Origin of the sequence: Bacillus sp. TH25, from assembly GCF_016650935.1 — a bacterium.
Lineage (GTDB): Bacteria > Bacillota > Bacilli > Bacillales > Bacillaceae_G > Bacillus_A > Bacillus_A mycoides.
In genome coordinates, this window is record NZ_JAEKEU010000037.1 from 115343 (window position 1) to 230685 (window position 115343).

Below are 115343 nucleotides of genomic sequence, written 5' to 3' on the forward strand. Positions count from 1 at the left end.
AGTGTTTCATCGCAACTGGGTGACATTTTAGCTAAATATGATTCAGAAATCGTTCCAAACTTTAACGCAGCAATTGCTCGTACAAAAGAGATGTCTAAAAATACATCTCAAATTTTAGGCGAGGCAGATAAGAAGCTTCCAGATGTGAAAAAATTACTTGAAGACTCATCAAAAGGCTTAGTAGATGGTCAAAAGAAAATTGCAGACATTAAAGCTGAAATGCCGGAGACTGAGAAAAAGATTAAAGAATTAGCAGATAAAATTCGTGATTTTGAATCTGAAGAGGATATAAAAGACATCATACGCTTATTAAAGAATGATGTTGAAAAGCAAAGTGACTACTTTGCAAATCCAGTAAATTTAAAAGAGAATAAATTATTTGCAATGCCGAACTACGGTTCAGCAATGTCACCATTCTATACAGTGCTTGCATTATGGGTAGGCGCATTATTAATGGTTTCATTATTAACGGTAGAAGTACACGAAGAGGGCGCGAATTATAAGAGCCATGAAGTTTACTTCGGACGTTTATTAACATTCTTAACGATAGGTCTTTCACAAGCGTTTATCGTATCAATGGGAGATATATTCTTACTCGGTACGTACGTAGTCGATAAGTTCTGGTTTGTGTTATTTAGTTTATTTATTGGGGGAGTATTTGTTTGTATCGTGTACTCACTCGTTTCTATTTTCGGAAACGTTGGGAAATCGATGGCGATTATTTTACTTGTACTACAAGTAGCAGGATCGGGCGGTACGTTCCCAATTCAAATGACACCACCATTCTTCCAAGCGATTTATCCGTTCTTGCCATTCACATATGCTATTAGTGCAATTCGTGAAACAGTAGGTGGAATGCTTTGGGATATAGTAACTAGAGATTTACTTGTGTTAAGTGCTTTCGTAGTAATCATGGTTGTGGCTGCATTATTACTGAAAACACCAATTAACAAATCAAGTGAAAAGTTTGTTGAGAACGCAAAAGGAAGTAAAATTATTCATTAAAAATAAAAGGTTCCTACCGATAGTGGTAGGAACCTTTTTGTTTAATCAAATTTTAATTTCTTTAATGCTTCTGCGAATGGATTGTTTAATGGTTCTTCTTCTTTGTTCTGCTGTTTCATATATTTTTGAACGTCGCGTTTATCAGCTTTGCTGCCGGATTCTTTTTTACGTCTCTCTTGGAATGTAGAAAGTTTCTCACGATAGCCACATTTACATGCGAAAATTTGGCCTGCTCCTTCACCACGAAGTTCTAGTTTCTTTTTACACTGAGGACAGCGTGCATTTGTAGTGCGGGATACATTTTTACGGTGACCACATTCGCGATCTTGGCATACAAGCATTTTACCTTTTTTACCGTTTACTTCTAACATTGGTTTACCACAGTCTGGACAAGACTTCGTTGAAATGTTGTCGTGTTTATATTTCTTATCACTCGATTTAATTTCAGCAACAATTTCTTTCGTATAGTTCTTCATTTCTGAAATGAATACTTCTTTCTTTAATTTTCCTTTAGCGATAGCTTCTAACTTTTGCTCCCATTCACCAGTTAGTGTAGGAGATTTCAGTTCTTCTGGCACTAAATCAAGTAACTGACGGCCTTTTGAAGTAATGTGAATATCTTTACCACGTTTTTCAAGCAAGAACGAATTGAATAACTTGTCGATAATATCAGCACGCGTTGCTACAGTACCTAATCCACCAGTTGACTTTAACGTGTCAGCAAGTTGTTTGTTTTGCGTATCCATGTATTTTGTTGGGTTTTCCATCGCTGAAAGTAATGTTGCTTCATTAAAACGTGCAGGTGCTTTCGTTTGACCTGATGTTTGGACAATTAGTTTTATGTTTAATGTATCGCCTTTTTCAAAGCGAGGTAAGATTTGTTCTTTTACATCATCGCTTGTATCATCATCTTCAAATCGATTTTCATAAACCTCTTTCCAACCAGCATGTAAAATCGTTTTTCCGCGTGCGATGAACGTTTCATCACCAATTTTCGTGCGCAATGTTAGTTGTTCATATTCAAAGGCCGGGAATAAAACAGCTAAGAAACGTTTTACAACTAAGTCATAAATTTTACGTTCTTTATCTGTGAAGGCGGAGAAGTTTACATAGCTCTCTGTTGGAATAATTGCGTGATGATCGCTTACTTTACTATCATCAACAAATGATTTATTAGATTTTACAGGTTTCTGCAATACTTTATGTGCTAAAGGGCGGTATTCTCCAACTCCGCAAGCCTTCAGACGCTCTGGAAGTGTTCCGACAATATCAGATGAAATATAGCGTGAATCTGTACGAGGGTACGTTAAAACTTTATGCTGTTCATATAATTTTTGCATAATGTTTAATGTTTCTTTCGCAGAGTAACCAAATATTTTATTCGCATCACGTTGTAGCTCAGTTAAATCGTAAAGACCAGGAGCGAACGACTTCTTTTGTTTTTTATCAATGTCTACAACAGTAGCATTTTGCTTACTAATTTTGTTCACGATTGCATCAGTTTTTTCTTTATTAAAGCTACGGCTATTTCCTTTTGTATCTTGCCAAGTTAGCTTTAATCTCTCAGCTGTTTGAGCTTCGATACCATAGTAAGTTTGAGCTTTGAAATGTTTGATTTCATCTTCACGGCTTGCAATCATGGCTACAGTAGGTGTTTGAACACGACCACAATTTAGTTGGGCATTAAAGCGAGTAGTTAATGCTCGAGTCGCATTAAGTCCGATATACCAGTCAGCCTCTGAACGTGCGACAGCTGAAGCGTATAGATTGTCATATGCTTTTCCTGGTTTTAAATTTGCGAAGCCATCTTTAATTGCTTTATCGGTAACAGATGAAATCCATAGACGTTTAATCGGTTTCTGCATTTTAACTTTATCGATAATCCAGCGTGCGACCAACTCGCCCTCACGACCGGCGTCAGTAGCTATAATGATTTCATTTACATCTTTTCTAATAAGCTGACTTTTCACAGCGTTAAACTGTTTCCCTGTTTGTTTAATAACTGTTAGTTTTAAACGCTCAGGTAGCATTGGTAAATCTTCTAAATTCCACTGTTTATATTTCACATCATAGCTTTCTGGATCAGCTAATGTAACGAGATGACCTAAAGCCCAAGTAACAATATATTTACTACCTTCAAGATAGCCGTTCCCTTTTTTATCACATTTCAGTACACGTGCGATATCACGTGCAACAGAAGGTTTTTCAGCAATTACAATACTTTTTGCCATATTTAAAAACATCCTTTCAAATTTCCATACGTTAAATATAGCATACATCTTTGTTCTATTCAGTCTTGCTGACGGTTTGAGTTATTTGTGGTGAAATATACGTGTGAGAGTTTTACTTATATAAAGGCGAAGAATGGTTGAACCAGGAGAGTTCTGATCTCTATCATTCTATAAAAGTAAAGAACTTGTTATTTTACTAGAATAAGAGTAGACTTTGAAGTAGATGAATAATAAACACATGGGAGTTTGTGGATGCAAACTGAGAGTATGACTAGTCCGTCATTGACCATTTGAACCTGTTGGATAATGCCAGCGTAGGGAGAGTGTAAAAGCACATGTTCAGGCACTTTGCGTACGCGCAAAGTGCCTTTTTGTGTATCTCCCATTACTATAGTTAGGAGATGAAAAGGATGAATATGAAAGAAATTAGTAAAGTAGTGGATTTGGTGAGAGAGTCTAATCCACTCGTGCATAATATTACAAATGTTGTTGTAACAAATTTTACAGCAAACGGTTTGTTAGCATTAGGAGCATCACCTGTAATGGCGTATGCAAAAGAAGAAGTAGCAGAAATGGCTAGCATTGCGGGAGCCCTTGTTTTAAATATGGGTACACTTCGTCCTGAAGAGGTAGAAGCGATGTTACTTGCTGGTAAATCAGCAAATACGAATGATGTACCAGTATTGTTTGATCCAGTTGGGGCAGGAGCAACTTCTTATCGAACAGAAGTTGCGAGATATATTCCAGCTGAAATCGATTTAGCTGTTATTCGCGGAAATGCAGCTGAAATAGCTAACGTTATTAATGAGAGATGGGAAATTAAAGGGGTAGACGCCGGTGCTGGAAATGGCAATGTCGTAAGTATTGCAAGGCAGGCAGCGGATGAATTAAATACAGTTGCGATAATTACTGGACAAGAAGATGTTGTTACAGATGGAGAGCGAACTATTCTTATTCGAAATGGCCATCCTATTTTAACGAAAGTTACTGGAACAGGTTGTTTACTAACTTCTGTAATAGGAGCATTTGTAGCGGTAGAAAAGGATTATGTAAAGGCAGCAGTAGCCGCATTAACATTCTATGGAGTAGCAGCAGAAGTAGCGGCTTCGAAAACAGTAGAGAATGGACCAGGAAGCTTTCAAATTGAATTTTTAAATCAGTTAGCGAATACAACTTCAGATGATATTGAGAAGTATGGAAAGATTGAGGTTATACAGTAAGGAGAGGAACTAGATGCCGTGTATTACAAAGGCTGAAATGTCTAGGTTATTACCAGTATATTTTATTATGGGAAGTAACAATTGTACGAAGGAGCCACTACAAGTATTGAGAGATGCACTAGAAGGTGGTATAACAATTTTTCAACTTCGTGAAAAGGGAGAAGGGGCTTTAACGGGAGAGAAACGTATTGATTTTGCGAAAGAACTACAAGCGCTTTGCAAGGAGTACGGTGTACCATTCATCGTAAATGATGATGTGGAACTAGCCCTCGAGTTAGATGCAGATGGCGTGCATGTTGGACAAGATGATGAAGGAATTACATCTGTTCGTAAAAAAATGGGAGATAAAATTATTGGAGTATCTACACATACAATTGAAGAAGCACGCTGGGCGATTGAAAATGGAGCCGATTATTTAGGAGTTGGTCCAATTTTCCCGACGAGTACGAAAAAAGATACAAAAGCGGTTCAAGGAACGGAAGGTCTAAAGTATTTTAGGGAACAAGAGATTACAATACCGATCGTTGGGATTGGTGGGATTACAATTGAAAATACAGCTTCTGTTATAGAAGCGGGTGCGGAGGGTGTTTCAGTTATTTCAGCGATTAGCTTAGCGGAATCTGCATATGAAAGTACGAAGAAATTAGTTGAGGAAGTAAATAAGAGTTTGTAGAGTCGCAAAATGAGTTGTTTCGTTTATCCTGCTATTTGTGGGAGTCTTACGCCGGTAAAAGCCCGATTGGTGCGGGCTAATAATCAGTGGGGGGATGAACAAAACCCACTGATTAAAGTTTCAATTTATTTAAACAAACGTTTGATTAAAAAAGCACAAACCCTTTAAAATTGTAGGTTTGTGCTTTTATCCCGCTATTCGCCGGGCAGTAAAACTCCCACCTCAAAATTCGGCTTTAGCAAAGAGGTTAGGTGGGAGATCAACTGCCCGTAAAAGCCCGATTGGTGCGGGCTAATAATCAGTGGGGGATGAACAAAACCCCCCCACTGATTAAAGTTTCACTTTATTTAAAACATAATTGAAATTAAGAGCATTCCAATTCCGATAGAAGTAAAGGTTGCGATCAGGCCCGGAATCATAAAGCTATGATTTAAAACATATTTACCAATTCCTGTTGTACCAGTACGGTCAAAGTTAATTGCAGCAACGATTGTCCCGTAGTTTGGAATGAAGAAGTATCCATTTACTGCAGGGAACATTGCAATAAGTAATGCCGGCGGAATACCAAGTGATAGTCCAAGTGGCACTAAAGCACGAACTGTTGCTGCTTGGCTATACAGTAAAATAGATAGAATGAATAGTGCGATAGCAAATAGCCATGGTGCACTTGTCACTAAGTGTTGAATTGATCCTTGAATTATATTTAAGTTTCCGTTGAAGAAAGTATCTCCCATCCAAGCGATACCAAAAATAGCAACAACTGCTGTTGCGCCTGCTTTAAAGACGTTACCAGTTACAATGCTTTCCACATTTGGTTTACAGAAAATAATAATAAGAGCAGCAATGGTTAACATGACCATTTCAATTGTGTTTGGCATGGAAAGACGAGCTAACTTCCCGTCAACCATCCATCCCGGACGAAGGGCTTCAAATGAACCAAGAAGTACGACAAGGAAAGTTCCTACTAGGAAAAGGATAACTGATAATTTAGCGCCTTTTACACCCGCAAATTCTTTTTTCTCTTCAAGTTTAGGGATCATTCCCTCTTTTAATCGCTTCAAGTATTCAGGGTCTTCATTTAATTCTTTTCCCATTTTACTAGCAACGAATGCAGCTACCATACAAGCAATAAAAGTAGAAGGGATACTGACTTTTAAAATATCTAACAAGGTGATTTTATAGTCGGCTAACATTGCTAAAAGTGCAACTGTTGCAGCCGATATTGGACTAGCTGTAATTGCCTGCTGGGAAGCGATAACGGCAATTGACATTGGTCGTTCAGGTCTAATTCCTGATTCGCGAGATACTTCGGCGATAACGGGAAGTACAGAATAAGCGACATGACCAGTTCCCGCGCATAGCGTGAATAAATAAGTAACAATAGGAGCAAAAAATGTAATGCGCTTTGGATTTTTTCGTAATGCTTTCTCAGCAAGGTAGACAAGGTAATCCATTCCTCCAGCAGCTTGCAAAGCACCGGCAGCTGTAATTACTGATAAAATCATAAGCATTACATCAATAGGAGGGGCTGTAGGTTGTAAGTGGAAGACGAAAACAAGTATTGCCATACCAACGCCACCCATTACTCCTAGACCAACTCCGCCTAGGCGTGCGCCAATAAAAATGCAGAGTAGTAACGTAAGAAATTGTAGCCAAAACATGATAAACTACCTCCGAAATTCGTAAGTTAAGATATATTCGAATAATTTAATTTGAATGAAAATTAAATAAATATCCGTGATAATCCTTATTTTATATACATTTTTTATTATATAACACAAGAAATGTAACATTCACGTACTTTGTTAAATTATTTCGAAAAAATAATCCGTTAAAACTTTATATTTATATGTACAAATGGGTGGACATTTTAATTTTTATGTTGTAATCTTTGAAAGAGAATATTGTAATTCTCATAGAACTCCCATATCGTTCAACTCGTTCAGCGAGAAAGGCAAACTTATGGAAACATGAGGACGCAAAACTACAGGAGCTAAGGTCGAAAGGCTATGCTAGCCAGTTACCGGACGGATAGGGTTGGTCTTGGCCAATGCTTTTACATTGGTCTTTTTTTATTCTCGAACATATTGAGAATCATTTTCAAACAAAATATTCGTATATTTTGTTTTTTTGTTTTTAATTTTGATAATTAAGGAAGGTGAATATTAATGAAAAAGTATTGGCATAAGTTATCATTTCTTCAAAAGAACGTCTTATTAACTGTCTTAGTTATTTTGACGCTTGTTGGAAGTATGGGTGCATTAAGCTTCAACATGTTTCAAAATAGTATGATGTCTTTATTTGAAAGACAGTCTATTGAAACGGGAGAGATAGTGCTAAAAAAACTGGATGTAGAATTAGTTAGAGACATGACGAAAGATCCTACAGCCGAAAGAGTGAAAAAAGAAAAGTTAACAGGGCAATTAGATGAAGTGTCAAAAGAATTGAAAAGTGTTGGACAAACGTATGTTACAGGAGCAAAAGCGAATGAAAAGCGAGAGTTACAACTCGTTGGTTTGACTACAGAGTTAACAAATGCAGTCCCTGTAAAGCCGGGAGATTATTATGAACAACCCGCTCATTGGATGAATGCATACGATAAAGTGATGGATACGAAAAAGGCTCAGATGACAGAAGTATATGAAGATGAATTAGGTTCGTGGGTGACAATATTAGAGCCAATTACAGATGGAGAAAACAATATTGTTGCAATTGTTGCGGCTGACTTAGATGCTTCTATCGTTCCTAGTACAAAGAAGAATTTTGTGCTACAGGGTATACTCTTTATTATTATTTCATTAGCAATGGCAACTATTACTCAATTCTTTATCGTACGTCACTCGTTAGCTCCATTAAAAGATTTGCGAGAGGGATTACGTAAGATTGGTGAAGGTGATTTAAGTATTAAATTAAAAGAAAGACCAGATGATATTGGAATTATTAATGTATATTTCAATAATACGATTGATAAATTTAAAGGGATTATAGATAAAGTAAGGCAGACTGCTGAGCAAGTTTCTTCTTCTTCACAAGAATTGTCGGCAAGTACAGAGGAAAACAGTATGGCAGTTCAAGAGATTGCAAGTTCTATTGAAGGTTTAAGAGTAGGAGCGCAATCTCAAGAAACTTCAGTACAACAATGCCTAGGAATTGTACATGGAATGGAAAATAAGGTAGAAGAGATAACTGGGGCCGCGAAACAAGTTGCAGTTGCTTCAGAAGGTATGGAGCAACATTCAATTGAAGGTAATGAAGTCATTGGACAAATCATTAATCAAATGAGTTTAATCCAAAATGCAGTACAAGATTTATCTTCTATCATCTATTCGTTAGAAACAAGGTCAAAAGAAATTAGTGATATTGTAACTGTAATTACAGGTATTTCAAATCAAACAAATTTATTAGCCTTAAACGCTTCTATTGAAGCTTCACGTGCTGGAGCAGCTGGAAGAGGGTTTGCAGTTGTTGCTGATGAAGTGCGCAAATTAGCAGAACAAACTGAAACGTCAGCGAAAGATATAGCGAAATTAATTAGTGAAACGCAGACTGAAACAGAAGAGGCTGTAGTTTCAATGCAGAAAGGTTCAAAAGAAGTAGAATCTGGAATTACTCTTGTTCAAAGTAGTGGTGCGTTCTTCGAGAAAATTTCAAAGTCAGCACAGTCTGTTACAGATCAAGTTAGGGCTGTTTCTAGCAACTCAGGTGATATTTTACAAAATAGCCAGAATATCGTTCAAGTCGTAAATGAATTATCACATATCGCGAATACTTATGCGAATAGCAGTAGTAATGTTGAAGAAAGTATGAAGGAGCAAGAAATATCAGTACAAGATATTGCAGAATTGGCGACTTCTTTAAGTTGGCTTTCACAGGAGTTACAAGAGTTGATTGGTGAGTTTAAAAGCGAATAAGGAGAAAGTGAAATTCTAATCAGGGGTTGGTTTATCCAACCCTCTAATTATGAATTGAACCAATCTGCCTGTAAATACGGGATGAAAAAAGGTGTGGATTTTCACACCTTTATTATATTTAGGAAAGGAATTTACATAAATATGAAATTAACGATTTCTTATAATGAGATGGTAAAAGAATTTTTAGGAAAAGTAGAAGGAAGTATTAAAATACCTAAAGATGCGCAGGAGATGGAGTTTAGAATAAAAGGAAAAACTATACCATCTCCAAAACTGACTCATATTGTAGATTTAATAGGAGCAACTGCAACGTGGTTATATCATATTTCTAAAGAAAAGCACATTATCGTGCTCTATCATACAAGAGGAAGTTTATTTCCTATTACTATTGAAGTTTCTAATTATCTCTCCTATGAAAGTTTGAATTTACAGATTGTAGAGCAAGTGGAACAAATCCAAGAAATGAATGAGGAAGAAATAGGAGAGTTTCAAAACAGTAATAATTCATCTGAAATTTCACCTATTATTATTGGTGAAACGTATTATGATTTACAAGACAAGAATACGTTACAATTTGTATTGAATAAAAATATGCAAAGTGTAGAAATGATATTTAATAGTGTTAATTGGAAAGAGACAACAATTATTCGTTATGCACAACAAATAAATGGTGTTTTAATTGATGCATTACAAAATACAAGTAAGTATATAAAGCATTTTAATATTATTACAGAGACCGAGATGGCACTTTATAATCTAGTGAATGACACGACAGCAGTATACCCTGAGAAAAGTATTGTCGATATGTTCTACAAAACTGTTACTCAATTTCCGAATCGTACAGCTTTATCTTCAAAAGAGGGTACTTTAACATATGAGGAACTAAATAAAAAAAGTAATCAAATAGCCCATCTGTTAATTAAGAATGGTGTGCAGTTAGGCGACTATGTTGGAATATTTATGAAACGTAGCATAGACACAGTAGTAAGTATGGTGGCCATATTGAAAGCTGGTGCAGCGTATGTTCCAATTGATCCAGATTATCCAGAAGGTAGAATTCAGTACATTATTCAAGATAGCCAAGCGAAAGTTATTTTAATGAAAGAAACACCTATAACATGTGATGAGGTTCAAACTGTCTCAATTTATGATAGTGAAACTTGTGAGGCTACAGATGTAAAGCTGTCTATTCATTGTGATGATGTAGCATATATGATCTATACATCTGGTTCAACAGGAAATCCAAAGGGAACGATGTTAGCACATAGAGGTGTTATTAACCTGTACACTTGGATGCAAAGGCAATATGAATTGACAGAAGAAGATGTATTTGCACAATTTCCTTCCTTTAGCTTTGATGCTTCTGTATGGGAGTCATTCGCTTCTTTATTTTGCGGAGGAAACTTGTATGTATTATTAGAGGAAGAGCGATTGTCTGTAGAAGCATTTGCAACTGCAATCCATAAAGTAAAAGCGACTTCAATCTTGGCGTTGCCGACAATTTTTGTTCGACAAGTAGCAACTTATTTAGCAAAAGAAGATGTATATAAGCTAGCTTCCTTAAAAAGAATTGCTATTGGCGGTGAAATGTTGCCTGTAGAGGTTATTAAATTGTGGAGAGAAAGAATAGGTACAAATGTTGAAATTCATAATGTATACGGACCAACAGAATGTACTGTAGTGACGACAACCTATCAAATACCTAGTCAGTTGAATGAGGATGATGCGAGTATCCCAATTGGTAAGCCATGTGCTAATTATCAAGTTATAATTTTGGATGAGAATATGAATCTTTGTCCAATTGGTGTACCTGGTGAATTGTATATAGATTCAGTAGGATTAGCAAAGGGGTATTTTAATAAGCCTGAAAAAACAGTTGAAGCTTTTATTCCAAACCCTTTTAATCCTATAGTCAATATATATAAAACAGGTGATATTGTTAAACTATTAGAAGATGGAAATATAGAGTTTTTACATCGGAAAGATGATCAAGTAAAGATTAGAGGACATCGTATTGAATTAGGAGAAATTCAAAGTAAAATTTCTCAAGATCATAATATAAAAGAAAATGCTGTTTTTGCTAAGAAGAGTAAGGAAGGTAGCCAATATTTAATTGCATTCTATACAACTTTAAACAAAAAGGAAATACCAGAATTAGTTTATCAGCTACAAGAGCAGTTACCGGATTATATGGTGCCATCTAAACTAATTTATATTAATGAACTACCACTTACACCAAATAAAAAGATTGATGTTAAGGAGTTAGCCCAGTTAGAAGAAAAGTACGAGCCGATCCGTCTACAAGAATATGTTGCGCCTTCTACTAAAGCAGAAAAACAGATAGCGAACGCTTGGGCGGAGGTATTAGGGGTTTCAAAAATTGGAGTGCATGATGATTTCTTTACAATTGGTGGACATTCATTGAAGGTATTACGAGTCTTAACATTGTTAAAAGAAGATTTTTCACACTTAACAATTCAGGATTTCTTTAAAGAAAGAACGATATATGGATTAGCTAGAATTGAGAGAGAAGTAAAAGTAGAGATAGAAGAAGTGTTCCGTGAATATAAGGTGATTCATGAACCGGATACCATTACTTATTCAAATGCTTTGGAAGAAATCCACATTTCAAATGTCTTTTTAACAGGAGCTACTGGTTATTTGGGGTCGCACATATTATATGAATTACTGAGAGATACATCTGCTACTATTTATTGTTTAGTAAGGCCGACAAAAGATGTGCAGCAAAGAATTATCGATACATTAGCAAGTTACTTTAATGATATATGTGAAGAGTGGTTACAGCGTATACAGGCTGTACCTGGTGATCTCGGAGAAGAGTATCTTGGGATGAGCGAAGAGGAATTCACTTTAATTAGTTCTAAGATTGATACGGTAATTCATTGTGGTGCAGATGTAAGACATTTTGGAGATGTAAAACAATTTGAAAATGTGAATGTCCAAGGCACGGGCCGTATGCTAGCATTAGCTGAGAATGGTGCTACATTCCACTTTATTTCTACAATTGGTATTCCAATAGATTTAGCGGTAGAGCAATGGGATACATATATGGAAACAGGTGATTTCAATTATAATGTAGAGTTAGAGAATGTGTATTCCGATAGTAAACTACAGGCGGAAAATCTTGTTCGTGAAGCTTTGAAGAGCGGCATACAAGGGAATATTTATCGTGCAGGTAACCTAGCATGTCATTCAGAAACGGGTTCGTTCCAACGAAATATTGAAGGAAATGCATTTTATCGTCTTATTAAAACAATGCTGCTAATCGGAAAGGCACCAAACGTGAAGTGGAAAATTGACTTTACACCAATTGATTTTGCTAGTAAGTCGATTGTATCGTATTTACAAGATCCTCAAATTGTAGGAGAGACGTTACATATTTGTCATCCACATCAAGTTGAATTTGAACATTTTGTACAACTAATTGAGGAATGTGGATATAATCTTGAAATGGTTCCGCTTTCGCAATATGTAGATGATGGACTCGAATTAGCGAAGGAAGATGAAGTAATAGCAGAGCTAATTGCTTCTCAAGTTGCAGGAGATGGAGCACAGCAATCTGAAATTGTAATGGGTACTCGTAGAACGAATGAATGGATTAAGAAAAAAGAACTGGTAGTGCCAGCGATTAATAAAGAATTTATTCAGCAATTATTAGCTCATGGTGAAGAAGTTGGATATTTTCCAAAAATAATGAAATGATATGTACGCTTTTGTTTGTTCAATAAAATAAATCATGCTACAATGAAAACGAATTAAGAACCGGGGAGCCAATTGGCTGAGAGGATGTAAGTATACATCGACCCTCAACCTGATCTGGATAATGCCAGCGTAGGGAGTTACTTTAAAGTGATGTAGCATAAGTTATTATAGAATAACTTGTATACAAGGCTTTCCTACATGGTAGGAAAGCCTTTTCTTTTTTTGAAACCATATTTTGTAAGGGGGATTTTATTATGTCACAACAAGTTACAATTTCATTTTCAGTAGTACCACAAGCGAAGAACAAAGATGTGTATTCCGTTGTTGATAAAGCAATTGAAGTTGTACAACAGTCGGGAGTTCGTTATGAAGTAGGGGCAATGGAAACAACGTTGGAAGGAGAATTAGATGTACTTCTTGACGTCATTAAACGCGCGCAACAAGCTTGCGTCGATGCTGGAGCAGAAGAAGTAATCACTTCTATTAAAATTCACTATCGTCCAAGTACAGGCGTAACGATTGACGAAAAAGTTTGGAAGTACCGTGATGAATATGCAAAACCAGAAGCGATCTAAAATAATCACAACAATTTGGCTTATCCTTCTCATTGCTATATGGGAAGGATCTGTTTCATTATTTAAAATTGAGCCGTGGATTTTACCGAAGCCGTCTGCAATTGTGCAAGAGTTAATTGGAATGAAAGATTTACTATTACCGAATACAGTGCAAACGTTACAGGAAGTAATAATTGGGTTGTTTTTTGCAATTTTACTTGGGACGAGCATTGCTATCATTATGGATGTCATCCCTTTATTTCGGATTTTAATGAATCCATTGCTCGTTATTTCGCAAACAATTCCAATCGTTGTGCTCGCACCATTATTTATTATTTGGTTTGGATACGGAATGTTGCCAAAAGTAATGGTTGTTATTCTTGTTTGTTTCTTCCCAATTGCGCTTAGCATTTTAGAAGGTTTCCAAACGGTAGATAAAAATATGCTGAAACTGTTACAAACAATGAAGGCAACGAAATGGCAAGTTTACCAGAAAGTAAAGTTTCCAGCAGTACTCCCATACTTTTTCTCAGGTTTAAAAATTGCTGTTACATATAGTGTGATGGGGGCGATTATTGGGGAATGGCTTGGTGCCAGTGAAGGATTAGGAGTTATGCTTACAAGAGCAACAAAATCCTTTTTAACGGCTCGAGTATTTGGTGTTGCAGCGATTATCGTCATGGTGACATTATGTCTGTACTTTATTGTTGAATTTATGGCAAGAATAACAGCACCATGGATATACAGAAAGGGCGGCAGAAAATGAAAAAAGGTTTAAAAATTATGTTAGCTGCATTATTAGCAGTAACTGTTGCCGGATGTAATCCGGCGAAGAAAGAAGAAAGTTCAAGTAAAGATAAAAAAGTAAAAGTCGTTTTAGATTGGTTTCCAAATACGAATCATACTGGCTTATATGTAGCGCAAACGAAAGATTATTACAAAAAGCAAGGACTTGATGTAGAAATTATCCAGCCTGGTGATAATGTAACGGCAGAGCAGATGATTGCTTCAGGAAAAGCTGATTTTGCAATAAGCGCACAAGAAAATGTAACATTAGCTCGTGTTGAAGGAATCCCAGTTGTTTCTGTTGGTGCAATTATTCAGCATAATACCTCTGCTTTTGCATCTCTAAAAAAAGATAATATGACGTCACCAAAAGATTTTGAAGGTAAACGTTACGGCGGCTGGGGGGGACCAGCAGAAGAAGCGACGTTAAAGACGATTATGGAGAAACATCAAGCTGATTTTAATAAAGTTGAAAAAATTATTCTTGGACAAACAGATTTCTTTAAATCAATCGGTCGTGATGCAGACTTTGAATGGATTTATTATGGATGGGATGGAATTGAAGCGAAGCGTCAAGGAAAAGAGTTAAATACAATTATGGTAAAAGACTTAGATCCAGCGCTTGATTTCTATAGTCCTGTTATTATTACAAGTGAAAAACATACGAAGCAAGATAAAGATTTTGTGAAAAAATTTATGACGGCAACGACAGAAGGTTATGATTTTGCAATTAAAGAACCGAAAGAAGCTGCGGATATTTTAATTAAAGCTGTTCCAGATGTGAATAAAGAATTAGTACAAGAAAGCCAAAAGTGGTTAAGTACAAAGTATCAAGATGATGCAAAAGCGTGGGGAGTACAGAAGGAAGAGATTTGGACAAATTACATGAATTTCTTATATGACAACAAAGTTATTAAAAAGAAAATCGATGTAAAAGATGCCTTTACAAATGAATTCCTTCCAAGTGAAAAATGAGTGGATTACAAATAAAAGATATTGTAAAAGCTTTCGATGGAAAGAATGTATTAGCAAATATTAGTGCTTCTATACAAGAGGGAGAGTTTGTCTCTTTTGTAGGTCCGAGTGGTTGTGGAAAAAGTACATTATTAAATATGATTGCAAGTGTTGAAGAGCCAACGAGCGGAGAAGTGTTTTATAACGAAGAGTATGTAAAAAAACAAGATGTTGTTAGTTATATGCCGCAACAAGATTTATTACTACCTTGGCGATCAGCTTTGCAAAATATCGTTCTTCCATTGGAAATTGAAGGAAAGCCTAAAAAACAAAGGCTGACAGAAGGAATGGAAGCATTAAAGCAGTTTGAGCTAGATGAATATGCGGACCATTATCCAGATGAGTTATCAGGTGGAATGCGTCAAAGAATTAGTTTCCTTCGCACATATTTATGTGAAAAGCCAATTATGCTGCTGGATGAGCCTTTTGGAAAATTAGATGCATTTACAAAAATGGAAGTACACAGTTGGCTTTTAAATTCTTGGCATCAAGAAAAGCAGACAATTGTTATGGTTACACATGACTTAGATGAGGCAATTTTACTTTCTGATCGCGTATTTATTTTATCTCAAAGACCAGCATCAATAGTTGGCGAGGTACAAGTGGAATTACCTAGGCCGCGAACGATGGATATGTTAACATCTCTTGAGTTAAAGAAGGATAAGGAAGAAATTTTAAGAGTATTGGCTCCTTATATGAAAAAATAGAAAAAAGTCTTTTAACAGTTTTTTGTATAATTGCTGTTAAGAGTCTTTTTTCTATTGAAGGAGAAAGATGAAATCTATAGGGGAAATAGTGGATTCATTAACATCGGATAAATTGGAAGAAGGAACAAAAGAAAAAGTAGAGAATAGAATATAACAGAGTGGTTTATACTCTTAATATAACAAATGTTAAAGGAGTGAAAGGATAAAATGACTTTATCAACTGTTCTTCAAATGGTTTTAGCTTGATACGGGAGAAGTCTGCCCATTTTTAAAGATGAAGCTAAATTGAAGACAGCAGGTAAAGAACCTTAATCCTTTCTTACGATAATATGTAATGGGTAAGGTGTATTCACCTTACCCATTTTTATATGTATAACTAAATAAGGCCTTATACTGTTGTTCTCTCTATTTAGCTTATGGATCATAAGAAAAGGAGAGAGAAAAGATGAGTATATTAACAGTAGAAAATGTAAGTCATTCATATGGTGAGAAAACCATTTTATATAATACGTGCTTTCGATTATTAAAGGGTGAACATGTTGGGCTAGTAGGGAAAAATGGAGTTGGAAAATCAACATTGTTAAGGATTTTAACAGGAGAACTTATACATGATGACGGGAAGATTGAATGGTTTCCACATATGAAGGTAGGCTTTTTACAGCAGCATATGGATTTGCAAGAGGGGATAACAATTGAAGGATACTTACAAAGTGCATTTTCTAATTTGTATGCGATTGAATGTGAAATGTTAAAAATTGCTGAAGAAATGAATGGAGCAGGAGAGGTAGAAAAACTGTTAGTAAAGTATGGAGAATTACAAACTATATTGGAAAGCTCTAATTTCTATCAAATTCATACAGAAATTGAAGAAGTAGCAAGCGGTTTAGGTTTATTTAAAATAGGGTTGAAAAAGGATGTTTCAAATTTAAGTGGAGGACAGCGAACAAAGTTATTACTTGGGAAGCTCCTTTTAGAAAAAGCTGACGTTTTATTGCTAGATGAGCCAACTAACTATTTAGATACAGCACATATAGAATGGTTGCAATCATATTTACAAATGTATGAAAAAGCTTATATTATCATTTCGCATGATGAAATATTTTTGAACAATATTACGAATGTTATTTATCATCTAGAAGAACGAAAGGTTAAGCGCTATGTAGGAGATTATGAAACCTTTTTGCAAAGTTATCAATTACAAAGGAAACAATTACAAGCGGCGTATGCGAAACAACAAAAAGAAATTGTACATTTAGAGGGTTTTATTCAAAAAAATAAAATTCGTAAAGCGAAACAGGCAAAAAGTCGAGAAAAAGTATTAGAGAAAATGCAAAGGGTTGAAAAGGTTAATCATGTAACTCGATCCCGTTTTGATTTCAATGTTTATGAGGAGCCAGTGAGTCGTATATTGCAAGCTGAGAAACTAAGGATAGGTTATAGTGATCCGTTATGTCCAGAGTTGAATTTACAGGTGAAAAAAGGAGAAAAAATAGCGATTGTTGGTCATAATGGAATTGGAAAAACGACAATGTTAAAAACGTTATTAGGACAAATAAAGCCGATAAGTGGTTCAATTTCTGTTGGTGAGCGAGTAAATCCTGCCTATTTTGCACAGGAAGAGTTTGCTTCAGAAACAACACCATTAGAGAAAGTTTGGGCAGAACGACCAGATATGACAAGGAAAGAAGTACGCCAAGCATTAGCAAAGTGTGGCTTGAAAGAAGAGCACGTATTAAAACCTATTCGTTTATTAAGCGGCGGAGAACAAACGAAAGTGCGTTTATGTGAACTTATCGTAACGAAAAGCAATGTTTTAATTTTAGATGAACCGACTAATCATTTGGATATAGAAACAAAGAAGTCTTTGCAGGAAGCGTTACAACAATATACAGGAACAGTTTTACTTGTCTCACATGAGCCTTCTTTCTATGAAGCGTGGATAACAAAAGTATGGAATATTGAAGAATGGAACGTTTAAAAATAATCACAAAGAAAAGGCATTAGCTTGTATGAGCTAATGCCTTTTCTTTGTGATTAACATGATTTTCGAGAACTCTCAAATGAGAATTGTATGAAAAAGAACTCTTATGGTGCGCTTATAAGCGCACCATAAGAGTTCTTTTTCTTTGGTTATATTTATAATAATACTAGATGCCTTTCCCTAATAGGCGACTATCTTTCTTTATATATATAGATAGTTAGAAATGGAATGAAAATAATTCCTATATGTAAAGGATAATGTGATTAGTATAGGAAGACAATAGAACTTAAAGGAAATTCATGTAAAATTCAGATGAACTTCACATGAACTTCATATTAGAAACTAAATATAATTATAATAGGTTATTATAATATAAATTTGTGATTTTTCATAAAATTAAAAGTTTGAATTTAGGATAGAGCACTAAAACCTAAATTCAAACTTTAGTGAAATAATTAATGGAGGTTACGTTTAGTTTTCGCTAATGGATGCATTTACAAGTTCGGCGGGATTGCCTGTTCCTGCCCCTCCGATTGTAACTGATCCACCAGGAGGAATTTCACCATTCCATCCTGCATTCGTAATTACGTAATGATTATTTATTTTACTACTAATTTTAGAATCCCAAACTTGTGTTAAATTGCCGTTATAATCAAATTCTAATTTCCAGTTTTTAATAGGGGTCGTTCCGCTATTTTTAATTACAATCGAGAAGTTGTAACCACTTCCCCAATTTGAAGTGACTGAAAAGGTAGCATTGCCATTTCCACCAGGAGGTGTTGTGTTAGCATCATCTGTTTTTATAAGAATAGAAGTAGGTTGTGATTTGTTACCAGCAGCATCTTTTGCTAATACTGAAAATGTGTATTCTGTATTAGGTTTCAAGTTTTTAATTGTAATGCTATTTGTTGTTGTACTCCATTTCTCTTCTCCGGCAGTAATTTCATATTCCGTAACTCCTACGTTATCAGTAGATGCAGTCCAGTTTAATTGAACTGAGTTTGAATTTTTATTTGTAACAGAAATATTTTTTACGTTTGTTGGTGATTCAGTATCTTTTTGAGTAATAGGTCCACCAAGTAATTCTTTTACTAACGTATCAAGTAATTTTGGTCCACTACAACTATATTTTGGACTTGTACGGCAATCCCCGCTTAGTTCCCAAAACATTGCGCCACTTAAACCTTTTGTCTTTATATAGTCTGTTTTATATTTCATAGATTCGTTGTCATCATAGCTAATAAACGTGCCTGTAGTCGCATTATATAAATAAGGTACTTTCGCTACATCGTTCCATCCGCGAACAAAACCATTTTTATTCACATAATTAGCTGCTAAATCACCATAATCGTACACACCTGTGTCACCGGTAGAATAATCATCCCAAGTACCTTTAGAAGCGAGCTTTCCGTCACTACCTGGTTTACAAGGTTGGTATTGCCCATTATTTTCTTTTCCGCAACTTTTCCATCCACGTCCGTAAAAAGGTACACCTAATACGAGTTTATCCGCTGGAACCCCTTCATTTGTATAAATGTCTATCGCACCATCTACGTAAAATTTCGTATCCGCTGCGGGGTCATTTGGATCTTTGTATAGTGCAGCATTATGGTTAGAAGTAGCTTCCCATCCACCGTGGAAATCGTATGTCATAATATTAATCCAATCCAGTATTTGAGAAATCTTCTTTAGCTCTGTATGATCCGCATAACGTTGGCTTGCACCTGACGCGATTGTTAGTAAATATTGTTTACCATCTTCTGCACCAGCTTTCGTTAATGCATTTCGAACATCTTGAAGGAGAAGGGTGAAGTTTTGTTTATCTTCAGGACGATAACTACCACCAGGAATCGTTTCAACACCCGGGTATTCCCAGTCTAAATCAACGCCGTCAAATCCATATTCGCGAAGAAAAGCTACTGTAGATTCAGCGAATACTTTTCTTGTTTTTTCATCAGCGGCCATATCAGAAAAGCGGTTAGACCAAGTCCAGCCACCAACTGAAATAATTGTTTTTAAGTGAGGATACTTAGCTTTTAATCGTTTCAGTTCTCCGAAATTTCCACAGCGGGCATATTTATCACAATCTTCCCAAGTTGTACCTGATCCCGGATAAGATTTTGTGACATCAGCCCATGGTTCACCGAGTACGAGAGTGCCATTAGGGACCTCTTTATTTTGCAGTGGTACACCAGATTCTTTACAGTTCCACGTTTGTTTATTTGGATTATCGGGGTGAGTAGAAGGGTTTCCATGTTTTCCATTCCAGCAAATATCAGCGAAAGCATAGTTTAAATGAGTTAGCTTTGATGCATCAATGTCTGCAACTTGATAATTACGTCCGTAAACGCCCCATGAAGGAAAATACCCAACAATTTTTTGACCTTGCTTTGGTGAATCTGCTAATGCGAAATTTGGAGTAATAAAGTTTGTGAGAAAAAGAGGTAAGAAAAGTAGTAGGGATAGTAATAGCAGCGTGAATTTTTTTGATTTCATAGTCATTTCTCCTTTCAAAATAAAAGATATATTTAAAGGCATGCGCCAATAAACCAAAGTGAATCTAGACGTATGAAAAGTCTCGATAAAAATGATCAGACATCACGAAGTCTATACAAGGGAGCTGGGGGTGATTAAATCGTAGCAAATGCAAGATTTGGTGTAAACGCTTTATTTGATTCGCAAAGATTTTCTCAATATTAAATGGCTCTAATACAGACTACACATGAAAATAAAATATTGATTAGGGAGGAAAAGGCTCCTTGTAATTAAATTTGAGAAAAAATTGTATAAAGTCAATTTGTAATAGCGTAGCAAGATGAGAAAATATCATGTAAAATAATAGTAAAAATATGTAAAGGAGCGAATGGTGTGGATGTCTTTTTGAACATTGCTGAAGAAAAAATTCGACAAGCAATACGGAATGGTGATCTCGATCATATTCCGGGGAAAGGAAAACCACTACAATTAGAAGACCTTTCAATGGTACCTCCAGAACTTAGAATGAGTTATAAAATCTTGAAAAATGCAGGTATGATTCCACCAGAAATGGAACTACAAAAAGATATATTAAAAATAGAAGACTTAATTGCGTGCTGTTATGATGAAGTAGAGAGAAAAGAATTACAAGAAGAGTTAACAGCAAAAACGCTGCGTTTTCAGCAGGTAATGGAAAAGAGAAAGATTAAAGATAGTTCAGTTTTTCGTATGTATCAGGGTAAAGTATTTCGTAAATTACGCTAAGAGGGATAAGATGAATACATTTGAAACGATAGAAGAATTAGCGACATATATTGAAGGACAACAATTAGTACTGCTGTTTATTAAAACGGAAAATTGTGGTGTTTGTGATGTTATGTTAAGAAAAGTAAATTGCGTATTAGAGAATTATGATTACGTAGAGAAAGTAGAAATATTACTACAAAACATGCAAGAGATTGCGGGGCGATATGCAGTATTTACAGGGCCAACAGTTTTATTATTTTATAATGGAAAAGAGATCCTTCGTGAATCGCGCTTCATTTCACTTGAAAATTTAGAGAGAACCATTCAATTATTCGAAGATTAAGGGAGGCTTTTATATGGAATTTATTATTGTCATACTATTATTCGTTGTAGTTGGAACGATCGTAACAGCAGTTCGATCAAACAAAAAGAAGGTAAATTTTACAAAACAAAATAACATTCATAATTCATCCAACAGCTCATCACCATTATTTTTCTTTGCTGGATCGGATAATGATAGCTCGCACGATGGAGGTTCACATGATTGCGGAGGTTCTTTTGGTGGAGATAGTGGAGGTAGCTGCGGTGGTGGAGGCGGCGGTGATTGATGAGAATACGCCTTATAGGGGGCGTATTTCTTTTTAAACAAACGTTTGATTAGTTGGCTTACATATGCATAAAAACAGTTAAACAAACGTTTGATTAAATATTTTTAACATGCTAGGGGAAATGAAAAGGGAACCGTATTTCTTACTAAATTAGGATTTAAATTTGGAATAATACATATGATTCGAATGTGGTTTGAAAGTACGTTTTCTTAAATAAGGAGTATAGCCTCTTGCGATAGAGGTTTTTTATTTGTTATTATTAGACTGAATGGTCGGTTTAAAGAGGTGTGAATATGAGAAGAAGCGCAGAAGAGATAAAGAAAGAAATTGCCTATAAAGCAGAAAGTCTGTTTTCACAGAAGGGCTATGCAGCTACATCTATGGAAGAGATTTGTGAAATTACAGAGAGAAGTAAAGGAAGCATTTATTATCACTTTAAAAGTAAAGAAGAATTATTTTTATTTGTAGTGAAACAGCATACGTATGATTGGCTTGAAAAATGGAATGAAAAAGAGAAGTTGTATAGTACTAGTACTGAAAAACTATATGGTCTCGCGGAATATTATGTAGAGGACATACAGCAACCCATTTCAAATGCAATAGAGGAATTCTCTATGAGCCAAGTTGTAAGTAAAGAAATTCTGGATGAACTGTTAGCTTTAACTAGAGAATCATATGTTATGGTTGAGAAATTAATTGAAGCAGGTATACAGTCTGGAGAGTTTCAAGAAGATGATACGCGTGATCTTATGTATATTGTGAATGGATTATTATCGGGGCTTGGAGTACTTTACTACGAGTTAGATTATAAAGAGCTGAAACGTATTTATAAAAAGGCAATAGATGTATTGTTAAAAGGAATGGCAGCTGAATAATAGGTCAGTTGCTTTTCTTACAAAATAAATTAGACCGAACGGTCGGTTTATGAAAGGGGAATGAAAATGAACGCTTTATTTAAAAACCGAGCATTTATGCTCGTTATGGCATCTGATATTTTACAACAATTTGCAATTTGGATCAGAAATATGGCTCTTTTGTATTTCATAATGGAGCGAACGAATAATGATCCAGTTTCAGTTTCTTTGTTATCGGTTATGGAATATGCACCTATTTTTATTTTCTCGTTTATCGGTGGGGCGCTAGCTGATCGCTGGAATCCGAAAAGAACGATGGTTGCTGGAGATGTATTAAGTGTACTGTCTATTGTAGGAATTGTCTTGTTGTTAAAGCTGGATTATTGGCAGGCTATATTTTTTGCAACACTCATTTCCGCGATTGTAGGTCAGTTTTCTCAGCCATCATCTTCGCGTATATTTAAACGCTATGTAAAAGAAGAACAGGTAGCAAATGCGATTGCATTTAATCAAACATTACAGTCGCTATTTATGATTTTTGGACCAGTGGTAGGATCGCTTGTGTACACACAACTTGGTTTATTTACGTCACTATATAGCTTAATTATTTTATTTTTGTTATCTGCTATCGCTCTTTCATTTTTACCAAAATGGGTGGAACAAGAGCAAGTGGCGAGAGGTTCATTAAAAAATGATATAAAAGAAGGTTGGAAATACGTTCTTCATACGAAAAATTTACGTATGATTACGATCACTTTCACCATTATGGGCTTAGCTGTTGGACTAACGAATCCATTAGAAGTGTTTCTTGTAATAGAACGGCTTGGAATGGAAAAAGAAGCCGTTCAATATTTAGCCGCAGCTGATGGAATCGGTATGTTAATTGGTGGTATTGTTGCTGCAGTTTTTGCTTCAAAAGTGAATCCGAAAAAGATGTTTGTATTCGGTATGAGCATATTAGCGATATCATTTTTAGTAGAAGGGTTATCTACATCATTTTGGATTACTAGTTTCATGAGATTTGGAACAGGTATTTGTTTAGCTTGTGTTAATATCGTTGTCGGTACGCTTATGATTCAACTTGTACCAGAAAATATGATTGGCAGAGTAAATGGAACGATTTTACCACTGTTCATGGGGGCAATGTTAATTGGAACTTCACTAGCTGGAGGATTGAAGGAGATGACCTCACTAGTTACTGTATTTTGTATAGCAATGGCACTTATTTTATTTGCGATAGGTCCGGTTTTACGTATGCAAATAAAGAAAGAAGATATTGTGAATCGAGAGGAAATGACGAATTGATTAGTTTCGAAATAGCTATTGTAAGGGAGCAGAATTGCTCCCTTTTCTTGTGGCAATCTTTTGACAATGACATGCCCCAACTATATACTGATGATGTAAAAACGATTTTACAGGTTAGGAGAAACGGTGTGAAAAATCAAATCTATGAATTGCGCACTGCAAATAATATTTCACAAGGTGCATTAGCGGATAAGTGTAACGTATCAAGACAGACGATAAATGCAATTGAGAATAATAAATATGATCCAAGCTTAGCACTAGCATTCCGGTTAGCAGAAGTATTAGGAACAACTGTCGATAAACTATTTTTGTACAAGCTTTAGAGTTTTTAATTGTGGGGCGTTATCGTTAACAATATAAGAAAAAGATCCCCTTCTTGTGTGAAGGGGATCTTTTTCTTATATTGTTTTAGTTTTCGGATTAGGTGGTGTAACGGACGTATCATTTTCGGGTACTCTAGTTAATAAGAATCCACCGATAATAAATAAGACAATAATACTAAGGACACCAGCGTTTGTTTTTCCTGTTAATTGTGTTGTGACACCAACTAATACCGGACCCATAATTGCCGCGAATTTACCAAAGATATTATAAAATCCGAAGAATTCATTTGCAGATTCTTTCGGTACTAGTTTTGCGAAATAAGAACGGCTAAGTGCTTGAATACCGCCCTGAGAAGTAGCAACTAACATTGCTAAAATCCAGAAATCAAACGTCGTTTTTAAGAAATAAGCATATGTGCAAATAATGATATAAATGATAATGCCGACATATAGCATTTTTTTACCGGTAAATGTTTCCGATAGTTTTCCATATAATAAAGCAAATGGGCAAGCGACAATTTGTGTTACAAATAAGATGATTAATAGATTGGTTGCACTAATACCGAGATCTGTTCCGTAAGCAGTAGACATAGTGATAATTGTATCTACCCCATCAATGTAGAAAAAGTAAGCTATTAGGAACATAAATACAGTTTTATATTCTTTAATATTTTTAAACGTATTAGCAAGGCGCTTGAAGCTCATTGCAATTGGTCTTGGATGACGTTCAATATAGTGTGTTTGCTCTACATTTTTTAGCATTGGTATCGTAAATAGTCCCCACCAAAGAGCTGTTATTGCAAAGGAAATTTGACTAGCAATTCCGACTGATAAGGGGATAGTTCCTTTTTGAGCAAGAATAATAAGAGCAATACAACCGATAAAAGGAATTGTGCTCCCAATGTAACCTAATGCAAAACCTCGCGTAGAAATTCGGTCCATTCTATCTCCAGAGGTAACATCTACTAGAAATGCATCATAAAAAATATTTGCTCCAGCAAAGCCAACTAATGCGAGCATATAGCATCCTAGTAATAAGTACCACTGAGATGTTGGAACAATTGCTAGCATACTTGTAAATACGATACCGAGTCCAAAGAAGAATGTGAAAAATCGTTTTTTAAATCCCTTATAATCAGCAACTGTGCCGAGAATAGGAGCGAGTATAGAAATTAAAAGTGTAGCGAACGAGTTTGCATATCCCCAATAGGCTGTTGAAGTTGCGCCAGATAGTCCAGCTTCTTTTGCAGCTGCTTTAAAGTAAATTGGAAATAATGCAGTTGTAATGACGAGCGAATATACCGAGTTCGCCCAATCGTACAATATCCAGCTTTTTTCTTGTCTGGACATTTTTTTCATATAATGTTCCCCCTTAAATTTGTTCTACTAACAGTGTACAAAAATAAAAATTATAAAAAGAGAAACAGTGATGATTTTTACATAACTTTTACATATATACACAGTTCTTTACAATTGAAGTAAATCCTCTACAATTGCGCCGTCTGTTTCACCTAAGTGCAAACCGAGTAACCTAGCGATAGTCGGACCTTCATCAATCAGTCTCATATACGGAATTGTAACGCCGCTTTGAATGCCTTTCCCAGTAGCCATAAAAATTGTTTCATAGTTAGGTTTTGTTGGGGAATATCCATGTGTTCCAAATGTATATTTCTTACTAGAATTAACATCTTCTTTATTAATTTCTTTTATGAAATCACCTGTATAATTTTCAATGAAGTAATAACCTTCCATGGCCTCTAGCATAAATAAGCAATTACCATCAGCGCCACGTTCTTTTGCATCTTCATCGTGCAGAATAAATTCGATTCCATTTTGTTTATCCTGAAGAAGCTCTTCAAGAAGAAGTTGAATCTCTTTAATCGTTTCAGTATCATTTTTATCCTTTACATGTACGTAGGCAGATCCATCACAGCTTTGGCAATAAGCTTTCCAATCGTGTATTTTTCCACGTTTATTTACGGATATAAGCCCTTTTTGACAGAATAGGACATTTAATTGGATTGCTTTGTTTTCACTTAAAGCGCTATGGTCACCAAGTGCAATAATTGTACTTTCTTCGTATATACCGCTTTCTTTTAATGCATGAATAATTTTTCCGAGGCGTTCGTCGTGTCTGTGGATTGCAGCTACTGTTTCCTCGGACTCGAAGCCATGGTAATGTCTTTGGGTATCTAAATCAGTAAAATGTACAAACATAACATTAGGCTTTTTCGTCTGAATTGTATGTACGGCAGAAGCAAGGACGAAATTATCAAGCTCAGGCTGTGACAATCCATTTCGTATATGGCCGAAACGACGATTTAAATCTAATTGATATAGCGGGCTACCGCTAAATAATGAAACTAAAATTTGATTTTGCCACGGTCTATTTGGAAAAATTTCTGGTAAATTGTAATCGATATTTGCTCTTCCAGTAACAGGCCATAGAAGGGCTGCTGTCGTTAAATTTGCTTTGCGTGCTTCATCATATAAAGTTGTCCCGTTAATGGACTTTCGGTACCAATGCCAATCTGGTGACTCACGTCCTGGTTGAAGTAATGTATTGCTGACAACGCCATGCTTATTAGGATAATTACCGGTTACGATTGTTGAGTGGCTTGGATATGTTACAGAAGGATAAATTGGCTCCACTTTTTTCGCAATCGCGCCCCTTTTTATTAAAGTTTGGAAATTAGGTAGTTTTTGTAATATAGGAAAATCTAAAGCTGATAAGCAGTCGAAAGATAAAATAATGACGCGATTTGTTAATGCTTTATCCATAAAGTTTCCCTCCTGATTATATAAAACCTATTCTTATATATTACTATTAATACCTGGTAATAAAAATATATTTTCGAATAAAATTTTGTTATTTATTTTCAGAAAAATTAAACATATAATAAGTATAAGGGAATGAATGGAAGGAGGGAATACTATGGATTGGCTAGATGGATTTGGTATCTTTTACATCATTGGTGGAGTCACCGTTCTCCTTGTATTTTTTATGTCATATTTACTAAAGAAACGTTTTCCAGACAAACAGTTTGATATTATATTTGCACTTAGTTTAGTACTTCTTTGTTTAGCTTTCTTTCCTGTAACAATGATCGCTATTGGTGGTTGGGAAGGAATGGGATACGGATTTATTTGTTTCTTCGTTTTAATTGGTACACTAATTGGTATGGTTGCTCATCAACTTGTAAAAATAGTTCGGAAAAGTTACGTATAAAACAGTGATAATTGAAAATAATGTATAAAAATAAGAAAATTGGCTCTTGTTTTGAAATGAAATTTATATTATGATATTCAACAAATTTATTTTGTTATAACGATGAAAAAGGAATAGTACATGTCTTACCTTTTTGCAGAGAGAGAATCCTTTTGGCTGGAAGATTCTTAAAGAGGCGATATGGAACCTACCTTTGAGTTCTGCATATGCAGCGGGAAATTCCCGTTATCAAAAAGAGAGCATACTCAATTTTTTTGTGTATGAATCAGGGTGGTAACGCCGAAAAAGCTCGGTCCCTATTTGGGGACACGGGCTTTTTCTATTTTCTAAAGGAGGAAGAATAACTATGGTAAAAGAACAAGTACAAGCCATTACGAAGATGGAAGAAGACTTTGCTCAGTGGTATACCGATATTGTAAAAAAAGCGGAGCTTGTTGATTATTCAAGTGTGAAAGGTTGTATGATTCTACGTCCATACGGTTATGCATTATGGGAAAATATGCAGAAAGTAATGGATGAAAAATTAAAAGAATCTGGTCATGAAAATGTGTATATGCCAATGTTTATTCCAGAGAGTTTATTACAAAAAGAGAAAGATCATGTTGAAGGATTTGCTCCTGAAGTAGCATGGGTTACTCATGGCGGGGATGAGAAATTGGCGGAAAGACTTTGTATACGCCCTACATCTGAAACTCTATTCTGTGAGCATTTTTCAAAAATTGTTCAATCATATAATGATTTACCAAAGTTATATAACCAGTGGTGTTCAGTAGTTCGTTGGGAGAAGACGACGAGACCATTCCTTCGTACAACTGAATTTTTATGGCAAGAAGGTCATACGATTCATGAAACGGCAGAAGAATCTCAAATTGAAACATTAAATATTTTAAATCTATATGCTGCTTTTTGTGAAGAGTATTTAGCGATTCCGGTTATTAAAGGGCAAAAAACAGAAAAAGAAAAGTTTGCAGGAGCGAAGGCAACTTATACGATTGAAAGTCTAATGCATGATGGAAAAGCACTTCAAACAGGAACATCTCATAACTTTGGAACGAATTTCTCTGAAGCATTTGATATTAAGTTTTTAGACCGTAATGGTAAATGGAAATACGTACATCAAACATCTTGGGGTGTATCAACAAGAATGATAGGTGGACTTATTATGGTTCATAGCGATAATAACGGACTTGTAATGCCACCAAAAGTTGCACCATTACAAGTTGTTATCGTACCTATTGCTCAGCATAAAGAAGGAGTTTTAGAAAAAGCAACAGAGTTACAAGGGCGTATTCAAAAGGTTGCGAGAGTAAAAATAGATGCTAGTAATAAAACACCTGGCTGGAAATTTAATGAGTATGAAATGAAGGGTGTTCCAATTAGATTAGAAGTTGGTCCAAAGGATATTGAAAAGAATCAAGTTGTACTTGTAAGGCGAGATACGAAAGAAAAAGAGTTTATAGCAATGGATCAATTAGAAGAGCGCATCCTATCATTACTTGAGGAGATTCATCATTCTTTATTTAGTAAAGCAAAAGTATTTAGAGATGAGAGTACTTATAGTGTGACGAATTTCGGAGAGATGAAAAAAATAGCTGATGAAAAACAAGGGTTTATTAAGGGAATGTGGTGCGGCGAATTAGCTTGTGAAGAGAAACTAAAAGAAGAAGTTGGAGTATCTTCACGCTGTATGCCTTTTGAGCAAGAGCATTTAGCTGACGAATGTATTTGCTGTGGTAAAGAAGCTAAGCAAATGGTGTATTGGGGAAAAGCGTATTAATGCTTTTTTGATAGATGATGAAAAGGACTTTGAGCTGCATAATAAAATGCAATCCAAAGTCCTTTTTAGTTTTACAATTTGTTTCATGTATTTTTTAGATGGAAGGATGTTGTTTTTTATTTTGCGTTTTTACGGCGAATAAATAGTAACATACCAATTAGGAATGTTGAAAGTCCCATTAAAATAGATGCAGGATAATGTGTTGCAGTATTAGGTAACTTATCGCCTTGTTTTACTGAATTATCTTTTGCTTTGCCATTTTGAGAGCCATTATCACCTTGAGAACTGCTGTCGCCTTTAACACGGTTGCCGCCCTGAGAGCCATTGCCACCTTGAGAACTGCTATCGCCTTTAACACGGTTGCCGCCCTGAGAGCCATTACCACCTTGAGAACTACTGTCGCCTTTAACACGGTTGCCGCCCTGAGAGCCACTGCCACCAGAACCACTGCCACCAGAACTATTGCCACCAGAACCATTGCCACCAGAACCATTGCCACCAGAACCACTGCCACCAGAACCATTGCCACCAGAACCATTGCTACCAGAGCCATTGCCACCGGAGCCACTGCCACCAGAACCACTGCCACCAGAACCGTTGCCGCCAGAACCACTGCCACCAGAACCACTGCCACCAGAACCACTGCCACCAGAACCACTGCCACCAGAGCCGTTACCGCCAGAACCACTGCCACCAGAGCCGTTACCGCCAGAACCACTGCCGCCAGAACCGTTGCCACCAGAACCATTGCCGCCAGAACCGTTGCCGTCAGAACCACTGCCACCAGAACCGTTGCCGCCAGAACCGTTGCCGTCAGAACCACTGCCACCAGAACCGCTGCCGTCAGAACCGTTGCCACCAGAACCACTGCCACCAGAACCATTGCCGCCAGAACCGTTGCCGCCAGAACCACTGCCGCCAGAACCGTTGCCGTCAGAACCACTATCGTTCTGAGAGCCATTGTTTCCTGGAGGTTTATTATTATCTTTTGAATTACCTTCTGCTAAAGTATCGTTATTTTGTACAATAGCATTTGTGATTGGGTTGAAGTTTTCAGTTGCAGCATTACCAATATTTAAGCCACTAAAAAAGGATAAAGAAAGTGTTGATGCTAAAATGAATATTTTTGTCATTGTTTTCCTCCTGAAGAAAAAATTATTGTTCCATCTAAAATACACCCCTTTGTAATATTTCATAGGAAAAAGAGTTTTATGCAAAAAAAACTATATATAGAAAAAGGTGGTGTATTTCTAAAGGGAGAAAAGAGTTAATGTAAATTCCTTGCAAATAGTAGAGTGATGGAGAATTTACACTCATAACAGTAGAGGAAGTGGCAACGGATGAAAGAATATATTGCATTTGATATTGGTGGTACGCAAATTAAATATGGAATTGTTTCAGAAATAGGGGGAGTACTAATACATAAAAAGGTCTCAACAGAAATTCACTTGGGCGGGGAACAAATTGTTCAAAAGCTTATATATTTATCAAAAAAGTTAATGACTGAACATACTATTTCCGGAATTGGTATTAGTACAGCGGGAATTGTTGATATTGATAAAGGAGTTATAACGGGAGGTGTGGATCATATTCCGCATTATGCTAATATTTCTATTGTTGAGAGATTACAAGAAGTATTAAAAGTTCCTGTATCTATTGAAAATGATGTTAATTGGCAGCCTTAGGCGAGAAATGGAAAGGTACAGGGAGGGGAGAAAGCGATTTTATTATGCTTACGCTTGGAACGGGCATTGGTGGAGCAATTGTTATAAATGGGGAGTTATACCGTGGACATTCGTTTGGAGCTGGGGAATGGGGGAACATGTTAATAGAAGGGAAAACTTTTGAGGAGGTTGCCTCAATTTCGGGATTAATTCATCTTGTACGAAGATATAAAGGTAAAAAGGAGTGGGATGGTAAAACAATTTTCGAATTATATGATAAGGGTGATAGCGGTGTTACTCAAGCCGTGAAGATTTTCTTTAAACATTTGGCGATTGGTATTAGCAATCTTGCTTATATTTTTAATCCGAAAATGATTATTATTGGTGGGGGAATTACTGAAAGAGGCGATGATTTCTTAAATGAAGTGAAGGAAGAGATAGGAACATACTTAAATCAAGAGATTTATAGTAATTGTGAGATTAAACTTGCGCAAAGCGGTAATTGTGCAGGAATGATTGGCTCTATTTACCACTTATTACATCAGTATAAATAAATATAGTATCTGTTTTCATATAATTGAGAATTTATCCTTTTTCTCATTAGATAAATAATGCTACAATATAAGAGAAGAATACAATGTTTTCCGATTCGGAAAATGCTTTGTAGAAAGGAAGAAACTTCATGCCTATTATTTTAGAAAAAGGTCAAAAAATCGATTTAACGAAAGGACAACCAAAAGTAGCAAAACTACAGGTTGGCTTAGGCTGGGATCCAATTGGGCAATCAGGTGGATTTCTGTCTTCGTTATTTGGAAGTAAACCAAATGTAGATTGTGATGCATCAGTTGTTATGTTAGAAGAGGATCGTTTTTTAAACAAAAATGATTTAGTTTACTTCGGAAATAAACTTTCTACTTGTGGTAGTATTATTCATTCAGGAGATAATTTAACAGGTGAAGGCGCTGGTGACGACGAAACAATTTTCGTAGAATTACATAAAGTTCCGAGCCGTATTAATCGTTTAGTATTCGTTGTAAATATTTATGACTGTGTAAATCGTCGTCAAGACTTTGGGATGATTCGCAATGCATATATTCGTATTCAAAACCCACAAACAGGTGAAGAATTAGCGCGTTATAACTTGTCAGATAATTATGCTGGCAAAATGACTTTAATTGCAGGTGAAATGTACCGACACGGAAACGAATGGAAGTTTTCAGCAGTTGGAGAAGGAACACAAGATAAAAACTTAAGTGAGATTGTATCACGTTACCAATAAAATAAACCAAGGAGGAATAGTATAATATGGCATCTATTTCATTGAAAAAAGGACAAAAGGTAGACTTAACAAAAACAAATCCAGGTCTTTCGAAAGTTCTTGTAGGACTTGGTTGGGATACGAATCGTTATGACGGACAAAATGATTTCGATTTAGATGTTAGTATCTTCTTAGTAGGTGCTAACGGTAAAGTTTCAGGTGCAGAGGATTTCGTCTTCTATAATAACCCAAAAGGTGCGAATGGTGCTGTAGAGCATTTAGGAGATAACCGTACAGGTGAAGGTGAAGGCGACGATGAAGCAATTAAAATAGACTTAAAAAATGTTCCTGCTAACATTGAGCGCATTTGTTTCACAATTACAATTTATGATGGAGAAGGCCGCAGCCAAAACTTCGGACAAGTTTCTAATTCTTTCGTACGTATTATGGATGAAGAAAAGAATGCAGAATTAATTCGTTATGATTTAGGAGAAGATTTCTCTATTGAAACAGCTGTAGTAGTAAGCGAATTATACCGTCACGCAGGTGAGTGGAAATTCAATGCAATCGGAAGTGGATTCCAAGGTGGATTAGGTTCTCTATGTAATAACTTTGGTTTAGATGTAGAGTAATAGATTTATATATCCATCAGTGAAACGCATATTTACTGATGGATATATTTTTTAAAATTAAGATATAGAGGTGAATATATATGGTTATTCAATTGCAAAAAGGACAGAAAATCGATTTAGCTAAAACAAGCCCAGGTTTATCAAGAGCAGTAATTGGTCTTGGATGGGATATTAAATCTTATGATGGTGGATCTGATTTCGATTTAGATGCATCTGCCTTTTTATTAGATGCGAACGGGAAATGCACGAAGGAAACTGATTTTATTTTCTATAATAATTTACAGTCTCCTTGTGAATCAGTTTTACATACAGGAGATAACCGTACAGGTGAAGGTGAAGGTGATGATGAGCAACTTGTTGTCGATTTGAAAAAGGTTCCAGCAGATGTTCATAAAATCGCTATTACAGTTACAATTTATGATGGAGAAGGCCGTAATCAAAACTTTGGACAGGTTGCAAATGCATTCGTTCGTTTAGCAAATGAAGAAACAAACGAAGAAGTTCTTCGTTTTGATTTAGGGGAAGATTTCTCCATTGAAACAGCAGTTGTCTTTTGTGAATTATATCGTCATAATGGACAGTGGAAGTTTAGTGCAGTAGGAAGTGGATTCCAAGGTGGATTAGGTGCGCTTGTAAGAGCGTATGGCTTGGATGCATAAGAAGGGAAACGGTATTCGTTTCCTTTTTTTGACCTTTCTATAAATCTAGCAAAGAATAGGGGATAAAGGTAAGATGAGTATTTTGCAAGGAATCCTTGATACGTATGCTCAGTTTTTCGACTTGGACATGTGGATTAAAGTGTTACAAGATCCAGTATCTTGGGGGTTAATAGGTACACTTGTTGTACTTGAAGGGTTATTATCTGCTGATAATGCACTTGTGTTAGCGGTAATGGTAAAACATCTTCCAGAAGAAAAACGAAAAAAAGCATTATTCTATGGACTTATTGGAGCTTATGTATTCCGTTTTATTGCAATTGGAATCGGAATGTTCTTAATTAAATTAGCATGGGTAAAAGTGTTAGGTGCACTTTACTTAGCTTGGCTATCAATTAAATACTTCATTGATAAACGAAAAGGTAATGCAGAAGAAGAGGAAGCTCATGGTATGAACCAAAATAGTATTCTCTTCAGAATGTTTGGTGTCTTCTGGGGAACGGTTGCGATGGTTGAGTTAATGGATATTGCGTTCTCTGTAGATAGTGTACTTGCTGCATTTGGTGTATCGAATGAAGTTTGGATTTTACTATTAGGTGGAATGCTCGGTATTTTAATGATGCGCGGTATCGCTGGCGTATTCTTAAAATTGTTAGAGCGTATTCCAGAACTTGAAACGACAGCATATATTTTAATCTTAATTATTGCAGCAAAAATGCTACTGTCTGTCGTTCATATTGAAGTAAGTCATATGCTGTTCTTTATTATTTTAGTTATAGCATTTGGAGCAACATTTATACTTCACTACATGAAGAATTCTGGACAAGCTAAAGAAGAAGTTGCAGCTACTAAAAATGAACATAAATAGTTGAAATGGGTTTGCTCGTTATGCGAGCGCCCATTTTTTATAACTAGAAATAGTTTATAATAGAAGAGAGACTTTATAAAAAACGTAAATGTTTTTGGAGGTGAACTGTTGTGTTTTCACGTTTTACACTTCAACCATGTGCATTAAAAGATGAATCAGATTTAAAGCAATTTGAAGCGCTTTTAGAAAAACGTCCACAATATGAACTGACAGAGAATGAGATGAAATTTAGTTATATAGCAAGTCGCATTCTTGGTGTTCCGAATGATGTAGATGAATATTTCAATGAACTATTTGATTATAATGAAGCAAAAGGGATCGAGGTTTTGCATGAACAAAATTTAAATAAGGTGATTGATCCCGAAAAACTGCGCCATATTCAAGAAGTTTTTGCATTACATCAAGAAGCGCCGAATGGACTTACAGTAAATAGGCTTGTAGCACATTTGTCTGGAAAACAACTATTACCGCAAGTAGACAATCCTGATTTACAGCATTATATACATACGACGTTTATTTCTATCTTGAAATTGTATGAGAAACAACATAATCAATCTTTAAAAACAGAAGGATTCCGGCGTTTCTTAATTGATATGATTAAATTAAGTGAAAATTACGTAGCGAAATGGTTCTCTACCATTAATTATAAGAAACAAATGCCGCGTATCGTTTGGTACGGTGATGCGACGGAGAGTCGTATATATTTCTTATACTTTCTTATTATGCTCGGCTGCGATGTGCTTTATTATCACCCAGAAGGAAAAGATGGATTTGAGAGTGTAGATGAGGAAGGAAGGACTTTTGCCGTATCTCATTCGGGCCGTATTTCATTGGAACCATTTCCTGATCGGCGTCGTGAACGCGTCGCAACAGTAGCTTATCAAGCTTCAAAAGAAATCGAGCAAGTACTTCACCACGATAATTCATTATTATACAAACCATGGCAATTCCGTTCGTATACACCTGTAGCCCGTACGCTCAAAACAACGTACGATGAACTCTTTTTAATTACGAAAGAAAAGGCATTTGTACGTCCAACATTCTTTGTTGAAAATAAGCATATTTATATTCCTTCTTTATTTGCAAAAATATCAGGCGTTTCAAAGAATGATAAAGAATATTTTCAGCGATTAAAGGCTGTTACATCATTTGATAACAGTTTCTTAATTAATACATTCCCGTTTACGAAAGAACAAAAAGCGAATTTCCAATATCATTATCGAGATGCATTGGACCGCGGGGGGAAGTTACATCCGGATTTAATTATGAACAGCCATTGGTGGCCACATAAGCGTTTACCAGAAGGATTACAACATGGTATTGCAGAAGCAATCATCCATACGTGTGAAAGTGCAATGTGTAAACCAATTGCGAAAGAGACGAAACAAGATGTAGCACTGTATGTTTTCGCACAGCTCTCTCAAATACCACCGAATATTTTAGAGCAGCTTGAGAAATTTGATTATTCGCAAGAAGTACCGAAAATTGTTATATTTAATAATGAGAAGAGCGGAGAATTAAGTCGTTCTGATGCTGTGTTATTACTATTTTTAAATCAAATTGGAGTAGATGTATTCCACTTTAATCCAACGGGGAGAAACGATATTGAACCGTATATTGAATCAGGAGCATTTGATTCACATTGGCTTGAAGAAGTTAATTTCGATCTTGAATTTCATGGTTCATCAGCCTATAAAAATTTATCACAAACAATAAAAGGACTATTTCGTCCATTTTTATAAGGAAAGGGAGAATACCATATGAATAACCCAGTCGTACTAGATTCGAAAACAGAATTGAATGAGCAAACCGCACAAGATGTTCGCTTGCAACTTAGACAAGATGCTGAAGTACAACGTATTTATAATGCAGTAGACATTAAAGACCAATTAGAATTAATCGAGCTTGGAAAAGAGCCTTCTATGGAGATTTCACGTTTCGCTGATCAAATTTTACATACAATGTCTTTATCGAAAGTAGAAGACTCTGGTGAATTATTAAAACAGCTTGGTAAAATTATGGATAGATTTGATAGTAAAGACTTTGCGGAAGAGAAAAGCGGTTTCTTCTCACGTATGTTCAAAAAAGCAGATAAAATGATTGAACAAATCTTTAGTAAGTATCAGACGATGGGTCGCGAAATGGATAAAGTATACGTAGAAATTACGAAGTATCAAGATGAAATGAAAAAATCAATTGGTACGTTAGATGGTTTATATGAGCAAAACTTAAAGTATTATTTAGACTTAGAAAAATACGTAGTAGCAGGGGAAATGTTATTAGAGCGTTTAAATACAGAGTTAGTTCCGATGTACGAAGAACGCATACGTAATAATGATCAGTTAGCAGGTATTGAATTAGAATCGCTTAAAAACTCTGTTGAAATTTTAGAACAACGTATTGATGATTTAGAAAAGGCACGTATGGTTGCTCTATTAACAGCGCCACAAATTCGTATGATTCAACGCGGTAACAATAAATTAATCGGTAAAATCAATACAGCATTTATTACAACGATTCCTATCTTTAAAAATGGTATCATTCAAGCGGTAAATGCGAAACGTCAAAAACTTGTTGCGGACTCTATGGCTGAACTTGATCGCCGTACAAATGAATTACTTAAGAAAAATGCACAAAATATTGCAACTCAAAGTGTGGAAGTAGCGAGATTATCAGGTTCTTCTAGTATTAAGATGGAAACACTTGAGGAAACTTGGAACATTATTTCAAGAGGTATGCAAGAAACACAACAAATTGAAGAGCAAAATAAACGTGAGCGTGAAGAAAGTCGTAAGCGTATGGCTACATTAACAGAGAACATCAAAAAAGAATTACAAGGATAAATGAAAAGGCAATGAGGAACAGTCCTCATTGCCTTTTATTTTCTCTTAAATAATTTAATGATTTCATTCACAACAAGCGGGATGATACTTAACAAAAGAACAAATCCCCAATCTCGCATTGTTAATGCATGCACACCAAATATATTGGCAAGAGGTGGGATGGAGATGATACACACTTGCATAAGAACACCGATTAGAAGTGAGAAGACTAAATATTTATTTGTAAATATCCCAATTGAAAAAATTGATTTCGTTCTTGAACGTAAGTTAAATGAATGAACGAGTTGAGAAAAACTAAGAACGACAAATGCCATCGTTTGAGCATGTAATAGAGCATCTTCATCAATTTGATCTGGGAAGAGAGGAAATAAATTTATATCTCCTGTATAGAGCTTTGCCCCAACGATAAAGGCTGTTAAAGTAAGAAGTCCAATTACAACCCCATTGAAAATAAGAAAAGGAACGCTGCCGCTAAATAAGCTTTCTTTCGCATGTCGTGGTTTTTCCTTCATCACATCTGGATCTTCAGGATCAACACCGAGTGATAATGCAGGCAGTGTATCTGTAATTAAATTTACCCACAAAATGTGAATAGGGCGTAGTGGTGTTGCCCAGCCGAGTAAAATAGCTAAAAAGAGAGCTATAATTTCGCCGAAGTTACAAGAGAGTAGGAAGAGAATAGACTTTTTAATATTACGATAAATATTTCTTCCTTCTTCAACAGCTTTCACAATAGATGAGAAGTTATCGTCTGTTAAAACTACATCTGCTGCGCCTTTTGCGACATCTGTTCCTGTAATTCCCATTGCTACTCCAACATCTGCTTGTTTTAAAGATGGAGCATCATTTACACCGTCACCAGTCATGGAAACGATATTTCCTTTAGCACGTAATGCTTTTATAATCTTCACTTTATGTTCTGGAGAGACCCTAGCGAATACATTTAAGTGATTAATTTTACTTGCTAGTTCTGTATCTGGAATGTTATCTAATTCAGTTCCAATCATGATTTCAGATATTTCTTCAGCAATGCCAAGTTCTTTGGCAATTGCAAAGGCGGTATCCTTATGATCACCCGTAATCATAACTGTGCGAATACCAGCCTTTTTACATTCTGTAATTGAATCTTTTACTTCTGTACGTGGTGGATCAATCATACCGACAAGACCGATAAAGATGAGATTTTCTTCGAGATGATTTATATCCATATCGTTTAAATCGTATCGTTTATATGCGAATGAAAGTACTCTTAAGGCTTCTTGCGACATTGACCCGGCAGCTTCTAATATTTGATTTTTATCAGAATCTTTTAGGACCTCAAGTTTATTATTTATAAAGATATGGGTACAGTGAGGTAAAAGTTTATCAATAGCACCTTTCGTCATGCTATAGTAGCCTTCATCGTACGTATGTACAGTTGACATCATTTTACGATCAGAATCGAAAGGCAATTCGTTAACACGTTCATGTTTATTTTCTAAATGATCTTTTTGAATGTTAAAAGAGCTTCCGGCAACAAGAAGGGCAATTTCTGTAGGATCCCCTGTTTGTGAGTCGGCACCGTAAGAGGCATCGTTGCATAAAACCATATTTTCTAATAATAGACGGTGTGCATCATTATTTACATTCAAATTTTCTAGCTGGTCGTATGTGCGATCACTATAAAAGTGAGTAACGGTCATTTTATTTTGAGTTAATGTACCTGTTTTATCTGAACAAATAATTGTGACAGAACCGAGAGCTTCAACAGCTGGTAGTTTACGAATGATAACGTTTTGTTTAATCATACGCTGAACACCAATTGCAAGAACGATGGAAACGATAGCTGGTAAGCCTTCTGGAATGGCTGCAACAGCTAAACTAATTGCGGTCATAAACATTTCTAACGTATCCCGGCCCTGTAAAAAACCGATGAGAAACATAGTAGTGCAAATAGCTATAGCGACAAATCCTAAATATTTTCCTACTTGTGCTAAGCTTTTTTGAAGTGGTGTCATATCATCGTCTGCTTCATGTAAAAGGGTAGCGATCTTGCCAATTTGTGAGTTCATCCCAGTTTCAACAGCAACACCGACGCCACGTCCGTATGTTACTAACGTCGACATAAAGGCCATGTTTTTTTGATCACCTAATGGTACTTGCTCATCATTTTGCATGGAAGGGTGGTAGACTGCATCTTTATCGACAGGGACAGATTCACCAGTTAGAGCAGATTCTTCAATTTTTAAATTCGCAGTTTCGATAAGTCGTAAATCGCAGGGGATATACCGCCCAGCATCAAGCATAACGATATCACCTGGAACGACGTGCTCAGATGGAATCTCTTTTAGTTCACCATCTCGCTTTACGATAGCTTTAGGTGTTGCCATCTTTTTCAATGCTTCTAAAGCCTGTTCCGCTTTCGATTCTTGGATTACACCGATAACAGCATTTAAAACTACAACGAGCGCGATAATACTTGCATCGGCCCATTCACCTACAAAGGCGGAAATAAGGGAAGCGATAATAAGGACATACACGAGGACGTCATTAATTTGGGCGAAAACGCGCTGCCATAAAGTACGTTTTTGTTTGGTAGCTAATTCATTAGAACCATATTGCTTTAAACGTTCATTTACGATCTTATCTGTTAAACCGTGTTGTTCATTTGTTTCTAGGTCGATTAATGTTTGATTTTTCGTCTTACTGTACCAATTGCTCATAAGTAAGCACCTCCAGTAAAAACAGTTAGCAATGGTAGTGTGGCAATTTTTTTAGAGTAGTATGTATGGAGAAAAAATCTAAGGTGAGGTTCTACTTTCATTGTACAGTAATTTAGAATGTGAGGAGGAAAAGAGAAGAGTTGTCATGAATTTGTTGAAATTAAAAGAGCCTCGAATACGTGAGGCTCTTTGTCATTTTTTAATTAATGTACCTAATTCCTCAGTAATAGCTTGCATTTCACTAATACTGAATGTTTCACGTTTCATAACGTGCTCATAAATGTCACGTAAGTCCTCGTACATTTCTTCGTTAAAACTAGCAGCTCTCATTGCTCCAGCATTAACCATGCGTAATTTTTCTTTAATAGCTTCTACCATATATTCAACGTTTGCTTCTGATTTTACGGATAAATCCACCGAAGTGTCCCCCTTTAAAATAACATAAGGTTATCTTAACATTTTTTTATCATTTTCGTTAATGAAACTTTTCAATCCTATTAAATTAGTAGGGATTTCCTTTATAATTAATAATTGGTTGCTTATACTATATAAGTATATAGTAAGGAATGCACCAAGAAGGGAAGAAACAAAAATATGGTCCGAGTATTGTTTGTTTGTCTTGGGAATATTTGTCGTTCTCCAATGGCAGAAGCAATTTTTCGAGATTTTGTCGTAAAAGAGGGACTCGAAGAGAAAATCGTCATTGATTCTGCAGGAACTGGAGATTGGCATATTGGTCATCCACCACATAAAGGAACAAAAAAAATTTTAAAAGAAAATGAAGTCTCTTTTGAAGGAATTAAAGCACGGCAAGTAGAAAAAGAAGACTTAACAAAGTTTGATTATATTATTGCCATGGACAACAAGAATATAGCGGATTTAAAAAGTTTTGGTAAAACTGGAGGCTATATTGGTAGACTGTCCGATTTTGTTCCAGACGGTGGCTGGACAGACGTTCCTGACCCTTACTTTACAGGGAACTTCCAAGAAGTGTATGACCTTGTAACAGAAGGGTGTGCAAAGCTAGTAGCTTTCATTCGAAATGAACAAGGAATATGAGGAAGCTTAGAAAGTAATACTTTCTAATATAAGAAATGAAAGGGTGAAGGAATATGGCAAAGAAAAATAATATTGCTCGAAACATTGCGATTGGTGTAGCTGCAGGTGTAGCTGTATCTATGTTAAAGAAAGAAAACCGTGAAAAAGTAAAAAACACGGCAGAAAAAGCAAAAACAAAGATGATTGAAATTGGTGAAAATTCGAAGATAAAAGAAAAAGTGCAAACTGTTACAGATAAAGGACGCGAACTTGCTGATTTCAATGTAGTAAAAGCGAAAGTAGCAGAAATCAAAAAATTGACGCCGTCTGTTGTAGAAACGTTAAAAGAAACGAAAGAAATTTTTAGTAAGAAAAAAATCGTGCCAGTAGAAAAGCCGGAAACGATTGAAATTCAAGCTGTATCTCCAAAGGTAGATGAGCTTAAAGCAGAAGAAGAGCCAGTGGTAGCTGAAGATGGTGGTATGAAAGAAGCGCGTGAATTATTTATGAAAGACTCAAATGCAGAGGAAAAAAAAACTGAAGCATACATTGAGCTAAAGCAAAATAAAGAAGAGAAGAAAAGCGTCTAAAAAATATGAGGAAATTTCTAGAAAAAGCAAAAAGAAATCGCACTTTTTCGTTTGGGAAAGATTTATATGACCGGACGATGCGCGATGATGTAGCGGGCTTAGCAGCACAGCTCGCTTATTTCTTCTTGCTTGCGATTTTCCCTGGGCTTGTTTTCTTAATTACGCTTCTTGGCTTTATTGACCTTCAAACAGAAAGTGTGCTCAATTTATTAGAACCGTACGTACCAGAAGATGCGATGAACTTAATTGAAGTAAACGTAGATAAAGTTGTAAACGAACAAAATGGTGGTTTATTATCATTCGGTTTACTATCGATGTTATGGTTTGCTTCAAACGGGGTGAATGCGGTTATGAACGCTTTTAACCGCGCTTATGATGTAACAGAAACCCGTTCCTTTATTAAAACAAGAGCTTTATCTATCGTGTTCACGTTAGCGATAATTTTTATGATTGTGTTTGCACTAATCGTCCCAGTATTTGGACAAGTGATTGGGGCAGCCGTGTTTAAAGCAATTGGTTTATCGGATAGTTTTTCTTATGTTTGGAGTATTACGCGTTTAGTAGCAAGTTTCTTTGTCTTAATCGCTTTGTTTAGCTTTTTATATACATTTGCGCCCGATCGGAAATTAAAGCGAAGAGAAGTCATATCGGGAGCAATATTTGCTACTGTAGGATGGATTGTGGTATCGTACTCATTTGCCTATTATGTAGATAAATTTGCAAATTATGCTAATACATATGGTGGTCTCGGTGGTATCATTATTTTAATGTTATGGTTTTACTTAACTGCGTGGGTAATTTTACTTGGCGGTGAAATTAATGGTTTACTCCATCATTATAGAACGGGTGACAATAATTCCCGTAATGAAAAATGAGCTCTTGTTCCATAATAAAAGGGAACAGGGGGGATATTTCATGAGTAATAATAAAAAGAACCACAATAATAAAAGTAATAATAAACAAAAGAGCAGTTCGCATCCAAAGCATAAAACGAGCAGTAGTGCGAACGGTCACAATAGCTACCATTAAAAAAAACGGGTCCTTTATCAAGGACCCGTTACTTATTTCCTTTTAATAATCGTAAGCCATTCAAGATTACAAGAATGGTACTTCCTTCATGTCCAATAACACCGAATGGAAGAGCTAAAAACTGCAAGAAATTAGAACAAATCAGCATTGCAATGACAGCTAAAGAGAAGATAACGTTTTGCTTCACAATACGGTTCATTCGTTTTGATAAACGGATTGCTTGAGAGAGACGAGATAATTCGTTTTTCATAAGAACAACGTCTGCAGTCTCTAATGCTACGTCTGTTCCTTCACCCATTGCAACACCAATACTAGAAGTAGCGAGTGCAGGTGCATCGTTTATACCATCTCCAACCATGGCGACTATGCCGTACTTTTCTTTTAACTGCTTTATCGTTTCAACTTTTGTTTCCGGTAAACATGATGCGTAATATTCTTTTATATTACTTTCATTGGCAATTGCTTTTGCTGTTTCTTCATTATCACCAGTAATCATGATTGCTTCGACACCAATGCTTTGCAAATCACGAATAGCCGCTATCGTTTCTTGGCGAAGGGTATCTTTTAAAGCGATCAGTCCAAGAATACCATCCTCATCACTAATATAAACGACAGTTTTCCCCTCTTTTTCAAGTGAAGCAGAAATGCCATTATGAAATGTCTTTGTTTCTTCTCCAATAAAATCAGCTTTACCAATTTTATAAGATTTGTTTTCTAATATTCCTTTTAATCCAAAACCAGTTACATCTTCAACGTTTTCTGGTTTTTTTATCGTAATGTCGTAAGCATGTTTTGCATATTTAACAATCGCTTCTGCTAAAGGATGTGTAGAGTGACTTTCAATTGCTGCTGTAATAGAAAGTACTTCACTTTCTGCTATGTCTTCTCGAACATATACATCTGTTACAGTAGGTTTTCCTTGTGTTAATGTTCCTGTTTTATCAAAGGCAATCGCCTTTACTGAAGCTAGACGTTCTAAATGAATACCACCTTTAAAGAGAATACCGTTTCTCGCTCCGTTTGAAATTGCTGATAAAGTTGCCGGTGTAATGGCTGCAACTAGCGCACAAGGAGAAGCGACTACAAGTAAGATCATCGCGCGATAAAACGTTTCATTCCAACTCCAATCAAGTAAGAAATGAGGAACAAACATCATAAGCGCAACAACAAGTAGTACACCTTTTACGTATGTTCCTTCAAATTTTTCGATGAATAGTTGTGATGGAGATTTTTCGCTTTGTGCACTTTGAACGAGACGAATAATCTTTTGGAATAATGTTTGATCGCTCGGCTTCGTAATTTTAACTTCAATAGCACCACGTAAATTTACAGTGCCGGCAAATACTTCATCGCCGAATTTTTTCTCATTCGGAATGGGTTCTCCTGTAATAGCAGCTTCATCAATATTTGTTTCACCAGTATGAATTGTGCCATCAGCAGGAACACGCTCACCTGGCTTAATTAAAATAATATCGTTAATTTGTAATTGTTCAACTGGAACACGTTCCTCAATTTCGTTTGAAATACGTAATGCTTCTTCAGGTTGTAGATCAAGAAGCGCTGAAATTTCTTTTTGGCTTGTACTTAATGTATAAGATTCCATTGCTCCGCTTAATGCAAAGATGAAGATTAAAATAGCACCCTCTGCCCAGTAACCAATAACTGCGGCACCGATAGCTGCAAAAATCATGAGCATTTCAACATTTAGCTCTTTCTCTTCAATTGTGTCTTCAATACCTTCTTTCGCTTTTGCAAATCCTCCAATTACATAAGCAAGGATATATAAAGTAATACCTGCACTTATTGCATCATTTTTTGTGAATAACCAACCAGCTAAAATAAAAATACCAGATGCGATTGCAAATATAAGTTCATAATGTTTCTTTAATGTATCCCATAAAGAGGGATGAGAAATATCTTTTTGTGCTTGTAATGCTTTTACTTCTGCGTTCATTAATACTCGCTCCTTCCGAATTCTTATTGAGAAAAAGAATCAAAATCGAAACCCCTATAAAACGACGAAAGCTGCCATCCATAATGGATAGCAGCATTTCTGTTGAATCTGGTTTTAATAGTTATTATGTTGTAATTATTCTATAGTATAGCATATGTTTTTCTTAGATGATATGTTTTTGTTTTAGTATAAAGTGAAACTTTAATTAGTGGGGGTTTTGTTCATCTCCCGCTGATTATTAGCCCTCGCCAATCGGGCTTTTACGGGCAGCAGGGCTCCCAGCTAACTTCTTTGCCCCAGCCGAATTTGGAGGTGGGAGTTTTACTGCCCGGCGAATAGCGGGATAAACTGAAAACTTGTGTTTTCGCATTTCCTTTGGTATATATGAATATTGTTCATAAAAAGGTCGGAAAGGAAGACATCAAGTTGAAGACAGAGAAATTTTTTACCCATCCGATTGGCGTGTTTATTGCTGCAATAGTAGCAACATTTTTATGGGGAAGCGCATTTCCCTTTATTAAATTAAGCTATGCTGAACTTGGAATTCAGCCACAAGAAGTCGGGGAACAAATATTATTTGCTGGCTATCGCTTTTTCTTATCTGGTGTAATGCTCTTATTATTTTTTAAAGCGTTAGGAAAAGATATGAAGTTCAAAAAAGGAACAGGAAAGCAGTTAGTTCAAATTGGCTTGTTTCAAACTTTTCTTCAATATATATGTTTTTATATTGGAATGAGTTACAGCTCAGGAATTGAAGGAGCGATTATTTCAGGAACATCATCATTCTTTCAAATTTTACTCGCACACTTTTTATATAAAGATGATGCTCTAAATAGGCGAAAAGTAATTGGAGTAGCTATCGGTTTTTGCGGTGTGATTTTAGTGAATGTACCGAGTGATGGAAGTTTATCATTTCATTTTGGAATAGGTAGCTTATTACTTCTTGGGGCAGCAATGATGTATTCGTATGGAAATATACTAGCAAAAGAAGGTAGTAAAACATTAGATATTGGGTATATGACAGCATATCAGATGATTTTCGGATCAATTGGATTGCTATGTATAGGTGCATTTCAAGTTGGAATGATGCCATTCACATTTAATCTACATGCAATACTTATGCTCATATATTTATCGTTCTTATCAGCAGCGGGATTCTGTATATGGAATACAATTATGAAGTATAACAAAGTAGGGAAAGTCTCGATGTATATGTTCTTTATACCAGTGTTTGGTGTGCTACTATCAAGTCTAATTTTAGGGGAAGCAATCCATTCCTTTGTACTATTTGGTTTAGCATGTGTCGCAGCGGGAATTATTGTAGTAAATCGTAAACCGGTTAAAAAGAAAGTTGAGCAAGAAAAACAAGTAGCATAGAGAACAGAAAAACGATTAAAATGGAAGAACAGTATTGTTCTTCTTTTTTTACATAGAAAAAGGAGAACGTGATATATGTAACGAAAAAAAGATAGAATAAAGCATTTATTGAGGAGAACATATTATGAATGTACTTTACATTGTGTTAGTCGGGCAAATTATTCTTTTTTTAATGGGAGCAATTTATGCAATAGGACAGACGAAGAGAACGAGAAATAATATGCCGTTACCTTTAGCCGTTCGTCTTATTCTTAGTTTTTCTTTAACAGGAAGTGCAATTTGGATATGGTTACAAGATCCATCGGCTGAGTACAGTACGTGGGTTGCACTCGGTATGACTTTATCAACTGTAGGGGATTTATTTATGGCAGGATTAATTCCAATTGGTCATCGATTAATTGGAGGAATGGTTACTTTCGCTCTTGCACATTGTTTCTATGTGAAAGCATTTTTACAAACAGGTATTTCATGGAATGGTTTTTGGATCGGTTTACTCGTATACGGACTCTTTCTAATTATAGGGTGGTTTTTCTTTATTCGAAATGAAAAACAAGACAAACTTTTTACAATAGGCGCTCTAATTTACGGTTTGTGGGTTGGAGGAATGGCATGTTTTGCATTCGCCTTATATTACGAGAATATAGGAATATGGTGGATACCAGCACTTGGTGGTTTACTGTTTGTGATTTCTGATTTTATTATCGGCGTGACAGATATCGGAGGGCGCAAACTGAAGTATGAACCGCTTTGGATTTGGTTTACATATGTCGCAGCGCAGATGTGTATTGTATATGTAGGATTATAAAAAGATACTCTCAAAAATAGTTGATAAACTATTTTGAGAGTATCTTTTTTATTGCTATGCTATTATATTTGTTTGTTTAATTTGTGCAGTATTTTATACTTTCTAAGTATGGATTTCATAAGGGGAATCCTGCTTGACAGATGGGAAATATAGTATATAAAAATAATAAATTTATAGAGATTATTATTTTTATATTTGTAATATTCTAATGTTATAATTCAGAATTTTGTGGAAATTAACTAGTCGGAGTACTTATAATAAAAATAAAAAGATGATGAGATGGTGGAATGATGCAAAAGAAAAAACGTTTGCGTGAATTCTTTGAAATAATTGCAATTGCATGTTTATTGGTGTTTTTGGCGAAAATCTTTTTGTTTTTTCCTACGACTGTAAAAGGAGCGTCGATGAGGCCGACGTTACAAGATGGAGATAAAGTAATTATTAATAAACTTGCAAAGAGATTTGAAAGTTATGAGAGAGAGGATATTATTGTCGTGAAGACAGATAATTTCTACGTGAAGAGAGTTATTGGATTACCAGGAGATGTAATTGAGATGAAGAATGATCAATTATATGTTAATCATCAAGTGAAAAATGAAGAGTATTTAAAGAATAATAAAAAACAGGCAGAAAAATTACTTATCAATTTAACTGAAGATTTTGGACCGATTACAATTCCTAAAAATAAAATTTTTGTGATGGGAGATAATCGTTTAGTTAGTAGGGATAGTAGGAACGGCTTAGGGCTCATTGATAGAACAGAAGTATTAGGAAAGTTCATGGCGATATATTATCCATTTGAACATGTGAAAATTGTAGATTAAAAATAAGAAAAACCAAGCGAATTAGTTGCTTGGTTTTTCTTATTTAAACAGTTGGTGTTTTATTTATTGTTTCTTGTGAAGCAATATGTTCATTATTTTGGTCGATATTTAACATGAATTTTCGTTGTAACAATTGCAATTTAAAGAGTGTTAAAGGATCATGATAAGTTTCTGGGTTCGTTCTTAGCTTTGTTAATGTTTGCTCATCTTCTTGTATTTCAAGTTGGGCCGCTTCTACGGTTTGTTTCAATATGCTAAGAGGGTCTTTAAAGAACATCATGATATCCCGCTCTAGCGCACCTTCAAATACTTCAAATTGAAGGAAGAATTGTTTTGAAATCATCTGAGCAACTTCTGTATAATCTTCTGTTTCAATATATTGTTTATATTTATTTGATAGCATAGATTGATTTTTTTGCATATTACCGAATAATTTCCCTGCACTCTTTAAGAAAAATTGTGTCGGTGTAAAGCGTAATAAAATATTGATGTTAGCTACTGTAATTCTATTCGTCATTCTTGCAACATCTCTATCCCAGTCATCTAGTAATTTGAAATCACAAGGAAGTTTAATACGCTCTTCCTCATAGAGCTTATTAAAGGTATCGCTCATTTCATCTAAATAAGCCTGAGCTTGAATGAATTCATTATGAGCAGTTTCAATCCATTCTTGAATAGACCCAGTAAATTTAGGAAGAAGCACTTGCTGTACATGTTTTTGAATTCTTTCATTCATTGCTACATTTAGTTCTTCATGGACCAGTTTGAAATCACTATCTTCTTGAACGAGGTCAGAGCAACTCTGCAACAATTCAGGAATTTGAGAATGTATATCCTGCGTAATCTCTTCTTTCGTTAAGAGATAAGATTCTGTAATAGAACGAATTTTATCTTTTTGAATGGCAGTAAGATTATTAATAAAACCATCAAGTTTTACTAAAATATGTTTATTCCAGCGAACGGATTTCACTAACGTATTTTCTAATTCCACACGTTCATTTACAAGGTATGCAATTGTTTTTTGGATAAACCATAATAATTTTTCAATGCGTTCTTTTTCCACGTTACGCTGAGTAAGGTTAGAAAGAATAGAGTCTGTTACATTACCTAGCTGTTCACTACTCTCTTGTGAAGGAGAGTAAGGGAAAAAGTGTGCTTCTGGGAAATGTACGAGTATTTTCTTTTTAATGCTGTTCGTGATATTTTCACTAGTATTCGTATCAATTGTTTGTAAGACGAATTTAATTTGTAAATTTGGTACTTGCTCACGAATATATAATAATGTATCGAGCTCTTCATCATGTAATGGTGAAGCTGAATTTAGTACATAAATGAGACTATCTGCTGCCTGTAAGTATTCAAAGTGAGAGCTGTTTTTGTCAAGTTGTCCATGCACAGTAGGTGTGACAAGGAATGAAAACTTATTTTTTCGTAAAAATCTACTTGGTAATTTAACTTCAATACATTTTCTTTCTAGTTTTGACTGAGAAGGTACCGCTAGTATGTTATGAAGTTCGTCAAAGTTTGGTATATTTCGTATATCTAGTTCTGTAAGCTCAGTTATTTCAGTTTGACTATCATCTTTAAATGTAATTGAAGTTGTTATAGCCTCATTTAATATATTTTCTCCTAGTATAGAGTTAATAAAGGCTGATTTATCATAATCGCTAGCTCCTGCTACTAGAAGTTGTGTAACAGTTAAATCGTATAACTCACGAACAAGTAGTGTGAATTGATGACCTAAATCTACATCATTCTTCTCAGCCCATACAGCAATCGTTTCAAATAATGCTGATACGTCTGCCATATCAACATTTGCATGAGCTGATGCATTTGAAAGTAAGGCAAATGCGCTTTTTACGAGTAATGATTCTAGAGTTGTCGGTGAAACTTCATTCCATGCTAATACTGCTGCGGAGACAAGTAAAGAATCTTCCGCTTTCGTTAAACTAAACCAATTTGTTAATAAATCTGGTACAAGTCCTTGTAATTCGTGCATGAAATGTTGTCCAGTAATCAATTCGAAGTACGTCTCTTGATAGCGAGTAGAAATTTCATTCCAATCATCATTAGCATCTACTTCGATATGTAAGAATAGGTGATTTATTGTTTGAATCCAAGGTAGATGGAATGATTCATTTTCATAGCTGTTCCAAAGTGAAATAACAAGTCCTTTAAATTGCACTTGATCAATTGTGTATAAGGCTTTTAAAGATTCATAGAAATACTCAGGTTTAATTTTTTTAGTAAAGCCTCTGTTCACATAATTGATTAAAGTATCGAACCAGTGTAATGATTTTGTTCGAATTCCTTCTTGAACAGCGAGTTCAATAGCATTATTCCAATCTTCTTGTTTTTCATAGAACGATCGAGCGATTGCAGTAATATTTGGATAGTCTGGTTGAAATGCAACAGCCTCGCTAATCGTCTTAAATGCTAGTCCTAAACGATTTTGCTCTATATAAAGGGAAAGAAGTTGTAGGGAAACTTCCATTGTAAGAGTTGTATCTTCTGTTTGGATAGATGTATAAATTTCTTCTGCTTTTGGCAAGAAATCTAATTCGAAATAAGCATCTGCAATATTCTTCATAGCCCAGAGAGCAAGTTCATTATTTACTTTCTCCCATTTGAATATAGCGGCTTCAAAGTCGTTAGTTTGAAAATAAACTTCACCTTGTGCAAAGCGAATATTAGATATATTGGAGAATTCATTTTTTGATTCATTTATATATGATTCACCGAGTACTTCCGCTACCGGAATGGAAGAGTCTTCTGTTAAAAATGTTTTATAGTAAATCTTTTGGATAAATTGTTTTTCAATGGTCATGTTCGTTCCCCCTGTATAATTTAGAAAAATGATGTTGTATGTAAAAGGGTGCATGTTACTCTAATAGGTAGAAGTTGCATTATATAGACCAAACTATGTTTTTGCTAGATATATCATTTTTCTTGAGAGTTAAACCGTTGCAAAAATTAACTTTCCTTTATTGTAACAAAAAAATAAGCCTATGAATTTTTATTTTTTATCTCGCTATTTATAGGCAGTAAGACTCCTACTCCGAAATTTAGTGAATGCAAGGAAGTTAAGTGGCAGCCCTGCTGCCTGTAAAATCCCGATTGGTTCAGGCTAATAATCAGTGAGGATGGATAAAAAAAACAACTGATTAAATCTCTGTTTAAGGAATGGAATAGAAGTAGAGTTCATTATAAAAACAATGTATAGTGAATATGTATACCATGTTTGTCTTAAAGATAGAATGGGCACAATATGGAATAACGATCGTGCATAGGATGTGTCTTCCGAATGGAACAACATATTGGCGAGTTAATCGCACATTATGGTTATTTTGGAATTATTATAGCTTTAGCTGGCGGGATTGTTGGATTACCTATACCGGATGAGTTTTTGTTGACTTTTATTGGCTATAACATTTCAAAAGGAGTTATGTCCGGAACAGCTGCTTTTTTAAGTGGAATGGCAGGTGCAATGCTTGGCATTACATTAAGTTACATATTAGGTTTAAAACTTGGGCTCCCTGTTTTAAAAAAATATGGTCCGAAAGTTAGAATTAAGGAACATCATATTGAAAAAACACATATTTTATTTGAAAAATACGGTCCATTTCTTTTAATGATTGGTTACTTTATACCGGGAGTACGTCATTTAACAGCATATTTTGCGGGAGTTTCAAATTTAACATTTTGGCGTTTTTGCTTGTACGCTTACGGTGGTGCGCTCATTTGGATAAGTGTTTTTATCGGACTTGGCTGGAAGTTAGGAGAGAAGTGGCGATTTGTTGAGTATAGTTTACATCATTATGGAATATGGATTTTAATCATTTCAGCAGTTGTTACATGCATTGTATGGTTTTACATAAAGAAAAAGAAAAACCGCTAATAGCGGTTTTTTTAGCTGAAAGCAATAAATAGTACACCAGCTGTAATAAAGACTACACCAATACCGGTCATAAAGTTTAACTTTTCACCTAATATAATCATCGCGAGAATAATGGAAAATACTACACTTAATTTATCGATAGGTGCTACTTGTGAAACTTTTCCTGTTTTTAACGCAAGAAAATAAAATAGCCATGACGAAGCACCAGCGATTCCACTTAATGTGATAAATAGCAGTGCTTTTTTATTTAGGAGGACATCGCCGATATTTTGAAATTTACCTTGTATAATAATAACTCCTACCATAAATAATGCCATAATAATAGAGCGAACCGTTGTTGCGACGTTGGCATCGATTCCATCTAAGCCAATCTTTCCGAAAATAGATACGAGGGCAGCAGCAATTGCTGATAATAGTGCGAATAATAGCCATGAACTCATAGTGAAACTCCTCCAATCTTACATTATTATACATGAAAATCATTCTCATGTATAAAAAACGAAATAAACCCCCGCCCTATATATTTAATAAGGTGGGGGTTTATTATACTACTCTGCTATTTCTTCATATAAAAAGTACGTTACATTATAAATATGCTCTACTTCATCATCAGTCATAAATAATAATTCGTCACGTTCAATCCCTTTTTTCTTTTCAATAAACTCAATCATGTTTTTTCGTTCTTCTCTTTTCATCAATTTTAATTTCTCCCCTCGATCTGTTTTAATACAGTTTATTTAAGTTACTGCTATTATATAACAGAATCTTTAGAAAGTTCCATCTATTTTATTGTTTTTTTCAGAAGAACTTTTCGACAAAACAAGCCCACCTAAGGGGGCTTGTTTTTATTTTATAGTCGTAAAAACTCGGGCTCGGTCGTACCAGCACCATCGATGTAATAAATTGTATCGGGATTGATTTTTATTAGTACGTAATTAGGGTCTTCCGCACCGAGTAACCAGCGTTTTAAGCTATTAGTCCAAAATTTGTTTTTTAATGTTTGATCTTCTTCGATGGAAGCTATACCTTCAACTTCAATGTAATCCTCATCTAATTTCTTTCCTTCACGTCCAAGTAGTACATGTACATTGGAATTTTTTTCAATATCTGTTATCTTTTTTGAATTTCGATCTGTTGCAACATATAGTACAAAATCTTCGTGGAAAAACATCATAAAGGCGCTATGTGGCTTATCGTTACGTACAGTAGATAATACACCAGTGCGTTGACCTTGAATAATAGTTGCGATTTTTTCTTTTAAGTGCATATTTTTAGCCTCTTTTCATAATTCATAATTTTTTCTGTCTGAACAAGATAATTTAAATATCTTTCATACTGTTTTCTTCAATCCGATTTTTTAAACGTAATTGTGATGAAATCGGACAAGTTAGGAGATGAATAATAATAATATCGAGGAGAAATACATACGATGGAAGGATGAAAAGCATGTTTAATAAAATATTTCTCATAGTAGCGCTTATAGGTGTACCACTTTCTGTAATCGGAAAAACACTTCATTGGCCACAAACTATTATGTTTGCTGTATACTGCATTACTATTATTGCATTAGCTGGTTTTATGGGGAGGGCGACAGAAAGTTTAGCAATTGTTTCTGGGCCTCGGATAGGTGGTTTATTAAATGCAACTTTCGGTAATGCCGTGGAACTTATCATTTCAATTTTTGCACTCCAGGCAGGATTAACAGAAGTTGTTTTAGCTTCCTTAACTGGTTCTGTACTTGGAAACTTATTACTGGTAGGAGGGTTATCCTTCTTTATAGGTGGCCTTAAGTATAAAAGACAAAGTTTCAATGTTTATGATGCAAGACATAATTCAGCTTTATTAATATTTGCTGTTGTCGTAGCCTTTGTTATTCCAGAGATTTTTTCAATGAAGATGGATGCTGGAAAGACGTATCAATTAAGTATCGGTGTTTCTATTATCATGATCATTATGTATCTTGCTGCATTGCTATTTAAGTTAGTTACGCACCGTGGTGTATATCAACATAAAAGTGATGAAGTAGCGCATGAGGAAGAGCCAGAGTGGTCCAAAGGTAAAGCGCTACTCATTTTAGCGATAGCAACACTTGCAGTTGCTTATGTGTCAGAGGCACTCGTACATACTTTTGAAACGGTCGCAAAGTCGTTTGGCTGGTCAGAGTTATTTATAGGGGTTATTATCGTTGCAATTGTTGGGAATGCAGCAGAACATGCATCTGCGATTATTATGGCATATAAAAATAAAGTAAATATCGCAGTAGAAATTGCAGTAGGTTCTACATTACAAATCGCCATGTTTGTTGCTCCTGTGTTAGTACTTCTTTCGATGCTTTTTGCACAAAAGATGCCTCTAGTATTTACAATACCAGAACTTGTTTCTATGATTACAGCTGTTTTCTTAACTATCGCCATTTCAAATGATGGGGATACAAACTGGTTTGAAGGAGGCACTTTATTAGCTGCGTATGTCATTATGGGAATTGGTTTTTATTTATTATGAAAAATAGGGATAACAATGCTTCAGAGGGAAAACACTAAATACAGTAATTTATATACCTTTACATAGGAAGGAGCCAGACAGGTGAAACGAGTGTACAGCATATGTCTTTCAACCATGGTCTCGTTTATTTTATTATTTCCTAACAGTAGTTTTGCAAAGACAACGGTAGAAGTAAAAATGCCTTCATCTGTTTTAAATATTTCAAAGGATAATACATTTCCAAATGACGCACAAGATTTACCGCGTTTACAGCCAAGTAAGTTTGCTCAAGAACTATTGAAAACAGCAAATATCAAAATTGAAAATCCTGATTTAATTCGAATGTTTAATGAAACAACAATTTCGAATGCACCGCTTGCGGTAGGGTACCGGGCGAAAATTTATTTAGGTCAATGGGCATTAAATTATGAGTCAATAGATACATCGATTAATTGGGAATATAAGCAAGTGAATCGAAATATATATGATAATCGCGGAGGAGATCGCTTATACCCACTTCGCTATAAGCAAGAAACCCAAAAGACAATCGAAGGTGATTTAACAGCAGATATGAAAGATGCTGCAGATGTGAAAAAAATGATGCTTCTAAAAGCGCTTGAAAAAGTACAATTGCCACTTTCATTTAAAACAACTATTGGTTATGGTACTGGACATGAGCGTGTTTATAATATTAGTCCAAGTCAACTTGGATATTTATATGCGTATACACCAGCAGTAAATGAAAAAGGAAAAGTAACATTTGGAGAAGTCTACCTTGTGTTAAAAGGGAATCAAAAAAGGCTTGTCGTGAAAAATATTACATCTCAAGGAATCGGAGCCGCTATTCCAATTCATGATCATTTATTTTTCAAATTTGTTTCTTCATCGCATGCACAATGAAATAAAAAACGTCAGCTTATAAGCTGACGTTTTTTATTTATAACATAATGTTTGATGTTTTTGATAAGAAATCTTCTTTTGGATAGTAGCTATTTTTTACAAGAACATTCGGTCCAAGGCATTTCACGGCAGGACAATGGCAACTTAATGATTTTGCTGTTTTTGAGTCACACCATTTGTCGTAAGCTTCTTGTAGTGTATTTGTTTGTACATTACCTAGAAGCGGGACATCACCGAAGTCGGTCACGATAATATTTCCATCGAAAATATTTACGTTCAAACGAGAACGACCATCTGGATCATTGCGGACAGTTACATTTTTACTTTCATGTAATTTCTTTAGTGTAGCTAAATCGTGTTCATTATCACTACATGCATAGAAAGGTAATGTTCCGAATAACATCCACACATTTTCATCACGGATCTCTAATAAATGTTCAACTGCATTTCGAATTTCTTCCTTTGTTAAAATTTCAAGTGTGCTAGCGAAGTCACTCGGATACATCGGGTGCACTTCATGACGTTTACAGCCCATTTCTTCAACGATTTGACGGTGAATATGTTCAATATGTGGTAGAGTTCGTTTGTTTAACATAGTTTCGGCTGATACGAGTACACCTGCCTCTGATAGAGCTTTACTATTTGTAATCATTCTTTCAAATAATTTAGCGCGCTGTTCATAAGTAGGCTTACGCTCCATCATTGCAAATCCGCCTTCAACGAAGTCATCGATTGTTCCCCAGTTATGTGAAATGTGCAACACATCTAAGTAGGGAATAATTTGTTCGTAACGTGCTAAATCTATAGTTAAGTTTGAGTTGATTTGAGTGCGAACGCCTCGTTCATGGGCGTATTTTAAGAGTGGTGTTACATAGTTGTCGACGGATTTTTTTGAAAGCATAGGTTCTCCGCCTGTAATACTTAAAGAACGTAAATGAGGAATCTCATCTAATCGTTTTAATAAAAGCTCCATCGGAAGCGGATTTGGATCTTTCGGCTGTAATGTGTAACCAACAGCGCAATGCTCGCAACGCATATTGCATAACGTCGTCGTTGTAAACTCAACGTTTGTTAATAGTAGTTTGCCGTACTCTTCAAGGTCCATATACGCTTCCCATGGATCGTAAGAAGGAGTAATCGGCTTCATTATTTGTGATATCGTCATATGAAATACTCCTTTGACTATTGAAATAACAATTTGTCCATTCTCTATAATAGAAGAATATGTGCTTTTTATAAAGTGAAACTTTTTTGTGAAAAAAGAGAGAGGGCTTACATTATAATGAATTACGGTTACAAAATTGATGAAATTACATGCCCATAGCAATCATTTTTGCGGTATAATAAAAGCAACTCGAATTAAAAGGAGAGTGCCTTCATGGGAAAAGCAATTCAAGGTAAAGATTCACAACTAGTATATTTGAAAGAACGTTTAAATATGTTCATTGAAGTAATTGATACGATTGAACCAGAAGAGGTAGAATTAGAAGATGTAGATCGTCTTCTTGCAATGTTAGATGAATTAGAACTGAAATGTGAGCAATTTAAAAAAGACGAATAATATATTGAAAAGGCTGCCACTACAAAATTGGCAGCCTTTTTCTGTACGGATAATAGAAGGAATATAGAAAAAAAGGTATAATCAAGTTGTGAAAAATTTCATTTAACCTTTAATGGCGTGAAATAAATAAACAGCTGAAGAGTATAACAATGGAATTTTCATTTCATAACGTTTTGGTAGCGTTCACAATTGAGGGGGAAGTAACAATGGAAAAGCTTCAAGAAAGCATGTATCAACTAATTGTTGAAACGTCAACGAACTTACCGAAAGATGTTCGTCGCGCAATTCAACAAGCGAAAGAACGAGAAAATGCAGGAACTCGTTCGGCGATGGCACTTGGCACAATTACGAATAATATTAAAATGGCAGATGATAATATCTCGCCAATTTGCCAAGATACAGGGATGCCAACGTTTAAAATTTATACACCAGTTGGTGTGAATCAATTAAAACTGAAGGAAGCTATCTATAGTGCGCTTGAGCGGGCGACAAAAGATGGTAAACTTCGTCCAAACTCTGTTGATTCTCTTTTTGGAGACAATAGCGGAAACAATTTAGGACCAGGTACACCTGTTATTAAGTTTGAACAATGGGAAAAAGATTACATTGATGCACGTTTAATTTTAAAGGGCGGCGGTTGTGAGAATAAAAATATTCAATATAGCCTGCCTTGTGAAATAGAAGGACTTGGACGAGCTGGGCGTGATTTAGAAGGAATTCGTAAATGCCTTCTTCATGCAGTATATCAAGCGCAAGGTCAAGGGTGTAGCGCAGGAGTAATCGGCGTCGGTATCGGGGGAGACCGCACATCAGGTTACGAATTAGCAAAAAATCAATTATTCCGTACATTAGATGATGTAAATCCAGTTCCAGAATTACACAAGCTTGAAGAGTATGTATTAGAGAATGCGAATAAGCTTGGCATTGGTACGATGGGATTTGGGGGAGAAACAACTTTATTAGGTTGCAAAATTGGAGTATATAATCGTTTGCCAGCGAGCTTCTACGTATCTGTTGCGTATAATTGTTGGGCATATCGTCGTCTTGGCGTAACAATTCATCCTGAAACAGGTGAAATTATGGATTGGTTATACCAAGAAGGTGAAGATACACTTCAACAAGACGCTGCGCAAGAACAAACAGAGCAGCGTGAAATCGTATTACAAGCTCCAATTACAGAAGAGCAAATTCGTGAACTTCGTGTTGGTGATGTTGTTACAATTAACGGCATGATGTATACAGGACGTGATGCGATTCATAAACATTTAATGGATAACGATTGTCCAGTAGATTTAAAGGGACAAATTATTTATCATTGTGGTCCAGTTGTAGTGAAAGATGAAAATGATAATTGGCAAATTAAAGCGGCAGGTCCAACGACAAGTATTCGTGAAGAGCCATATCAAGGCGATATTATGAAAAAGTTCGGTATTCGTGCTGTAATTGGTAAAGGTGGTATGGGTGCTAAAACATTAGCTGCTTTAGAAGAACACGGTGGTGTGTACTTAAATGCAATTGGTGGTGCAGCACAATATTATGCTGAATGTATTAAAGAAGTGAAAGATGTTGATTTCTTACAATTCGGTATCCCAGAGGCAATGTGGCATTTACGTATCAATGGTTTTAAAGCCGTTGTAACGATGGATTCTCATGGTAAAAGTCTACATGCTGATGTTGATAAAACATCACTTGAAAAATTGGCGAGCTTTAAAGAACCTGTATTTAAGTAAAGAGAAATGCATCTCGAATTATTCGAGGTGCATTTTTTGGTATATATAGAAAAACATGTTCAGCATGAAAGAAAGCAGGGAAACAGAAACTACAGGTACGATTATATATGGAAAGGAGACTATTTATGAAATATAAATGGTTATATATAGGTCTCATTTTTTCAATTATGATGGCACTTGTTCCAGTTTCAACATTTGCTTATACGAATACACCACATAACTGGGGAATCCCACGTCCTAAAAATGAAACGGTGCCAGATGCAGGGAAACTATATACAGAATTACTACAAAAAAATGGTGGGTTTTATTTAGGAGATACGAAGAAAAAAGATATTTATTTAACATTTGATAATGGATACGAAAATGGATATACAGGAAAGATTTTAGATGTATTAAAGGAGAAAAAAGTACCAGCAACTTTCTTTGTGACGGGACATTATATAAAAACACAAAAAGATTTATTATTAAGAATGAAAAATGAAGGACATATTATTGGTAATCATTCTTGGAGTCATCCAGATTTTACAACAGTAAATGATGCAAAACTTCGTGAAGAATTAACGAGCGTAACGGAAGAGATTAAAAAAGTAACAGGGCAAAAAGAAGTGAAATATGTACGCCCTCCGCGAGGTGTATTTAGCGAAAGAACGTTAGCTCTTACGAAAGAAATGGGATATTATAACGTGTTTTGGTCGCTTGCATTTCTTGATTGGAAAGTAGATCAGCAAAGAGGATGGCAATACGCTCATAATAATGTAATGACTATGATTCATCCAGGATCTGTTTTGTTACTTCATGCAATATCAAAAGATAATGCAGAAGCACTTGCGAAAATCATTGATGATTTGCGCGAGAAAGGGTATCATTTTAAAAGCCTAGATGATTTAGTAAAAAGCAATCAACCGTAAGCATGTATGCTTGCGGTTTTCTCATGCTATAATGATGTGTAAAAAGGATGGGGAAACGTATGTGGAGCGAACATGTTACGTTAGAATATCCGTACCATTTTGAGGAAGTACTAAAGCGTTTATCTTTCGACCCGTTAAACGTCATTCAATTAGACGAGAAAGTAATTTATGTCCCGCTTTTTATAGACGAAGAACAGATTGTTGTTCGTTTGCAAGGGATTGGTACTGTTCAAAATCCACAGTTTTGGATCTCTAGTCAGGCAGGAGATCAAGAGAAAGTAATGAAACGAATGAGGTCCATTTTTCACTGGAATGAACCGTTTCAAAATATACAAAATCATTTTTTAAACACATCATTACGTCCACTATTTGAAACATATGCTTATACTCCAATTATTTTAGAATTCGATTATTTCGCTTGTCTTCTTCGCTGTATTATTCATCAACAAATAAATTTGAAATTTGCTACTGTGCTAACAGATCAATTTGTAAAGCGATATGGGACAGAGAAGAACGGCGTTTTCTTTTTCCCAACACCAGAAAGAGTAGCGAACATTTCAATAGAAGAATTGAGAGAGCAGAAGTTTAGTCAGCGAAAAGCCGAATATATAGTAGGATTAGCAAAACATATTGTAGGCGGTAAATTAGATTTAGCAAGGATAGAAAACGAAACAGAAGAAGAAGTATCGGCACAATTGTTACCAATAAGGGGTATTGGGGCATGGACAGTGCAAAACTTTTTAATGTTTGGGCTTGGTCGGAAAAATATGTTTCCAAAAGCAGACATTGGAATTCAGCGCGCAGTGCAAGGTGTATTTCAATTAGATTATAAGCCTGATGATGCATTTTTAGAAAAAGTGAAACAAGAGTGTGAACCATATTGCAGTTATGCAGCGTTATATTTATGGAAAAGTATAGAGTAGAGGTGTAATAATGATACAAAAGCAACAAGAGAGTAAGTTGGAAGTTGGTCAAACGTTTCCTGTGACAATTAAACGTCTTGGGATTAACGGAGAAGGCGTTGGTTATTTTAAGAGACAAGTTGTTTTCATTCCAGGGGCATTACCAGGAGAAGAAGTTGTTGCTGAAGCAACGAAAATTCAGCGTGGCTTCGCTGAAGCGAAAGTGAAAAAAGTTCGTAAATCATCACCACATCGTGTGAAAGCACCATGTTCAGTATATGAGGAGTGTGGTGGCTGTCAATTGCAGCATTTAGATTATAAAGAACAATTAAATCAAAAGCGTGATATCGTTGTACAAGCATTCGAGAAGTATATGAATGACAGTCTAGAAGAGAAAATTCGCCCGACGCTTGGTATGGAAAATCCATGGCATTATCGTAATAAAAGTCAATTGCAAGTGGGGCGTAAAGACGAAAAGGTTATTACAGGGTTATATAAGCAAAACTCACATCAGTTAATTGATATTTCTCATTGCATGATTCAACATAAAGCAACGAATGAAGCGACAAAAGTTGTAAGACGTATATTAGAAAAATTAAATGTTTCTATTTACAATGAGAAGAAACAAAAAGGTTTAGTACGCACAATTGTAACACGTACTGCAGTTCAAACAGGGGAAGTACAAGTTACACTTATTACAACAAAAGAAGAATTACCAAATAAAGATCAATTTATCGCAGAAATACAAAAACAAATGCCAAGTGTTAAATCAATTATGCAAAATGTAAACTGGCGTAAAACATCTGTTATTTTTGGTGATAAAACATTTAAATTAGCTGGAAAAGAAGTAATTCAAGAAACACTAGGTGATTTATCATTTGAATTATCAGCACGCGCATTCTTCCAATTAAATCCAGAACAAACGGTGGTTTTATACGATGAAGCGAAAAAAGCAGCTGCTTTAACAGGAAACGAGAAGATTGTGGATGCGTATTGCGGTGTCGGTACAATTGGACTTTGGCTTGCGAATGATGCAGCGGAAGTACGTGGTATGGATGTAATTCCAGAAGCGATTGAAGATGCAAAGAAAAATGCAAAACGCCACGGATTCACAAATGCAAAGTATGAAGCTGGTAAAGCGGAACAATGGTTACCAAAGTGGGTAAAAGAAGGCTGGCGTCCAGATGTCATTGTTGTCGACCCACCGCGTACAGGTTGTGATGATAAATTACTTGAAACGATTTTAAAAGTGAAACCGAAACAAGTTGTTTACGTGTCTTGTAACCCTTCCTCATTAGCACGTGATGTGGAAACATTAATGGAGAGCTATGAAGTGGAGTATGTACAACCAGTTGATATGTTCCCGCATACAGCTCATGTTGAGAACATAGTTAAATTAACGTTGAAATAAAGGGATTTTAATGAGATTGTTGATGGGTTTGACCACATTCTGACCACATCAACAATTTTTTTATGATTTTAATGCCTCACTTAGCTTTAAAACAGCACTTTCTTGCATATCTATAGTAACATGACTGTAAGTGTCTAATGTGGTCTTAATTGAACTATGTCCTAAACGCTCACTTACGATTTTTGGATTAATACCTAGCTTTAATAAAATTGTCGCATGTGTATGTCGTAAGTCGTGAAACCTAATTTGAGGTACATCGGCTTTTTTTATAAATTGATTAAAAGTAGTTGTCATAGTTCGTGGTAATATCGGCTGTCCAGTTTCTTTAGCAAAAACTAAATCATTATCCTCATATGACTGCCCAAATAATAATTTGAACTCATTTTGTTTAGCTTTATAAGACTTAAATTCTTTACATAAGTTTTGATCAATAGAAATTAAGCGTTTTGATCCATGTGTTTTGGGTTCTGTAAATCTAAATCCATTCTCATCATAAATAAGTGTTTCCGTAACGCTTATTTTACCTTCATTCAAATCGAAATTCTTCCACTTCAGACCAAGTATTTCGCCACGTCTCATACCTGTATTTAATGCCAATAAGAAAAGATGATAATAGATGACATTTTCAAATTTTGTGCGATTTAAGAATCTTTTCGTTTCCTCAATTGACCACGTAGAATTGACCACTTTTCGTGGTCGAGGTATTTCCACGTGTTGAAATGGGTTTTTAAATAGGAGCTCCCATCTAACAGCATCTTCTAATGATCCTTTTAAAACAATAAAAATATATTCAATATAAGCAGGTGACAAACCTTCATCGATTAATGACTTAACAAATCTTTGTCCATGCAAGGGTTTTAAATCTTTTAATTTGTGTGAACCAAGCACAGGTATAATCCGACTATTTACAGCTCTTTTATAATTGGTGAATGTAGTTTCCCTTACTCTTTGCTTCGCTGTGTTTTCTAACCATTCTTGTAAATAATCACTAAGAGTAAAGTTCTTATCATCAACTAGACTTCCAGTATTAAATTGATGGATAAGCTCATTGCATGCACGTTCGGCTTCTTTCTTTGTTTTAAAGCCTGATGCTGTTTTTTGTTTTCTTTTGCCAGTAAGAGGATCTCTTCCAATATCAATTGTAAATGACCACTTTTCACCGCGTTTTCTAAAATATCCTTTCATTATCCATACCTCCTTGAACTAATAGTATTCGAATAGCATAAATAATTCCAGTATCAGAAAAAGGAAAAGACACTCAAGCGAGTGTCTTTATGATAAAATATACGTATCCATACTTCTAGGTCCACATAATGTGGACCTTTTTTTATTGATACAAAATCAGTATTTTGTTACTTCATTATTTTTAATTTTTGTATCATTAGCTTCTTTTATTTTTTCTGATTGATTTTTTATCTCATCTGTGATTGAAATATCTATGTTACCCGTAGCTTTTTTGTACTCTTGTTGCAATGAGTTAACATTTTGATTGAATGAAATTAGACTTCCAGTTGGAGAATTAACCTGTTCATTAAGTGCTGTCACAACACTATAGATATTTTTATATTCCTCATATACATCTTTGTATAAATCAGGATGCTTTTTTGCAGCTTCTGATACTAATTTTAATTGTTGACCCATCTCATTATAAAGAATGTCTGCGCGTTTAATCATTGGATCAGATTCTGTCTTTTTCGAAATTAGTTCTGTATTAAAATCTTTTTGAGTTTTTATCGCATTAGACCATGTATCAGAATAACCAAATAAGACTAATGTGGAATACATTTCAAATGAGTCAATGTCGTTATAGAAATTAGCAGCCGCCATTAAATACTCATTTTCTTTTTTCTTTTCCTCAGCAAGGGCTTTGTGATTATTTTCAATACCCATTGTAATAAAAATAATCACAAATAACATTACGAATGAAGTAATTGCTGTTCCGAAAGAGATAGCAGATTTTAAGAACAGTGGTTTTGTTTCGTTGTTTTTCTTCTTATTAATGAACCCCATAATTAGAAAAATTAATGCAGCTATCAGTGCAATGATACTGAACCAGGATAACGTTCCTCCCACAGCTTCCCCTAGAACATATCCTATTCCGTATTCGTAGTCTCCAAATTTAATGCTATTATATATTCCTCTAGCGAATAATATGGTTAGTATTCCTATACTAACTAAAATAAACATTTTATTAGATATTTTCATTTTAATCCTCCAAAAATGTAAGATTTCTGAAGTTAGCATAGCAAACATAGCATTAATAAATTGTCATATTATGTCGAATGAACAAATAAAAAAAGAGAGCAAATAGCTCTCTTGCTCAAATTGTAAAAAGATGAATATTTTACAATTTGAAATTGGAAATGATTTCTTTTATGATGAAATCAAATCATAGTATTTCTTTGTTGTTTTGCAGCATTTTTACGTACAATGAAACCTGTTTTGCAAAACGACCTTGCTGATGCCCATCAAGCTCCTCATAAGCTCTTTGGATATCGTTAAAGAGTAATTCTAATAATGCATCTTCTTTTCTGTTTTCAAAATTAAGAAGAGCGTCTGTGGAGGTGTTAAAATATGACGCAAGGACCTTTAAACTTTCGAGGTCAGGTTCATGACGATCGGTTTCCCAATTTTTGATTTGTCCGCGTGATAAACCTGTTCTTTCAGATAATTGTTCTTGCGTTAAATCAAAAGACTTTCGTAACCGTTTAATGTTTTGTCCGACTGTAGTTTTCATAGTTTGAGTATAATAATCGCCTTATCACTATACCATAATTGGTCGATACTCTGACTTTTAAAATATTTATTGGTATTTTTACTATCTTGATAAATATGTATAGAACAAATGTTTGTTTAGTGTTAAAATATTCATATAGATTATTAAAACGTCTTAATGCACAATTGCATATTTATTATTAAAAAACCTGAGAAACGTTGATACACAGCGTTTCCTCAACTTTCTCAATAATAATCAGATAACTCCGCGACTGAATTTTGGGAAATTTGTGTTATTATTAATACAAAATAAAAGGAACGAAAAAAAAGACTCACAGCGTGTGTAAGAGTGATTTGGCCCACTCTTACACCGTTCGCCCGACTCACGAGGGGGAACATCTGCCATAAGTCTCTTCTCGGTTACTACACGAGTAACACTTACATTATAACATGCCGATAATACTAAATCATTACTATGGTATGATTTTCCTATTGTATAATTTGAGAAAAAGCGAAGCGTCTTTGTTCCAAATAGGAGGAGCAAAAATGAAGAAGTTGATGAATCGTATTAAAAAACAAGCTGATAGAAGAGAATTAACATTTCCGGATATTGAACGAAAAACTGGAGTAGATCGAGTTGTTATAACGGATGCGGTAAGTGGTAAAACATCAGAAATGAAATTTGATAAATTTTTACTAGTAGTTTCGATTCTTTTTGAGGATACGGAAGAAAGAAAAAGTATTTTAAACGAGTTCATCATGTTGTGTAGGGGAGATTTAAATATTCGTAAAGTACTTTGCTATTGCCAAGGAATTGGTGAATACGAGGTTATAGACAAATTGATAGAGAAGCATCAAAAAAATAAAAAGTTAATAAAATACTTTAAAATTTATGAATTATATAACCTTAGAAATCAAAATAAAAAACGTGGACAGTTAATGATCGATGAAATGGATGAAATATCTTTTTCTAGTGATTCAGAAATTCAAGTTTTAGTTAATATGCTCTACAGTTTTTCAATGTATGATATTTTTAATTATAGAGCAATGCTTCCTTATACTGATAAGGTAGAAAAAAACCTTAACGAGATAAACAAAGGATTCATAAAATCTTGTCTAGAGATGCATTATAATGATCGAATTGCTTATATTAATCTTTTTAATGAAGATGTGGCGGTTTGCCGAAAGAAGTGTGAAGAAATATTGAATTCTGATATCGAAGTGCCAGTTATAAAAGCAACAGCATTATGTTGCCTTGGTGAGAGTTTTTTATTTACAGACGTTCTTAAGGCTGAAAAATACTTGTTAGAAAGTCTAATGTATTTAGAAGACAATGGCATTTCCAAAAATGGTAGAAAGTATAAATCGTTTCAATCAACACTAGCCTTTCTTTATATTGATAACGGGTTCAATCTCGACAAAATAGACTTTACATCTATTGATACATCTGAAATAGCTTATTATGAAGGCTTATATGGTGATAAAGAAAAAGCTTTAAAAATGTTTGAAGAACTAGCCAAAGAACGAAAATTTGTATCTCCGTTCATAATGTACTATATTTCCAGAATTAACAATGATATACTGGGATTAAGACAAGCTTTGAAGCGTTTTGAACGTGTTGGAAATTATCATTATGCTAATGCTGTAAAGCGTATATTAGCTAGAACAGAAGAGAGAGTGGGATGAGGATGAAAAAATTAAGTATGGCAATCTTATGTATTATGAGTGCGTTCACTCTATCTTTAAATGTTGGAGCAACAACTAAGGAAATTAAAGAACAACCAGTTAAAAATCAAGTACAATATATGATGGTTGAACCGGGTGGACATTAATATTAAAAATATAAATAGTAAAAAAGGGACGTTGCGTACATCGCAGCGTCCTTTCGTACTTTTTGGGGAATGTTGGTTTTTAGTTAAGTGATAAAAAAACGACACCTATTTTTTTCCAAATTATTATTTTTATAAAGAATTTAATGGTTATTATAATCTGCTATAAAGTGAAACTCTAAAAAAATATTAAATTACAAACCAAATATACAGAGGGTGTAGGGGGAAATTACAATGGTAAAAGAGCAAGTAGCAAAAGAAGCAGCAGTTAAGTTGTTATTAGAGGGAAATACTCCTAATACTGAGGAACAATTAAAACACTTACTAGACGATGTGTTTAAAAATAAAAAAGACTAACCATAGAGGTTAGCTTTTTTATTTTTGTTCTTTGTTTTGTTGATACTGTACATACATTTCTAACTGTTCCCAAGCTTTTTTCTGTTCTTCTTCTGATAGTTTAGAGATTAGTTGTTCAATCTTCTTCCCCATTGCTGTTGCTTGTTTATCTTGTTCTGCAGTTAATCTTTCATCAGTGGATCTTCCTAGTAGAAAATCTACAGATACTTTATAAATATCAGCTAGTTTAGATAAAGTATCATAGTCTGGTTTTCGTCTCCCGGATTCGTAACTAGATAGAGTCCCACGGTGTATTTCTAGTTTTTCAGTTATATACGTTTGTGTGTAGCCGCTTTTTTCACGGCAGGCTCTCAATCTTTCTCCTAGAGTCATAAATTTATTCCCCTTTATAAAAAATTTCTATGTGTGTTTTACATTACATTCGAATTGATGTTAATTACAGTATATATACTTTCTGACGACTTTACACTGTTTTTTATCAAATTGATAAAAAAATATAACAAAATGACAAAAAACATGTTTACTTCTTCAAAATGACGACATATAATAAAAATAACAAATCGTCAAAATGACGACTTGGAGGTGAAACATTTGTCTATAGGCATAAGAATACGTGATATACGTAAAAAAAAGAAAATAACTCAGGGAGAATTAGCAAGAATGCTTGGTTTTAGCGGTTCCTCGGCTATCTCTTATATTGAAAATGGTCAACGCAAACTAAACGCTGATAAAATTCCAAAATTAGCGGAAAGCCTAGGGGTAACTATTGAAGAAATTTTTTTGAGTAACACTCGTCAAAACGACGACAATAAAAGAGAGGATGAAGAATCATGAAAAATTCAACAGTTCAAATAGCGTTAGCAGTCACAAAGTTTTCAGCTCGAAAAGGATGGAGCGATGAAGAATTTTGGGAGGCAATTGAGTTACTTCGTTTCAATAAAGAAGATGAAAGGCAAACAGCTGTAGAAAAGTTAGATAGTATCCCAGTTACTAATGATAGTGCAAATGATTATCCCATTATGCTAAATGTAACACACGTAGAAGAAATATTAGGAATAGCAAAAAGAACAGCGTACGACATTATGGATCAAAAAGGTTTTCCTTTAGTCAAAATCGGTCGAAAAAAAGTTGTTCCAAGGGATGCATTCTTTAATTGGCTAGAAAAGGGGGTGTCAGCATAATGGAAGATTCAACATTATTAGCTATATTTGGAATGTTAATCGCATGTGGTTCGTGGTTGTTTTACATCACTTATGAACCAATAAAACAATGGTCTTGGAGTGATGTAGAAGAAAATAAAAAGACCCACGGTAATGGGTCCTTTCAAAAAAATAAGTTGTTATAAGTATACCACGGAAAGTAGGTAAATAGTACATGGATTTAATTGAATATCAAGTGCTATTACCTATTAAGTTCTGGGACTTAGCAAAAAGCAAAGATGAATTAAAACAAATGATTGAACAGTATTTAAAGGTTGGTTATCCGCATTATGAAATTCAACGAATTATTAAAAGTGGACAAGCATATGTGGCAGTTTGTACGAGGAGGTAAATAAATGGCAACGTTTCGAGTTAATAAAAGTAAAAATTACACAACCATTAATAATACGGGTCTTCGAGATGAACGGTTGAGTTGGAAGGCAAAAGGGATATTAGCTTACATTTTATCATTGCCGGATGATTGGGTATTTTACATGGAAGAAATAGCAACACATGCGAAGGATAAAATTAGTAGCTTATATTCAGGAATGAAGGAGCTCAAAAAGTATGGTTATGTAAAAAGGTTCCCTATAAAAGATGAAAAAGGAAAAATTATTAGATGGGAAACAATCGTTTATGAAGTCCCACAACAAGAAAACCCACATGTAGAAATTCCACAAATGGACATTCCATATGTGGAGAATCCACATATAGAAAATCAAACACTACTAAGTACTAATAATTTACTAAGTACTAATAAACAAAATACTAATATACAAAGTAGTAGTAGCATCTTCTCTTTCTACGAAAATAATTTCGGTATTTTAAATTCATTCATTGCCGAAAGTATTTCGCAATGGGTAAACGATACAAGCGAAGAACTTGTACAAGCAGCTATGGAACGTGCATTGAAACAGCAGAAGAAATGGAATTATGCTGAGGGCATTTTAAAACAGTGGGTTAATAAAAACATTCTTACTTTAGCTGATGTTAATGCAGCTGAAATAGAGTTTAAAAATAAAGGTAAAAAAGGAGCGAAGAAAAATGACCGTAACACAAATGAAAAAGGTAGCCCAATCCCTGGATTTGAAGGTAAATTACCATTCTGAGCAATGCATGAAACATTCTTATGAAATAGGCGGTCAAAAAATCGTTAAGCCTGTTCAGATGATTGAATATAAAGGACAAGTTGTTTGCCCAAGATGTGTAGTAGAACAAAACGATAAAATTTTAGAAGAACAAGCAAATGCTCATTATAAAAAAATTGATCGGTTGCAGAAATTCAACATGCTAGAAAAAGCGAGTGTCATTACTAATAGGAAAATGCCTCTTTCAAGACTTTCGGATTATAAAGTTGGATGTGCAGAAACAACAAGGCACAAACAGAGTGTAGAAGAAATTTTAGAGGAATTAAAAAGTGGAAAAGTTCAAAAGGTTGTTTTTACAGGGAATCAGGGTACAGCAAAAAGCTTTTTAGCCTATAGCATGCTTTACGAATTAAATCAGTATTTTTGGGACATTAGTCAGAAGGAAGAAAACTATCATCTAATGAAAAGTTGCTTGTATGTTGAATTAGAGGCAATCACGAGAATGATTATGGATTCGTTCGATGATAAGAGCAGTAAGTATACACTTCAATATTTTGTTCAGTTAATTGCTAAAGCTGATTTTGTAGTTTTGGACGATTTAGGAGCGGAAAGCGGTTCGACATATTCAAATAGGCAAGCTTCAGACTTCATCCAACGTCTTTTATACGCTGTATCTAATGCTAGACAAGGTATGAATACATTTACAACAACTAATTTCACTGGGGAACAGCTCTTTAATAAATATGATGCAAAAACAGTTAGTCGTTTATTGGGTGATTCAAAAGTATTGCAATTCACTACAGCAGATCAAAGGCTTGCAAATTTAGGATTCTAATAAGGAGGAATAAAGATGTGTACATTATGTCATGATACAGGGATTATTCGTAAAGAAACTTATCCAGGTGTAATTGAAACGAACGGTTGTAATTGTGAAGTAGCAAAGCAACAGCAACAAGAAAATGATAAGCGTCGGGAAGCATGGTTAATAAAATTCGAGTCAATGAAACAAGAATTACAACGGAATCAACAACAAAAGGTAAGTTAACAAGGGGGAGCAAGTTATGAAAAACACAGGTGTTGCAAGAAAAGTGGACGAGCTAGGACGTGTAGTAATTCCGGTTGAGTTACGCAGAACTTTGGGGATTGCTGAAGGTACAGCATTAGACTTTCATGTTGATGGGGAAAACATCGTTTTAAGAAAACATGAAAAGTCATGCTTTGTAACGGGTCAAGTTTCCGAATCAAACATGGAGTTGCTAGACGGCCGGATGTTTTTGAGCAAGGAAGGGGCAAGTGAATTACTGGAACTTATTGAAAAGAGCGTGAAGGTGCATGCCTAAGCAATTAAATATTTTCGATGTAGAGCCAGCAATTTGTGAGTTCGATGTAATGAAAGCAAATGTAAAAAGGGGAACTGGACGCACTACATATGCTGATGTACGCGTTCAGGTTCCTAAGAAAGCGAAATGTACGGATGAGTTACCACGTAAAACGGAGCCAGATGACCGTTATGAATTATTTGAACAGTATGCAATAGCAATTTGGCGATATGAACGATCAATTGATAGCTCTTGTAAGTGGGAAACAGCAGAGGAATTGTGTAAGGCGGCACGAGATAAAAAGGAAGATATTCCAGTAAGGATTTATTTAGGAAGTGGCTTCAAACCAGATGTTGTCAAGTACATGAAGTGAGAAAAAGGGAGAGGAACATATGAAAAAAATAGAAATCGATGTTAGTAGCAACAAGCTTTTAATAGTGAAGGATGGAAATGTTACAACGGTAAATCCACCAATGAGCGGATTCGGCGAGCAAGTTGCAGTTTGGGTTAACGGTAAAGTTGATCGCGTGGATACTAAGTTTACTGAAAAGATAAAATAATCATTTTTAGAAGGTAGGTTTGCTTATGAGCGTAGCAAGAAATCATGAAGCGATGAAGGAATCACGATTGAAAATATACATCGCTTTAGAAGAAGCTAACTTCATTTGGGATGAAAGAGATGTAATTCGCTTTCGTGAAATGTGGAGTCAAGGTATGAGTTTACCGAAGATGGCAAAAGCGTTAAGGAGACACCAAGCGGAGGTGGCGCTCCTTGTAATAGATCAGGCTGATCAGTATTTAATTGAAAATCGTCCGATAGGATTAGGGATTTGCTAAATAGGAAGGGGAAAACAAAATGAAAACAATGGAAAACGGTGTATTTGGGGTAACAAAATTAATCAGTAAATCAAAGGAAGGACAAGCTGTAATGAATATCAATCAAATTTGTGAATTAGATCAATATCAAGAAGCGGCATTACGTACATGGAATACAAATAACGATTTCGGTGGACGTGTTTTAAATGCAGCATTAGGGCTTACGGGAGAAGCTGGCGAGGTTGCTGATGTTGTAAAAAAAGCTATTTTCCATGGCCATGGATTTGATCCAGCTCATTGCCCAGGAGAAGAAGAAGGGAACACGCATAAAATCGCTTTAGAGCTAGGGGATATCTTGTACTATATTTCAATCATGTCTCACGAAATGGGATATACCTTAGAAGATATCGCTCAAATGAATATAGATAAATTAGCAACAAGATATCCAGACGGATTTAGTCGAGAAGCTAGTCAAAACCGTGTTGATGTGAAGTAAGACAAAATTTGAATTTTGTACAGAAATGGGGAATCAAAGTGAAAGATGTAAAGATAGAAAACACTTGTGGAAGTTTACGTATTTTTGTAGATGGAACTGTTATTGGAAATGTATCTGACGAGATTGGAAAAGTGGTTACAGAGAACTTATTAATAAATTTGGATAAAGCTGGAGCTATTAACCTAACTATTGAAAACTAAACAAAAGCGTTATTTGAATAGAAAATGGCAGGTAATTGACTAAGTTACCTGCCGAGATCCAAAACAGTACGGAGGAACAAGCTCCGTTTTGAAAGAGTGCAGCCGAGGGAGCCTGCTTGTAGGTAGTATGTGTAATGGGAAAAAAGATTATTCGAAAAGGGGAATGGAAAATGGAATACATTGAAAAAGCAACTAAAGATATTAAAGAGAATTGGTTTGAAAATCATGTAGCTGAAATTCAAGGTGAAGAAGGATTGCAAGTTATTTATTGGGGCAAACCTGGAACGGTAAGTTATCGCACTAAATTTGTTCTTTCTGGATATAACGTGTTTATTTCTGGTGATATTGGTGAATCAGTGTACAACCTTACGTGTCCAGCAACATTAGAAAACATTAAAGGATTTAATTTAGGATACTTCACAGAAAAGTTAACGGCATTTTGTGAGGAACGTTGGAATTTCGATGAAGAAAAGGCCAAAAGGGAGCTTGATGAATATTGGAAAGAATACGATATAAATGAAACAACTGAAGACGGACGGGAAGTATATGATCGCATTATTTCAGCAATTGAAGAGAGTTCATCTATGGAAGGTTACCATTTTTGGTTAAGTGACGTTTATCATAGCAGCTCATTAGATTCTGACACATTGGAAGACATTTGGAACTTCGGCAAAAGGTTGCCACGTCGTTTAATTGGTTACTGGTTAGGATTGCAAATGGCAATTGAGCAATTAGAGAAAAACAAAACTGAAGCAGAAGCAGTGACTTTATAACCAAATTTATTATTTCAATCGAAAAGGAGAATGAGAGATGGAGTTATTAAAAACTCAACAATGTCCGTATTGCGACTCGATCGTGGAAGATTGTCGTGCTGAATGGGAAGAAGGAAATCATGAGGTAGAATGCGATTCGTGCAATAAAAAATATCAAGTAGCACCTATTTATGAATTTAAGGGTTTTGAAGTTCAAAAGGTTTGTGATCATTGCAATGAGGTGGAAGAAGATTGTTATTGTGATGTTGAGGAAGATGAAAACTAAACAAAATAGTTATTTTAATCGAAAAGTAGGTGGTGCAGTGGGATATACGTTCATATTTTTATTAGGTTGGATTCTTGGTCTAGTGACAGGATTGGTAGAAAAAGTGAATAAAAAAATAAAGGGGAATGAAGATGAAAAAGAATAAATTCCGTGCTTGGCATAAAGAAAAGAAATGTTGGATAAGTTTTCACAATAACGGATATGCATTTAATCCGAGTAATGGTCAAATTTATTACGAGGGACTGAACATAACAAGTCGTATCGATTTGGTTCAGTGTATAGCACTTATCGATAAAAACGGAAAAGAAATATATGAGGGTGATATTTTAAAAGGCCCTGCGTTATATGAAACGCCAGAAAACACTGCAACAACGTATAGCCATTGGAAAGTAACGTATAACAATTGCTCGTTCTATTTAAGAGATAGTCCGATTGAAGAAGATATTGATTGGATTTCAGAAGAATGTGAAGTTGTTGGAAATGTTTATGAGAATCCAGAGCTATTAGAAAACTAAACAAAATTCTTATTTAACAACAAATAAAAAGAGCACATTTTTATATGCACTCTTAGTAAGGCAGGTAAATGTCTCATGAGATATAAAAAATTCAAAAAATCGTAATCAGATTTTCACGAGTGAATTTTTAATAATGTATGCCTTACTTGGAGTTATGGAGCATGTCACTAAAGAAAATGGTCAAGTGGAATCTAGAAGTAATTAAACAAAATCCTTATTTAAAAACAAGAAGCCCTAGGGTTAGGGCTCTAGGGCTTCTTGTTTTGGTATATCTCACACGGTTTTATAAAAAGAATAGAACGTACTGAAGATAACATGTGAATGTTTCATAAATGTATCAAAAAAGTGAACAAAATTGCTATTGCAGAAGAAGCAGAAATGAAGTTTCTAATACGTAAGTGCGTAAAAGGTATTATTTCCAGTGAATAAAAGGCGCGTGGGGCACCTAATCATTATTTTATGGGAAGAAAAGAATATGTTATGAACTTGGTTGAATGAAAAAATGAAAATTTTACTTTTAGAGTGAAACTGAACAAAAACGCTATTTGGTAGAAAAGAGGGATGTTTGTTGTCAATGTACACAACAGCCAAAACATGGGATGAAATGATGAAAGTATTGCAGTCGTTAGAACCACCTTCATGCTTGTCGGTGAATTATGATCCAGATAATGATGAGTATAAAATTTGGTGTGGTAATCAGCCATATTACTTTTATGATGATGAGATTGAGAAACTTGATAATGAAAAACGTGTTCTACAGAAAGAAAATAATAGATTACATTCGTTGGTCGATAGATTGCTGGGTTAATATAAAAACTTCATTTTAATAGAAAGCGAGGTGGTGATATGAGTCTTACTTTTATAGATTTATTCGCAGGATTGGGTGGTTTTAGGTTAGGTATGGAACAAGCAGGACATAAATGTCTTGGATATGTAGAATGGGACAAGTTTGCTAGGAAAAGTTATGAAGCAATTCATGATACCGGAGAGGAGTGGACATGGAATGACATTTCAACAATTGACTATAGAAACATTCCTAAATCCGACTGTTGGACTTTCGGATTCCCGTGTCAAGATATCTCAATTGGAGGAAAAACACAAGGATTTGATGGGAAAAGATCCTCTCTATTCTTTGCAGTTACTAAATTATTACGCCAAACAAAAGAATGGAGTCCCGAAAGATTACCTAAAAAATTATTCATTGAAAACGTTAAAAATTTTCTCTCAGTTAACGGAGGGTGGGACTTTTTCAAAGCCCAAATTGAATTGGGCGAAATCGGGTATGACTGCGAATGGGAATTACTCAATTCTAGAGAGTTCGGAGTTCCCCAAAGCAGAGATCGAGTATTTATTATCGGACATCTTAGAGGACACAGCAGACGAGAAGTATTTCCTATCAGAAGAACTATTGCAGCAACTCCGTTACCAAGAACAGGGGGATTCAAAATAATTAATAATACTGTTCAAGGGTATGATTACGCTGGTGAAAATGATGTGATTAATTTCGCTTTTCCTGGATCAAATACAAGACGCGGCCGGGTGGGACGTGGGTATTTTCAAACGATAGATACTCAATGCTCACAAGCTGTTCTAGATAACGGAAGATGGCGGCAAATTACACCAAGGGAAGCGTTTCGTATACAGGGATTCCCTGATTGGGCGTTCGATAAAGCAAGAGAAGTAAACAGTGATGTGCAGCTTTTTAAACAAGCAGGGAACTCAGTGACTGTACCAGTCATTTATGAAATAGCAAAGAGATTAGTATAAAAATTTCATTTTGTAGAAAAGGGGAATGGATTGATATGTACGATAAAGAGAAAATTTATGATGAGGAAATTGCACCGTTAATGCAGCAGATTCTTGAAATTTGTAAAAGAGAAGAACTTCCAATGGTAGCTCAGTTTTATCTCGCTGAAGAGTCGCCATATGATGAGGAGTCAGTTACACCATTATATTGCACATCAATTATTATTCCTGGTGATCGTAACGATGAGGAAGGTATCCAACAATTGCAGGATATTGACGAGGTAATGAAATATGGAAAGAATGGTCCTCCATACTTTATGGCAGCAACAATACGAAAAGAATAAAAGAGCAGCTAGCAAAAGCTAACTGCTCAGGTCATAGAAATGGGTTGTCTACAGTATTGACGGAATATTGAGTTTTATTCAGGGGAGGAAGAGAGTAATGAAAGAGAACATTGGTAAATTAAATGAGGTTAGAGCAATAATGGTTTTCCTTGTAATGACAATGGATGATCAGTTTGAAGTAGAATTTGATGTTTCGTGTGGCGAAGATATAGAAAACTACATGAAGTTGTATTTAGAGCAAAACTGGAAAGAATTATTCGAAAACACTAGGTATGTATGTGACGCTTCTTTCCAAGGTATTCAAATGTTAGCTAGGGATAAAGAGAATAAACATTCGTGTTTTGTTGAAGCGATGAATACACGTAGACGTGCGAATATCAGCATCAATCGAGAAATACTAAAAGATAACAACCTAGACAAGATCAATAGAATCAAAGAAATAATTAATTCTTAACAAAATAATCCTTTGAATAGAAAGTGAGGTTAGGATAATGAAAAGCTATTACTGCTGTCCTAAATGCGGTACATACAGTGGAGAGTGTTTCGAAGTAAAAGAGCAGCATCAGATGTCGAAATTATCTACGTTACCAAATGAAACACTGGAGTGTATTAAATGTGGATGGAAAGGATCATGGGTAACTGCTAAGCAAATAAAACTTAATGATTAGAAAGAGAGGTTAGGAGAATGGAAGGTAACGTAAAGCTATTAGGTATAGACGGAATGTGTGGAATGGAGTTTACAGGGAATAAGGTTAATGTTTATAACGATGAAGGATACGTAATGGAGAGTATGACAACAAGGGAGCATATTCAGGAAGTTATTGATTTCCTTGAAGAGTGCAAAGAGCAAATGGAATAGAAAGCGAGGTTAGGAGAATGGGAGTAAATTTAGAAGGTGTGAAATTCTTTATAGAAACACCTGATGGTGAAAGTGTGGAAATAAAGGGTGGTGTTCAAGAGGTCAGTATTCCTTCTAATAAGATAGTTGATTCTGATTTTGATTTTGGGAAAGAATACAGCGGTACTTTCACATATGAAGAACCCGAAAATATAAAAAAATTGAAAGATATAGGATTTACACCACAGCAAGCATGGAATATTCATTTGCGTAAAGGTGAGAGTTGGAAAGAGAACTAAAAAATCCTTTTAATAGAAAGTGAGGTTAAGAGAAATGTCTAAATTAAAGAAAAAGAAAACCAGAAAAGCTATCGCTCGACGTGCGAAATCCTTTGAAAAATATAGAGTTAAAAACGCTTGGAGAAATATTTTTGTACAAGCTGGTATTTTAAAGTGAAAAGAAAATGAATATAGTCCGGCTAGAAAACTAGAGGACACCAATTTTTAGAGCAGCAATCAAGCTGTTTTAAGAATTGGTGTCCTCTTTATTTTTGAAAGGGGATGTAGAGAGTGAAGAACTTAAAAGATCAAATACGTGAATGGAAAAAGCAATCTAAGCAAGTAAAGAAGAAACATAAGAAAAAGAAAGAAGAGAAGCTAACCACTCGTGACATTGAAAATTTAATGGGGGTTTATGGACCACGTTATGAACGTAGACGTGGTGCATTAAGACAAAAATAATAAAAATGGAGGAATTTAATATGAATAAACAATTATCATTTAAAATGCCAATTGTAGATGGGAAAAGAACAAAACAAGAGGTTGAAAAAGTATTCGAAGATTATCGTAGATATTTAGCAACAATGCCATGTGATATGTTGCCAAAAGTGACGCCATCATATTCAATTGTTCCTCCATCAGTTACAAATGAATTTAATAGTTCAACAGAGAATATTGCTATCGAAAGAATAGAGTATGAGCAAGAAAGAAAAGAGTTCATGGATTGGCTTTATGATGCTGTGAATCGTTTGAGAGATGATGAACGTGAAGTCATAGTGAAATTTTATATGGAAGATGAAGTTGGATATGATCCAGACATTTGGATGGATTTAGGTATAGGTAAAACAAAGTATTATAAGTTAAAAGGACGAGCTATACTACGTCTAGCATTCAATCTAAAAAAAGAGGTATATCAAAACATGCGTAGACAAAAAGAGGTGCCAAGCGTATGAATCTCGTTCAACCAATAAGAGATAAAGAAATGATTCAGGAGCTCAAAGAATATTTTAAGGGACAGAATGAGCGCAACTACATTCTGTTCCTTCTTGGGATTAATACAGGATTACGTATTTCGGATATCTTACGTTTACGAGTACGTGATGTAGAAGGATGGAGTATATTTATTCGTGAAAAGAAAACCAAAAAGGTTAAAGAGGTAAAGATGCCTTCTGATTTAAAGAAAGCATTGAGGGAATATGCGAAGGGGAAACTTAAGAACGAGTTTCTTATTAAAAGTAGAAATGGTAAGAATAAACCTATTACTAGGTCGATGGCATATGTAATTTTGAATCAAGCGGCCCTAAAATTCGGACTAGAACGAATTGGGACTCATTCACTAAGGAAGACATATGGATATCATCACTACAAACAATTTAAAGATGTAGTTGTTTTGCAAAGAATGTTAAATCATACAGATCAAAAAGAAACATTAAGATATATAGGGATTGAACAAGATACATTAAATGATTATCAAAAGAAATTCAAAATCTAAACTGTTCTTTTTTTTAGCCACTTTTGAATTAGCTACAAAAGAAAAGTGTCAAATTCATTTATAAGAAGTATGGAAAAGCTTGATAGCTCTAAGGAGAAACGAGATGGTCTAATTCAACACAATCTAGTTTATAGCTAATTCATTTTTAAGGATAAAAGGCCATATGTTATCAAAACTATGCGAAAAGAGGCTGAAAAACGATGATAAAAAGTACAAGAAGTATTGATGGATTAAATTGCGGTTCAGTAATTTATGATGAAGTGGAGCAGAATTTACGAGAAACGTTGGGAAGTTGCGCTGAAGCAAGACAAACATTTTTTTCTCCAATTATTAATGGTGCAGAGGATGACATTCAATTAATAGGAGGTATTGATTTTAGCTCTGGTGAAGATTGGTCATCTAGGGTTAGAGTAAGAAACCCGAGACTGTTAAATAAAGAGAAAAATAAAAAATAAAAAACGCGAACTATTCGCGGACAATTTGCGAACTATTTACGGACACGTTTTGGTTTTTAACATGTTATATTTATATTGTGAGAAGTGGCGGAAAACACAACTCACTATGTTGTTTCTAAATTTCTAAACGGTTCGTAATGACGGCACATAAAATCCGAAACCAGCAGATGGTAATGATTGAATGATACCGTTATTAGGGAGAGCTTTTGCTCTTCTTTGAGCTAACAACATCCTAGGTAGATGGAATGAGGGGGACCTGATAAGTTCGCCAATAGTGTCTGTCGTGGTTGTTAGCTGAAAGAAGGATAAAACTTCATTTACCGTAATTGAAGTACAAATCAATACATAATGAAAAGAGCATCCATTCGGGTGCTTTTTATTTTTGAGGAGGAAGAATAATGAAATTTGGAACGATGCTTGAATGTATGAATGAAAACTGTAGAACGGTTATTCTTGCGAAAAATACAGACGGATTACGTTGTGTTAGATGTGGAGGGAGGACGAGTCCAATGCCATTCGCTCCAATGAAACAACAGACTGAAAACGATAAATCTAAAGAATTAACAATTCAAGTAAATGCTGATACAACCAGAGCATTAGAAGGAATTAAAGAAGTAACGGAAGCTGCTAATAAATGTGTGGCTGCATTGGAGAAGTTGGAGAGATTAACAAATAAATTTTCCGGTTTTCCTCAAACAAAGATTTCAGTTAATGCTGATACAATTGCACAACGTATTAACAGTGATACATCAAGCATCAGGATTTAAAGCATGATTAAACCAATAGTAATTATTGTAGGCACTGCCGTAATCTTGGTGGCGTCTTGTTTTGTTGTTAAGGCAAGAAAGGCGCAAACGTGTTGCATTTAAATATAAGGAGTGAGGATGAGTGAATAAAGCTGAACTTATCCAAAGTAAAATTGAAGAAGGTAAGTTGAGTGTCAATGAAGCTAGGATACTATTAGACTTGGAACCTATTCCTAATGCTAAAGCGAGCGGAAAAGCTTTGAGAAAGTTACTTGATAAAATGAAGCAACCAGAACCTTTGATAACAATTACATTATCTGATATAGATTCAGTACCTGAGGTATATTACAAAGGCGAATGGATAGACAAGAAAGTAAGAGTTGGGTTTGATTGGGAAACGAGATCGATTGATAAAATCAATAAGACATACGTTCATATTGAGCATGTACCATCGGATAATAAGCGTTGTAATACTGAGATTATTCAACATAATCATCCAATTGTAAAAGAGGAAGTGGAGTTTTACTATGGCGATGGAAGGCTGCAAAGCAAAACAACAACGTAAGTTCTACGATAAATACACACGGGATAAAGAAGCGAAGAAGTTTTATGACAGCACAGCCTGGCGAAGATGTAGAGAGCTAGCGCTGATACGAGACAACTATCGTTGTCAGGAGTGCATGAAGCATGAGCCATTGATACCCAGTACCTGCTGATATGGTTCATCATATCAAAGAAAGAAGTGAGTATCCTGAACTGGCACTAACATTAGATAACTTAATCAGTTTATGTAATGCATGTCATAACAAAGAACATCCTGAAAAGGGCGGAGGGAAAAAGAAAAGAAAAAGAAAGATTCAGTTCGTAAAAGTAAAAGCGAACAAAGAATTCATATAGCCCCCCTCCTTTTATTGTTCAGATCCATTTCCGCCCAGACCGGTGCCCTCCTTCGTGCGTAACGCAAGTGGTTTTTCTAAAGGGGGGTAAATCCTGAAAACAGGAGCATTTTATTTTGGAAGAAGCACTTTTTATCCATAAAATGTAAGAGAGGTGATATCGTGGATAAAGGATTGATTGAGAGGAAACCACCTACTCATTTGAAAAAAGTCGGAAAGGACACTTGGATTCGTATTTGGTCTGTTCTAGAAGGGGAAGGTAAGGCTGACATCAATGATCCCATTGTAGTTGAAGCGATTGCTTTCAGTTATCAAATGTTTAGGGAGATGGCAGCCAATGTTAAAAAAGAAGGACTAACAATGGAGTATACAAATAAAGCCAATGCTACAAATCTGACTAAGCACCCTTTGATATCAGAGATACCTAAGTATTTACAGCAGATTCGTCAATACTTAGGAGAACTTGGATTGACTGGAGCAAGCCGAAAAAAGCTTCAAGAAGAGCTAACTGGAGATTCTGATGATGATTACGACAACTTCTAAGTCATCTGAAATAGCTAAGTGGTATAAAAATTGGCGAAATGAACAGATACAGAATTTTAATATTTTGGTAGATCCATCTCCTGAACTAAGAACAACTTGGTATGCAGAACAAGTCGTGAAAGGAAACATAATAGCTAGTAAGAAAAATATCTTGTCTTGTCAACGTCATCTAAATGATTTGAAGAGACAGGGGACTGAGGAGTTCCCTTGGGTTTTTGAGGAAGAAAAAGCTCATAGACCGATACGATATATCGAAAAGTTTTGTCGCCCATCAAAAGGTGACTATAAAAGGTTAGTTCTTCAACCGTGGCAGCACTTTGTTATAGGTTCTTTGTATGGATGGGTTCATAAAGATACAGGTTATAGGCGCTTTCGTGAGGGCCTTATTTTTATTGGACGTAAAAACGGAAAAACTACAATGATTTCCGGTTTGTCTAATTATGCTGTTGCTAAAGATAACGAGCCAGGTGCTCGTGTTTATGTTTTGGCAAATACAAAACAACAAGCGGGAGAATTATTTGATGAAAGTCGTGCAATGGTTCAAAAATCACCCCTTCTTAGGAAGCATTTACGCGAAAATCAGAAAGGAATTTTCCACGATAAAACGCATTCTAAAATTGAACCTCGTGCATCAGATAGTAAGAAACTAGACGGATTAAATACACACCTTGGTATTTTTGATGAAATACATGAATTTAAAAATTTTAAGTTAATCAATGTTATTAAAAAATCACGTGGCGCACGTAAACAGCCAATGATTGTTTACATCACTACGGCAGGATATCAACTTGAAGGACCACTTGTTCAATACTACGAGATTGCAACCGATGTTTTGGAAGGAATTATCGATCAAGATAGAAAGTTTTATTTCATGGCTGAAATGGACAGTGTGGATGAGATTGAGAATCCTGAATTATGGATTAAAGCAAATCCAAATATGGGAGTCTCATTAGACCTTCCATCCCTTATCGATGATTGGAATACAGATAAGCATACGGAAGCAGAAAAGAACGACTGGATTACAAAACAATTTAATGTTTTTGTCGATAACGATGAAATGTCCTTTGTTGGTATTGAAATATTAAAAAGAAATGAAAAAGTTATAGATATAGAGACATTAACTGGTAAAGAATGTGTTGCTGGTTATGATTTATCTTCATCAGAAGATTTTACAAGCGCTGGTTTAGAATTTCCTTTAGATGATGGGAATGTTTTTGTTTTATCTCATAGTTGGGTTCCACAAGCTAAGGTAGATCGTGATAATGAAAATATTGATTATACAGAATTCGTAAAAAAAGGTTGGTTAACTATTATTCCTGGTGAATATGTGAAATATGAGTATGTTTATGATTGGTTTGTTGAGAAGTCTAAACAGTATTTCATAAAAAAAATTACTTATGACCCTGCCAATGCGTATCGTTTAAATGAAGATTTGAAAGCATATGGATTTGAAACCGAGTCAGTTCGGCAAGGACATTTAACATTGAGTCCGGCATTAAAAGATATAAAGGAACTATTGTTGGATGGAAAAATAATAAGTAATAAAAATCGTCTTTTCCGTTGGTATATGAACAATGTGAAGCTTGTGGAAGATAGGAACGGTAATTTTTTACCGTCTAAACAAAGTAAATATCGAAAAATTGATGGTTTTGCAGCATTTCTAAATGCTCATACAGAAGTGATACCGATGTTATCTCAATTGCAAGGCGATGGGAATATTGAATTTGTATCAGTTAACGATCTTTTTAACTAGAAAGGCGGTGAGAATTTGAAATTGTTCAGTCGTGTGAAAGGAGCAATAAAAGGTGCGGCCGCCGGATGGAAAGGCGCGGGGTTTGACTTTTCTTCATGGTTTGGAAGGAAGTTCTGGGGCATTGATAATACAAAACTAGCTACAAACGAGACGATTTTCAGTGTAATTAGTAGATTATCTAATACAGTAGCTTCTTTACCATTAAAGCTCTATAAGGATTATGACACAGTTTTTAATCAGGTGTCTGATGTTGTAATTAATGAACCAAATCCAAACATGACAGGGTTTGAATGGATAAATAAAATTGAAGTTTCAAGAAATGAAACGGGAAATGGATATGCAGCTATTATTCGTGATGTTCGATTTCAAGTGGAATCATTAATTCCTATTGAATCTGCTTATGTAACACCATTTTTAAATACAGACGATAACAATTTGTGGTATGAGGTACGAGGGATTGAAGGCACTTATTATATCCACAATATGAACATGTTCCATGTCAAACACATTACTGGTATTTCAAGATGGCAAGGTATTGGCCCAATCGATGTTTTACGAAACACTTTAGAATACGATAAGGCAGTACAAGAATTTAGTTTGTCAGAAATGAAGAAGAAAGATAGCTTTATTTTGGAGTATGGGGCGAACGTAGATAGTAATAAAAGACAAAGAATCATTGATGATTTTAGACGTTTTTATCAAGAAAATGGCGGTATTTTATTTAGAGAACCAGGTGTAAACATCGAAGAAATGGAGCGGAAATACTTTGCATCAGACACGTTAGCATCCGAACGAATTACACGTTCAAGAGTTGCTAACGTTTTTAATGTTCCGGTTTCATTTTTAAATGATACTGAGGGACAGAGTTATAGTAGCAATGAACAGTTGATGATTCAGTTTGTTCAGATGACATTAACTCCTATTGTGCGTCAATATGAACAAGAGATGAACCGTAAGTTGTTAAATAAAAAAGAACGACAAGAAGGACATTACTTTAAATTTAACCTTGGAGGGCTGTTAAGAGGTGATACAGCGTCAAGAACAGCTTACTATCAAGCGGCAATTAGGAGCGGGTGGTTATCACAAGATGATGTACGCCAAAAAGAAGACGAGCCACCTGTAGGTGGTAACGCTTCGAAACTTTGGGTAAGTGGTGATCTATATCCCATTGATATGGACCCAACTCAACGGAAGGGGGTGAAAAACAGTGGCAAAGAACAAACAGAATAAATTTTTCCAAATGAAAGCATCTGCCAATGGTAAATCGGCAGATATTTTTATTTATGGAGAAATTACAAAGTACGCATGGGAAGAATACGGTGAGGTATCGTCTATTACCTTCAAAAATGAACTTGATGAACTAGGTGATGATATAGAAGCTATTAATCTTTACATCAATAGTCCCGGGGGTTCAGTCTTTGAAACAATGGCTATTATTGCAATGTTACAACGGCATCCAGCAAAGGTTATTTCCTATATTGATGGTATAGGTGCTTCTTGTGCATCAGTATTACCAATGATTTCAGACAAGATTGTTATGTATGCTAATTCAATGTTAATGGTTCACAATGCATGGACATACGCGTCAGGAAATGCCGATCAACTACGTAAAGCGGCGGATGACATTGAACGTATTAACCAATCAATGGTGCAACACTATTTAACTCGTGCTGGTGATAAGTTAGATGAAGATAAATTAAAACAATTACTAGATGCGGAGACCTGGTTATCGGCTGACGAAGCAATGGAGTACGGACTTTGTGATGAAATTATCTCAGCAAATAATGCCGCAGCATGTCTAGATGAAAAGTGGATGAAGGAATACAAAAATATTCCACAACAATTAGTGAATGCACAAGCTAACATATCATCCAACGAGATGTTAGAACGACAAAAAATTGCCGAAGAAGCGAAAGCTAACGCGGACTATGTAAAAACAATTTTAGGAGGAATTCGTTCATGAAAATGAAAAATAAATATCGATTATCTATTGGTAACTTACAACACTTCTCAAGCAATACATTATTTGAGTTGAAACAAAATCTATCAACTATTGGTCAGCAACTTCAAAAAGTAGAAGGTGAGCTTTCTCAGAAAGCAATTGATCCAGCTACAACTATGGAGAGTCTTCAGGTATTGCAGCAATCTAAGAAAGACCTTCAAATGCGATTTAATGTAATTAAAGATCAACACGATTCAATGGAAGCTGAACAAAAAGCACAATTTCAATCACAACAAGGGATTAAGGGTATTGAAGATCCAAAACAAAAGATAATCTCAGCAAAAGCGGAATTAATTCGTGCTACAATCCGTCAACGCTCACTTTCTGAAGATGCAAGAATGGCTTTGGGTGACAAAAATTCGACAGGTGGAGAAAAAATTCTTCCAAGTACGATGACAACTGAGTTGTTACATGAACCATTTGTAAAAAATCCATTACGTGAAGTATCTACATTTACAAGTGTAACTAACCTTGAAATTCCAAAAGTGACATTCACATTAGATGATGATGATTTTATTGCTGATACAGCAACAGCAAAAGAGTTAAAAGCAGAAGGCGATGTTGTAGTCTTTGCACGTAACAAATTTAAAGTTTATGTGCCTATTTCTGAAACTATTTTAGTATCAACAGATACAAACCTAGTACAAACTGTAGATCAGGCGTTAGAAAGTGGTTTAGCGGCAAAAGAGAAGAAAGTAGCATTCACAACAACTCCTAAAGCTGGAGAAGAATCTATGTCATTCTATAAAGCTGGCATTAAATCTGTTAAAGGTGCTAATTTATATAAAGCTATTAAGTCAGCAATTGCAGATTTACATGAAGATTTCCGTGCGAATGCAACTATTAAAATGCGTTATGCAGACTATCTAGAAATAATCGAAATGCTTGCTAATGGTAGTACTTCTTTATATAATGCTCAACCAGAACAAGTTTTAGGGAAGCCAGTTAAGTTCTGTGATTCAGCAGTGAATCCAGTTGTTGGTGATTTCCGATACTCTCACTTCAACTATGATCCTAATATGATTTATGATCGTGACAAAGATGTGAAAACAGGTATTGAACTATTTGTTTTAACAGCTTGGTTTGACCATAAAATTAAGTTGAAATCAGCATTCCGTATCGCGGAAGTACAAACTACACCCTAATCCACCCCAAGTACCAACAGGATTAAAGATTGACTCTACTACAGTAACAACGGCCAACATCAGTTGGTCTCCTGTTGTGTATGATGGGGGAATTAAAGAGTATCAAATACTCCGTAATGGAAAACAAGTTGGAACGTCTGCAACAGCAACATATAAAGACACAGGATTAACTGGTGATACAACATATTCTTATCAAGTGAAGGCTGTTGGAAATAACGGATTAATTTCTTCGCTAAGTGTTGAATTATCAGCGAAAACTAACGCTTCAGGAGCATAGGTGATTATATGTTAGAACTTTTAAAAAGTAAATTGAAGATCGATGGTGATGAAGAAGATATAGATATTCAACTTCTTATTGATGGAGCTAAGGAATCTTTACTTGGATCTGGTGTTTCTGAAAGTAATAAGGCGTTATATAAAATAGCGATAATAACGCATGTTTTATTAAACTATGAGAATCAAGATAAATCATTAAATATTCCCGCATTAGAACAGTCATTACGAACTACTATATTACAATTAAGGGACTATAATAGCGGTGATAATCATGAATCCAAGTAAATTAAATAAACGAATAACAATTCAGCAAGAAATCACAAATAAAAAAGATGAAGAAGGGAATCCAATTCCATCAGAATGGAAAGATGTTGTTACTGTTTGGGCAAGAGCAAAAACACCATTTGGGAAGGGATTCAATTATGAAATATTCGCCGGGAACACCGAAAATGCGGTTCGTACAGTGAATTTTTTTATGCGATTTCGCAGAGGAATTGATTCGAAAATGCGTGTCCTATATGATGGGAGACTCTTTGAAATAAAAGCTGTTGTGGATGTTGATGAACAACATAAAGAGACATGCTTAGTGTGTGAGGAGCGGTCCATATGGCAGAAGTAACGACCTTTGGTATCCAAGAAGCTATTCACCGATTCGAAGCCTTAGGAAGAAGTGTGAAAACTATTGAAAATACAGCACTAAAGAAGGGTGCTGGGGTAGTAAAAGATGCATTAGAAGAAAGTCCATCGAGTGCACATCCTAAACCACCTTCTCCAAAAGAATCATGGCGAACAGGTAAACATGCAAAGGATGAGGTGCTTGTTGGAAAAGTAAAAACTCGGAATGGTGTTAAATCAATTAGTGTCGGGTGGGAAAAAGATGATAATTCCCCACACTTTTATATGAAATTTCAAAACTGGGGAACTAGTAAAATGCCGCATCCACCACATAAAGGCTTTATAGAAAAGATAGTAACTCGTACAGAAGTTAAGGCAGTTCATGAAATGCGAAATGTCTTTGCAGCGGCATTGCATATCGTATGAGATTTTTAGAAAAAGATGTGTTACGTGCTCTTACGAATCCTTTTATTGTAGAAAAAATTGGTGGAGAATATATCTACAATATGGTTCGTGGTGACGATAACGGAAAAACATGGATTACTTATTCTGAGTTAGATAATGGTGCTGGAAGATACGCAGAGGGTGCGGAATCTACCAGCATTATTTTATTTCAAGTTGATATCTGGTCGTTTAGCCCCGTTAAGGGTGATCTAAAAGAAGCAGTAAATACCTCTATGAAAAATATAGGGTTTCAGCGTATTACAACAGCAAATTTATATGAACCGGATACGAAAATCTATCATTATGGTATGAGATTTCGTACGGAATTAAAAATTTAGGGGGAAAACAAATATGGCAATTGCAGTCGATTTTAGAGATTTACATTATGCACTTTTGACAGAAACACCAGATGGTAAGTTTACGTATGCGGCACCTAAGAAAATTGGAGATGCAGTAAGTGGCAAGGCTTCACCTAAAAATGAATCCGTTACATTCTACGCAGAAGGCGGTCCACTAGCAACAGCAAGCGCCTTTGGTGGTGTAGAAATCGAACTAGAAACAGCGGATATTTCATTATCTACTTACGCTGAAATATTAGGAAAGAAACTAATTAAAGGTCAGGTAATTGACAATGTAAATGATGTTGCTCCATATGTAGCGTTATTATATCGTTTACCAAAAGATAACGGGAAAAACCGTTTTTATTGCTACTATAAAACGAAATTTGAAATTCCTGAAGATGAACATAAAACAGCGGAAGACAAACCAACTTTCCAGTCAGCTAAAATTAAATGTAAGGCTATTCAGCGTTCTGATGGGAATTGGAGACATCGATTGGATGAAGAAGAAATAGGATATGATGCAGCTGTTGCAGCAAGTTGGTTCAAAACAGTACCATCACCACCAACAGATACAACACCACCAGCTGGTAAATAAACAAGAATAGAGAAGGCACAGCATAATGCTGTGCCTTTTATTTATGAAAGGGGATTCAATCATGCAAGAGAACAAAAAAACTGAGTCATTTAAACTAGTTTTGAACTTACCTTCTGGCAAAAAAATATTCTTTTTACCTCATTTTATTCCAGCTACTGATGCTTTTATTGCTTCGGAATGGACAGAAAAATTGGGTGCAGATAGGGTGCCTTTTGACTCGCTAAAAGAAGCAACTCAATTTGTCGTAAAGGTATTTGGTAATCAATTTACTGTGGAAGAATTCCTAGAGGGAGTACACGCCTGGTTTTTGACTTCCACAATTTATTCTATTTGTTTAGCAATTGTGGGTAGTATTGCTGAAGCTGTGGCAATTATTAATGCAATTGATTCAAAGACAAATTCAGCAAAAAAAAAGAGACAAAGGAACAGAAAGAACCGTTCAACCCAACAGAAATGATGTTAGGTATATATAGTATGTTACAAGATTCTGGTATGTCCCAAGCGGATATTAATCAGATGGATTTAGTGCTTTTCTTTAAAACGTTGGCTTATAAGAAAAAACAAGAAGATAGAAAAGTAGTCCGAACAGCAGATCAAGCACCGGATTGGCTATAAAGGTAGGTGAGATAAGTGGCTGGAGATATGGAGATTGGTGCGCGGGTCACGCTTGACACCCAACGGTTTGAAAATGGAGTTGCAGGAATTAATCGAGGTTTGCGCTTATTAGATTCAGAGTTTAATCTAACGAGCGAACGAGCTAGATTACTTGGGAATTCTGTTGAACAGTTGCAAAATAAATTAACTCATTTGAATGAAAAATTCACCTTACAAGGTCAAAAAGTTGAACATTATCGTCAGAAAATTGAACAGGCACGACAAAAGCAAGAACAATTACAAGCTTCAAATTTAACATTAGCGGCATCCATGGAACGACTTGAAACACAGTATGACCAAGCTGTACAAAATTTTGGTCGTAATTCGCAAGAAGCAAAGCAATTGAAACAAGAGTTAAAACAACTTCAAGCTGAATATACATCGAATGGTCAAGCGCTACAGCGATTAAATACACAGATTGATAATAATACGATTGCTATGAATCGTGCTGAAACAGCTCAAGAACGTATTCAAAATGAAATTAGAGAAACAAACCGCGAATTAGCTGAGCAACAAAATCGTCTGCATCGTACTGGAGAACGAATGCGTGATACAGGAAATAAAATGCAGGATGTAGGCGGACAAGTTGGAACTACCTTTGCAGCCATGACTGGAGTTATCGGTGCTGGACTTGCGATGGCTGTGAAAGAATCCATGAACTTTGAACAAAAAATGGCTGATATCCAAGCAGTTTCTGGTGCAACTGGCGATGAAATGAAAAAAATTAGTGAGCTTGCTGTGCAGATGGGAGAAAAAACGAAATATTCATCTGTGGAAGCGGGACAAGGTATTGAAGAGCTAATAAAAGCAGGGGTAAGTCTAACTGACATTATTAATGGTGGTTTAGAAGGTGCTCTAAACTTAGCGACAGCTGGGGAATTAGAATTGGGAGATGCAGCAGAAATTGCTTCGACAGCTCTAAATGCATTTAAGGATGATAACTTATCAGTAGCTCAAGCGGCCGATCTATTAGCGGGTGCAGCGAATGCTTCAGCAACTAGTGTTGGAGAAATGAAGTTTGGTTTATCAATGGTTTCAGCAGTTGCAGCTGGTGTAGGGCTTAGCTTTAAAGATACAACAACTGCTTTAGCCTTATTTGCACAGAATGGTTTAAAAGGATCGGATGCAGGTACTTCATTGAAAACCATGTTAGCAAACCTAATTCCTAAGTCTAATGAAGCGTACGATATGTTTAGTGAGTTAGGATTAATAACTATTGATACCGGAAAAGCAATGCAGTTTCTTGGAGAAAAAGGTATTAAACCAACTTCCACTTCTTTTAAAGATGTAACAGGATCTTTATCAGAATATGCAGCTAAACAAGCTGGTGTAAAAGTTGGATCTGAAAAAGCAGAAAAAGCGTTCCAAAAGTTAACATTTTCTACAGGTATCATGACGAATGCGTTTTTTGATTCAAATGGAAATTTAAAAGAAATGTCTGATATAGCAGATATTCTTCAAATGGCGATGCAAGGGTTAACAGCTGAGCAAAGGCAATCTTACATGTATACATTATTTGGGTCTGATGCCATTCGTGCAGCTAACATTCTTTATAAAGAGGGCGCAAATGGTGTTAAAAATATGTATTCAGAAATGTCGAAGGTAACAGCCTTAGAAGTTGCTGAGACAAAAATGAACACAACCAAAGGGAAGATTGAAGAATTAAGCGGTGCTGTAGATACCCTTAAAAAATCATTTGGCGATGCGTTATTACCTATTTTGATAGATGTAGTATCAGGTGTTCAAGGTGTTGTAGATTGGTTTAATAATTTAGATGAATCCACGCAACAAATGATCGCAAAAAGTGCTTTACTAGCTTTTGGGATAGCTGGGGTAACAACAGCTGTAGGTTTTTTAGCAATGGGAATAGGTGCTTTGTTAGCAAACCCAATTGCTCTAGCTATTACGGGAGCTGTTCTTGCTGTAGGTGCACTAGGCATAGCGTTAATTGATCTGAACGAAAAATCAAATCAAGCCCAATCGAATATTGCTAAATTTGGTCAAAATGTAAGTGAGGCAACGAGTAAGGCAGCAGGTGCTTATGTAGATTTAAAAGATAAAGCAATTAATAACATGATGGACTTAAAGCAAAGAACAGGTGAAGAAGCAAATAAAGCGGCTGATGAAACAATCAAAGCTTTCCAACGAATGACGAATGAAGTCATCAAAGAATTAGAAGGAAAGAAAAGCGAATTTAATAAGATGTTTAGTCAGCTGATGGGAACTGTTCCTGAAAGTGCAAAGAACACATTAGAACAGGTTAAGAATAATGTTATTGAATCTATTAATAAAGAAATAGAAGTTGCTACACAAGCAGAAAAGATTTTAGAAGAGGGCATAAAAAGGTATCAGGGAGATACCATGAAAATGCCAAAAGATTTCGCTCAAAAGTTTGAACAAGCCTTACAGGTTGCTGATAAAAATGTTCAGCAATTCTACACAAAAGCAAAAGAGATTACATCTATTTCGAAAGAAATTGAAGCTGGAGGAATGTTATCTTTAGATGCTGGTAAAAAAAGATTTGAAAGCATTATAAAAGTATATGAGGATGGCGTTAAATCTTTAGAAAAACAAACCAAGGGTTGGCGTGAAAATGTTGAAAAAGCGTTTAAATTAGGTGAAATCAAACCTGAAGAAAGAAAAGCTACATTGGATGCTATTGCACTTTATGAATCAAAACATGTGAATGATTTACAATCTATTCGAAATGATGGATTTAAGGTATTACAACAACACATGAAGGAAGAAGATTCTGAAGTATTAGCATCACAAGCTAAGAGAATTGAAGCGGAAGATAAAGGGTGGGGCGAACGGTTCAAAGCTGCGTATGGATTCCGTGAAAAATCCGCTGATTTAGAGCAACGATTTAGAAGCGATCAAGAAAAAGCGGAAAAAGATTATCAAGATAAATTACTTCGGTATGAGTTGCAATATGGAAAATCTAAGATTGAAAGTATAGGAATGTACCTCTCTGAACTTCAGAAAGGTACAGAATCATCTAGATTGTTAGCTGAATCAATGGCGAAAGAAATTGACGGTAAAATGAAAATTGATTTAGGACCAGCTGGACAATTCACAATTGATACATTCTTGCAGAAACTTCAAAAAGGCGAATTAGATTCCTCAGCTGTAGCAACCGCCAATGCAAATAAATTGAAGGACGTTTATAAAGTAGACCTTTCACAAAGTGGTATTGAATCCATGCAAAAATGGATTGATGGTATTAAAACTAAGGATACTGGCGAAGTAAGAGAATTCCTAAGTAAAAACATGCAAGGTAATACCACAATAGATTTAGGAATCTATGGAAAAATGACAATGGATTCGTGGATAACAGGACTTCAAACAGGAACCTTATCTTTTGATACTGTATTCCAATTCTTTCAACAAAACGTTAAAAACGGAATGAATGTTGATGCTACTCAAGAAGGTCAGAATAACATTCAAACTTTAATTAATGGAATGCAAATTGGGGCATTATCCTTACCACAAGTCGCACAAACTATGGGGCTAGATATTAAAAGTAATGTTCAAGTGGATCTTGGTGAAGCTGGACAATTTAATGTACAGACACTCGTTCAAGGTATGCAAAATGGCTCCATTAACGCTGAACTAGCAGCAAAAGCAATTGCTTTATTGGTTGAAAATGGAGCTAAAATAGATTTGACTCAGGTTGGATTTGACATAAGTCAAACGCAGGCCAATGGCATTTCTGGTAATACAGCTCCCGAGAATGCGGCAACAGGAAAGAAACAATCTGTGGAAGGAATTATGGGAAGTACTACAGATGGTGGCGGTGGAAGTAAGAGTGGCAGCGAACTAGGTCAAGGGATAATGAGTCAAGATGGCTACATTAGAGGAAGTGCATTGCAAGTAGTTGCTAGTGCTCACGGCGCTTTCGGTACTATTAACGGGAACCCAGCAGGTAATCAAGGTGGACAAGGTGTTGCAAGTGGTATCGTTAATCAAAATGGTCATATTAGAGGAAGTGCTTTAGAAGCTGTCTCTTCGGCTCATGCTGGATTTAATACAATCAACGGTACCCCACAAGGTCAAAAAGGTGGAAGTCAGTTTGCTCAAGGTATGGAGAATACAAAAGGGCAAGCAAAATCAAGTGGTTCAAATGTAGCGGAAAGTGGAAACTCTGGTTTTAAAAGTGTTAGTTCAGTTAGTCCAGGTGAAGCGTTTTCTAGTGGATTTGCTAAAGGTATCTCGAATGGAGATTGGAATGTAAGAAGCGTAGCGTCTAGTTTAGCGCGTGGTGCATTTGAGGCATTAAAGGCAACGCTAGATGTAAACTCTCCTTCGAAGCTAACGAGGGATCAGGGTGGAAAACCTTTTAGCCAAGGGTTTGCTCTCGGTATTAAAAAGGGATCGCATCTAGCTGAAGAGGAAAGCCGTAATCTTGCTATGAATGCGTATGGATCATTAACAGATGAATTACACTCAAAAAACATGGATTTTGGCGGCGTTCGTATAGCACGTGGTATGGCGAACGGTATTAAAAGTCAATATTCAGTAGTTAGAGATGCATTGCAGGATACAGTGTCGGGGGCAATCGAAGGATTACATTCTTTGAATCCTAATGATTTATTTTCACAAGTCCCTGAAAATATGAACGAAACATTTAAAGAAATAAGAAAACAATTAAATCGCTTTGAAAGTCTTTCAATTTATGATGTAGGGAGTCTTTCTAGGTGGAGAGAAGTCTTGACTGATAGTCCTAGAGTTATTCAATCTGGAACAGATAATGATAAAGCTCCTAAACAATCATATGAAAGAGCTGAACCGATCTATATTGAAATTCCTGTTGTAATTGAAGGAAGAGAAATAGCGCGTGTGAGTCATCAATATATAACTGAATATCAAAATAGAGCAGTAGCAAGAAACTCAGTCTTTTAGATTTGGGTTTCTTTTTTTGTACAAAAGGAGTGATAAGATGAGTTCTTTTTCATTTAATGGGGAACAGAAGAGTTATATTCACATCGAAAGAGGATGGAAAAGACCAGCGTGGGCACCGGTAAGAAGGAATTTTTTAAGTGTCCCAAGTTATCCAGGAGCTAGGTTATTAAATACACAGACTGAAATGCGTGTCTTTTCTGTTCCTGTTGGCATAATTGCTCCATCTGGAACCGATATAAAAGTACTTAAGGAAGATATAGCAGATTGGTTAATCACAGATCAGCCAAAAGAGCTTATTTTCGATGCAGAGCCTGACAGAACCTATCTAGCTGTTATAGATGAAGAATTCGATGTTGATGAATTTGTAGACATCGGACAAGGTACTTTAAAGTTCATTTGTCCAATGCCTTATAAGTTAGGGAAAACAAACACATACACCTTTAAGCGTGAAGCAACTACAGAAGTTACTTCTTATTTTGTAAATAAGGGGAGCGTAGAAGTGCCAGCTTTAATTGAAATTGAAGCTTCAAAACCAAGTACATTCTTAGATGTATGGTTTGGTGAATATCCGTATGATCGTGATTATTTTAGAATTGGTTATCCCCTAACAGTGGAAGAAACAACTATTCAAGAACGAGAAAGGGTTATGTGGGACGATATGTCTACAGTTGTAGGTTGGACTCCTGTTAAGGGATTTGTAGAGGAAATGCAAGGAACCGGAGAACTCAAAGTTAAAGATGGAACTGGTATTTTCTGTCCTTATTATGGTGAAGAAGGAACGAAAGGTTTTCATGGTGGTATTGCAAAAAAAAATATACCTGGTGGACCAATACAAGACTTTGAAATGGAAGCATGGGTGCATTTGCAGTCTAAACATATAAACCAAATGGGACGTGTAGAAGTGACTCTTCTTGATGAAACAAGCAATGTCGTAGCTCGAATAAACATGAATGATTTATATTGGGATGCTGAAATTACAAAGGCTCATATGAAAGTTGGCAATAGTGGGACCCCAAACAGTATTCGAAAATTAGTTGATACAAGTGGAGCACACCCTAGTACTTTCAACAATTTTTACGGAAGGTTGCGTATTGCAAGGCGTGGGAAAGAATGGTCTGTCTATGTAGCGCGTTTTAGAGACGGTACACAAATAGACGACGCTTCATTAGTTGAACGTTGGATTGATGAAACAGGGAATCCGATGACAGAACGGAAAATTGCACAAGTTATGATTGCTATTTGTAGATGGGATAGAAATACACCTGTTTATACAATGCAAATTGACGATTTAAAGATTTGGAAGATAAATAAAGTTCCTTCAAACACAAAACCATATATTTTTGAAGCTGGAGATAAAATCATTATCGATACAGAGCGAAGTCTTGTCACAATCAACGGGAAGAACGCAATAAACACAAAAGACATTTTTAGCAATTTCCCAACCATAATACGTGGTGAGAATCGTATTGATATTATGCCACCAGATGCTAAAGCAACTGTTAGTTATAGGGAGAGATATAGATGAGAACGCCAAGTGGAATTCTTCATGTTGTGGATTTTAAAACAGATCAAATTGTATCCGCTATTCAACCAAAAGATTATTGGGACGATAAACGCCAATGGGAACTTAAAAATAATGTAGACATGCTAGAATTTAAAACTTTTGATGGGACACCAGAGGCAGTTACATTGCAGCAGCAAAACTTAATTTTGAAAGAAGTTCGTGACGGACGTATTGTACCATACGTTATCAATAATGAAGTCGAAAGAGATTCTGATGATAGGTCCGTTACTGTACACGCTTCTGGCGCTTGGATTCAAATAGCAAAAGATGGTTTTATAAATCCACAACGGATAGAGAGTAAGACTGTTAATGAGTTTATTGATATGGCACTACTAGGCATGAAATGGAAGCGTGGTATTACTGAATACGCTGGATTCCACACAATGACCATCGATGAGTTTATCGATCCACTTACGTTTTTAAAGAAAATCGCTTCATTATTCAGTTTAGAAATTCAATATCGTGTAGAAGTAGTCGGCTCTCAAATTATCGGTTGGTATGTAGATATGATAAAAAAACGCGGGCAAGAAACTGGAAAAGAAGTAGAGCTAGGGAAAGATTTAGTTGGCGTTAAACGTATCGAACATTCGAGAGATATTTGCACAGCCTTAGTGGGTTTCGTTAAAGGTGAAGGCGATAAGGTTATTACAGTTGAGAGTATAAATTATGGTCTTCCGTATATTACAGATAGTGATGCATTCCAGCGGTGGAATGAACATGGAAAACATAAATATGGCTTCTATACTCCGGAAACTGATCAGGAAGATATGACACCACAACGTCTTATGACCCTCATGAAAATGGAATTAGCGAAACGTGTAAATACATCCGTTTCTTATGAAGTTGAAGCACAATCAATTGGTCGTGTATTCGGACTAGCTCATGAGTTGATTAATGAAGGAGATACAATCCGAATTAAGGATACAGGATTTACACCTAAATTGTACTTAGAAGCTCGTGTTATTGCTGGCGATGAATCTTTCACTGACCCTACACAAGATAAATATGTGTTCGGTGATTATCGTGAGATTGTTGATCAGAATGAGGAGTTAAGAAAGATTTATAATCGAATCCTTAGTTCATTAGGTAATAAACAAGAAATGTTAGATCAACTAGACAAATTGGTAAAAGAGAACGGAAAAACAATTGAAACTATACGTGAAGAATCTAAAGCTGCTAAAGAGTTAGCCGAGAAAGTTCAAGAGAATTTGAAGAATAATACGGTTAACATCATCGAAGCTGCTAATCCGCCAACAGATAATCTTAAAGTAGGTAAGACATTATGGAGAGATATTAGTAATGGTAAGCCTGGTGTTTTAAAGGTATGGAATGGAACAGGCTGGGAGCTTCTTATTCCTGATGTAGAATCCGTTAAAAAAGATACCCTGGAGCAAGTGAATAAAGATATTGCAGCCACAAAAAAAGAATTAAATAAAAAAGTGGAAGATGCACAAAACGAAACTTCAGGACAATTCAAGGAAGTGAAAGAAAATCTTCAAGAGGTTTCTCTAACAATTAAAAATGTACAAAACTCTCAAGGTGAAATTAATAAAACTGTCTCTGAAATGAAACAAACCAACGAAGGTTTTACTAAATCTATAGAATTATTAACAAAAAAAGACGGTGAAATTACTGAAAAATTAAATACAGTAGTAGAGACTTCCGAAGGCACAAAAAAGATAATCTCTGAGGTGCAGCAAACAACAAATGATCTAAAGAAAACCACGACTGAAATTAAAGAGCAAGCTGGGAAGATTAGTGAAAAGTTAGAGAGTGTAGAAACAAAAGTTATTAATACCAAAATAGGTGGGCGTAACGTTGTAGTAGGTACAACTATTCCGGCTGTTATGGTTGGTACTAATATTAATAACCAAACAGCAACTATTTACAAATTTGCAGCAGGTGATTCCCGCGACATTATGGACGGCAAGGAGTTTATGGTGTCCTTTGACTGGGAAGTTATCGGTGATGCACCAGCTGGTAAGATGTACATGCAGGGAAGTAATCCCTATCCAGGGTTTACAGGTACTGTTACCTTTAATTCTACGAATAAAAAGGGTAGATATTCCCGCGTTGCTTCAATCCCTACAGGTACAGCAGCGTTTCTTGGTGTAAACATGCGTTGTGATGGTTTGGTAGGTACTCTGAAAATTAGTAATTTCCAAATAGAAATAGGTAATAAAGCAACTGAATGGACACCAGCACCAGAAGACCAAGTAACAACTGATGAATTCACTAAGAAAACAAATGAGATTATCAAAAGTGTGGAAGGTACTACAGAAACTATTAAAAAAGTAGAAAAAACACAAGGTGATTTTAGTGAAAGGGTTAATACTGTAGAAAAGAATGCAGAAGGATTCAATCAAAGCGTTAAAAAATTACAAGAAACACAAACACAGCAAGGCAAGCAATTAACTGAAGCTGCTACAACGATAGAACAACATACTAATGCATTGAATTTATCATTGAAAATGAAGGATGTTGAGGAGTATGTAGGTGGTATTAGTTATATAAACATGATTCTCAACTCTGTATTAAAAGAAAGTACGAAATACTGGTCTTTACACACAGGAACAATACGAGACACTTCAGTTCTTTATAAGGGCGCAGTGTCATTTAGAACGATCACCTCTGGTCTTACAGAGGATTCATATAGAGGTGCAGTTCAAACAATCATAAATAATGGTCCTGACTGGGATTTCGTTTATTCTGCTTATTTTTATACCGACAACAAAGCTAGTGTTGATAAAGGGTCGATGGTCGAAGTTATTTGTCTGGATGGTAACGGAAATAGGTTAAAAACATATCAGCAAGAAATAACTTTGACACAAGGTATATGGGTCCGTTCGTTTGTAACAGGTCAAATTGTGGCGGGGACAAAATCAATACAAGCAAAGCATTGGATCAGGCGCAACGGTCGTTTATGGGCGGCTCAACCACTGTTTCAAGTGGGTACAAAGCCATCATCATTTATGGAAAATCCGTCTGACATTGTTGATAAAGATAAATTAATAGATTTGATTGGTGAGAAAATAGCAACTGAAGATTATGACAAAAAAGTAACCGAACTCGTAAGGTCTATTAACGCAAAAGCAGATGGGCTTGAATTTGAGTCTTTAAAAAGGAACACATACACCATAAATGAAGTTAAGGATGGTTTTGCAGATAAATCCTACGTTGAAGAGATGGGTTCTAAACTTAAGGTTCTTGATGAAGGAATCCTTGCAGAAGTTAAAAAAGGGAATATCATCGCAGCTATTAACTTTTCATCAGAAAAATTAGTAATAGATGTTTCAAAGGTAAATATTAATGCAGATACAATGGTGAAATGGTTAACAGCAAAGGGTATCGATACGAATATCATTAACGTTAATGGTGATAAAATTACCATCGATAAAAATGGTGTAACAGTTAACATGTTAGATTTTCTTTTCAAAGATGAATGGGGAACAAAAACAACTGCGGTATCAAGACGAAACTTAATAGCAGATCCCGATTTTTCTAGTGTTGGAAAGAAAAATATTGGACATGCAGATTACTATGGTTTTGAAGGCGGATATGGTCTTACTTGGAAGTCACAGGGCAATGTAGTTATAGAAAAAAATACATCTGTATTTGATTACGAACAAATGGTTAATGCAGCAAGGGTAGACATGTACAACTATCCAGAAGCAGTAGTTAACAATGGAATACATCCTGGAAATGAATATACTGTATCTGCTCACTTTAGAACATCTATGATAAATGGTGTACGTAAAACAGCAAAACCACGATTACATGTATGTTGTGTGAAATTTAGAGATAATGTGTCTTATGACATCTGGAACGAGCAAAAAATGGACTTTCCTGAGCCATCTACATTTTACGGAGAGATTAGGAGATATTCATATACTTTCAAGGTACCAACAAACTATAAGCCACAAGAGCATGCGTTGATTATTAAAGTGTGTTCTGCAAATGGGCAAATAAGTGCAGGTACAGCGATTTGCGTATCAGGTGTAACACTATACAGTGGGAAATATGCATCTATGTATAACTGGGATAGAGCAGCAGCAGAAAGAGCCGCTGGTCTTCAACCATTTAATAGTATTGCAATAGGTGGTGTAAATAACATATTGCAACCAGCAGCAGACGGGCAAACGTTTGATATATCAACAGAAAAAGATGTTAAGTTTTCTACTAATATACGAGCTGTACAAGGTGTAAATCTCGGTGGGAATGCCTTTCAAGGTTGGGGGCATATTCGTTTTACAGACGGTAATCTCGGTCCGGGTTTTTATGTGAGCAGTGCGAATGGTTGGAAATTCAATGCCCTTGGATAAAAAGGAGAGATATAGATGAATAAGTATGATATTCAAATGATGCCACTTCAAGCAGGTGAAAGCTTTCCTTTTATGGGGAGGTTGGTTGATGCAACAAGAGCCGATACAGGGATTTCCGTCCTTATACCTGCTGATATGTTAAATAATGCTGGCATTCCTGATGGCACTAGTAAGGTCGAAGTGTGGAGAGAAATGTCTGATGGAACAATCTGTTTCAGAATTGCAACAAGATGTGAACTATGTGGACGTGGTTCACGCCTATATGAATTAGACATGGGATTCGCAAAGAAAAATATTTGTGCAGATGATTTTTTCAAACTTACGGGTAAAAATCCACCACAAGAAATTCCAACAACTGAAACCACAACAGAAATGGAGCAGCCGTAAGCTGGTCTTTTTATTTTGAACAAAATACGGCTTTGAGTAAATTCAATTCATAGATCAAGAGGAGCAACTTCGCTTCTCTTTTTATTTTGAGGAGATGATCAGTGTGAAACGAATAGTAGACCAAGCAATTTATGAAAAGCATGTTAGCCAAGAAAACAAAAACCTAGTCAAAGATTTTCTAATCGAAAAGAAAGCACAAGGGAAAGCGGCAAGCACTTTACAGCAATACAATTGGGATTTACGAATCATTTTGTTTCTAATACATGAACACTTCGAAAATAAAAACCTTATTGATTTAACACGAAAAGACATCCGAAATTTATCTATTATTTTTCAAGAAATGGGAATGTCTAATGCACGTGTAAATGGATTGATGAGCGCTTTACGTTCAGCGCTTGAATTTTGCGCAGACGATGATGACTACAATTATGAATTCAATGTAGGTTCAAGGGTACGTGGTTTACCTAAGAATCCAATTAGAGAAATTACATTTATTACTGATGACCAAATTAATTGGTTAATTGATGAATTACTTGAACAAGAGAAATATATGTTAGCAACTTATTTAGCACTTTCTTACTACAGTGCAGCAAGGAAGAATGAAGTTTACCAAGTTCAAAAAGAAGGACTGACAGAACGATATTATACAAATGTGGTCCGAGGTAAACGCGGTAAAAAATTCAGATTGTATTACAATCTCCGAGTACAGAAATGTATTCGTTTATATATAAATCAACGAGGTAAAGATACTATTCCAGATTTGTTTGTGCGTGTTTATAAGAATGGTGAGAGAAGACAGTTAAACAAAAGTGTATTTAATTATTGGTGCAAAATATTCGCTAAGATGCTGTACGAAAAGGAAGGCAAGGAATTTAAAATCAATCCTCACTGTTTCCGCCATAGCAGATTAGATAATTTAAAAGTACAAGGAGTACCGCTAGAAAAATTAAAATCACTTGCTAACCATTCTGATATTTCCACAACTGAATCTTACCTAAAAGATAGAAGTGAAGAAGATATTGCAGAAATATTTGGAATGGATCCAAGTTATTTTGCAGCGTAAAGAAGCATATTATGCTTCTTTTTATTTTGAAACGGGGTGATTGAAGTGGAAGGATTACAAGACGTAAGAAATGATGTACAAGAAATGAAGCAAGAAATCAAAGAAATAAGGTTTGATATTAAAAGTTTGGAAATGCGTACAACAGGCAACGAGAAAGATATTGATAATATCAACAAACAACTAGATAAAATCAGCGCAAACACTACTTGGATTTTGCGTCTTATTGTTGGCGGAATTATCGGGGCAGCACTCACCTTCTTCTTGAAAGGGGGTGGTATGTAATGGTTAGTTTAGCCGTAATGATTGGAATTGTCGTTGGTCTTTCACAGATTACCAAAACAATCGGATTACAAACAAAATACGTTCCGTTATTAAATTTAACGCTTGGCATTGTGCTAGGCGTTTTATTTTTGGGCGGAGATATCAAAACAAATGTATTTCAAGGAATCATCATTGGATTGTCAGCAAGTGGATTATTTGACCACACAAAAATTATAAAAAAGGATGCTGATGTGAAATGAAAAAGACATTAAAATATATTTCTTCTGTAGTCTTTGCTGTTATTTTTGCTTTATCCGTTGCAACAAGTGCTTTTGCTGATAGAGCGCTTATTATTCCTGATTTGCCAAAACAACCGTATCGTTATGGTGTAGGTGCTTACGAAGGGGTTGTAGCTCATTCAACGGCAACTCCAGAAGCGCCAGCTATCAATATTCAAAAATATGAGTCTCGCACATGGCGTTCAGCATTCGTTCATTACGCAGTAGATTGGGATGAAACAATCCAGATCGCTGATACAAAATACATTGCTTATGGGGCTGGACCAGGTGCTAATAAACGATTTGTACATGTAGAGTTATGTGAAACCGCAGACTATACAAAATTTAAGCGCAGCTATGATAAATACGTTAAGTTACTTGCTAAAATTCTTCGTGACCGTGGGTTATCTGTAGAAAAAGGTTTATGGACTCATTACGATGTTACGAAATATCTTGGCGGAACCGATCATGAAGATCCACTTGATTATTTGCGTAGTCATGGTGTGTCTGAAGCTCAATTCCGCGCTGATGTACAACGTGCATACACTAATTCTAGTGTGGATGTTTCTGTTCCTGAAAAACCTTCTAAACCAGCAGAGGTACCAACAGCAGTAACGGACGGTGTTGCTTATATTGAAGGCTACAACGTTAACTTACGTAAAGGACCAGGTACAAGCTATTCTAAGATTCGTCAGCTAAATAAACCAGAATCTTATGTTGTGTGGGCTGAAAAGGATGGCTGGTTAAATCTTGGTGGTGAACAATGGATTAAGAATGATCCATCTTATGTGAAGTTTGAAAAGCAAAGTAAAGTAGATTCATTTATTGTAGGAAAGCGTGTTGTTTCCAAAGTTAATAATCTACGTTTCTATGATGCTCTATCTTGGCAGGATAAAGATGTTGCTGGTTCTGTAGATGTAGGTTTAGGGTTTAATATTGATGCGAAAGTAAGTGTGAATGGTTCACCGCAATACAAAGTGCACAATAGCAAAGGAAAAACATACTATGTAACAGCAAATGAAGCCTATGTGTATGTGAAGTGATTTTTTTACAAAAGAATAGTTTGATAAAAAAAGCCGTCCTTAATTGGACGGCTTTTTTATTTATTCTTGAGCGTTATTACTTAAGTTTTTACGTAATTTATTTTCAAATATAATGCGTTTATCTTCTATATCAGTATACGCTTGATAATTTCCTTTTCTTTTTGTAGCAGGTGTTCTACTCTTTGTTTCTGGCGGATAACAATTTGGACATCTAGCTTCGCCTATATGTCTAGCTTTTACCATTGCTTTATATTCATTTTCGCATTCGCTGCAAAGCCACCAAATTTTTTCATTGCATCTTGCAGAAGTTTCTTCAGGAGTAGTAATCCTGTAAATCTCTTTATTTTTTGTAGGGTGCCATTCTTTTGCTATCTCTGGGTTTAACAAAGCTATAGATTGTTGATACTTTTCACACTTTCGGCAACCTTTTCTATTCTTCACCCTTTGACTGGCTTTTTCAGACCATATATGTCCTTCATTGCAAATCCACTTAACTTCTTCTGTAGTAGTGTAGAGTGCATCATATGGGGTCTTTGACTTTTGATAATAGTCAGATTCAAAAATATACCATTCTTTCGCCAGTTCTGGATAGACAGTTGCAAAACAATTATCCATACACACTTTCTTATTTGCACAATATGGACAAGAACTTCTATTGTTATATCTACTTACAATTGTTTCTTCCCATTCATGTCCTCTTTTACATTGCCACCATCTTAGCCTAGGGTTTTCTTCGAAATTTATTTCTTCAGGTGTTTTTATATTGTTAGTAGGATGCCATTGTTTTGCTAACTCTGGATCTACATCAAGAAGGGCTTTAAATTTTCTTTCTTCCTTGACTTCGGCTTTTTTTTCAGACTGCTTTAATCTCAAACATTTAGGACATTCTTCTTTCCTTTTGAGTCTTTCTCCAGTGGTTGCTCCCCATTCATGTCCTTCTGGACATAACCACCAAATGTATTCATAACTTCCGTAAGTAATCTCATTGGGGTTAATGTTTTCGTTTTTGGTAGGATGCCACTCAGATATTAGTTTGTCAGAAAGCCTTTTATCGATAAGTAAAGAATCCATAATTTTCACCGTTCTCTCTATTTAATTAAAAACCATTTACCATCGTTAATGTCTCTAGGGCGTATCTCGTATTCTTCTAATTCAATAATGTGGTTAGATTCTTTCTGAAAATATGGTTTTACAAATATAAATGCGTTAGCATAATATGTGTGTCTATTTTCGGATTTATCTTTATATACTTCGATTTTAACAATTTGCATTCTATATTCGTAGAGAGGGTGAGCGAATCTTTGTCCTATTTTTAAATAAAGTTGCGTTGGGTCATCACTATTTAATTCTTCTATAGGTATTCGAATGGATTCGCTCCGTTCCCACCAACCCCAAGTCCCTGGATCCATAATTTTCAACAACCTTTCTTTTATTTGTATTGGAATCAATAGTAGAAATGTAATGATAACTAAGGCTCTATCTAAATTGCTATCTACACGTTTTAAAATTAAACATTTACCAGTAGTAGGTTGAGCCTATTTTAATTGTTGTATAGGTTGTAATAAAATTAATAGTGTTATAACTCATACAACCTCACTTCCTTAAATTAAGTAAATCATACCAATTAATGTAACATTTTAGAAGTGTTGTCCATTATCATTGTAATTACATATTTTTGTATCTTCTCCAATCTAAATAGCTTCCACTCGTTTATCTAAAACTTTTACAATTCTGATTGCGAATAAAAGTATAGACGAGCAACCTGGCAGCGAATTTGGTATTTTGGAACTTGCTATTCCTACTTTTGACCACCGACCACTTATTTGACCACACACTTAAAATAAATTAAATACACTCAATGCACAAAGAATACATTCCGTTACATTTTCTTTGCGATAGAACACACAATAGTAATACAGGGTACATCAAATGATATGATATACTTTATACAGCTCATGTAGAAAATGTAGTGAAACTTGTTAGAAAGTAACATTCAATAAGGATATGTCCCTCACAAAGCAAGAGCTATGTGAGGGTATATTTTATTTAGCGAATGGAAGTAAGGAGAATATAATGAACAATTATAAATTGACGATTCAATATGATGGTGCGCGTTATAAAGGGTGGCAACGTCTTGGTAATAATGACAATACGATTCAGGGGAAAATCGAAAGTATAATATCTGAAATGGTCGGAAAAGAAATTGAAATTATCGGCTGTAGTAGAACGGATGCTGGTGTACACGCTTTGAATCAAGTAGCTAACTTTCAAAGTGATGAGAAGTTAGTAGAACATAAAGTGAAAAAGTATTTAAATCAATATTTACCAAATGATATTAGTATTACGAGTGTAGAAGAAGTACCAGATCGTTTCCATGCTCGTTACAATTCTAAAGCAAAAACATATCTTTATAAAATTTGGAATGAAGAGCATACGAACCCATTTATGCGTAAATACAGCATGCACGTGAATAAACAATTAAATGTGAAAAGTATGAAAGAAGCTGCGAAACATTTAGTTGGTTCACATGACTTCACTGCCTTTTCAAATGCAAAGTCTAAGAAAAAATCTATGGTTCGAGAAGTGTATACACTTGATGTTTCCGAAGAATCAGGATTTGTACAAATTAGAGTAAGTGGTAACGGATTCCTTCATAACATGGTGCGGAAAATTGTTGGAGCATTAATTGAAGTTGGATTAGGGCAATTAGAGGTGGACGCAATTCCAAACATTTTAGAGGAAAAACAACGTAATCAAATTAATTGTCTTGCTGAGGCGAGTGGATTGTACTTGGAGAAGATTGAGTTTTAGAAAAGATATGGATAAGAAAAAAGCACTCATTTGAGTGCTTCTTCTTTTATGCTGATGCAGTAGTCTTATCTTTTCGGAAAATCCCCATTAATCCGCCGATTAATAATAAAACACCTGGTAATAAGTAAACAATAGAAATACAAATAAATCCACCAATGGCAGCGATAGTCATCATAATGCCACCTACTTTAGCTTTGCTCTTAACCATAACACATCCAACAATCCCCAATATTGAAAGAGCTACAGCAGCCCAGCCTAATCCAATAATTTGATTAGCTCCGTCAGCTTCAACTGCTGCTCCTACGCCTCCGATAAATAAAGCGATGAATGCACATAAAATCCCGAATATACCACCAATTAATCCTAATACAAATTCTGCTGTTCTTTTCATAGTAACCACCTTTTAAAAAATATTTATTAGCTTTTTCATCTAACTCACAATTTGTTAGTTCAAATAAAATGAACTACATGTTATTAACATAAGTGAAGTTTATATAAACAACCTTCAGAGATATTGAAATGTCAGATTTAGAACTTACATGATAACAAATATAATGAAAACAGAATGTCGAAATTTGTCGAGTTTACTAAAGTGCATTTTTTCAGTATATAACTAATTTTGAGTTAAATTTCAAATCATTGAGATAAAGAGAGTACAATGAAAAAACACGAGAGCGGTAACCGTCTCGTGTTTTTTATGATAATTAACTTTGTTCGTTTAAGAAGATTTTTCTCTTTTCATACGTAGCTTTAAATTCCAAAAAGCAGCAAGCATAATAGCTGCAAAGGAGCCGCTAATTGTGCCTAAGAGCTTTGCATGAGGAAAGCTACTCATATCAGCATTAATGAATAACATCATACATAGAACGGCGGGGAGAAGGTATAAGTATTTTAATAAATTTAATTTTTTATCATTACTCATATATATAGCCCCTTTCTAGCATGTTACATGCACATTATAACATATTCTTCCAAAAAATCATTTGCACTTGGAGAAAGATTCATTTCATATGTGTAAATGCAGTTTTTTAATTCGATATTGTAAATTTTGTCTACTCAATCCTAAAAATTTTGCAGCTTGTGAGATATTACCATTATTCTCTTTAAGAATTTGATTGATGTAGTTCTTTTCTATTTCTTCTATTGTGTGCTTTAAAGTTTTAGGTGCGTCAGTATTGTGATTAGTTAGTGAAGGCTGCATATTGAATTCTGTTTTTATTCGTTCGCGAAAGCGAGTGGGTATATGAAACGCTGTAATGATATTTTCATCTTCTATTAAGTTCATTGAACCTTCAATTATATGTTCCAATTCTCGTACGTTTCCGGGCCAATCGTATGCATAAAAGAATTCTCTTACATTTACATCTACATCCGTTACGCCGAGCCCGAATTGAATGTTGTACTTTTCGATAAAGTGCTGAACAAGAGCTGGAATATCTTCTTTTCGTTCCCGTAAAGGTGGAAGACATAAAGTAACGACGCTTAATCGGTAATATAAGTCTTCTCTTAACCGATTGTGTGCAATAGCTTCAAGAGGGTCTTCATTAATAGTTGCTATAATACGAACATCAATTTCTTTTTCTTGTGCGCCTCCAATTCTTCGTATTGTTTTTTCTTGTATAGCCCGTAGTAACTTAGCTTGAAGCGTTGGGCTTAATGAGTTGATTTCATCTAACAACAAAGTCCCGCCGTTTGCTTCTTCAAATAAACCAGGCTTATCTATTGCTCCTGTAAAGGCACCTCGATTCGTACCAAATAATAAGCTTTCCATTAAGGTATCAGGTATAGCGGCACAGTTTTGTGAAATAAATGGTTTTGTTGAACGATGACTTTCATTATGGATGCTTTGCGCAAATAGTTCTTTACCAGTCCCTGTTTCCCCTACGATAAGTATGGATGAGGATGTACGAATTACTCTCTTTCCTTCTCCAATGATTGATTGAATGGCTACGGAATCACCAATTATGTGGCCAAAGGTAAATTTAGTATTTTGTTTTCGAGAAGGGCCCATTTTTATTGTTTGCTTTAAATGACTAATCTCTTTTGAAATTTCAATAGCGCCTTTAATTTTTCCGTTTTCTATTATAGGAAAAGTATCGTTAATCGTCGTAATCTCTTGTCCTTTATTGTTAAAATACGTTTGTTTTATATTTTTGTTTGTTTTTCCAAGTTTTAATGCCTCTATAAGAGTACTATTTTTATTTTCTTCAAATGCAAATACTTCTAAAGGATTTTTATCTAGCACATCTAAGCGGTCCATTGATTCAATTTCCATCATTTTGCGGTTATAGATAATCGTTTTACTTTCCTCATTAATAATATGGATCCCGATATCGAGTTCATTGAGTAAAGTTTCGTATAGCACATTCATTTCAATAATCTTTTTAAAATTGATTTCTTCTGTATGCATGTATTATCTTCTCCTCGTTATACCCTATGAAGACTGACTTTTTATAATTTTATTAAAATTCTCATAAAATCGCAAAATTTTTTTGCTATTTTCTCTTAAAATTTTTCAAATGATAGAAAAATTTTGCGGTTATGCAGATTTTTTTCGTAAGAAATCCTAATTTTACATAGATATTGAGGTTGGTACGTATTTTGCATGAATAGTAGTTGAGATCTCTAAATTTAAAGAGTAGGGGGATTAGGAATCTTTATAGGTTATGCAACGTTCCAGTGCCAATTAATAAGAGGGAGGAATTTATAAAGTGAAGACGGTTGTAGAAGGTGTGTATAGTCCTTGTTACGGGAAAGTAGAGAAATTATTTGTTACTGAAAGTTCTTACGTATATGAATGGGAAAAATTAGCGTTAATTGAAACGATAGATAAACAGAAAGTAGAAATTAAAGTGGGAATCAGTGGTTATATTGAATCATTAGAAGTGGTAGAAGGAGAAGCTATCGCTGATCAAAAATTATTAATAACAGTGAGGGATGACCTTTTAATAACAGGTAGTGATTAATAGTAGTAATATGTATTTTGCACTTTTTAATAATTATTTTTACTATGAAGGGTTTTAAGGACGCTTACATTAAAAGGGTTTGCTAAGTGAAAAGGGGGGATTTATATGATGGATCAAAACCAGGGATTAAAAAGAGAATTGAAAAGTCGGCACATATTTATGATTGCACTCGGAGGGGTTATTGGTACTGGGCTTTTTTTAGGATCCAGTTATACAATTCATGAAGCTGGACCTGGAGGAGCGATTGCAGCGTATCTTGTCGGTGGATTTGTTATGTATTTAACGATGCTCTGTCTTGGAGAGTTAGCGGTTGCGATGCCTGATGCAGGATCGTATCAAACATATGCTACAAAACATATTTCACCTGCAGCGGGTTATGTAGTGGGATGGATGTCGTGGCTAAACTGGACGGCTACGATAGGCATTGAATTAATTGCAGTTAGTATATTAATGAAACGTTGGTTTCCAGATGTATCATCATGGATTTGGTGCGTAGTGTTTGCCGTATTGCTCTTTGTTATTAATGCGTTATCTTCAAGAAGTTTTGCGGAGGTTGAATTCTGGTTTGCAAGTATTAAAGTAATTACAATTATTGCATTTATCATTTTAGGCGGGGCAGCAATGTTTGGTTTTCTAGATATGAAAGGAAATGAACCAGCGCCGATGTTTTCTAGCTTTACTGATTATGGTGGATTGTTCCCAAATGGATTATCAGCCATTTTAATTACGATGATTGCAGTTAATTTTTCCTTCCAAGGAACAGAACTAGTTGGTATTGCAGCTGGTGAGAGTGAAAATCCAGAGAAAACTATCCCGAAGGCAATTAATAATACAGTTTGGCGCATACTTATTTTCTTTGTACTATCTATTTTTATTCTTGCGGGACTATTTCCTTGGCAGCAAGCAGGAGTGATAGAAAGTCCATTCGTAGTTGTATTTGATAAAATTGGTATTCCTTATGCGGCTGATATTATAAATTTCGTTATTATTACAGCTGTACTATCAGTTGCGAATTCAGGATTATATGCAACTTCCCGTATGCTATGGTCTATGTCTAATCAAGGAATGATTAGCCCGATTTTTGGTAAGTTATCTAAAAACGGTGTTCCTATTTATGCATTGATTGTAAGTACGTTTGTAGGGTGTCTTTCATTACTATCAGGTATTTATGCGGAAGATACAGTTTATTTATGGCTTCTTTCTATTGCTGGGTTTGGAGCGATATTAGTTTGGGCATCTATTGCTTTATCGAACCTATTAGCTAGAAGGACATACGTGAAGCAAGGGGGAGATATTAAGGATTTGAAATTTAAAACACCACTGTATCCATTTGTTCCAATTCTTGCTTTAGTATTAAATTTAACAGTAATTGTAGCTATGGCTTTTATTCCAGAACAAAGAATGGCATTATATTGTGGTATTCCATTTATGATCGTTTGTTTACTGTTTTATCGTGCTACCAGAAATAAGAGAAGTAAAGTAGAACATAATGAAAAGACAAATACAACTGACTTAGAAAGTTTACCCCGCATTAACGGGCAGTAAAACTCCACTTCAAAATTCGGCTGGAGCAAAGAAGTTAGGTGGGAGATAAACTGCCCGTAAACGCCCGATTGGTGAAGGCTAATAATCAGTGGGGGATGTACCTCCCCACTGATTATAGTTTCACTTTATAATAGTGATTAATTTAGAGACTGTAAGATTGTAAACAGTCTCTTTTTTTGTGAAAATAAAGCTGGAAACATACTACGTATGCAAAGGGGAATTAGCAATGAATCAAGAAGTTTCACAGCTATTAGAACAGATTGATTTACGAAAAGAGGAGCTACTAGAACTTACAAAAACTTTAATTCGTTTTGAAACACCAGCACCACCAGCAAGAAATACAAATGAGGCGCAAGAATTTGTTGCAGAATTTCTAAAAAAACGAAATTTTAGTATTGATAAATGGGATGTATATCCGAATGATACGAATGTTGTTGGAGTGAAAAAAGGGACAGCAAGTGAGTCACATAAAAGTCTCATTATTAATGGGCATATAGATGTTGCAGAAGTAACAGCGGACGAGCCGTGGGAAACAAATCCGTTTGAGCCGTTTATAAAAGATGGTTGGTTAGTTGGGAGAGGCGCGGCAGATATGAAAGGTGGACTAGCTGGAGCCTTATTTGCTATTCAGCTTTTAGAAGAAGTGGGGATTGAATTACCTGGAGATTTAATTTTTCAATCGGTAATTGGCGAAGAAGTAGGAGAAGCAGGAACACTTCAATGCTGTAAACGTGGTTATGATGCGGATTTTGCTGTAGTAGTGGATACGAGTGATTTACATATGCAAGGACAGGGTGGTGTAATTACTGGGTGGATTACTGTGAAGAGCCCGCAAACGTTTCATGATGCAACACGTAGACAAATGATTCATGCTGGAGGCCGTTTGTTTGGCGCAAGTGCAATTGAGAAAATGATGAAGATTGTCCAAAGTTTACAGGAGCTAGAACGTCATTGGGCGGTAATGAAAACCTATGAAGGATATCCATCAGGAACAACAACAATTAACCCAGCAGTAATTGAAGGCGGGCGCCATGCAGCATTTATTGCGGATGAGTGCCGATTATGGGTTACGGTTCACTTTTATCCAAATGAAACACATGAACAAATAATAGAAGAAATAGAAGCGTATTTAGGAAAAGTGGCAGCAGCAGATCCATGGTTAAGTGAGAACCCACCACAATTTAAGTGGGGCGGAGAATCAATGATTGTTGATCGAGGTGAGATTTTTCCTTCTTTAGAAGTAGACAGTGAACATGTAGCTGTAAAAACTCTTAGTTCCGTACATGAATCCATTCTATCTAAAAATGCAATTTTAGATATGTCTGCAACGGTAACTGATGGTGGCTGGTTTAGTGAATTTAATATTCCAGCCGTTATTTATGGACCAGGTACACTAGAAGAAGCACATTCTATAAATGAGAAGGTTGAAGTTGAACAATTAATTGAATTTACAAAAGTGATAACGGCGTTCATATATGAATGGTGTCATAGGAAAAAATAGATTGGTATATTGGAATCGTATAGGTATGTATACTTGTACGATTTTTTAGTGCACTACTTCAGAGTTGAACATAAACAACAACTGAAATAGTTTTTTATTTTTCTATGTTTTTCGTCTTATTTCAATCAATTTCTCTTTCGCTAATTCAACGGCAATTGCATCATCTAAATAGCCAATTGGAAAGAGGTAATCAGGGATAATATCTGTCGATAAAATGAAATAAAGTAATGCGCCTCCCAGAACTGCACGTTCTTCTTTTGAAATGGTTTCATTGCAAAATTGTTGATACATATCTGTTAATTGCTCAATGAAAGGACCAGCACTATCAATTTGCTCTAACTTGCTCGCGAAACTTTCATGAATACGTTTTTCACCTTCGGTTGTTTGGGCATAGCGTTCATAATTTTCAAGTTCTTGTTTTACGCGAGTTGTTGTGTAATCGAAATCGAATAAGTTTGAGGATTGTAAAGTTTGCTGAATTGTATCAAGAGATGTGTACATATCCGTCTTTTCTTTATTTATGTGCGGAGAATTAGGATACATTTCATCAAATAACAATTGAGGTGGAACTTGAAGGAATTCTGCAAATTTTTGTAGATGTTTTTGTTTTGGCGGTTGTTTGCCATTCATAATTCTTGAGATTGTTGCGGGATCAATATTTGTAAGCATTCCTAGTTGGCGCATGGATAAAGCACGTTCCTTTAAAAGTTTTTTTATTAATGTACTAAGCCGCTCATTTGAATTTTCTTTAGGCATAGTGAAGGCACTCCTTTTTTATTGTTGAAAAAATGTTGAGCATTTATTACAAGTATATGAAACAGACAGGCACAGTTGCTCAACATTTTCATAATATGCAATGAAAAGTGAGAAAAGGGGTGACTGTACGATGAGTACGGCAGGTTTATTTTCAATTTTTTTAATCGGGATTGCGTCTAATTTAGATAATGCAGGTGTTGGGATTGCATATGGCATTCGTAAAATTCGAATTTCGTGGCTTAACAATTTTATCATCGCATTTTTTGGATTTTTATTTACTTTACTAGCTGGATTTTTTGGGAATTGGATCGCATTATTTATTTCAGAGTTCACAGCAAACATTATTGGAGCAATCGTTTTAGGAATAATCGGGGTGTTTATTTTATGTCAGCCTTTCTTGAGTCAAAAAGATACCGTAGAATCTAAAGATAGTAGTGTACTTATGGGGGTTTTACGTGATCCAGAAAAAGCAGATTTTGATGGTTCTAAAACAATTAGTTTTTCTGAAGCAATTGTTTTAGGAGTTGCATTGTCCATAAACAATATTGCAGGTGGATTTGATGCTGGAGTAACAAATTTAAATCTTTGGCTTACGGCATGTATTTCTGGAGTTTTTAGTTTTATTTGTATTAGTGGTTTTACGTATGTTGGTAAAAGATTTTTAGCTGAATACTTAGGGAAATGGGCAACTATAATTGCAGGTGTGTTATTAATTCTTATTGGAATTGATCAATTGTTGTAAGAATGATAGGGAAAACAGTATTCGAGTATTTCCTTGGAAATACACTAAGAAATTGCATATATCGACGTGAAATCTTTTCACGGTAATGAAAGATTGTAAGTATTATACAAATCTTTGTTTGTAAAAAGGTTTAAAAAAGTAAAAGCACCTGCATAGGTGCTTTTTAGCGTATATCTTCAATTAGTTGTGCACATTCATCATCATGCATACTGTACTCACTTAAAACTTGAATACAAAGCCATTTCAGTTCTTCGATACTATGCTCAAGTTCTTCGGGAAGTACATGGTAAATGTCTTCAAGTCCCATTCCGAAATGAATAAGTTCTAATACTTGATCATCGATGTTCCGATCCATTAATAGTTCAAGCACTTCTAAATTGAATATGTATCGGTGAGATTCATCGAGTGAAACAACTTTTAGTTTCAAACTTTCTACAATACTCAATATGAAAAGAAGAATTGTTTTTTCGAGAACAGGTTGTTTCTCCATTTGAAATATGAGTTTCATCTTTTACACCTCCACATACAGCGCTAGGTTGTACTATATTATTCAGGAGGGGGGAGCAAATATGCATAATAAAGAGAACTTTTATTACTGTTTTTTTGAATTGTGTTGATGCCTAGTAGAACGGATTTTTTGTGAAATAAAAAATCCTGCCAATATAGCAGGATAACTTCTAAATTAAAACATACTCCAACCTTCTTGGGCAGAAAGTAATTCAAGAATTTTAAAACCAGCGATACTATTTCCGTTTGCATCTAAAGCTGGTCCGAAAATACCGATTCCCATTTCGCCTTTTACGCAGCCGAAAATGCCGCCCGCTACACCACTTTTTGCAGGGATTCCAACACGAATTGCAAATTCACCAGATTCATTATACATCCCGCAAGTAACCATAAATGTTTTACAAATTTTCGTAATATGTCTAGGGATGATCTGTTTCTTTTTATATGGATCATATCCATCCATTGCAAAAATTAAGCCAATACGTGCTAAATCGATACAGTTTACTTCAACTGCACATTGACGAGTGTATAAATCCATAAGTTCTTCAATATCACAATCGATAATTCCGTTTTGTTTCATATAGTAACAAAGTGAACGGTTTAAGTAAGCAGTCTCTAATTCTGAATTAGCAACTGTAGAAGAATAATTAATAGTAGGATTATCTGTTATTTCACGTACAAAATGAAGAATATGCTCCATTTTCTCTTCGTTATCTTTTCCTGCTAACATGCTTGTAATAGCTAGTGCTCCTGCATTAATCATTGGATTAAGAGGTTTGGAAGGACTTGTCGTTTCTAACTTAATAATAGAATTGAAAGGGTCACCGGTTGGCTCCATTCCAACTTTAGAAAATACATATTCTTCACCACGATCTAAAAGGGAAAGAGCAAGTGTAATTACTTTAGAAATACTTTGAAGAGTAAATAGTGTTTGTGAGTTACCAGCATGGATATATTCTGTTTCTTTATGAAAAATAGCAATCCCTAGATCATCTGGATTTGCATTTCCTAGTTCGGGGATATAAGTAGCAAGTTTTCCTTTTTTCGTATATGGTTTTACTTGTTCTAACAACTGCTGTAAGTTGTTTGTTTCAATGCACTGCATAGTACCAACGCTCCTATTTCGAATTAACTAAGTTTACTTTTCCCGATATGCTCGGAAATAAATAATAACATGAAAAAGTGGAATGATAAAACGAAAGTTGAATGTTCTATAGTGAGTCTTCAGTTTCGATTATTCCGTGTTATAAAAGGAAAATTTTCCTTTTATATAACAGTTTGGAAATAGGAGATTTATCCATAAAAAGTTCGGAAATAAAAACTACACATCTATACAACTATATGTTATTATGGTTATGTAAATAGAAAGCGTTTTCTAAGGCGTACTTATAATGATAACGATTTCATAAATTTGATAGGGGGAATTAAAATGTTGCAGTTTTTACAACGTATTGGTAAAGCGTTAATGCTTCCAATCGCAGTGCTACCAGCAGCAGGATTATTGCTTCGTCTAGGACAAGAAGACGTACTAAACATTCCTGTTATGGCACAGGCCGGTGCAGCAATTTTTGATAATTTAGCACTTATTTTTGCAATCGGTGTTGCAATCGGTTTATCTGTTGACGGTAGTGGTGCAGCTGGTCTTGCAGGTGCAATTGGTTATTTAGTTATGAAGAATACAACTAATGCTTTAAGTGTTACTTACTCAACAACAGAACTAAACGATAAATTAAAAAGTGTTCAAGATTTAGTCGGTTCAGTAGATCCAACTAAATTAGCGGATACAATGAATAAAATTTCAAAAGCAGCAGCGTTGACGCCAAAAATAAATATGGCCATACTCGGTGGTATTATTGCTGGGGTTATCGCTGGATTACTATACAACAAATTCCATAAGATTAAACTACCAGAATGGTTAGGATTCTTCGCTGGAAAACGTTTCGTACCAATCATTACGTCTGTTGTAATGCTTCTTTTAGGATTAGTATTCGGTCAAATTTGGCCAACAATCCAAACTGGTATTGATGCAGTATCACATGGTATCGTAAACTTAGGTTCAATCGGTGCAGGGTTATTCGGATTATTAAACCGTTTATTAATTCCAATCGGTTTACACCACGTAATGAACACATACTTCTGGTTCGTACTTGGTGACTTTACAAATGCAGCTGGTGATATTGTTCATGGTGATATCGCTCGTTTCTTTGCAAAAGATCCATCAGCAGGTATGTTTATGACTGGTTTCTTCCCAGTTATGATGTTCGGTTTACCAGCAGCATGTTTCGCAATGATTGCGGCTGCGAAACCAGAAAAACGTAAAATGGTTACAGGTATGTTAGGTGGTCTAGCATTAACTTCATTCTTAACTGGTATTACAGAGCCAATCGAATTCTCATTCATGTTCTTATCACCAGTATTATATGGTGTGCATGCAGTATTAACAGGATTTTCTTTATTCATAACAACGTCACTTGGCATTCATGATGGTTTCACATTTAGTGCTGGTGCTATTGATTATGTTATCAACTTTGGTATTGCAACAAAACCTGTATTATTAGCAGGTATCGGTTTAATTTATGCAGCAATTTACTTTGCGGTATTCTACTTCTTAATTAAGAAGTTCAACTTAAAAACTCCTGGTCGTGAAGATGACGATGAGTTAGCTGAAGAGGGTGATGCACCAGTTGCAGGTTCAATTGGTGAAACTTACGTAGCGGCTTTAGGCGGAAAAGACAACTTAACAGTTATTGATAACTGTGCAACACGTCTACGCTTACAAGTGAAAGATGCTAGTCAAGTAAACGAA

At 35.4% G+C, this 115343-nt stretch carries 123 protein-coding genes, 4 pseudogenes, 3 riboswitches and 1 other annotated feature (2 of these 131 running past the window's edge); of the genes and pseudogenes, 101 read left to right on the forward strand and 26 right to left on the reverse strand.

Annotated features, from left to right (window positions below):
- Positions 1-1005, forward strand: the end of a protein-coding gene (locus JFT89_RS19590) for a YhgE/Pip domain-containing protein (protein WP_201040470.1). Its footprint begins 1974 nt before the window's first position; only the last 1005 of its 2979 coding nucleotides appear in the window; its start codon lies beyond the left edge, outside the window; the stop codon is at positions 1003-1005.
- A gap of 41 nt (positions 1006-1046) precedes the next feature.
- On the opposite strand, the gene topB is transcribed toward JFT89_RS19590, so the two are convergent.
- Entirely contained in the window at positions 1047-3236 is a 2190-nt protein-coding gene (gene topB, locus JFT89_RS19595; protein ID WP_201040471.1) for a DNA topoisomerase III, read from the reverse strand.
- A gap of 228 nt (positions 3237-3464) precedes the next feature.
- Positions 3465-3574: riboswitch (TPP riboswitch) on the forward strand.
- Positions 3575-3646: 72 nt separating this feature from the next.
- On the opposite strand from topB, the gene thiM reads away from it, so the two are divergent.
- Positions 3647-4456, forward strand: coding sequence for a hydroxyethylthiazole kinase (thiM, locus tag JFT89_RS19600; protein WP_201040472.1), 810 nt, complete (start codon positions 3647-3649; stop codon positions 4454-4456).
- A gap of 13 nt (positions 4457-4469) precedes the next feature.
- A complete protein-coding gene (thiE, locus tag JFT89_RS19605; RefSeq protein WP_201040473.1) occupies positions 4470-5129 on the forward strand; it encodes a thiamine phosphate synthase in 660 nt (219 codons plus the stop codon).
- Between the two features lie 347 nt (positions 5130-5476).
- Here the strand turns inward: thiE and JFT89_RS19610 are convergent, their stop codons facing one another.
- Positions 5477-6790, reverse strand: a complete 1314-nt coding sequence (locus tag JFT89_RS19610) for an anaerobic C4-dicarboxylate transporter family protein (protein WP_016097007.1) — start codon at positions 6788-6790, stop codon at positions 5477-5479.
- Positions 6791-7072: 282 nt separating this feature from the next.
- A riboswitch (cyclic di-GMP riboswitch) is annotated at positions 7073-7157 on the forward strand.
- 140 nt (positions 7158-7297) lie between these two features.
- On the opposite strand from JFT89_RS19610, the gene JFT89_RS19615 reads away from it, so the two are divergent.
- The 7 genes from JFT89_RS19615 (at position 7298) to JFT89_RS19645 (ending at position 17802) form a co-directional block, all read left to right on the forward strand.
- The gene (locus tag JFT89_RS19615) at positions 7298-9040 is read left to right on the forward strand and encodes a methyl-accepting chemotaxis protein (protein ID WP_002063634.1); all 1743 of its coding nucleotides are present in this window, start codon (positions 7298-7300) and stop codon (positions 9038-9040) included.
- 141 nt (positions 9041-9181) lie between these two features.
- Entirely contained in the window at positions 9182-12763 is a 3582-nt protein-coding gene (locus JFT89_RS19620; protein ID WP_201040474.1) for a non-ribosomal peptide synthetase family protein, read from the forward strand.
- 51 nt (positions 12764-12814) lie between these two features.
- Positions 12815-12916: riboswitch (TPP riboswitch) on the forward strand.
- A 101-nt stretch (positions 12917-13017) separates the two neighbouring features.
- A complete protein-coding gene (locus JFT89_RS19625; RefSeq protein WP_000082898.1) occupies positions 13018-13338 on the forward strand; it encodes an MTH1187 family thiamine-binding protein in 321 nt (106 codons plus the stop codon).
- Positions 13310-14083 (forward strand): ABC transporter permease, encoded by a 774-nt coding sequence (locus JFT89_RS19630; RefSeq protein WP_002091231.1) that lies wholly within the window; start codon positions 13310-13312, stop codon positions 14081-14083. Before JFT89_RS19625 ends, JFT89_RS19630 begins: the two co-directional genes overlap by 29 nt.
- Positions 14080-15078 (forward strand): ABC transporter substrate-binding protein, encoded by a 999-nt coding sequence (locus JFT89_RS19635; protein WP_002124979.1) that lies wholly within the window; start codon positions 14080-14082, stop codon positions 15076-15078. Before JFT89_RS19630 ends, JFT89_RS19635 begins: the two co-directional genes overlap by 4 nt.
- Complete coding sequence (locus JFT89_RS19640; RefSeq protein ID WP_002139487.1) at positions 15075-15824, forward strand: ABC transporter ATP-binding protein; 750 nt, start codon at positions 15075-15077, stop codon at positions 15822-15824. The genes JFT89_RS19635 and JFT89_RS19640 overlap by 4 nt, the downstream gene beginning before the upstream one ends.
- A gap of 445 nt (positions 15825-16269) precedes the next feature.
- On the forward strand, positions 16270-17802 hold the full coding sequence (locus JFT89_RS19645; protein ID WP_201040475.1) for an ABC-F family ATP-binding cassette domain-containing protein: 1533 nt from the start codon (positions 16270-16272) through the stop codon (positions 17800-17802).
- A 474-nt stretch (positions 17803-18276) separates the two neighbouring features.
- On the opposite strand, the gene JFT89_RS19650 is transcribed toward JFT89_RS19645, so the two are convergent.
- Positions 18277-20301 (reverse strand): glycosyl hydrolase family 18 protein, encoded by a 2025-nt coding sequence (locus JFT89_RS19650; RefSeq protein WP_201040476.1) that lies wholly within the window; start codon positions 20299-20301, stop codon positions 18277-18279.
- Between the two features lie 372 nt (positions 20302-20673).
- Here JFT89_RS19650 and JFT89_RS19655 point away from each other — a divergent pair, with 372 nt between their 5' ends.
- The 7 genes and pseudogenes from JFT89_RS19655 (at position 20674) to JFT89_RS19685 (ending at position 24117) form a co-directional block, all read left to right on the forward strand.
- The gene (locus JFT89_RS19655) at positions 20674-21045 is read left to right on the forward strand and encodes a DnaJ family domain-containing protein (RefSeq protein ID WP_078185161.1); all 372 of its coding nucleotides are present in this window, start codon (positions 20674-20676) and stop codon (positions 21043-21045) included.
- A gap of 10 nt (positions 21046-21055) precedes the next feature.
- Positions 21056-21370, forward strand: coding sequence for a thioredoxin family protein (locus JFT89_RS19660; protein ID WP_201040477.1), 315 nt, complete (start codon positions 21056-21058; stop codon positions 21368-21370).
- Positions 21371-21383: 13 nt separating this feature from the next.
- On the forward strand, positions 21384-21635 hold the full coding sequence (locus JFT89_RS19665; protein ID WP_002063640.1) for a hypothetical protein: 252 nt from the start codon (positions 21384-21386) through the stop codon (positions 21633-21635).
- Positions 21636-21764: 129 nt separating this feature from the next.
- Positions 21765-21848: pseudogene (locus JFT89_RS19670) on the forward strand (histidine kinase); the annotation flags it as partial.
- 80 nt (positions 21849-21928) lie between these two features.
- Entirely contained in the window at positions 21929-22510 is a 582-nt protein-coding gene (locus tag JFT89_RS19675) for a TetR/AcrR family transcriptional regulator (RefSeq protein WP_002124986.1), read from the forward strand.
- 66 nt (positions 22511-22576) lie between these two features.
- Positions 22577-23794, forward strand: coding sequence for an MFS transporter (locus JFT89_RS19680; RefSeq protein ID WP_002139492.1), 1218 nt, complete (start codon positions 22577-22579; stop codon positions 23792-23794).
- Between the two features lie 71 nt (positions 23795-23865).
- A complete protein-coding gene (locus tag JFT89_RS19685; RefSeq protein WP_003187029.1) occupies positions 23866-24117 on the forward strand; it encodes a helix-turn-helix transcriptional regulator in 252 nt (83 codons plus the stop codon).
- Positions 24118-24192: 75 nt separating this feature from the next.
- Here the strand turns inward: JFT89_RS19685 and JFT89_RS19690 are convergent, their stop codons facing one another.
- Together JFT89_RS19690 and JFT89_RS19695 are read right to left on the reverse strand one after the other, a co-directional pair.
- The gene (locus JFT89_RS19690; protein WP_002010215.1) at positions 24193-25476 is read right to left on the reverse strand and encodes an MFS transporter; all 1284 of its coding nucleotides are present in this window, start codon (positions 25474-25476) and stop codon (positions 24193-24195) included.
- A gap of 108 nt (positions 25477-25584) precedes the next feature.
- Positions 25585-26898, reverse strand: coding sequence for an alkaline phosphatase family protein (locus JFT89_RS19695; protein ID WP_201040478.1), 1314 nt, complete (start codon positions 26896-26898; stop codon positions 25585-25587).
- A gap of 154 nt (positions 26899-27052) precedes the next feature.
- Between JFT89_RS19695 and JFT89_RS19700 the strand changes: the two genes are divergently transcribed.
- Positions 27053-27346 (forward strand): YesK-like family protein, encoded by a 294-nt coding sequence (locus JFT89_RS19700; protein WP_002124993.1) that lies wholly within the window; start codon positions 27053-27055, stop codon positions 27344-27346.
- Positions 27347-27439: 93 nt separating this feature from the next.
- Positions 27440-27647: a binding site (T-box leader), on the forward strand.
- Positions 27648-27692: 45 nt separating this feature from the next.
- The gene (proS, locus tag JFT89_RS19705) at positions 27693-29123 is read left to right on the forward strand and encodes a proline--tRNA ligase (RefSeq protein WP_201040479.1); all 1431 of its coding nucleotides are present in this window, start codon (positions 27693-27695) and stop codon (positions 29121-29123) included.
- Positions 29124-29239: 116 nt separating this feature from the next.
- Here proS and JFT89_RS30350 read toward each other — a convergent pair whose 3' ends face one another.
- Positions 29240-30256, reverse strand: coding sequence for a cell wall anchor protein (locus JFT89_RS30350; RefSeq protein WP_242488417.1), 1017 nt, complete (start codon positions 30254-30256; stop codon positions 29240-29242).
- Positions 30257-30463: 207 nt separating this feature from the next.
- Here JFT89_RS30350 and JFT89_RS19720 point away from each other — a divergent pair.
- The 7 genes and pseudogenes from JFT89_RS19720 to JFT89_RS19750 all read left to right on the forward strand — a co-directional run bounded on the left by JFT89_RS19720 (position 30464) and on the right by JFT89_RS19750 (position 37044).
- A pseudogene (locus tag JFT89_RS19720) lies at positions 30464-31341 on the forward strand (ROK family protein).
- A gap of 128 nt (positions 31342-31469) precedes the next feature.
- Positions 31470-32066 (forward strand): TerD family protein, encoded by a 597-nt coding sequence (locus tag JFT89_RS19725; RefSeq protein ID WP_002063647.1) that lies wholly within the window; start codon positions 31470-31472, stop codon positions 32064-32066.
- A gap of 26 nt (positions 32067-32092) precedes the next feature.
- On the forward strand, positions 32093-32677 hold the full coding sequence (locus tag JFT89_RS19730; RefSeq protein ID WP_002063648.1) for a TerD family protein: 585 nt from the start codon (positions 32093-32095) through the stop codon (positions 32675-32677).
- 80 nt (positions 32678-32757) lie between these two features.
- Positions 32758-33336 (forward strand): TerD family protein, encoded by a 579-nt coding sequence (locus JFT89_RS19735; protein WP_002139506.1) that lies wholly within the window; start codon positions 32758-32760, stop codon positions 33334-33336.
- A gap of 73 nt (positions 33337-33409) precedes the next feature.
- Entirely contained in the window at positions 33410-34201 is a 792-nt protein-coding gene (locus JFT89_RS19740; protein WP_002139507.1) for a TerC family protein, read from the forward strand.
- A 110-nt stretch (positions 34202-34311) separates the two neighbouring features.
- Positions 34312-35943: a YceG family protein gene (locus tag JFT89_RS19745; RefSeq protein ID WP_201040482.1), complete on the forward strand. Its 1632-nt coding sequence runs from the start codon at positions 34312-34314 to the stop codon at positions 35941-35943.
- A gap of 18 nt (positions 35944-35961) precedes the next feature.
- The gene (locus tag JFT89_RS19750; protein ID WP_002029585.1) at positions 35962-37044 is read left to right on the forward strand and encodes a toxic anion resistance protein; all 1083 of its coding nucleotides are present in this window, start codon (positions 35962-35964) and stop codon (positions 37042-37044) included.
- A gap of 35 nt (positions 37045-37079) precedes the next feature.
- Here JFT89_RS19750 and JFT89_RS19755 read toward each other — a convergent pair whose 3' ends face one another.
- Positions 37080-39746: a cation-translocating P-type ATPase gene (locus tag JFT89_RS19755; RefSeq protein WP_201040483.1), complete on the reverse strand. Its 2667-nt coding sequence runs from the start codon at positions 39744-39746 to the stop codon at positions 37080-37082.
- Positions 39747-39938: 192 nt separating this feature from the next.
- Positions 39939-40163 carry a DUF1128 domain-containing protein gene (locus JFT89_RS19760; protein WP_002010236.1) on the reverse strand — a complete coding sequence of 75 codons (225 nt, stop codon included), beginning with the start codon at positions 40161-40163 and terminating at the stop codon, positions 39939-39941.
- A 177-nt stretch (positions 40164-40340) separates the two neighbouring features.
- On the opposite strand from JFT89_RS19760, the gene JFT89_RS19765 reads away from it, so the two are divergent.
- From JFT89_RS19765 to JFT89_RS19775, 3 genes are read left to right on the forward strand one after another with little or no spacing between them, the layout of a single operon-like run.
- Positions 40341-40805: a low molecular weight protein-tyrosine-phosphatase gene (locus JFT89_RS19765; protein WP_002139513.1), complete on the forward strand. Its 465-nt coding sequence runs from the start codon at positions 40341-40343 to the stop codon at positions 40803-40805.
- A gap of 53 nt (positions 40806-40858) precedes the next feature.
- Positions 40859-41374 carry a DUF4075 domain-containing protein gene (locus tag JFT89_RS19770; RefSeq protein ID WP_002063654.1) on the forward strand — a complete coding sequence of 172 codons (516 nt, stop codon included), beginning with the start codon at positions 40859-40861 and terminating at the stop codon, positions 41372-41374.
- Between the two features lie 5 nt (positions 41375-41379).
- On the forward strand, positions 41380-42249 hold the full coding sequence (locus JFT89_RS19775) for a YihY/virulence factor BrkB family protein (RefSeq protein ID WP_002063656.1): 870 nt from the start codon (positions 41380-41382) through the stop codon (positions 42247-42249).
- 182 nt (positions 42250-42431) lie between these two features.
- Here JFT89_RS19775 and JFT89_RS19780 read toward each other — a convergent pair whose 3' ends face one another.
- Positions 42432-44357 (reverse strand): heavy metal translocating P-type ATPase, encoded by a 1926-nt coding sequence (locus JFT89_RS19780; RefSeq protein ID WP_201040484.1) that lies wholly within the window; start codon positions 44355-44357, stop codon positions 42432-42434.
- A 426-nt stretch (positions 44358-44783) separates the two neighbouring features.
- Between JFT89_RS19780 and JFT89_RS19785 the strand changes: the two genes are divergently transcribed.
- From JFT89_RS19785 to lepB, 3 genes are all read left to right on the forward strand, one after another.
- Complete coding sequence (locus JFT89_RS19785) at positions 44784-45734, forward strand: DMT family transporter (RefSeq protein WP_002139517.1); 951 nt, start codon at positions 44784-44786, stop codon at positions 45732-45734.
- A 124-nt stretch (positions 45735-45858) separates the two neighbouring features.
- Positions 45859-46539, forward strand: a complete 681-nt coding sequence (locus tag JFT89_RS19790) for a lysoplasmalogenase (protein ID WP_002063659.1) — start codon at positions 45859-45861, stop codon at positions 46537-46539.
- A 287-nt stretch (positions 46540-46826) separates the two neighbouring features.
- Positions 46827-47363 (forward strand): signal peptidase I, encoded by a 537-nt coding sequence (lepB, locus tag JFT89_RS19795; RefSeq protein WP_002010249.1) that lies wholly within the window; start codon positions 46827-46829, stop codon positions 47361-47363.
- A gap of 43 nt (positions 47364-47406) precedes the next feature.
- Here lepB and JFT89_RS19800 read toward each other — a convergent pair whose 3' ends face one another.
- Positions 47407-50190, reverse strand: coding sequence for a tetratricopeptide repeat protein (locus tag JFT89_RS19800; protein ID WP_016097023.1), 2784 nt, complete (start codon positions 50188-50190; stop codon positions 47407-47409).
- Positions 50191-50667: 477 nt separating this feature from the next.
- Here JFT89_RS19800 and JFT89_RS19805 point away from each other — a divergent pair, with 477 nt between their 5' ends.
- The gene (locus JFT89_RS19805; RefSeq protein ID WP_002010251.1) at positions 50668-51261 is read left to right on the forward strand and encodes a DedA family protein; all 594 of its coding nucleotides are present in this window, start codon (positions 50668-50670) and stop codon (positions 51259-51261) included.
- 11 nt (positions 51262-51272) lie between these two features.
- Here the strand turns inward: JFT89_RS19805 and JFT89_RS19810 are convergent, their stop codons facing one another.
- The 3 genes from JFT89_RS19810 to JFT89_RS19820 form a co-directional block, all read right to left on the reverse strand.
- Entirely contained in the window at positions 51273-51701 is a 429-nt protein-coding gene (locus JFT89_RS19810) for an EamA family transporter (RefSeq protein WP_002029573.1), read from the reverse strand.
- Between the two features lie 108 nt (positions 51702-51809).
- The gene (locus JFT89_RS19815) at positions 51810-51956 is read right to left on the reverse strand and encodes a BH0509 family protein (RefSeq protein WP_000817786.1); all 147 of its coding nucleotides are present in this window, start codon (positions 51954-51956) and stop codon (positions 51810-51812) included.
- A gap of 155 nt (positions 51957-52111) precedes the next feature.
- Positions 52112-52528, reverse strand: a complete 417-nt coding sequence (locus tag JFT89_RS19820) for a pyridoxamine 5'-phosphate oxidase family protein (RefSeq protein WP_002010256.1) — start codon at positions 52526-52528, stop codon at positions 52112-52114.
- Between the two features lie 179 nt (positions 52529-52707).
- Between JFT89_RS19820 and cax the strand changes: the two genes are divergently transcribed.
- Together cax and JFT89_RS19830 are read left to right on the forward strand one after the other, a co-directional pair.
- Positions 52708-53763: a calcium/proton exchanger gene (gene cax, locus JFT89_RS19825; protein ID WP_002125016.1), complete on the forward strand. Its 1056-nt coding sequence runs from the start codon at positions 52708-52710 to the stop codon at positions 53761-53763.
- A gap of 81 nt (positions 53764-53844) precedes the next feature.
- Complete coding sequence (locus JFT89_RS19830; RefSeq protein WP_002169227.1) at positions 53845-54642, forward strand: YfkD famly protein; 798 nt, start codon at positions 53845-53847, stop codon at positions 54640-54642.
- A 37-nt stretch (positions 54643-54679) separates the two neighbouring features.
- Here JFT89_RS19830 and yfkAB read toward each other — a convergent pair whose 3' ends face one another.
- Positions 54680-55807 (reverse strand): radical SAM/CxCxxxxC motif protein YfkAB, encoded by a 1128-nt coding sequence (gene yfkAB, locus JFT89_RS19835; RefSeq protein ID WP_002125019.1) that lies wholly within the window; start codon positions 55805-55807, stop codon positions 54680-54682.
- A 213-nt stretch (positions 55808-56020) separates the two neighbouring features.
- Between yfkAB and JFT89_RS19840 the strand changes: the two genes are divergently transcribed.
- From JFT89_RS19840 to rlmD, 5 genes are all read left to right on the forward strand, one after another.
- Entirely contained in the window at positions 56021-56203 is a 183-nt protein-coding gene (locus tag JFT89_RS19840; protein ID WP_002010264.1) for an SE1561 family protein, read from the forward strand.
- 206 nt (positions 56204-56409) lie between these two features.
- Positions 56410-57933: a class I fumarate hydratase gene (fumA, locus tag JFT89_RS19845; RefSeq protein WP_087944471.1), complete on the forward strand. Its 1524-nt coding sequence runs from the start codon at positions 56410-56412 to the stop codon at positions 57931-57933.
- Between the two features lie 125 nt (positions 57934-58058).
- Positions 58059-58841, forward strand: coding sequence for a delta-lactam-biosynthetic de-N-acetylase (gene pdaA, locus JFT89_RS19850; RefSeq protein WP_016093405.1), 783 nt, complete (start codon positions 58059-58061; stop codon positions 58839-58841).
- Between the two features lie 59 nt (positions 58842-58900).
- Positions 58901-59764, forward strand: coding sequence for a DNA-3-methyladenine glycosylase family protein (locus JFT89_RS19855; RefSeq protein WP_033706364.1), 864 nt, complete (start codon positions 58901-58903; stop codon positions 59762-59764).
- A gap of 10 nt (positions 59765-59774) precedes the next feature.
- A complete protein-coding gene (gene rlmD / locus JFT89_RS19860) occupies positions 59775-61154 on the forward strand; it encodes a 23S rRNA (uracil(1939)-C(5))-methyltransferase RlmD (RefSeq protein ID WP_201040485.1) in 1380 nt (459 codons plus the stop codon).
- A gap of 60 nt (positions 61155-61214) precedes the next feature.
- Here rlmD and JFT89_RS19865 read toward each other — a convergent pair whose 3' ends face one another.
- The 3 genes from JFT89_RS19865 to JFT89_RS19875 form a co-directional block, all read right to left on the reverse strand.
- The gene (locus JFT89_RS19865) at positions 61215-62339 is read right to left on the reverse strand and encodes a site-specific integrase (RefSeq protein ID WP_201040486.1); all 1125 of its coding nucleotides are present in this window, start codon (positions 62337-62339) and stop codon (positions 61215-61217) included.
- A gap of 156 nt (positions 62340-62495) precedes the next feature.
- A complete protein-coding gene (locus JFT89_RS19870) occupies positions 62496-63359 on the reverse strand; it encodes a hypothetical protein (protein ID WP_201040487.1) in 864 nt (287 codons plus the stop codon).
- A 184-nt stretch (positions 63360-63543) separates the two neighbouring features.
- Complete coding sequence (locus JFT89_RS19875) at positions 63544-63891, reverse strand: helix-turn-helix transcriptional regulator (protein WP_201040488.1); 348 nt, start codon at positions 63889-63891, stop codon at positions 63544-63546.
- Between the two features lie 524 nt (positions 63892-64415).
- Between JFT89_RS19875 and JFT89_RS19880 the strand changes: the two genes are divergently transcribed.
- The 3 genes from JFT89_RS19880 to JFT89_RS30525 all read left to right on the forward strand — a co-directional run bounded on the left by JFT89_RS19880 (position 64416) and on the right by JFT89_RS30525 (position 66055).
- Entirely contained in the window at positions 64416-65555 is a 1140-nt protein-coding gene (locus JFT89_RS19880; RefSeq protein ID WP_201040489.1) for an AimR family lysis-lysogeny pheromone receptor, read from the forward strand.
- Positions 65556-65557: 2 nt separating this feature from the next.
- Positions 65558-65701: a hypothetical protein gene (locus JFT89_RS19885; RefSeq protein WP_201040490.1), complete on the forward strand. Its 144-nt coding sequence runs from the start codon at positions 65558-65560 to the stop codon at positions 65699-65701.
- 231 nt (positions 65702-65932) lie between these two features.
- Entirely contained in the window at positions 65933-66055 is a 123-nt protein-coding gene (locus JFT89_RS30525) for a hypothetical protein (protein ID WP_000237931.1), read from the forward strand.
- Positions 66056-66073: 18 nt separating this feature from the next.
- Here JFT89_RS30525 and JFT89_RS19890 read toward each other — a convergent pair whose 3' ends face one another.
- Complete coding sequence (locus tag JFT89_RS19890) at positions 66074-66427, reverse strand: helix-turn-helix domain-containing protein (protein WP_000172107.1); 354 nt, start codon at positions 66425-66427, stop codon at positions 66074-66076.
- A 210-nt stretch (positions 66428-66637) separates the two neighbouring features.
- On the opposite strand from JFT89_RS19890, the gene JFT89_RS19895 reads away from it, so the two are divergent.
- The 52 genes and pseudogenes from JFT89_RS19895 (at position 66638) to JFT89_RS20150 (ending at position 101709) form a co-directional block, all read left to right on the forward strand.
- Positions 66638-66889, forward strand: a complete 252-nt coding sequence (locus JFT89_RS19895) for a helix-turn-helix domain-containing protein (protein WP_307838612.1) — start codon at positions 66638-66640, stop codon at positions 66887-66889.
- Positions 66886-67236 carry a helix-turn-helix domain-containing protein gene (locus JFT89_RS19900; RefSeq protein WP_201040492.1) on the forward strand — a complete coding sequence of 117 codons (351 nt, stop codon included), beginning with the start codon at positions 66886-66888 and terminating at the stop codon, positions 67234-67236. The genes JFT89_RS19895 and JFT89_RS19900 overlap by 4 nt, the downstream gene beginning before the upstream one ends.
- Entirely contained in the window at positions 67236-67400 is a 165-nt protein-coding gene (locus tag JFT89_RS19905) for a hypothetical protein (RefSeq protein WP_002010076.1), read from the forward strand. Before JFT89_RS19900 ends, JFT89_RS19905 begins: the two co-directional genes overlap by 1 nt.
- Before the next feature lie 29 nt (positions 67401-67429).
- Complete coding sequence (locus JFT89_RS19910) at positions 67430-67606, forward strand: hypothetical protein (RefSeq protein WP_016101441.1); 177 nt, start codon at positions 67430-67432, stop codon at positions 67604-67606.
- A gap of 4 nt (positions 67607-67610) precedes the next feature.
- Entirely contained in the window at positions 67611-68363 is a 753-nt protein-coding gene (locus tag JFT89_RS19915; RefSeq protein WP_201040493.1) for a DnaD domain protein, read from the forward strand.
- Positions 68314-69177: an ATP-binding protein gene (locus tag JFT89_RS19920; protein ID WP_201040639.1), complete on the forward strand. Its 864-nt coding sequence runs from the start codon at positions 68314-68316 to the stop codon at positions 69175-69177. The genes JFT89_RS19915 and JFT89_RS19920 overlap by 50 nt, the downstream gene beginning before the upstream one ends.
- Positions 69178-69192: 15 nt before the next feature.
- Entirely contained in the window at positions 69193-69387 is a 195-nt protein-coding gene (locus JFT89_RS19925; protein ID WP_201040494.1) for a hypothetical protein, read from the forward strand.
- 16 nt (positions 69388-69403) lie between these two features.
- Complete coding sequence (locus tag JFT89_RS19930) at positions 69404-69682, forward strand: AbrB/MazE/SpoVT family DNA-binding domain-containing protein (RefSeq protein WP_085310007.1); 279 nt, start codon at positions 69404-69406, stop codon at positions 69680-69682.
- Positions 69675-70034 (forward strand): cell division protein SepF, encoded by a 360-nt coding sequence (locus JFT89_RS19935; RefSeq protein WP_085310009.1) that lies wholly within the window; start codon positions 69675-69677, stop codon positions 70032-70034. Before JFT89_RS19930 ends, JFT89_RS19935 begins: the two co-directional genes overlap by 8 nt.
- 19 nt (positions 70035-70053) lie before the next feature.
- Positions 70054-70221 (forward strand): DUF3954 domain-containing protein, encoded by a 168-nt coding sequence (locus JFT89_RS19940; protein WP_042596972.1) that lies wholly within the window; start codon positions 70054-70056, stop codon positions 70219-70221.
- A gap of 25 nt (positions 70222-70246) precedes the next feature.
- Positions 70247-70498: a helix-turn-helix domain containing protein gene (locus JFT89_RS19945; RefSeq protein WP_201040495.1), complete on the forward strand. Its 252-nt coding sequence runs from the start codon at positions 70247-70249 to the stop codon at positions 70496-70498.
- A 19-nt stretch (positions 70499-70517) separates the two neighbouring features.
- Positions 70518-70973: a nucleoside triphosphate pyrophosphohydrolase family protein gene (locus JFT89_RS19950; protein ID WP_201040496.1), complete on the forward strand. Its 456-nt coding sequence runs from the start codon at positions 70518-70520 to the stop codon at positions 70971-70973.
- A gap of 38 nt (positions 70974-71011) precedes the next feature.
- Positions 71012-71173: a hypothetical protein gene (locus JFT89_RS19955; protein ID WP_002138068.1), complete on the forward strand. Its 162-nt coding sequence runs from the start codon at positions 71012-71014 to the stop codon at positions 71171-71173.
- 170 nt (positions 71174-71343) lie between these two features.
- Positions 71344-71946 carry a hypothetical protein gene (locus JFT89_RS19960; protein WP_201040497.1) on the forward strand — a complete coding sequence of 201 codons (603 nt, stop codon included), beginning with the start codon at positions 71344-71346 and terminating at the stop codon, positions 71944-71946.
- A gap of 37 nt (positions 71947-71983) precedes the next feature.
- The gene (locus tag JFT89_RS19965) at positions 71984-72211 is read left to right on the forward strand and encodes a hypothetical protein (RefSeq protein ID WP_201040498.1); all 228 of its coding nucleotides are present in this window, start codon (positions 71984-71986) and stop codon (positions 72209-72211) included.
- Positions 72201-72356 carry a hypothetical protein gene (locus JFT89_RS19970; RefSeq protein ID WP_201040499.1) on the forward strand — a complete coding sequence of 52 codons (156 nt, stop codon included), beginning with the start codon at positions 72201-72203 and terminating at the stop codon, positions 72354-72356. The genes JFT89_RS19965 and JFT89_RS19970 overlap by 11 nt, the downstream gene beginning before the upstream one ends.
- Positions 72343-72726, forward strand: a complete 384-nt coding sequence (locus JFT89_RS19975; protein WP_201040500.1) for a YopX family protein — start codon at positions 72343-72345, stop codon at positions 72724-72726. Before JFT89_RS19970 ends, JFT89_RS19975 begins: the two co-directional genes overlap by 14 nt.
- 574 nt (positions 72727-73300) lie before the next feature.
- Positions 73301-73534 (forward strand): hypothetical protein, encoded by a 234-nt coding sequence (locus JFT89_RS19980; protein WP_242488423.1) that lies wholly within the window; start codon positions 73301-73303, stop codon positions 73532-73534.
- Positions 73535-73572: 38 nt separating this feature from the next.
- Positions 73573-74493, forward strand: coding sequence for a DNA cytosine methyltransferase (locus JFT89_RS19985; protein WP_201040501.1), 921 nt, complete (start codon positions 73573-73575; stop codon positions 74491-74493).
- 35 nt (positions 74494-74528) lie between these two features.
- Positions 74529-74816: a hypothetical protein gene (locus JFT89_RS19990; protein WP_201031447.1), complete on the forward strand. Its 288-nt coding sequence runs from the start codon at positions 74529-74531 to the stop codon at positions 74814-74816.
- A gap of 97 nt (positions 74817-74913) precedes the next feature.
- The gene (locus JFT89_RS19995) at positions 74914-75270 is read left to right on the forward strand and encodes a hypothetical protein (protein WP_201040502.1); all 357 of its coding nucleotides are present in this window, start codon (positions 74914-74916) and stop codon (positions 75268-75270) included.
- Between the two features lie 231 nt (positions 75271-75501).
- Positions 75502-75675: a hypothetical protein gene (locus JFT89_RS20000; RefSeq protein WP_201040503.1), complete on the forward strand. Its 174-nt coding sequence runs from the start codon at positions 75502-75504 to the stop codon at positions 75673-75675.
- A 17-nt stretch (positions 75676-75692) separates the two neighbouring features.
- Positions 75693-75953: a PadR family transcriptional regulator gene (locus JFT89_RS20005; protein WP_201040504.1), complete on the forward strand. Its 261-nt coding sequence runs from the start codon at positions 75693-75695 to the stop codon at positions 75951-75953.
- 34 nt (positions 75954-75987) lie between these two features.
- Positions 75988-76110, forward strand: coding sequence for a DUF3983 domain-containing protein (locus tag JFT89_RS20010; RefSeq protein WP_002010097.1), 123 nt, complete (start codon positions 75988-75990; stop codon positions 76108-76110).
- 113 nt (positions 76111-76223) lie between these two features.
- Positions 76224-76394 carry a hypothetical protein gene (locus tag JFT89_RS20015; protein WP_201040505.1) on the forward strand — a complete coding sequence of 57 codons (171 nt, stop codon included), beginning with the start codon at positions 76224-76226 and terminating at the stop codon, positions 76392-76394.
- A gap of 20 nt (positions 76395-76414) precedes the next feature.
- Positions 76415-76885: an ArpU family phage packaging/lysis transcriptional regulator gene (locus JFT89_RS20020; protein ID WP_201040506.1), complete on the forward strand. Its 471-nt coding sequence runs from the start codon at positions 76415-76417 to the stop codon at positions 76883-76885.
- Positions 76882-77424, forward strand: coding sequence for a tyrosine-type recombinase/integrase (locus JFT89_RS20025; protein ID WP_201040507.1), 543 nt, complete (start codon positions 76882-76884; stop codon positions 77422-77424). The genes JFT89_RS20020 and JFT89_RS20025 overlap by 4 nt, the downstream gene beginning before the upstream one ends.
- A gap of 200 nt (positions 77425-77624) precedes the next feature.
- Positions 77625-77879 carry a hypothetical protein gene (locus JFT89_RS20030; RefSeq protein ID WP_201040508.1) on the forward strand — a complete coding sequence of 85 codons (255 nt, stop codon included), beginning with the start codon at positions 77625-77627 and terminating at the stop codon, positions 77877-77879.
- Positions 77880-78277: 398 nt separating this feature from the next.
- Complete coding sequence (locus JFT89_RS20035; RefSeq protein WP_242488418.1) at positions 78278-78646, forward strand: hypothetical protein; 369 nt, start codon at positions 78278-78280, stop codon at positions 78644-78646.
- 208 nt (positions 78647-78854) lie between these two features.
- On the forward strand, positions 78855-79190 hold the full coding sequence (locus tag JFT89_RS20040) for a hypothetical protein (protein ID WP_374191882.1): 336 nt from the start codon (positions 78855-78857) through the stop codon (positions 79188-79190).
- Positions 79159-79522: pseudogene (locus tag JFT89_RS30355) on the forward strand (HNH endonuclease). The gene JFT89_RS20040 and the pseudogene JFT89_RS30355 overlap by 32 nt, the downstream one beginning before the upstream one ends.
- Positions 79523-79683: 161 nt before the next feature.
- Positions 79684-80064, forward strand: coding sequence for a phage terminase small subunit P27 family (locus tag JFT89_RS20050; RefSeq protein WP_201040509.1), 381 nt, complete (start codon positions 79684-79686; stop codon positions 80062-80064).
- Positions 80045-81817, forward strand: a complete 1773-nt coding sequence (locus JFT89_RS20055; RefSeq protein ID WP_201040510.1) for a terminase large subunit — start codon at positions 80045-80047, stop codon at positions 81815-81817. Before JFT89_RS20050 ends, JFT89_RS20055 begins: the two co-directional genes overlap by 20 nt.
- A 15-nt stretch (positions 81818-81832) precedes the next feature.
- A complete protein-coding gene (locus JFT89_RS20060; protein ID WP_201040511.1) occupies positions 81833-83047 on the forward strand; it encodes a phage portal protein in 1215 nt (404 codons plus the stop codon).
- Positions 83025-83780 (forward strand): head maturation protease, ClpP-related, encoded by a 756-nt coding sequence (locus JFT89_RS20065; RefSeq protein WP_201040512.1) that lies wholly within the window; start codon positions 83025-83027, stop codon positions 83778-83780. Before JFT89_RS20060 ends, JFT89_RS20065 begins: the two co-directional genes overlap by 23 nt.
- Entirely contained in the window at positions 83777-84964 is a 1188-nt protein-coding gene (locus JFT89_RS20070) for a phage major capsid protein (RefSeq protein WP_201040513.1), read from the forward strand. Before JFT89_RS20065 ends, JFT89_RS20070 begins: the two co-directional genes overlap by 4 nt.
- 25 nt (positions 84965-84989) lie before the next feature.
- Positions 84990-85241, forward strand: a pseudogene (locus JFT89_RS20075) (fibronectin type III domain-containing protein); the annotation flags it as partial.
- Between the two features lie 8 nt (positions 85242-85249).
- Complete coding sequence (locus JFT89_RS20080; protein ID WP_201040515.1) at positions 85250-85525, forward strand: head-tail connector protein; 276 nt, start codon at positions 85250-85252, stop codon at positions 85523-85525.
- Positions 85512-85859 carry a phage head closure protein gene (locus JFT89_RS20085; protein WP_201040516.1) on the forward strand — a complete coding sequence of 116 codons (348 nt, stop codon included), beginning with the start codon at positions 85512-85514 and terminating at the stop codon, positions 85857-85859. The genes JFT89_RS20080 and JFT89_RS20085 overlap by 14 nt, the downstream gene beginning before the upstream one ends.
- Positions 85847-86281, forward strand: a complete 435-nt coding sequence (locus JFT89_RS20090; protein ID WP_201040517.1) for an HK97-gp10 family putative phage morphogenesis protein — start codon at positions 85847-85849, stop codon at positions 86279-86281. Before JFT89_RS20085 ends, JFT89_RS20090 begins: the two co-directional genes overlap by 13 nt.
- Positions 86278-86637: a structural protein gene (locus JFT89_RS20095; RefSeq protein WP_201040518.1), complete on the forward strand. Its 360-nt coding sequence runs from the start codon at positions 86278-86280 to the stop codon at positions 86635-86637. Before JFT89_RS20090 ends, JFT89_RS20095 begins: the two co-directional genes overlap by 4 nt.
- Positions 86638-86650: 13 nt before the next feature.
- Positions 86651-87235 carry a major tail protein gene (locus JFT89_RS20100; protein WP_201040519.1) on the forward strand — a complete coding sequence of 195 codons (585 nt, stop codon included), beginning with the start codon at positions 86651-86653 and terminating at the stop codon, positions 87233-87235.
- Positions 87236-87296: 61 nt separating this feature from the next.
- Complete coding sequence (gene gpG / locus JFT89_RS20105; RefSeq protein WP_242488419.1) at positions 87297-87692, forward strand: phage tail assembly chaperone G; 396 nt, start codon at positions 87297-87299, stop codon at positions 87690-87692.
- Between the two features lie 17 nt (positions 87693-87709).
- Positions 87710-87850: a hypothetical protein gene (locus JFT89_RS20110; RefSeq protein WP_063225987.1), complete on the forward strand. Its 141-nt coding sequence runs from the start codon at positions 87710-87712 to the stop codon at positions 87848-87850.
- Positions 87851-87865: 15 nt separating this feature from the next.
- Entirely contained in the window at positions 87866-92791 is a 4926-nt protein-coding gene (locus JFT89_RS20115) for a phage tail tape measure protein (protein ID WP_201040521.1), read from the forward strand.
- Between the two features lie 37 nt (positions 92792-92828).
- Positions 92829-94316 carry a distal tail protein Dit gene (locus tag JFT89_RS20120; RefSeq protein WP_201040522.1) on the forward strand — a complete coding sequence of 496 codons (1488 nt, stop codon included), beginning with the start codon at positions 92829-92831 and terminating at the stop codon, positions 94314-94316.
- Positions 94313-98677 (forward strand): phage tail spike protein, encoded by a 4365-nt coding sequence (locus JFT89_RS20125; RefSeq protein ID WP_201040523.1) that lies wholly within the window; start codon positions 94313-94315, stop codon positions 98675-98677. Before JFT89_RS20120 ends, JFT89_RS20125 begins: the two co-directional genes overlap by 4 nt.
- A 15-nt stretch (positions 98678-98692) precedes the next feature.
- Entirely contained in the window at positions 98693-99064 is a 372-nt protein-coding gene (locus JFT89_RS20130; RefSeq protein WP_201040524.1) for a hypothetical protein, read from the forward strand.
- Between the two features lie 103 nt (positions 99065-99167).
- A complete protein-coding gene (locus tag JFT89_RS20135; RefSeq protein ID WP_201040525.1) occupies positions 99168-100127 on the forward strand; it encodes a tyrosine-type recombinase/integrase in 960 nt (319 codons plus the stop codon).
- A 45-nt stretch (positions 100128-100172) separates the two neighbouring features.
- Positions 100173-100409, forward strand: a complete 237-nt coding sequence (locus JFT89_RS20140; protein WP_000398733.1) for a hemolysin XhlA family protein — start codon at positions 100173-100175, stop codon at positions 100407-100409.
- Positions 100409-100648: a hypothetical protein gene (locus JFT89_RS20145; protein ID WP_048517338.1), complete on the forward strand. Its 240-nt coding sequence runs from the start codon at positions 100409-100411 to the stop codon at positions 100646-100648. The genes JFT89_RS20140 and JFT89_RS20145 overlap by 1 nt, the downstream gene beginning before the upstream one ends.
- On the forward strand, positions 100645-101709 hold the full coding sequence (locus JFT89_RS20150) for an N-acetylmuramoyl-L-alanine amidase (protein ID WP_201040526.1): 1065 nt from the start codon (positions 100645-100647) through the stop codon (positions 101707-101709). The genes JFT89_RS20145 and JFT89_RS20150 overlap by 4 nt, the downstream gene beginning before the upstream one ends.
- A gap of 60 nt (positions 101710-101769) precedes the next feature.
- On the opposite strand, the gene JFT89_RS20155 is transcribed toward JFT89_RS20150, so the two are convergent.
- Both JFT89_RS20155 and JFT89_RS20160 read right to left on the reverse strand, forming a co-directional pair.
- On the reverse strand, positions 101770-102780 hold the full coding sequence (locus JFT89_RS20155) for a zinc-ribbon domain-containing protein (RefSeq protein ID WP_201040527.1): 1011 nt from the start codon (positions 102778-102780) through the stop codon (positions 101770-101772).
- A 17-nt stretch (positions 102781-102797) separates the two neighbouring features.
- Positions 102798-103118 carry a hypothetical protein gene (locus JFT89_RS20160; protein ID WP_201040528.1) on the reverse strand — a complete coding sequence of 107 codons (321 nt, stop codon included), beginning with the start codon at positions 103116-103118 and terminating at the stop codon, positions 102798-102800.
- A 664-nt stretch (positions 103119-103782) separates the two neighbouring features.
- Between JFT89_RS20160 and truA the strand changes: the two genes are divergently transcribed.
- Complete coding sequence (truA, locus tag JFT89_RS20165) at positions 103783-104520, forward strand: tRNA pseudouridine(38-40) synthase TruA (protein ID WP_016097028.1); 738 nt, start codon at positions 103783-103785, stop codon at positions 104518-104520.
- A gap of 46 nt (positions 104521-104566) precedes the next feature.
- On the opposite strand, the gene JFT89_RS20170 is transcribed toward truA, so the two are convergent.
- From JFT89_RS20170 to JFT89_RS20180, 3 genes are all read right to left on the reverse strand, one after another.
- A complete protein-coding gene (locus JFT89_RS20170; RefSeq protein WP_002010275.1) occupies positions 104567-104911 on the reverse strand; it encodes a DUF4064 domain-containing protein in 345 nt (114 codons plus the stop codon).
- A 327-nt stretch (positions 104912-105238) separates the two neighbouring features.
- On the reverse strand, positions 105239-105442 hold the full coding sequence (locus JFT89_RS20175) for a hypothetical protein (RefSeq protein ID WP_033706365.1): 204 nt from the start codon (positions 105440-105442) through the stop codon (positions 105239-105241).
- 84 nt (positions 105443-105526) lie between these two features.
- Positions 105527-106930 carry a sigma-54 interaction domain-containing protein gene (locus JFT89_RS20180; RefSeq protein ID WP_002063670.1) on the reverse strand — a complete coding sequence of 468 codons (1404 nt, stop codon included), beginning with the start codon at positions 106928-106930 and terminating at the stop codon, positions 105527-105529.
- Between the two features lie 301 nt (positions 106931-107231).
- Here JFT89_RS20180 and JFT89_RS20185 point away from each other — a divergent pair, with 301 nt between their 5' ends.
- The 3 genes from JFT89_RS20185 (at position 107232) to JFT89_RS20195 (ending at position 110532) form a co-directional block, all read left to right on the forward strand.
- Positions 107232-107486: a biotin/lipoyl-containing protein gene (locus JFT89_RS20185; RefSeq protein ID WP_002063671.1), complete on the forward strand. Its 255-nt coding sequence runs from the start codon at positions 107232-107234 to the stop codon at positions 107484-107486.
- A gap of 105 nt (positions 107487-107591) precedes the next feature.
- On the forward strand, positions 107592-109031 hold the full coding sequence (locus JFT89_RS20190; protein ID WP_002063672.1) for an amino acid permease: 1440 nt from the start codon (positions 107592-107594) through the stop codon (positions 109029-109031).
- Between the two features lie 178 nt (positions 109032-109209).
- The gene (locus tag JFT89_RS20195) at positions 109210-110532 is read left to right on the forward strand and encodes an acetylornithine deacetylase (protein ID WP_307838614.1); all 1323 of its coding nucleotides are present in this window, start codon (positions 109210-109212) and stop codon (positions 110530-110532) included.
- 102 nt (positions 110533-110634) lie between these two features.
- On the opposite strand, the gene JFT89_RS20200 is transcribed toward JFT89_RS20195, so the two are convergent.
- Positions 110635-111288 (reverse strand): helix-turn-helix domain-containing protein, encoded by a 654-nt coding sequence (locus tag JFT89_RS20200; RefSeq protein ID WP_002063674.1) that lies wholly within the window; start codon positions 111286-111288, stop codon positions 110635-110637.
- 130 nt (positions 111289-111418) lie between these two features.
- Here JFT89_RS20200 and ytaF point away from each other — a divergent pair, with 130 nt between their 5' ends.
- Positions 111419-112030: a sporulation membrane protein YtaF gene (gene ytaF, locus JFT89_RS20205; RefSeq protein WP_002091150.1), complete on the forward strand. Its 612-nt coding sequence runs from the start codon at positions 111419-111421 to the stop codon at positions 112028-112030.
- Positions 112031-112193: 163 nt separating this feature from the next.
- Here the strand turns inward: ytaF and JFT89_RS20210 are convergent, their stop codons facing one another.
- Positions 112194-112538: a DUF3969 family protein gene (locus tag JFT89_RS20210; RefSeq protein WP_002139535.1), complete on the reverse strand. Its 345-nt coding sequence runs from the start codon at positions 112536-112538 to the stop codon at positions 112194-112196.
- A 174-nt stretch (positions 112539-112712) separates the two neighbouring features.
- A complete protein-coding gene (gene glsA, locus JFT89_RS20215; protein ID WP_002063678.1) occupies positions 112713-113642 on the reverse strand; it encodes a glutaminase A in 930 nt (309 codons plus the stop codon).
- A 324-nt stretch (positions 113643-113966) separates the two neighbouring features.
- Here glsA and nagE point away from each other — a divergent pair, with 324 nt between their 5' ends.
- On the forward strand, positions 113967-115343 hold the 5' portion of the coding sequence (gene nagE, locus JFT89_RS20220; protein ID WP_016097031.1) for an N-acetylglucosamine-specific PTS transporter subunit IIBC. 117 nt of this gene lie beyond the right edge of the window; only the first 1377 of its 1494 coding nucleotides appear in the window; it begins with the start codon at positions 113967-113969; its stop codon lies off the right edge, out of view.

Excerpts from the sequence above, each read along its gene's own strand:
- JFT89_RS19815 (WP_000817786.1), bottom strand. The coding sequence starts at position 51,956 with ATGAAAAGAGAAGAACGAAAAAACATGATTGAGTTTATTGAAAAGAAA.
- JFT89_RS19700 (WP_002124993.1), top strand. The coding sequence starts at position 27,053 with ATGGATTGGCTAGATGGATTTGGTATCTTTTACATCATTGGTGGAGTC.
- JFT89_RS19660 (WP_201040477.1), top strand. The coding sequence starts at position 21,056 with ATGAATACATTTGAAACGATAGAAGAATTAGCGACATATATTGAAGGA.
- JFT89_RS19960 (WP_201040497.1), top strand. The coding sequence starts at position 71,344 with ATGGAATACATTGAAAAAGCAACTAAAGATATTAAAGAGAATTGGTTT.
- JFT89_RS20070 (WP_201040513.1), top strand. The coding sequence starts at position 83,777 with ATGAAAATGAAAAATAAATATCGATTATCTATTGGTAACTTACAACAC.
- JFT89_RS20210 (WP_002139535.1), bottom strand. The coding sequence starts at position 112,538 with ATGAAACTCATATTTCAAATGGAGAAACAACCTGTTCTCGAAAAAACA.
- JFT89_RS19870 (WP_201040487.1), bottom strand. The coding sequence starts at position 63,359 with ATGAAAATATCTAATAAAATGTTTATTTTAGTTAGTATAGGAATACTA.
- JFT89_RS19930 (WP_085310007.1), top strand. The coding sequence starts at position 69,404 with ATGAAAAACACAGGTGTTGCAAGAAAAGTGGACGAGCTAGGACGTGTA.
- JFT89_RS20095 (WP_201040518.1), top strand. The coding sequence starts at position 86,278 with ATGAGATTTTTAGAAAAAGATGTGTTACGTGCTCTTACGAATCCTTTT.
- JFT89_RS20080 (WP_201040515.1), top strand. The coding sequence starts at position 85,250 with ATGTTAGAACTTTTAAAAAGTAAATTGAAGATCGATGGTGATGAAGAA.
- JFT89_RS19615 (WP_002063634.1), top strand. The coding sequence starts at position 7,298 with ATGAAAAAGTATTGGCATAAGTTATCATTTCTTCAAAAGAACGTCTTA.
- JFT89_RS19805 (WP_002010251.1), top strand. The coding sequence starts at position 50,668 with ATGGAACAACATATTGGCGAGTTAATCGCACATTATGGTTATTTTGGA.
- JFT89_RS19885 (WP_201040490.1), top strand. The coding sequence starts at position 65,558 with ATGAAAAAATTAAGTATGGCAATCTTATGTATTATGAGTGCGTTCACT.
- JFT89_RS19650 (WP_201040476.1), bottom strand. The coding sequence starts at position 20,301 with ATGAAATCAAAAAAATTCACGCTGCTATTACTATCCCTACTACTTTTC.
- JFT89_RS19840 (WP_002010264.1), top strand. The coding sequence starts at position 56,021 with ATGGGAAAAGCAATTCAAGGTAAAGATTCACAACTAGTATATTTGAAA.
- JFT89_RS19875 (WP_201040488.1), bottom strand. The coding sequence starts at position 63,891 with ATGAAAACTACAGTCGGACAAAACATTAAACGGTTACGAAAGTCTTTT.
- JFT89_RS19995 (WP_201040502.1), top strand. The coding sequence starts at position 74,914 with ATGAAAGAGAACATTGGTAAATTAAATGAGGTTAGAGCAATAATGGTT.
- JFT89_RS20200 (WP_002063674.1), bottom strand. The coding sequence starts at position 111,288 with ATGCCTAAAGAAAATTCAAATGAGCGGCTTAGTACATTAATAAAAAAA.
- JFT89_RS20170 (WP_002010275.1), bottom strand. The coding sequence starts at position 104,911 with ATGAAAAGAACAGCAGAATTTGTATTAGGATTAATTGGTGGTATATTC.
- JFT89_RS20100 (WP_201040519.1), top strand. The coding sequence starts at position 86,651 with ATGGCAATTGCAGTCGATTTTAGAGATTTACATTATGCACTTTTGACA.
- JFT89_RS19730 (WP_002063648.1), top strand. The coding sequence starts at position 32,093 with ATGGCATCTATTTCATTGAAAAAAGGACAAAAGGTAGACTTAACAAAA.
- truA (WP_016097028.1), top strand. The coding sequence starts at position 103,783 with ATGAACAATTATAAATTGACGATTCAATATGATGGTGCGCGTTATAAA.
- JFT89_RS19675 (WP_002124986.1), top strand. The coding sequence starts at position 21,929 with ATGAGAAGAAGCGCAGAAGAGATAAAGAAAGAAATTGCCTATAAAGCA.
- JFT89_RS20000 (WP_201040503.1), top strand. The coding sequence starts at position 75,502 with ATGGAAGGTAACGTAAAGCTATTAGGTATAGACGGAATGTGTGGAATG.
- gpG (WP_242488419.1), top strand. The coding sequence starts at position 87,297 with ATGCAAGAGAACAAAAAAACTGAGTCATTTAAACTAGTTTTGAACTTA.
- JFT89_RS19935 (WP_085310009.1), top strand. The coding sequence starts at position 69,675 with ATGCCTAAGCAATTAAATATTTTCGATGTAGAGCCAGCAATTTGTGAG.
- JFT89_RS19880 (WP_201040489.1), top strand. The coding sequence starts at position 64,416 with ATGAAGAAGTTGATGAATCGTATTAAAAAACAAGCTGATAGAAGAGAA.
- JFT89_RS19865 (WP_201040486.1), bottom strand. The coding sequence starts at position 62,339 with ATGAAAGGATATTTTAGAAAACGCGGTGAAAAGTGGTCATTTACAATT.
- JFT89_RS19980 (WP_242488423.1), top strand. The coding sequence starts at position 73,301 with ATGTACACAACAGCCAAAACATGGGATGAAATGATGAAAGTATTGCAG.
- JFT89_RS20085 (WP_201040516.1), top strand. The coding sequence starts at position 85,512 with ATGAATCCAAGTAAATTAAATAAACGAATAACAATTCAGCAAGAAATC.
- JFT89_RS20150 (WP_201040526.1), top strand. The coding sequence starts at position 100,645 with ATGAAAAAGACATTAAAATATATTTCTTCTGTAGTCTTTGCTGTTATT.
- JFT89_RS19635 (WP_002124979.1), top strand. The coding sequence starts at position 14,080 with ATGAAAAAAGGTTTAAAAATTATGTTAGCTGCATTATTAGCAGTAACT.
- JFT89_RS19620 (WP_201040474.1), top strand. The coding sequence starts at position 9,182 with ATGAAATTAACGATTTCTTATAATGAGATGGTAAAAGAATTTTTAGGA.
- JFT89_RS19775 (WP_002063656.1), top strand. The coding sequence starts at position 41,380 with ATGAGGAAATTTCTAGAAAAAGCAAAAAGAAATCGCACTTTTTCGTTT.
- JFT89_RS19890 (WP_000172107.1), bottom strand. The coding sequence starts at position 66,427 with ATGACTCTAGGAGAAAGATTGAGAGCCTGCCGTGAAAAAAGCGGCTAC.
- JFT89_RS20190 (WP_002063672.1), top strand. The coding sequence starts at position 107,592 with ATGATGGATCAAAACCAGGGATTAAAAAGAGAATTGAAAAGTCGGCAC.
- JFT89_RS19915 (WP_201040493.1), top strand. The coding sequence starts at position 67,611 with ATGGCAACGTTTCGAGTTAATAAAAGTAAAAATTACACAACCATTAAT.
- JFT89_RS19900 (WP_201040492.1), top strand. The coding sequence starts at position 66,886 with ATGAAAAATTCAACAGTTCAAATAGCGTTAGCAGTCACAAAGTTTTCA.
- JFT89_RS19685 (WP_003187029.1), top strand. The coding sequence starts at position 23,866 with ATGCCCCAACTATATACTGATGATGTAAAAACGATTTTACAGGTTAGG.
- JFT89_RS19985 (WP_201040501.1), top strand. The coding sequence starts at position 73,573 with ATGAGTCTTACTTTTATAGATTTATTCGCAGGATTGGGTGGTTTTAGG.
- JFT89_RS19740 (WP_002139507.1), top strand. The coding sequence starts at position 33,410 with ATGAGTATTTTGCAAGGAATCCTTGATACGTATGCTCAGTTTTTCGAC.
- JFT89_RS19640 (WP_002139487.1), top strand. The coding sequence starts at position 15,075 with ATGAGTGGATTACAAATAAAAGATATTGTAAAAGCTTTCGATGGAAAG.
- JFT89_RS19665 (WP_002063640.1), top strand. The coding sequence starts at position 21,384 with ATGGAATTTATTATTGTCATACTATTATTCGTTGTAGTTGGAACGATC.
- ytaF (WP_002091150.1), top strand. The coding sequence starts at position 111,419 with ATGAGTACGGCAGGTTTATTTTCAATTTTTTTAATCGGGATTGCGTCT.
- JFT89_RS19820 (WP_002010256.1), bottom strand. The coding sequence starts at position 52,528 with ATGCACTTAAAAGAAAAAATCGCAACTATTATTCAAGGTCAACGCACT.
- cax (WP_002125016.1), top strand. The coding sequence starts at position 52,708 with ATGTTTAATAAAATATTTCTCATAGTAGCGCTTATAGGTGTACCACTT.
- fumA (WP_087944471.1), top strand. The coding sequence starts at position 56,410 with ATGGAAAAGCTTCAAGAAAGCATGTATCAACTAATTGTTGAAACGTCA.
- JFT89_RS19770 (WP_002063654.1), top strand. The coding sequence starts at position 40,859 with ATGGCAAAGAAAAATAATATTGCTCGAAACATTGCGATTGGTGTAGCT.
- JFT89_RS20145 (WP_048517338.1), top strand. The coding sequence starts at position 100,409 with ATGGTTAGTTTAGCCGTAATGATTGGAATTGTCGTTGGTCTTTCACAG.
- JFT89_RS20130 (WP_201040524.1), top strand. The coding sequence starts at position 98,693 with ATGAATAAGTATGATATTCAAATGATGCCACTTCAAGCAGGTGAAAGC.
- JFT89_RS19855 (WP_033706364.1), top strand. The coding sequence starts at position 58,901 with ATGTGGAGCGAACATGTTACGTTAGAATATCCGTACCATTTTGAGGAA.
- JFT89_RS19910 (WP_016101441.1), top strand. The coding sequence starts at position 67,430 with ATGGATTTAATTGAATATCAAGTGCTATTACCTATTAAGTTCTGGGAC.
- JFT89_RS20160 (WP_201040528.1), bottom strand. The coding sequence starts at position 103,118 with ATGGATCCAGGGACTTGGGGTTGGTGGGAACGGAGCGAATCCATTCGA.
- JFT89_RS19790 (WP_002063659.1), top strand. The coding sequence starts at position 45,859 with ATGAATGTACTTTACATTGTGTTAGTCGGGCAAATTATTCTTTTTTTA.
- JFT89_RS20005 (WP_201040504.1), top strand. The coding sequence starts at position 75,693 with ATGGGAGTAAATTTAGAAGGTGTGAAATTCTTTATAGAAACACCTGAT.
- JFT89_RS20180 (WP_002063670.1), bottom strand. The coding sequence starts at position 106,930 with ATGCATACAGAAGAAATCAATTTTAAAAAGATTATTGAAATGAATGTG.
- JFT89_RS19630 (WP_002091231.1), top strand. The coding sequence starts at position 13,310 with ATGAATATGCAAAACCAGAAGCGATCTAAAATAATCACAACAATTTGG.
- JFT89_RS19800 (WP_016097023.1), bottom strand. The coding sequence starts at position 50,190 with ATGACCATTGAAAAACAATTTATCCAAAAGATTTACTATAAAACATTT.
- thiE (WP_201040473.1), top strand. The coding sequence starts at position 4,470 with ATGCCGTGTATTACAAAGGCTGAAATGTCTAGGTTATTACCAGTATAT.
- JFT89_RS20025 (WP_201040507.1), top strand. The coding sequence starts at position 76,882 with ATGAATCTCGTTCAACCAATAAGAGATAAAGAAATGATTCAGGAGCTC.
- JFT89_RS19695 (WP_201040478.1), bottom strand. The coding sequence starts at position 26,898 with ATGGATAAAGCATTAACAAATCGCGTCATTATTTTATCTTTCGACTGC.
- JFT89_RS20155 (WP_201040527.1), bottom strand. The coding sequence starts at position 102,780 with ATGGATTCTTTACTTATCGATAAAAGGCTTTCTGACAAACTAATATCT.
- JFT89_RS19925 (WP_201040494.1), top strand. The coding sequence starts at position 69,193 with ATGTGTACATTATGTCATGATACAGGGATTATTCGTAAAGAAACTTAT.
- JFT89_RS19610 (WP_016097007.1), bottom strand. The coding sequence starts at position 6,790 with ATGTTTTGGCTACAATTTCTTACGTTACTACTCTGCATTTTTATTGGC.
- JFT89_RS20175 (WP_033706365.1), bottom strand. The coding sequence starts at position 105,442 with ATGAGTAATGATAAAAAATTAAATTTATTAAAATACTTATACCTTCTC.
- proS (WP_201040479.1), top strand. The coding sequence starts at position 27,693 with ATGGTAAAAGAACAAGTACAAGCCATTACGAAGATGGAAGAAGACTTT.
- JFT89_RS19950 (WP_201040496.1), top strand. The coding sequence starts at position 70,518 with ATGAAAACAATGGAAAACGGTGTATTTGGGGTAACAAAATTAATCAGT.
- JFT89_RS19945 (WP_201040495.1), top strand. The coding sequence starts at position 70,247 with ATGAGCGTAGCAAGAAATCATGAAGCGATGAAGGAATCACGATTGAAA.
- JFT89_RS19690 (WP_002010215.1), bottom strand. The coding sequence starts at position 25,476 with ATGAAAAAAATGTCCAGACAAGAAAAAAGCTGGATATTGTACGATTGG.
- JFT89_RS19965 (WP_201040498.1), top strand. The coding sequence starts at position 71,984 with ATGGAGTTATTAAAAACTCAACAATGTCCGTATTGCGACTCGATCGTG.
- JFT89_RS19920 (WP_201040639.1), top strand. The coding sequence starts at position 68,314 with ATGAAAAAGGTAGCCCAATCCCTGGATTTGAAGGTAAATTACCATTCT.
- pdaA (WP_016093405.1), top strand. The coding sequence starts at position 58,059 with ATGAAATATAAATGGTTATATATAGGTCTCATTTTTTCAATTATGATG.
- JFT89_RS19765 (WP_002139513.1), top strand. The coding sequence starts at position 40,341 with ATGGTCCGAGTATTGTTTGTTTGTCTTGGGAATATTTGTCGTTCTCCA.
- JFT89_RS19975 (WP_201040500.1), top strand. The coding sequence starts at position 72,343 with ATGAAAAAGAATAAATTCCGTGCTTGGCATAAAGAAAAGAAATGTTGG.
- JFT89_RS19625 (WP_000082898.1), top strand. The coding sequence starts at position 13,018 with ATGTCACAACAAGTTACAATTTCATTTTCAGTAGTACCACAAGCGAAG.
- JFT89_RS19725 (WP_002063647.1), top strand. The coding sequence starts at position 31,470 with ATGCCTATTATTTTAGAAAAAGGTCAAAAAATCGATTTAACGAAAGGA.
- JFT89_RS30350 (WP_242488417.1), bottom strand. The coding sequence starts at position 30,256 with ATGACAAAAATATTCATTTTAGCATCAACACTTTCTTTATCCTTTTTT.
- yfkAB (WP_002125019.1), bottom strand. The coding sequence starts at position 55,807 with ATGACGATATCACAAATAATGAAGCCGATTACTCCTTCTTACGATCCA.
- JFT89_RS20120 (WP_201040522.1), top strand. The coding sequence starts at position 92,829 with ATGAGTTCTTTTTCATTTAATGGGGAACAGAAGAGTTATATTCACATC.
- JFT89_RS19755 (WP_201040483.1), bottom strand. The coding sequence starts at position 39,746 with ATGAGCAATTGGTACAGTAAGACGAAAAATCAAACATTAATCGACCTA.
- JFT89_RS20010 (WP_002010097.1), top strand. The coding sequence starts at position 75,988 with ATGTCTAAATTAAAGAAAAAGAAAACCAGAAAAGCTATCGCTCGACGT.
- JFT89_RS19970 (WP_201040499.1), top strand. The coding sequence starts at position 72,201 with ATGAAAACTAAACAAAATAGTTATTTTAATCGAAAAGTAGGTGGTGCA.
- JFT89_RS19680 (WP_002139492.1), top strand. The coding sequence starts at position 22,577 with ATGAACGCTTTATTTAAAAACCGAGCATTTATGCTCGTTATGGCATCT.
- JFT89_RS20110 (WP_063225987.1), top strand. The coding sequence starts at position 87,710 with ATGTTACAAGATTCTGGTATGTCCCAAGCGGATATTAATCAGATGGAT.
- rlmD (WP_201040485.1), top strand. The coding sequence starts at position 59,775 with ATGATACAAAAGCAACAAGAGAGTAAGTTGGAAGTTGGTCAAACGTTT.
- thiM (WP_201040472.1), top strand. The coding sequence starts at position 3,647 with ATGAATATGAAAGAAATTAGTAAAGTAGTGGATTTGGTGAGAGAGTCT.
- JFT89_RS19810 (WP_002029573.1), bottom strand. The coding sequence starts at position 51,701 with ATGAGTTCATGGCTATTATTCGCACTATTATCAGCAATTGCTGCTGCC.
- JFT89_RS20055 (WP_201040510.1), top strand. The coding sequence starts at position 80,045 with ATGATTACGACAACTTCTAAGTCATCTGAAATAGCTAAGTGGTATAAA.
- JFT89_RS20030 (WP_201040508.1), top strand. The coding sequence starts at position 77,625 with ATGATAAAAAGTACAAGAAGTATTGATGGATTAAATTGCGGTTCAGTA.
- lepB (WP_002010249.1), top strand. The coding sequence starts at position 46,827 with ATGATGCAAAAGAAAAAACGTTTGCGTGAATTCTTTGAAATAATTGCA.
- JFT89_RS19645 (WP_201040475.1), top strand. The coding sequence starts at position 16,270 with ATGAGTATATTAACAGTAGAAAATGTAAGTCATTCATATGGTGAGAAA.
- glsA (WP_002063678.1), bottom strand. The coding sequence starts at position 113,642 with ATGCAGTGCATTGAAACAAACAACTTACAGCAGTTGTTAGAACAAGTA.
- JFT89_RS19750 (WP_002029585.1), top strand. The coding sequence starts at position 35,962 with ATGAATAACCCAGTCGTACTAGATTCGAAAACAGAATTGAATGAGCAA.
- JFT89_RS20090 (WP_201040517.1), top strand. The coding sequence starts at position 85,847 with ATGGCAGAAGTAACGACCTTTGGTATCCAAGAAGCTATTCACCGATTC.
- JFT89_RS19940 (WP_042596972.1), top strand. The coding sequence starts at position 70,054 with ATGAAAAAAATAGAAATCGATGTTAGTAGCAACAAGCTTTTAATAGTG.
- JFT89_RS19990 (WP_201031447.1), top strand. The coding sequence starts at position 74,529 with ATGTACGATAAAGAGAAAATTTATGATGAGGAAATTGCACCGTTAATG.
- JFT89_RS30525 (WP_000237931.1), top strand. The coding sequence starts at position 65,933 with ATGGTAAAAGAGCAAGTAGCAAAAGAAGCAGCAGTTAAGTTGTTATTA.
- JFT89_RS19735 (WP_002139506.1), top strand. The coding sequence starts at position 32,758 with ATGGTTATTCAATTGCAAAAAGGACAGAAAATCGATTTAGCTAAAACA.
- JFT89_RS19905 (WP_002010076.1), top strand. The coding sequence starts at position 67,236 with ATGGAAGATTCAACATTATTAGCTATATTTGGAATGTTAATCGCATGT.
- JFT89_RS19780 (WP_201040484.1), bottom strand. The coding sequence starts at position 44,357 with ATGAACGCAGAAGTAAAAGCATTACAAGCACAAAAAGATATTTCTCAT.
- JFT89_RS20035 (WP_242488418.1), top strand. The coding sequence starts at position 78,278 with ATGAAATTTGGAACGATGCTTGAATGTATGAATGAAAACTGTAGAACG.
- JFT89_RS20020 (WP_201040506.1), top strand. The coding sequence starts at position 76,415 with ATGAATAAACAATTATCATTTAAAATGCCAATTGTAGATGGGAAAAGA.
- JFT89_RS20125 (WP_201040523.1), top strand. The coding sequence starts at position 94,313 with ATGAGAACGCCAAGTGGAATTCTTCATGTTGTGGATTTTAAAACAGAT.
- topB (WP_201040471.1), bottom strand. The coding sequence starts at position 3,236 with ATGGCAAAAAGTATTGTAATTGCTGAAAAACCTTCTGTTGCACGTGAT.